Annotated in this window: 93 protein-coding genes, 2 tRNA genes, 1 other RNA gene, 3 pseudogenes and 1 other annotated feature (1 of these 100 cut by a window edge); of the genes and pseudogenes, 22 read left to right on the forward strand and 77 right to left on the reverse strand. The window is 39.9% G+C overall.

Annotated features, from left to right (window positions below; translation table 11 throughout):
• Window positions 1–9 precede the first annotated feature (9 nt).
• The 5 genes from HMPREF9423_RS07840 to HMPREF9423_RS07860 form a co-directional block, all read right to left on the reverse strand.
• A complete protein-coding gene (locus tag HMPREF9423_RS07840) occupies window positions 10–1173 on the reverse strand; it encodes an ATP-grasp domain-containing protein (RefSeq protein ID WP_006148791.1) in 1164 nt (387 codons plus the stop codon).
• A gap of 12 nt (window positions 1174–1185) precedes the next feature.
• Entirely contained in the window at window positions 1186–1926 is a 741-nt protein-coding gene (locus HMPREF9423_RS07845) for an esterase family protein (RefSeq protein ID WP_006148792.1), read from the reverse strand.
• 21 nt (window positions 1927–1947) lie between these two features.
• On the reverse strand, window positions 1948–2772 hold the full coding sequence (locus tag HMPREF9423_RS07850) for an alpha/beta hydrolase (RefSeq protein WP_006148793.1): 825 nt from the start codon (window positions 2770–2772) through the stop codon (window positions 1948–1950).
• A gap of 135 nt (window positions 2773–2907) precedes the next feature.
• Window positions 2908–4122: a tRNA uracil 4-sulfurtransferase ThiI gene (thiI, locus tag HMPREF9423_RS07855; RefSeq protein WP_006148795.1), complete on the reverse strand. Its 1215-nt coding sequence runs from the start codon at window positions 4120–4122 to the stop codon at window positions 2908–2910.
• A gap of 8 nt (window positions 4123–4130) precedes the next feature.
• Complete coding sequence (locus tag HMPREF9423_RS07860; RefSeq protein WP_006148796.1) at window positions 4131–5273, reverse strand: cysteine desulfurase family protein; 1143 nt, start codon at window positions 5271–5273, stop codon at window positions 4131–4133.
• A 136-nt stretch (window positions 5274–5409) separates the two neighbouring features.
• Here HMPREF9423_RS07860 and HMPREF9423_RS07865 point away from each other — a divergent pair, with 136 nt between their 5' ends.
• Window positions 5410–5811 (forward strand): DUF6556 family protein, encoded by a 402-nt coding sequence (locus HMPREF9423_RS07865; RefSeq protein ID WP_006148797.1) that lies wholly within the window; start codon window positions 5410–5412, stop codon window positions 5809–5811.
• Window positions 5812–5955: 144 nt separating this feature from the next.
• On the opposite strand, the gene HMPREF9423_RS07870 is transcribed toward HMPREF9423_RS07865, so the two are convergent.
• From HMPREF9423_RS07870 to HMPREF9423_RS07890, 6 genes are all read right to left on the reverse strand, one after another.
• Window positions 5956–14541: an SIALI-17 repeat-containing surface protein gene (locus HMPREF9423_RS07870; protein ID WP_025170195.1), complete on the reverse strand. Its 8586-nt coding sequence runs from the start codon at window positions 14539–14541 to the stop codon at window positions 5956–5958.
• Window positions 14542–14694: 153 nt separating this feature from the next.
• On the reverse strand, window positions 14695–21450 hold the full coding sequence (locus HMPREF9423_RS0102190; protein WP_006148799.1) for a SpGH101 family endo-alpha-N-acetylgalactosaminidase: 6756 nt from the start codon (window positions 21448–21450) through the stop codon (window positions 14695–14697).
• Window positions 21451–21776: 326 nt separating this feature from the next.
• Window positions 21777–24059 (reverse strand): DNA translocase FtsK, encoded by a 2283-nt coding sequence (locus HMPREF9423_RS07875; RefSeq protein WP_420902916.1) that lies wholly within the window; start codon window positions 24057–24059, stop codon window positions 21777–21779.
• A gap of 141 nt (window positions 24060–24200) precedes the next feature.
• Window positions 24201–26156: a PTS fructose transporter subunit IIABC gene (locus HMPREF9423_RS07880; RefSeq protein ID WP_006148802.1), complete on the reverse strand. Its 1956-nt coding sequence runs from the start codon at window positions 26154–26156 to the stop codon at window positions 24201–24203.
• The gene (pfkB, locus tag HMPREF9423_RS07885; protein ID WP_006148803.1) at window positions 26153–27064 is read right to left on the reverse strand and encodes a 1-phosphofructokinase; all 912 of its coding nucleotides are present in this window, start codon (window positions 27062–27064) and stop codon (window positions 26153–26155) included. The genes HMPREF9423_RS07880 and pfkB overlap by 4 nt, the downstream gene beginning before the upstream one ends.
• Window positions 27061–27801, reverse strand: coding sequence for a DeoR/GlpR family DNA-binding transcription regulator (locus HMPREF9423_RS07890; RefSeq protein ID WP_006148804.1), 741 nt, complete (start codon window positions 27799–27801; stop codon window positions 27061–27063). Before HMPREF9423_RS07890 ends, pfkB begins: the two co-directional genes overlap by 4 nt.
• A 161-nt stretch (window positions 27802–27962) precedes the next feature.
• On the opposite strand from HMPREF9423_RS07890, the gene HMPREF9423_RS07895 reads away from it, so the two are divergent.
• A tRNA-Ser gene (locus HMPREF9423_RS07895) sits at window positions 27963–28050 on the forward strand.
• Between the two features lie 79 nt (window positions 28051–28129).
• Here HMPREF9423_RS07895 and HMPREF9423_RS07900 read toward each other — a convergent pair.
• From HMPREF9423_RS07900 to HMPREF9423_RS07915, 5 genes are all read right to left on the reverse strand, one after another.
• A complete protein-coding gene (locus HMPREF9423_RS07900) occupies window positions 28130–29464 on the reverse strand; it encodes an Nramp family divalent metal transporter (protein WP_006148805.1) in 1335 nt (444 codons plus the stop codon).
• Between the two features lie 305 nt (window positions 29465–29769).
• Window positions 29770–30117, reverse strand: a transfer-messenger RNA (tmRNA) gene (ssrA, locus tag HMPREF9423_RS12020).
• 60 nt (window positions 30118–30177) lie between these two features.
• The gene (locus HMPREF9423_RS07905; RefSeq protein WP_006148806.1) at window positions 30178–30813 is read right to left on the reverse strand and encodes an SGNH/GDSL hydrolase family protein; all 636 of its coding nucleotides are present in this window, start codon (window positions 30811–30813) and stop codon (window positions 30178–30180) included.
• A gap of 1 nt (window position 30814) precedes the next feature.
• Complete coding sequence (locus HMPREF9423_RS07910) at window positions 30815–31642, reverse strand: HAD family hydrolase (RefSeq protein WP_025170197.1); 828 nt, start codon at window positions 31640–31642, stop codon at window positions 30815–30817.
• A 23-nt stretch (window positions 31643–31665) separates the two neighbouring features.
• Entirely contained in the window at window positions 31666–32982 is a 1317-nt protein-coding gene (locus HMPREF9423_RS07915; protein WP_006148809.1) for a CapA family protein, read from the reverse strand.
• Between the two features lie 147 nt (window positions 32983–33129).
• Between HMPREF9423_RS07915 and def the strand changes: the two genes are divergently transcribed.
• Window positions 33130–33741 (forward strand): peptide deformylase, encoded by a 612-nt coding sequence (gene def, locus HMPREF9423_RS07920; RefSeq protein WP_006148810.1) that lies wholly within the window; start codon window positions 33130–33132, stop codon window positions 33739–33741.
• A 44-nt stretch (window positions 33742–33785) separates the two neighbouring features.
• Window positions 33786–34514: a 23S rRNA (guanosine(2251)-2'-O)-methyltransferase RlmB gene (gene rlmB / locus HMPREF9423_RS07925; RefSeq protein WP_006148811.1), complete on the forward strand. Its 729-nt coding sequence runs from the start codon at window positions 33786–33788 to the stop codon at window positions 34512–34514.
• Between the two features lie 179 nt (window positions 34515–34693).
• On the opposite strand, the gene trxB is transcribed toward rlmB, so the two are convergent.
• The 7 genes from trxB to HMPREF9423_RS07960 all read right to left on the reverse strand — a co-directional run bounded on the left by trxB (window position 34694) and on the right by HMPREF9423_RS07960 (window position 39049).
• Entirely contained in the window at window positions 34694–35605 is a 912-nt protein-coding gene (gene trxB, locus HMPREF9423_RS07930; RefSeq protein ID WP_006148812.1) for a thioredoxin-disulfide reductase, read from the reverse strand.
• Window positions 35606–35670: 65 nt separating this feature from the next.
• On the reverse strand, window positions 35671–35895 hold the full coding sequence (locus tag HMPREF9423_RS07935) for a DUF4059 family protein (protein WP_006152536.1): 225 nt from the start codon (window positions 35893–35895) through the stop codon (window positions 35671–35673).
• Window positions 35896–35974: 79 nt separating this feature from the next.
• The gene (locus tag HMPREF9423_RS07940) at window positions 35975–36718 is read right to left on the reverse strand and encodes an amino acid ABC transporter ATP-binding protein (protein ID WP_006148814.1); all 744 of its coding nucleotides are present in this window, start codon (window positions 36716–36718) and stop codon (window positions 35975–35977) included.
• Window positions 36718–37518, reverse strand: a complete 801-nt coding sequence (locus HMPREF9423_RS07945) for an amino acid ABC transporter permease (RefSeq protein ID WP_006148815.1) — start codon at window positions 37516–37518, stop codon at window positions 36718–36720. Before HMPREF9423_RS07945 ends, HMPREF9423_RS07940 begins: the two co-directional genes overlap by 1 nt.
• Window positions 37519–37674: 156 nt before the next feature.
• Complete coding sequence (locus HMPREF9423_RS07950) at window positions 37675–38031, reverse strand: Spx/MgsR family RNA polymerase-binding regulatory protein (RefSeq protein WP_006148818.1); 357 nt, start codon at window positions 38029–38031, stop codon at window positions 37675–37677.
• A 12-nt stretch (window positions 38032–38043) separates the two neighbouring features.
• Window positions 38044–38535 (reverse strand): methylated-DNA--[protein]-cysteine S-methyltransferase, encoded by a 492-nt coding sequence (locus tag HMPREF9423_RS07955; RefSeq protein WP_006155612.1) that lies wholly within the window; start codon window positions 38533–38535, stop codon window positions 38044–38046.
• Window positions 38536–38548: 13 nt separating this feature from the next.
• The gene (locus tag HMPREF9423_RS07960) at window positions 38549–39049 is read right to left on the reverse strand and encodes a GNAT family N-acetyltransferase (RefSeq protein WP_025170198.1); all 501 of its coding nucleotides are present in this window, start codon (window positions 39047–39049) and stop codon (window positions 38549–38551) included.
• Window positions 39050–39183: 134 nt separating this feature from the next.
• Between HMPREF9423_RS07960 and HMPREF9423_RS07965 the strand changes: the two genes are divergently transcribed.
• Window positions 39184–39639, forward strand: coding sequence for a DUF1836 domain-containing protein (locus tag HMPREF9423_RS07965; protein WP_006148822.1), 456 nt, complete (start codon window positions 39184–39186; stop codon window positions 39637–39639).
• Window positions 39629–40276 carry a PAQR family membrane homeostasis protein TrhA gene (gene trhA / locus HMPREF9423_RS07970; protein ID WP_006148823.1) on the forward strand — a complete coding sequence of 216 codons (648 nt, stop codon included), beginning with the start codon at window positions 39629–39631 and terminating at the stop codon, window positions 40274–40276. Before HMPREF9423_RS07965 ends, trhA begins: the two co-directional genes overlap by 11 nt.
• A gap of 34 nt (window positions 40277–40310) precedes the next feature.
• On the opposite strand, the gene pdxT is transcribed toward trhA, so the two are convergent.
• From pdxT to HMPREF9423_RS08000, 6 genes are all read right to left on the reverse strand, one after another.
• A complete protein-coding gene (pdxT, locus tag HMPREF9423_RS07975; RefSeq protein WP_006148824.1) occupies window positions 40311–40883 on the reverse strand; it encodes a pyridoxal 5'-phosphate synthase glutaminase subunit PdxT in 573 nt (190 codons plus the stop codon).
• Complete coding sequence (gene pdxS / locus HMPREF9423_RS07980; RefSeq protein ID WP_004253907.1) at window positions 40884–41759, reverse strand: pyridoxal 5'-phosphate synthase lyase subunit PdxS; 876 nt, start codon at window positions 41757–41759, stop codon at window positions 40884–40886. It lies immediately after the preceding gene.
• A 137-nt stretch (window positions 41760–41896) separates the two neighbouring features.
• Window positions 41897–42529, reverse strand: a complete 633-nt coding sequence (locus HMPREF9423_RS07985; RefSeq protein WP_006148830.1) for a Pr6Pr family membrane protein — start codon at window positions 42527–42529, stop codon at window positions 41897–41899.
• 2 nt (window positions 42530–42531) lie between these two features.
• Window positions 42532–42870 (reverse strand): zinc ribbon domain-containing protein YjdM, encoded by a 339-nt coding sequence (locus HMPREF9423_RS07990; protein ID WP_004253903.1) that lies wholly within the window; start codon window positions 42868–42870, stop codon window positions 42532–42534.
• Window positions 42871–43008: 138 nt separating this feature from the next.
• Window positions 43009–43680, reverse strand: a complete 672-nt coding sequence (gene cmk / locus HMPREF9423_RS07995) for a (d)CMP kinase (RefSeq protein WP_006148832.1) — start codon at window positions 43678–43680, stop codon at window positions 43009–43011.
• Window positions 43681–43688: 8 nt separating this feature from the next.
• Window positions 43689–44180, reverse strand: coding sequence for an SAG1386/EF1546 family surface-associated protein (locus tag HMPREF9423_RS08000; protein ID WP_006148833.1), 492 nt, complete (start codon window positions 44178–44180; stop codon window positions 43689–43691).
• A gap of 45 nt (window positions 44181–44225) precedes the next feature.
• On the opposite strand from HMPREF9423_RS08000, the gene HMPREF9423_RS12025 reads away from it, so the two are divergent.
• Entirely contained in the window at window positions 44226–44429 is a 204-nt protein-coding gene (locus HMPREF9423_RS12025; RefSeq protein WP_006148835.1) for a ferredoxin, read from the forward strand.
• A gap of 249 nt (window positions 44430–44678) precedes the next feature.
• On the opposite strand, the gene galE is transcribed toward HMPREF9423_RS12025, so the two are convergent.
• The 5 genes from galE to HMPREF9423_RS08025 all read right to left on the reverse strand — a co-directional run bounded on the left by galE (window position 44679) and on the right by HMPREF9423_RS08025 (window position 50815).
• Window positions 44679–45698 carry a UDP-glucose 4-epimerase GalE gene (galE, locus tag HMPREF9423_RS08005; RefSeq protein ID WP_006148836.1) on the reverse strand — a complete coding sequence of 340 codons (1020 nt, stop codon included), beginning with the start codon at window positions 45696–45698 and terminating at the stop codon, window positions 44679–44681.
• A gap of 106 nt (window positions 45699–45804) precedes the next feature.
• Complete coding sequence (locus HMPREF9423_RS08010; protein ID WP_006148837.1) at window positions 45805–46899, reverse strand: NAD(P)/FAD-dependent oxidoreductase; 1095 nt, start codon at window positions 46897–46899, stop codon at window positions 45805–45807.
• A 16-nt stretch (window positions 46900–46915) separates the two neighbouring features.
• A complete protein-coding gene (locus HMPREF9423_RS08015; RefSeq protein WP_006148839.1) occupies window positions 46916–47713 on the reverse strand; it encodes a Nif3-like dinuclear metal center hexameric protein in 798 nt (265 codons plus the stop codon).
• Window positions 47700–48377 (reverse strand): tRNA (adenine(22)-N(1))-methyltransferase, encoded by a 678-nt coding sequence (locus HMPREF9423_RS08020; RefSeq protein ID WP_006148840.1) that lies wholly within the window; start codon window positions 48375–48377, stop codon window positions 47700–47702. Before HMPREF9423_RS08020 ends, HMPREF9423_RS08015 begins: the two co-directional genes overlap by 14 nt.
• A gap of 101 nt (window positions 48378–48478) precedes the next feature.
• Window positions 48479–50815 (reverse strand): cation-translocating P-type ATPase, encoded by a 2337-nt coding sequence (locus HMPREF9423_RS08025; RefSeq protein WP_006155609.1) that lies wholly within the window; start codon window positions 50813–50815, stop codon window positions 48479–48481.
• Between the two features lie 131 nt (window positions 50816–50946).
• On the opposite strand from HMPREF9423_RS08025, the gene HMPREF9423_RS08030 reads away from it, so the two are divergent.
• Window positions 50947–51696 carry a lysophospholipid acyltransferase family protein gene (locus HMPREF9423_RS08030; RefSeq protein WP_006155618.1) on the forward strand — a complete coding sequence of 250 codons (750 nt, stop codon included), beginning with the start codon at window positions 50947–50949 and terminating at the stop codon, window positions 51694–51696.
• 106 nt (window positions 51697–51802) lie between these two features.
• Window positions 51803–51875 (forward strand) — tRNA-Thr (locus HMPREF9423_RS08035).
• A gap of 311 nt (window positions 51876–52186) precedes the next feature.
• Here the strand turns inward: HMPREF9423_RS08035 and pyk are convergent.
• From pyk to HMPREF9423_RS08110, 15 genes are all read right to left on the reverse strand, one after another.
• A complete protein-coding gene (pyk, locus tag HMPREF9423_RS08040) occupies window positions 52187–53692 on the reverse strand; it encodes a pyruvate kinase (RefSeq protein WP_006148845.1) in 1506 nt (501 codons plus the stop codon).
• 65 nt (window positions 53693–53757) lie between these two features.
• Window positions 53758–54765, reverse strand: coding sequence for a 6-phosphofructokinase (gene pfkA / locus HMPREF9423_RS08045; protein ID WP_006155619.1), 1008 nt, complete (start codon window positions 54763–54765; stop codon window positions 53758–53760).
• 80 nt (window positions 54766–54845) lie between these two features.
• On the reverse strand, window positions 54846–57947 hold the full coding sequence (locus HMPREF9423_RS08050; protein ID WP_006148848.1) for a DNA polymerase III subunit alpha: 3102 nt from the start codon (window positions 57945–57947) through the stop codon (window positions 54846–54848).
• A 157-nt stretch (window positions 57948–58104) separates the two neighbouring features.
• Window positions 58105–58539: a hypothetical protein gene (locus HMPREF9423_RS08055; RefSeq protein WP_006148849.1), complete on the reverse strand. Its 435-nt coding sequence runs from the start codon at window positions 58537–58539 to the stop codon at window positions 58105–58107.
• A 209-nt stretch (window positions 58540–58748) separates the two neighbouring features.
• Window positions 58749–59129, reverse strand: a complete 381-nt coding sequence (gloA, locus tag HMPREF9423_RS08060; protein WP_004253875.1) for a lactoylglutathione lyase — start codon at window positions 59127–59129, stop codon at window positions 58749–58751.
• Between the two features lie 56 nt (window positions 59130–59185).
• Window positions 59186–59545, reverse strand: coding sequence for a 50S ribosomal protein L20 (gene rplT / locus HMPREF9423_RS08065; protein ID WP_000124834.1), 360 nt, complete (start codon window positions 59543–59545; stop codon window positions 59186–59188).
• 49 nt (window positions 59546–59594) lie between these two features.
• Entirely contained in the window at window positions 59595–59795 is a 201-nt protein-coding gene (gene rpmI / locus HMPREF9423_RS08070; RefSeq protein WP_001125942.1) for a 50S ribosomal protein L35, read from the reverse strand.
• A gap of 33 nt (window positions 59796–59828) precedes the next feature.
• Window positions 59829–60359 (reverse strand): translation initiation factor IF-3, encoded by a 531-nt coding sequence (gene infC, locus HMPREF9423_RS08075; RefSeq protein WP_004253871.1) that lies wholly within the window; start codon window positions 60357–60359, stop codon window positions 59829–59831.
• A 15-nt stretch (window positions 60360–60374) separates the two neighbouring features.
• Window positions 60375–60505 (reverse strand) — a sequence feature (ribosomal protein L20 leader region).
• Window positions 60506–60593: 88 nt separating this feature from the next.
• Entirely contained in the window at window positions 60594–61988 is a 1395-nt protein-coding gene (pgdA, locus tag HMPREF9423_RS08080) for a peptidoglycan-N-acetylglucosamine deacetylase PgdA (RefSeq protein ID WP_006148852.1), read from the reverse strand.
• 115 nt (window positions 61989–62103) lie between these two features.
• The gene (ezrA, locus tag HMPREF9423_RS08085; RefSeq protein WP_006148853.1) at window positions 62104–63831 is read right to left on the reverse strand and encodes a septation ring formation regulator EzrA; all 1728 of its coding nucleotides are present in this window, start codon (window positions 63829–63831) and stop codon (window positions 62104–62106) included.
• 80 nt (window positions 63832–63911) lie between these two features.
• Complete coding sequence (gyrB, locus tag HMPREF9423_RS08090) at window positions 63912–65858, reverse strand: DNA topoisomerase (ATP-hydrolyzing) subunit B (protein ID WP_006148854.1); 1947 nt, start codon at window positions 65856–65858, stop codon at window positions 63912–63914.
• 14 nt (window positions 65859–65872) lie between these two features.
• The gene (locus tag HMPREF9423_RS08095) at window positions 65873–66436 is read right to left on the reverse strand and encodes an HAD family hydrolase (protein WP_006155616.1); all 564 of its coding nucleotides are present in this window, start codon (window positions 66434–66436) and stop codon (window positions 65873–65875) included.
• Window positions 66437–66546: 110 nt separating this feature from the next.
• Window positions 66547–67095 carry a DJ-1 family glyoxalase III gene (locus tag HMPREF9423_RS08100; RefSeq protein ID WP_006148856.1) on the reverse strand — a complete coding sequence of 183 codons (549 nt, stop codon included), beginning with the start codon at window positions 67093–67095 and terminating at the stop codon, window positions 66547–66549.
• A 10-nt stretch (window positions 67096–67105) separates the two neighbouring features.
• Complete coding sequence (locus tag HMPREF9423_RS08105; RefSeq protein ID WP_006148857.1) at window positions 67106–68329, reverse strand: FtsW/RodA/SpoVE family cell cycle protein; 1224 nt, start codon at window positions 68327–68329, stop codon at window positions 67106–67108.
• A 33-nt stretch (window positions 68330–68362) separates the two neighbouring features.
• Entirely contained in the window at window positions 68363–70813 is a 2451-nt protein-coding gene (locus tag HMPREF9423_RS08110; RefSeq protein WP_006148858.1) for a bifunctional DnaQ family exonuclease/ATP-dependent helicase, read from the reverse strand.
• A gap of 121 nt (window positions 70814–70934) precedes the next feature.
• On the opposite strand from HMPREF9423_RS08110, the gene HMPREF9423_RS08115 reads away from it, so the two are divergent.
• Window positions 70935–71120 (forward strand): hypothetical protein, encoded by a 186-nt coding sequence (locus tag HMPREF9423_RS08115; protein ID WP_006148859.1) that lies wholly within the window; start codon window positions 70935–70937, stop codon window positions 71118–71120.
• A 22-nt stretch (window positions 71121–71142) separates the two neighbouring features.
• On the opposite strand, the gene HMPREF9423_RS08120 is transcribed toward HMPREF9423_RS08115, so the two are convergent.
• The 5 genes from HMPREF9423_RS08120 to HMPREF9423_RS08140 form a co-directional block, all read right to left on the reverse strand.
• Entirely contained in the window at window positions 71143–71991 is an 849-nt protein-coding gene (locus tag HMPREF9423_RS08120; RefSeq protein ID WP_006148860.1) for an NAD(P)H-hydrate dehydratase, read from the reverse strand.
• Window positions 71992–72120: 129 nt separating this feature from the next.
• Window positions 72121–79380, reverse strand: coding sequence for an SIALI-17 repeat-containing surface protein (locus HMPREF9423_RS08125; RefSeq protein ID WP_006148861.1), 7260 nt, complete (start codon window positions 79378–79380; stop codon window positions 72121–72123).
• Between the two features lie 236 nt (window positions 79381–79616).
• Window positions 79617–80474 (reverse strand): bifunctional methylenetetrahydrofolate dehydrogenase/methenyltetrahydrofolate cyclohydrolase, encoded by an 858-nt coding sequence (locus tag HMPREF9423_RS08130; RefSeq protein ID WP_006148862.1) that lies wholly within the window; start codon window positions 80472–80474, stop codon window positions 79617–79619.
• 132 nt (window positions 80475–80606) lie between these two features.
• Window positions 80607–81341 (reverse strand): amino acid ABC transporter ATP-binding protein, encoded by a 735-nt coding sequence (locus tag HMPREF9423_RS08135; RefSeq protein WP_006148863.1) that lies wholly within the window; start codon window positions 81339–81341, stop codon window positions 80607–80609.
• Window positions 81341–82024, reverse strand: coding sequence for an amino acid ABC transporter permease (locus tag HMPREF9423_RS08140; RefSeq protein ID WP_004253828.1), 684 nt, complete (start codon window positions 82022–82024; stop codon window positions 81341–81343). Before HMPREF9423_RS08140 ends, HMPREF9423_RS08135 begins: the two co-directional genes overlap by 1 nt.
• A 205-nt stretch (window positions 82025–82229) precedes the next feature.
• Here HMPREF9423_RS08140 and HMPREF9423_RS08145 point away from each other — a divergent pair, with 205 nt between their 5' ends.
• The 5 genes from HMPREF9423_RS08145 (at window position 82230) to HMPREF9423_RS08165 (ending at window position 86657) form a co-directional block, all read left to right on the forward strand.
• Window positions 82230–82460, forward strand: coding sequence for a DUF1797 family protein (locus HMPREF9423_RS08145; RefSeq protein ID WP_004253825.1), 231 nt, complete (start codon window positions 82230–82232; stop codon window positions 82458–82460).
• Window positions 82461–82700: 240 nt separating this feature from the next.
• On the forward strand, window positions 82701–84950 hold the full coding sequence (locus tag HMPREF9423_RS08150; RefSeq protein WP_006148864.1) for an ATP-dependent Clp protease ATP-binding subunit: 2250 nt from the start codon (window positions 82701–82703) through the stop codon (window positions 84948–84950).
• 89 nt (window positions 84951–85039) lie between these two features.
• Complete coding sequence (locus HMPREF9423_RS08155) at window positions 85040–85489, forward strand: NUDIX hydrolase (protein WP_006148865.1); 450 nt, start codon at window positions 85040–85042, stop codon at window positions 85487–85489.
• A gap of 63 nt (window positions 85490–85552) precedes the next feature.
• Entirely contained in the window at window positions 85553–85852 is a 300-nt protein-coding gene (locus HMPREF9423_RS08160; protein WP_006148866.1) for a DUF1827 family protein, read from the forward strand.
• Between the two features lie 172 nt (window positions 85853–86024).
• On the forward strand, window positions 86025–86657 hold the full coding sequence (locus HMPREF9423_RS08165) for a GNAT family N-acetyltransferase (protein WP_006155614.1): 633 nt from the start codon (window positions 86025–86027) through the stop codon (window positions 86655–86657).
• Between the two features lie 183 nt (window positions 86658–86840).
• Here the strand turns inward: HMPREF9423_RS08165 and HMPREF9423_RS08170 are convergent, their stop codons facing one another.
• From HMPREF9423_RS08170 to HMPREF9423_RS08185, 4 genes are all read right to left on the reverse strand, one after another.
• Window positions 86841–88058, reverse strand: a complete 1218-nt coding sequence (locus HMPREF9423_RS08170) for a tyrosine-type recombinase/integrase (protein WP_001291561.1) — start codon at window positions 88056–88058, stop codon at window positions 86841–86843.
• 81 nt (window positions 88059–88139) lie between these two features.
• A complete protein-coding gene (locus HMPREF9423_RS08175; RefSeq protein WP_000814511.1) occupies window positions 88140–88343 on the reverse strand; it encodes an excisionase in 204 nt (67 codons plus the stop codon).
• Between the two features lie 460 nt (window positions 88344–88803).
• Entirely contained in the window at window positions 88804–89034 is a 231-nt protein-coding gene (locus HMPREF9423_RS08180; RefSeq protein ID WP_000857133.1) for a helix-turn-helix domain-containing protein, read from the reverse strand.
• Entirely contained in the window at window positions 89031–89453 is a 423-nt protein-coding gene (locus tag HMPREF9423_RS08185) for a sigma-70 family RNA polymerase sigma factor (RefSeq protein ID WP_000804885.1), read from the reverse strand. Before HMPREF9423_RS08185 ends, HMPREF9423_RS08180 begins: the two co-directional genes overlap by 4 nt.
• Window positions 89454–89957: 504 nt before the next feature.
• Between HMPREF9423_RS08185 and HMPREF9423_RS08190 the strand changes: the two genes are divergently transcribed.
• The gene (locus tag HMPREF9423_RS08190; RefSeq protein WP_001227347.1) at window positions 89958–90311 is read left to right on the forward strand and encodes a helix-turn-helix transcriptional regulator; all 354 of its coding nucleotides are present in this window, start codon (window positions 89958–89960) and stop codon (window positions 90309–90311) included.
• 59 nt (window positions 90312–90370) lie between these two features.
• Here the strand turns inward: HMPREF9423_RS08190 and HMPREF9423_RS12035 are convergent, their stop codons facing one another.
• The 10 genes and pseudogenes from HMPREF9423_RS12035 to HMPREF9423_RS08235 form a co-directional block, all read right to left on the reverse strand.
• Complete coding sequence (locus HMPREF9423_RS12035) at window positions 90371–90538, reverse strand: cysteine-rich KTR domain-containing protein (protein WP_000336323.1); 168 nt, start codon at window positions 90536–90538, stop codon at window positions 90371–90373.
• Window positions 90539–90656: 118 nt separating this feature from the next.
• The gene (gene tet(M), locus HMPREF9423_RS08200; protein WP_006155610.1) at window positions 90657–92576 is read right to left on the reverse strand and encodes a tetracycline resistance ribosomal protection protein Tet(M); all 1920 of its coding nucleotides are present in this window, start codon (window positions 92574–92576) and stop codon (window positions 90657–90659) included.
• Window positions 92577–92591: 15 nt separating this feature from the next.
• Window positions 92592–92639 (reverse strand): annotated as a pseudogene (locus HMPREF9423_RS12855) (hypothetical protein); the annotation flags it as partial.
• Between the two features lie 313 nt (window positions 92640–92952).
• Entirely contained in the window at window positions 92953–93885 is a 933-nt protein-coding gene (locus HMPREF9423_RS08205; protein ID WP_001224318.1) for a conjugal transfer protein, read from the reverse strand.
• Window positions 93882–94883, reverse strand: a complete 1002-nt coding sequence (locus HMPREF9423_RS08210; RefSeq protein WP_000769868.1) for a bifunctional lytic transglycosylase/C40 family peptidase — start codon at window positions 94881–94883, stop codon at window positions 93882–93884. Before HMPREF9423_RS08210 ends, HMPREF9423_RS08205 begins: the two co-directional genes overlap by 4 nt.
• Window positions 94880–97057 carry a CD3337/EF1877 family mobilome membrane protein gene (locus HMPREF9423_RS08215; RefSeq protein WP_000804748.1) on the reverse strand — a complete coding sequence of 726 codons (2178 nt, stop codon included), beginning with the start codon at window positions 97055–97057 and terminating at the stop codon, window positions 94880–94882. Before HMPREF9423_RS08215 ends, HMPREF9423_RS08210 begins: the two co-directional genes overlap by 4 nt.
• A gap of 2 nt (window positions 97058–97059) precedes the next feature.
• Window positions 97060–99507: a conjugal transfer ATPase TcpF gene (gene tcpF, locus HMPREF9423_RS08220; RefSeq protein WP_000331160.1), complete on the reverse strand. Its 2448-nt coding sequence runs from the start codon at window positions 99505–99507 to the stop codon at window positions 97060–97062.
• On the reverse strand, window positions 99491–99883 hold the full coding sequence (locus HMPREF9423_RS08225) for a conjugal transfer protein (RefSeq protein WP_000723888.1): 393 nt from the start codon (window positions 99881–99883) through the stop codon (window positions 99491–99493). The genes tcpF and HMPREF9423_RS08225 overlap by 17 nt, the downstream gene beginning before the upstream one ends.
• An 88-nt stretch (window positions 99884–99971) precedes the next feature.
• The gene (locus tag HMPREF9423_RS08230; RefSeq protein WP_000342539.1) at window positions 99972–100469 is read right to left on the reverse strand and encodes an antirestriction protein ArdA; all 498 of its coding nucleotides are present in this window, start codon (window positions 100467–100469) and stop codon (window positions 99972–99974) included.
• Window positions 100470–100585: 116 nt separating this feature from the next.
• Window positions 100586–100807: a hypothetical protein gene (locus HMPREF9423_RS08235; RefSeq protein WP_001009056.1), complete on the reverse strand. Its 222-nt coding sequence runs from the start codon at window positions 100805–100807 to the stop codon at window positions 100586–100588.
• Window positions 100808–100986: 179 nt separating this feature from the next.
• Between HMPREF9423_RS08235 and HMPREF9423_RS08240 the strand changes: the two genes are divergently transcribed.
• Window positions 100987–102234, forward strand: coding sequence for an ISL3 family transposase (locus HMPREF9423_RS08240; RefSeq protein ID WP_000019067.1), 1248 nt, complete (start codon window positions 100987–100989; stop codon window positions 102232–102234).
• A gap of 256 nt (window positions 102235–102490) precedes the next feature.
• Here the strand turns inward: HMPREF9423_RS08240 and erm(B) are convergent, their stop codons facing one another.
• The 9 genes and pseudogenes from erm(B) to HMPREF9423_RS08280 form a co-directional block, all read right to left on the reverse strand.
• Window positions 102491–103228, reverse strand: coding sequence for a 23S rRNA (adenine(2058)-N(6))-methyltransferase Erm(B) (gene erm(B), locus HMPREF9423_RS08245; RefSeq protein ID WP_001038795.1), 738 nt, complete (start codon window positions 103226–103228; stop codon window positions 102491–102493).
• Window positions 103229–103352: 124 nt separating this feature from the next.
• Window positions 103353–103436 (reverse strand): 23S rRNA methyltransferase attenuation leader peptide, encoded by an 84-nt coding sequence (locus HMPREF9423_RS08250; protein WP_001814874.1) that lies wholly within the window; start codon window positions 103434–103436, stop codon window positions 103353–103355.
• A 48-nt stretch (window positions 103437–103484) separates the two neighbouring features.
• The gene (locus tag HMPREF9423_RS12675) at window positions 103485–103718 is read right to left on the reverse strand and encodes a peptide-binding protein (RefSeq protein WP_148842514.1); all 234 of its coding nucleotides are present in this window, start codon (window positions 103716–103718) and stop codon (window positions 103485–103487) included.
• Window positions 103701–104903: pseudogene (gene mobT / locus HMPREF9423_RS08255) on the reverse strand (MobT family relaxase); the annotation flags it as partial. The pseudogene mobT and the gene HMPREF9423_RS12675, both read right to left, overlap by 18 nt.
• Window positions 104904–105080: 177 nt before the next feature.
• Window positions 105081–106466, reverse strand: a complete 1386-nt coding sequence (locus tag HMPREF9423_RS08260) for an FtsK/SpoIIIE domain-containing protein (protein ID WP_000813488.1) — start codon at window positions 106464–106466, stop codon at window positions 105081–105083.
• 28 nt (window positions 106467–106494) lie between these two features.
• Complete coding sequence (locus HMPREF9423_RS08265; protein WP_000985015.1) at window positions 106495–106881, reverse strand: YdcP family protein; 387 nt, start codon at window positions 106879–106881, stop codon at window positions 106495–106497.
• 15 nt (window positions 106882–106896) lie between these two features.
• The gene (locus HMPREF9423_RS08270; RefSeq protein WP_006148869.1) at window positions 106897–107211 is read right to left on the reverse strand and encodes a YdcP family protein; all 315 of its coding nucleotides are present in this window, start codon (window positions 107209–107211) and stop codon (window positions 106897–106899) included.
• A gap of 328 nt (window positions 107212–107539) precedes the next feature.
• A complete protein-coding gene (metK, locus tag HMPREF9423_RS08275; RefSeq protein ID WP_006148870.1) occupies window positions 107540–108730 on the reverse strand; it encodes a methionine adenosyltransferase in 1191 nt (396 codons plus the stop codon).
• 236 nt (window positions 108731–108966) lie between these two features.
• Entirely contained in the window at window positions 108967–109665 is a 699-nt protein-coding gene (locus HMPREF9423_RS08280; protein ID WP_006148871.1) for a GntR family transcriptional regulator, read from the reverse strand.
• A gap of 140 nt (window positions 109666–109805) precedes the next feature.
• On the opposite strand from HMPREF9423_RS08280, the pseudogene guaA reads away from it, so the two are divergent.
• From guaA to HMPREF9423_RS08305, 5 genes and pseudogenes are all read left to right on the forward strand, one after another.
• Window positions 109806–111368: pseudogene (gene guaA, locus HMPREF9423_RS11775) on the forward strand (glutamine-hydrolyzing GMP synthase).
• A 246-nt stretch (window positions 111369–111614) separates the two neighbouring features.
• Window positions 111615–112388, forward strand: coding sequence for an ABC transporter ATP-binding protein (locus HMPREF9423_RS08290; protein ID WP_006155748.1), 774 nt, complete (start codon window positions 111615–111617; stop codon window positions 112386–112388).
• A complete protein-coding gene (locus tag HMPREF9423_RS08295) occupies window positions 112378–114432 on the forward strand; it encodes an FtsX-like permease family protein (RefSeq protein WP_006155747.1) in 2055 nt (684 codons plus the stop codon). Before HMPREF9423_RS08290 ends, HMPREF9423_RS08295 begins: the two co-directional genes overlap by 11 nt.
• Window positions 114433–114464: 32 nt before the next feature.
• Complete coding sequence (locus tag HMPREF9423_RS08300; protein WP_006148876.1) at window positions 114465–115148, forward strand: response regulator transcription factor; 684 nt, start codon at window positions 114465–114467, stop codon at window positions 115146–115148.
• Window positions 115138–115343: the 5' portion of a sensor histidine kinase gene (locus HMPREF9423_RS08305; protein WP_006148877.1), read on the forward strand. It continues 778 nt past the right edge of the window; 206 of the gene's 984 nt are visible here — the first part of the coding sequence; its start codon is at window positions 115138–115140; its stop codon lies beyond the right edge, outside the window. Before HMPREF9423_RS08300 ends, HMPREF9423_RS08305 begins: the two co-directional genes overlap by 11 nt.

Below are 115343 nucleotides of genomic sequence, written 5' to 3' on the forward strand. Positions count from 1 at the left end.
CATAGCCTATTACTGACGCTGACCAAAATCCTTAATCATCTGCTCCATTTCCTCACGACTTGGTGTCGTAAGCATATAGAGATAGTCTCCTTGCAATTCAGCAAAGGCTGCCGGCATGATTTTCTTTACTTTGAACTGTTGACCATATTTAGCGAGCAAGTCTTCTTCTGAATAAACATAGTTAGCATTGGCGCGACGAGATGTTGCCAAGCAATACTGGGTTTCAAATGGAGACTCTGGGAATGCTTCACCTGCAACGATAGCTGCATAGCCCTTGTACAAATCCAAGGAATGCGCATAGTTATAGACATCAATAGTGAAGCCACCCGCTGGACGGTTATTGTACTCAATGGCAATATAATCATCACCCTCACGGAAGAACTCGATATGGAAGAAACGTTCTTTCATACCAAATTCCTTGACAATTGCCTCACCATACTTGCGAAGTTTCGGATCCATATCTTTAAGAACATAATAAGAATTGTCCATCTTGTAAATCATGAGATCAAGGGGTGTATGGGCATAGTCAAAGGTAGTTGAAAAGACAATATTTCCATCTCTATCTACCAAACCATCGAAGGTACAGATTTCACTAGAGGTAACAAACTTTTCAAAGAAATAAACGGTTGAATGGTCCCATTCAGCCTTAAAGTGGTTTACATCATCTTCTGTTTCAAGTTTGAAGGTTGCTGCTGCACCTACTCCATTATCAGGTTTTGCAATCATGGGAAGACCGATTTCTTTCACAGCTTTGTCAACATCTGCTTCTGTTTCAATGACAGCACCTGGCACAACTGGAACTCCAGCTTTTTTGAAGAGTTTTTTCATCTCAGATTTGAACTTGGTCTTCTTGAGGTCTTCTGGTTTGGCACCAAAGACATGAAACTGTTCACGAAGAGCAGCATCCAACTCTAGCCAGTATTCATTATGAGATTCGATGCGGTCAATTGAACCATGCTTATAGAAAAGAAAGGCAACTGCACGTTTAACCTCATCGATATTTTCAAGATTATCAACTCGGAAGTACTCCGTCAAGCTATTGCGCAATGGTTCATCTAGCTGTTCGTAGGGTTCTTGCCCAATCCCTAGAACTGTGATTCCTTTATTGGCTAACTCAATACTAAATTGCTGAAAATTTTGTGGGTAATAGGGTGAAATTACAAGATAATTCATAAGCAACTCCTTTTATAGACTCATATGACCGAGGAAATAAGGCATTTGTTTGCGCCACCATTCCCAGTCATGGGCAACATCGTGCCCCCATTCTGCAAACCAGGCAGGAATTTGTTTTTGGTCAAAGGCTTCTTTTAACTTGTAGTAAGAAGGCAGACCATCATGCTCCCAAGCACCTAAGCCAGTACAAATCACAATCTCAGCCTGACGGTAACGGTCAATAAACCAACCATCATTTTGATTCCAGATATAGTCTACTGGTGAATTTTGATAGATAGCATCATCATTGTAGTAGTCACCTACAAAGAAACGCGCATCATAGACACCACTGAGGGCGATTACCTTGGTAAAGACATCTGGATGCTGAAGGAAAAAGTTAAGTGCATGATAGGCTCCCATAGAGCAGCCTGTCGTCATCATGCCGTCGAACCAGCCTGTCTTGTGCTTGATAAAAGGAATGGCTTCTTCAATAACGTATCGCTCATAAGCACGGTGCATTTCAGCTTGGTCATGACTATTTTTCCAAGTCGCAAGCCAGCTCTCGCTATCGACACTTGAAAGGGTGAAGAACTGAACACGGCCTTCCTCGATAAAGGACGCACAAGCATCAATCATGCCGAAGTCATAATATTCATTGTGGCTACCACCTGAAGAAGCAAAGACAACAACTGGGATGCCTCCATGTCCGTATCGATTGACATACATTTCACGGTTAAGATGACCACTCCAGTGGCTAAGATGTTCAATATGCATATCCTGTCTCCTTTATACTAATTACCAATTTTCTGCAAAAAAACGTAGGCAAGCTGGAAGATTTTCTGCCCATGGAATTTCATGGTGGATAGCCCCGGCTTGAACCTTGAGTGAGAGATTTTCCAACTGCACTCCTCCTGCTATCAAATCATGATAATAGCGAAGAGAAGAGTCAATATAGGCCTGCTTAATATTACCAGCCATAAGAGTCTTATCCGTGTCATCTGCTTCTTCCGTCCCAACATAGATAAAGACTCGCTGGTCTGGCAATAGTTTTTTACGCTCTATATAGCGATCAAAAGCCTCTTGGTGAAGCCAATTAGCAGATGAAAAGACACCCAAGCAGCCAATCTGGTCTTGATACTCCAAGCCAATAAACTGGGTAATATTGCCGCCTAGAGAAGACCCAACCATAGCAGTGTGCTTGCGGTCTGATTTTGTACGATAGTTTTCATCGATAAAGGGTTTGATCACTTCCATGACAAACTCAGCATACTCGACTCCCTTACCACCAAACTGTTGACCGGGAATATTAGACTCTTGGAATTTCCATGCCGCGTACTCATTCATCCGTCCTAGGCCATCATTATCAATGGCCACTACAATCATACGGCTGATATCCGGATTCCGTTTAATGGTAGGAATGATCTTCCATGAATGACCGACATAGGATTCTTTACTGTAAAAGACATTTTGACCATCATGGAAATAGACAACCGGATAAGTTCGATCCGTGTCTTTCTCGTAGTTTTTCGGGAGAAGAACACGTACACGGCGGTCCTTGCCTGTGTATGGAACCTTGAGTTTATGCTCTCGCATTTTCAGGTAAAAGTAGGATTGATTCATTGTCAGAAAACTCTCTATATTCAAAATTTTACCTAATTATATCATAAAAATAGAAAAAAAGTCAGTTCCCGTCCAAATTTAGGACAATAAACTAACTTTTTTTACTTATTTTATTTTTTCCTCTGGTTTTTCTGATTAAAGGAGCTCATCAATTAACTCATCAACCGCATCTTTCTCAGCTTGAGGGGTAATTTCAGTAATCATAATTCCTGCTACTGCTCGCTCAACCAATCCTTCAACATCCATACGTGTTTCATACTGTTCAGCATTCTTAATTTTAGGATTTGTTTTGGGACGATCAGGCGCAAAAATCGTACAGCAGTCTTCAAAAGGTTGGATAGAAATTTCAAAGGTATCAATTTCCTGCGCAATGTCAATGATTTCTAATTTATCCATAGTCACAACTGGTCGGATAATCGGTGTATTGGTTACGGCATTGATAGCCTGCATACTTTCTAGGGTTTGGCTTGCCACCTGACCAAGACTTTCACCATTGATGATGACCAAACCTTTTCTAACTTCACGGATACAGTCGGTAATCCGCATCATAAAGCGGCGAGTCAGAGTCATGAGGTAAGCTTCTGGAGCCTTAGCCTTAATCTCTTCTTGGATTTCCGTGAAAGGCACTTCGATAAACTGAATATTCCCACCGAACTTGGTCAATTTACGGGTCAAATCCTGCGCTTTCTTGAGGGCACCTGGACTAGTATATGGTGGACTAGCGAAGTGAACAGCCTCGATATCTACGCCACGTTTTAGTGCAAGATAACCTGCTACAGGAGAGTCAATCCCCCCTGACAACATGAGCATACCTTTCCCAGAAGTGCCAACTGGCAAACCACCAGCCCCACGAATGGTCTCATAGGAAAGATAAGCCGCCTCTTCACGAATCTCCACTTGCAGATTGATATCGGGATTTTTCATCTGGGCTTGTACATTTGGAATGGCATCAAAAACAGCACTACCAAGAACTTGGTTGAGTTCTCGACTATCCAGTTCAAAGTTGTGATCACTACGTTTGCTAGAAATCTTAAAGGTCATGCCTTCCTTATAGATGTCCCGCATAATCTCTTGGACAGCAGATTTAAGAACTTCTACAGATTTTTCAACCTTATATACTGGAGAAAAGTTTTGAATCCCGAAAACCTGTTTGAGAGACTCAGCTACTGCTGCATAGTCGGCTCCATTAAGATAAGCATGGGCACGGTCGCGATCAGCAGTTACCTTGACTTGAGGATAGATAGATAAAACATCTGAGATATTATTACGTAGTTTATTGATGAAACGCATACGGTTTTTACCTTTGGTTGAAAGTTCCCCGTAGCGAATCATAATTTCTGAATATTGCATGAATGCTCCTATCTTACTTTTCTAGTTTGATTGTAAATTAATTTTAGTTTGGTCAAAAATTGCTCAACTTGACTCATGTCATTTTCTAGGTCTAGGCTGACACGTACTGCTGACTGAGCCTTATCTTTTTCAACCCCCATGGCAATCAGGGTCCCGGCAGGTTTCCCTGCCTTGGACGAGCAAGCAGAGGTTGTGGAAATGAAAATATCATAGTCTTCAAATGCATGAACGATGACTTCACCACGGACACCCTTAATCCCAAAAGTCAGAATATGAGGCGCAAAGTCTTCCTCACCTGAGAAAACAAAAATATCTGGATATTCGAGTAGTGCTTGACGGATGACTGCCTTCATCTGACCCGTTTTGTTAGAAAACAATTCCAATCTTTCCATAGCTAGACGCAGTGCCTTGGCTGTTGCTGCAATTCCTGCTACATTCTCAGTTGTTGAACGATAGTCACGCTCTTGGCCACCACCAGTTAATAGGGGGGTGATTTTCTTGCCAGACTTGATATAAATAAATCCAACACCACGAACTCCGTGGAATTTATGACTAGAGAAGGTCGCAAAATCCACTCGGTCAGTCAAATACTTTTCTATTGGAATCTTAGCTAAAGCTTGAACAGCATCAACATGGAAGGAAATCGTTGGCTTATCTACTAATAGTTCTGAGATCGCTTCAATAGGTTGAATTGAGCCAATTTCATTGTTAACAGCCATGATAGAGACTAGCGTTGTATCAGGACGAAGTAGATTTTCTAAAGCAGCTACATCTACAAATCCTTTTTCATCTACTGGTGCAAAATCCACCTCAAATCCTTGAGTCTGAAGCCAAAGAGCAGACTCCTTAACCGCTGGATGCTCAATTTCTGACACGATGATGTGTTTACCAAACTGAGCTTTTTCAAAAGCGACACCTTTGATAACCCAGTTATCTCCTTCGGTACCACCAGAGGTAAAGAAGACTTCTTCGCTTTTCTTACCAATTAAATCTGCAATCTGCTGACGAGAAGCTTCTAAAATTCTGGTAGACTGATCACCCAAACGATGAAGGCTAGATGGGTTACCAATAATTTTTGCAGACACCTGCATGTAAGTTTCAAGTACTTCAGGATAAGGCTTGGTCGTAGCCGAATTATCAAAGTAAATCATTGTTTCTCACACTTTCTAAAATCACTCCTTCTATTGTAACACGAAACAGTTCAGGCGACAAGAAATGCCGTTCAGGTTCATTTAAGTTTTTTTTAAAGATTTTGGGTATAATGAATCATGGTAAAGGAGAGAAATTATGTCTAACTATCGCAGAAAATCAAAACCTAAAACTGAACATATCAAAAAAGGCTTTACCGTCTTTCAAAAAACAATTGCAACTTTAGCCAGTATCCTTGGTTTGATTACAGCTAGTATCACTATCATGAATGCTTTGGATAAAAACAAGGATCATAAAGATACGACTCCACAAACAACCATTATCAAGGAAGTTCAAAAGGAAGCTCCCGCTGAATCCAATGCACCTGCACAGAATCAGTCTAATAATCAAGAAACAACTCAAAAAGAAGAAGTTCAAACACCTAGCAAGAAGGAAGATACAAAATCAGATGACAATTCTCAGAAAAATGAGCAATCTGATTCTTCATCAAATACTCCAACTACTGAAGCAGGAGCTAGCGCTAATAACGGAGCATCCTAAACATTGCTCAACGCCAACGGTTACTTCGTTGGTGTTTTTATTTGTTAGTTTTTCATTTCATTTTTATCACAAAAAACCAGGAACTAATGTCCCTGGTTTTTCTTTTTTAAAACAAGATATTCTGCATCGAATGAAGATTCGTACTTAGTCTTCTTTCCCTTTTTTGATAAAGGTTGCAGAGAGAACCAATCCAAGACTAGCTAGGAAGGCTAAGCCTACTGAATCTTGCTCACCAGTTGCTGGAAGTTGACCTTTTGCTTCAGTTACTGGTGCATTTGGTCCTTCTGGTTCTTGTTTTTGGTTTGTTGAACTTGAAGGTTGCTTGTGATTCGCAATTGGTGTAACTGGGTTTGCAACAGGCTCTTTATATTCTGGAACCTCATTCTTAGCTGCTTCAACCCAATTAACGCCACCCTTGAATTCTGGAAGCTCATTCTTGTCCGCTTCAACCCAATTAACGCCGCCATTGAACTCTGGAAGCTCATTCTTGTCCGCTTCAACCCAATTGACGCCGCCATTGAACTCTGGAATGTCATGAACAGCTGCTTCTGCAGCATTAACTCCACCTGTAAATTCAGGAATTTCAACTACTGGTGGTTGCTGATCTCCCTTACTTGAAAGGACTTCAGGTTCTGGGGTTGGTTCTGGATCCGGAGTTGGCTCTGGATCTGGGGTTGGTTCTGGATCTGGAGTTGGCTCTGGATCTGGAGTTGGCTCTGGATCCGGAGTTGGTTCTGGATCCGGAGTTGGCTCTGGATTTGGGGTTGGTTCTGGATCTGGAGTTGGCTCTGGATCTGGAGTTGGCTCTGGATCTGGAGTTGGTTTTGGATCTGGAGTTGGCTCTGGATCCGGAGTTGGTTTTGGATCTGGAGTTGGCTCTGGATCTGGAGTTGGTTTTGGATCTGGAGTTGGCTCTGGATCTGGAGTTGGCTCTGGATCTGGAGTTGGTTTTGGATCTGGAGTTGGCTCTGGATCTGGAGTTGGTTTCGGATCTGGAGTTGGTTCTGGATCTGGAGTTGGCTCTGGATCTGGAGTTGGTTGCTCAGGTTCTTCTGAAAGTTCTTGGTAGTAAGTCGTCATTTCATAGAACTCTGGTTTGCCACCTTCCCAAATGAGTTTAACATCAAGCAACGGAGCCTTATCTCTCACTGCAAATGTTTGGAAGCTTGAGGTAATTGCTCCCAAATCTGTCCAAGCACCGTCTCTGTCTGTTTTCAGAGTACGAGCGAGTAAACGAGCTGCTACTCCTTGAGGCAGACTAGAAACAAGTCGGATGTGGTTGGCGTCTGTTGGTTCTGACAAGTGGTAAACCAACTCACCCTGGTCTTTCTCAGCCTTATAGCTTGTCAAGACTTTGCCATCTACAAGATTTGTGTAAAGGTTGCCTCGACTTTCTCCACTATTTCCTTGAACAGTTGGGTCATTGATAGGTTTCACAAATTCGCCGTCATTGATAACCAACTCAGTAAATCCAACAAAACGAGCATCGTAATTAGCAGTGAAGAGAACACGGAGATAGTTAGCTTTAACTGGGCTTGCAAGTTCTCCTTCGATGTAGCGATTTCCAGGCATCTTAGAATCATGTGTCCATCCATCTGTCAATGAATCATCACGCATTTCATTAGCGACACCATCACCTACTGTTACAACATCTGTCCATGTCTTACCATCTTGACTAACCTGAATCTTACCATCACGAAGATAGTTCTTCGTACCATCTTGGATATAGGCTCTAATCTTCTTGATTTCACGTTCGCTACCAAGTTTCAAGGTAATATGACCATCTTTACGTGCATAGTCAGAGAACTCTACAAAGTTATTGTAAACACCATCAAACAACTGATCCAAATTCTTGATCTTGCGAACATCATTTGCACCATAGTAGGCATCAATTCCCATAGATGTAGAATCAAGCTCAGTTGGCTCCACTTCTTTTGTCTTAACGAGTAGAGATGTCGCTGTCACTGCTTGTTCTTGGTCAGTCTTATTAACCAAACGAGCATAACGCACCAAGGACTTATCAGTTACTTGGCTAGCTGGATACCATTCTTGTGCATTTGGAGAGAATTCCAAGTCAAGGGCTGGATTTCCAATACCAATAGCCTGAATGCTTTCAGCCTGGTGTAGACGGTCTAGCTTCATACCCAAGTAGCTATGAGCTGGAAGCTTAGTTCCACTTGGAATTTGCATGTCATAACGACCGAGACTGTCGTATACTGGTGTTGATTTCAAACTTTCAACATTGGTATCTGTCATCTCGCTATTGCCAGCACGTGTTTCAACTGAGAAGTCAGCGATACGCCACCATAGATTGATATTCTTAGTATTGCGAACACGAACATAGCGAGCTGAAATTGGAGTTTCGATTTCTTTAGTTTGTTCACCAGTCAAACGATCCAATTCTTGCCATGAAGTACCATCTGTAGAATACTCAAGAACACCTTCTGCCAATTTATCTCCTGATCCTTGAACGAGGCGGACCTTAGTTACAGGTTTGACTCCACCCAAGTCTAGTTGAACCCAACCACCGACTGGAGTTGTATCTGTTCGATCAGCATTTGCCAGCATGGCTTCAGTATTGTCACGACCATCTGTAATCTGAGCAACTGTCGTATTGTACTTGTACATAAGATTTGGACTGATGGTCACTGTAGCTGCCTGTTTAGGACGACTTACTTCTACAGGACGGTTCACAGCGATTTCTCGTACAGCAAACCAAGTGTTCTCACGATCAGAAGTTGCAATCATTCGAACAGCTTTAGCATTGATATTGAGATTTTCAAATTTAAGAAGAGGCTCATTACCAGTGTAGCTTGGTTCTGAAAGTGTTACCCACTCATCATTTTCATTGAGATACTCAACCTTAGCATTGTTAAAGGTATCGCGTGGATTTGCTTGAGTTCCCATTGCAAATGTCAAGTTTTGAATTGGAACAGCTTTATTAAATTTCAAACCAATATAGTCACCAGTTTGGATGCTGTTTGGTGATTTGATAAGAGCATGTGTTCCTAAATCTCCATCAGTGACTTCAGCAAGTCCACCTTCTACACCTGTACGGTTTGTGATAAAGGTGCTGATTACTTGGTCTGGGTGTAGGGCTTTTTGAACTTCAGTTGCCAATACTTCACGAAGGCCAAGCAAGAATGGACGGATATGTTGTACACCCAACTCAGCTCTTTCATCATGATCTACATAATGGAAAGTATAAGTTTGTGATTGTTCATAAAGTTTCAAGCCCTTGTAATAGCTATCCCAAAGTCTAGCAGAATCATTGTTTTCAATAGCTTCTGATCCATCTAGGAAAGCACTCAAAGCATCCATTTGGTCAATAGCATTATCCAACCAATAGTGGATTTGAGCACGCATCTTTTCGTCACCAGATGCTTTATAAAGTTGTGCTGCAGCTTTTATTTTAGCAAATTCTGCACGCAATTCTTGACGCTCTGCATTGACATCTTGACCAGCTTTCAACTTAGACATGAAGGCCGCCAATTTTGGTGCGAGTTCAACAGACTCTTCTAACTTCACAACACGACCATCCATGTTTTGGTTGATCATATGTTTACCAAGTTCACGGAAGGCAACAGATGTTTCACTGTCAGTAAACTTACCTGTTTCAACAAAGTTGAAGGCGATGTCATTTACTTTCTTAGCTTCTTCTTCAGACTTCCATTGTTTCCATGCATACTGAGCTGCCGAGAAGAGGGCAATCTTAGAAGGCTCAGATTGTTGCATTGGATTCAACATGATACCTGAAAGGAGACTTGGGTCCACATTTGGATGAAGGAATTTCTCACCGCCACCCAAAATCAAGTGTTGTTTAGAGTTATCTGTAACAGGCCAGTTAATCCATAGAGAAACTGGGCGGTAGGTCCTACCTCCTGCAGTCAGATTATTCTTAAGGTTTGAAAGGAAGCTTTCAGATACTTCACCCCAAATCTTACCACCAGTAAGGGTCATAGAAGTTGAAGTTGGAAGATTTTCGTTTAGAGATTTCAACTCATCTTCACGACCATTACCCCAATACTGACCTGGGACAAAAATCATTTCCTTACGAAGGCCAACATAAGTTGCTTGTTTTTCAGTCAACCAATCTGTCATGTCCTTCATCAAGCGGTTGTAGCTATTATAGCCACCAACTGGGCTTGGAGCATCATCGGCCAAAATACCGAACTCACGAACGCCGACATCCATCAATTGAGTGAACTTAGCCTTAATGGTTTCAAGGTCTTTTTGGTAATCAGCATCGTTGCCAAAACGGATACGGTTGTTCATGAATGGGTGGATGGTCCAAACATAACGAGTCTTGTTTTGGTTTCCGACACGCGCCAATTCACGGATTTCAGCTAATTTTTCTTCTGGATAAAGTTCACGCCATTTCTTGTTGTGGTATGGATCGTCTTTTGGTGCAAAGAAGTATTGGGTCAACTTCAAGTCACCACCATAGCGCATCAATTCAGCACGATCAGCATTGCTCCATGGATTTCCATAGTAACCTTCGATAAAACCACGATTCTTAATTTCAGCGTAGTCTTCAACAGTTACATTACGTAAAACTGGAGCTTCACTTTCATTAAGCATGTGTTTAAGAGTCGTCAATCCATAGAAGACTGCATCTGTATCTTTACCGACAATAGAGATTGTATTGTTCTTGATTGACAAAGCATAAGCATCAATCTTATCAAAGAGTCCTTGAGAAATACCAGATATTTCTTTTTCAGCCTGTGAATGTTGACCATGAACACCAAGATAAATATTTGTAGCACCTGCTACTGCTGCTTGACTACTTGTATAAGAGATTTGATGATCTTGTAGTACACTCTTCAAGCGGTTGCGAGTATAAATATCTAGATGTTCTCCCATAACAAGATTCACTTGTTTTTGAAGTTTAGTGACACCTTCGCCGTAAGTGACTTTTTGTGGTGTTGGGAATACCTTGTATTCTTTCTTGAGATAGTCTTGACTTTGTGCTGCAGCAGCAATCGCATCATCACTGGCTGGTTTTGTAGCTACAAAGCTATCAGCAAGTTCAGTTGTACCATCGCCCACTTCTTCAACTTTTGGTTGTTCTGGAGTCACCGGTTTCTCAGGAGTTACCGGTTTCTCAGGAGTTACCGGTTTTTCTGGAACAACTGGTTCTTCTGTTTCACTATCAGAAAGTGGCTTGAGTAGTTGAATTTCTGCGGCACTACCAAATCCTGCGACACCTGACAGAACTTTAAATTCTACCTTATTAGTTTCAACTGCTGCAAAATTAACAGTTTTTTCTTTAGTATTATTTTCCCAAGTTCCTGAAGCAACTTTAACCATTTGACCATCTTTTTGAGCATAGATCTCATAAGAGGTCACGACTCCGTTACCACCACCTGGACGTGGAAGATAAGTCAAACCATTGACTTTTTCAGGAGCGTTCAAATTCATAGCAACGGTATAAGGAGCACGGTCTCCAGTCCATTTAGAATGCCAGAAGGTATTTGGATCATTATCGAAAGCTTTTTCAACTGGTCCTTCATTCTCTGTTCCTGGTGTTTCCTGACTAGTTGCAGAAACTGTGAAGTGATCTGTTGGGATTAAACGTGGGTTTACAAATGCTTCATTCGATAACTCTGCACTATGCAAGATTCCTTGGAAGCCACCGATTGTTTCAAGTGGAAGTACCAAGCTATTGTGAGCAAAGCGAGGATGAGCTGGATTTGCAATACGCTCAACCTTTTCACCGTCTACATAAACTTCTGTTTTTTGTGGTTTCGTAACAACAGAGATTTGATAACGTTTATTCTTCTCTAGCTTCTTGTCAAATTGAATATGGAATTGTTCAAATTTATAAGCTAAGTAGCCATCCTTGTCCGCAAGATAAAGTTGGTTGTCCCCACTTGTAGAGAAGACTTGCTCTCCATCACCTGTAACAGTTACATCCAATTTCAAAACATGACTAGGACCAACATCACCAACTAAACCTTCGATACTAGAATCTTTTTCGAAGTTCAAACCTGCTTCAGTCTTCTGTACTTTCTTAGCAAGATAATCTTTGACAGTCTCAGGATTAATCTTGAACAAATCTTCTTCAGCAACGGTCTTATCTGGATTAGATTGTGGTGCATAAACACTTGCTGGTTGAATACGTTCTGCATAGGTCTTTGCTGCACGGTCTGAACCCCAAGTGCGTTCTGCAGTTGATTGCATACTCTTGAAGAAGCGTTTAAAGATATCGTAAGAAGTAAGTCCAGTTTCATGGAGGTCAATGTTGTCATTCCAGACTGCATGACCACCACCAAGGATATTTGGATTAGAGGCTTCTAAGCGTGGTCCTCCACCTGTTGAGAAGTCATTTGGTGTCCAGCGGTTGTATTGAGTTTCATAGTTTGCATAATCCCCATAACCACCTTGACTATTGCTTCCACTTGGAACACTATAGGTTGGAATATCTGTGATATTGATAATCTTAGCACCCTGAGCAATTGCTGCCTGTGGACGTTGCCAGTGGATACTCCAGATATCCACTTCTACACCATTCCAATCAACAGGTGTAGATCCTTGTTTGGCAGAGAGTGAACCCCAAATACGCGGTGTTAGGCCTTTGCCTTTGATGTACTGGATCATATCATTGACATAGCGACGATAGCTTTCTGGACTTCCATAGTACTCATCTGTACCGATATGAACAGTAGAAACGCCATGAAGTGGTGCGTCTTCACCATCGAGCAATTTATCATAGACTGATTTGACAAAAGCGAGCGTCTCTTCGTACTTGTTATCCAAATCTAGCATTGCAACTCTCTCGACATTATGCTTGTTGGCACTTAGTCGTCCTTTATACATCAAGTCTGGACGTACCTTGACAAAGGATAATGCGTGTCCTGGAGTGTCAATTTCAGGAACAAGGTTGATATGCAAGTCTTTCGCAAGGCTAATGATCTGTTGCATTTCTTCCTTGGTGTAATGTTCTTTTGATGTTAATTTTTCACCATTTTCACCGACAACATCAGTTTCTACACGGAAGCCTGTCTTAGCATTTTTAAGAACATAATCCAGTTCCTCTTGAGGAGTAAGATTTTTCCCTGCTAAATGATCTTTTAAGAAGATATAGTTGTCATTCAAGTGCAATTGAAGATCGTTCATCTTGTAGTAGGCCATATTGAGCATAATATCTACAAGCGTATCATAAGGGATAAACTTACGACCTGTATCTAGCATAAAGCCACGGTGACTAAAGCTTGGGAAGTCACGGATTTCTCCGTTTTGCAAGTCATTTTCTCCCAACTGAAGGAGGGTACGAGTTGCATAAAAGGCACCAGTATTAGTCGCTGCTTCTACAGTAATAACTCCATCTTTAATGGTGATACCATAGCCTTCTTTACCATAACCCTTGTCTTCAACCTTTTTAAACTCAATACGGTTCTGTGCTTCCTGACCACCGGTTGCGACTTCCAAACCACGATTTTCAAGGTCAGTTTGGTAGAACTTAGCTTCCTTGTCAAATCCAGAATTCCCAACGGAAATGACAGTTTCAGAAGTAATAGAAGTTTTACCTTCAGTGCCGTACCATTGTTGAACTGCTGGAGCAACTGCAGGTTTGGTTCCAACACCTTCATCAGCATGCAAACCTTTAATGACAACTTCAAATTCTTTTGTGAAGGTATGGTTATCATTGGTTTGTTGGACCATCACTTTGACATGTTGTTCTGTCAGCGGTGTGTAGATTTTATTATTTAGGTCGATAACACCTTGCTTATTGCTTCCAATCAAGCTAACTTGACCAGGTAATTTAGGCAATACAAGTGATTTTCCGTCTTCAGCAACCGCTATTTCTGTAACTTGACGAATATCTGTTGGTTTGCTGGTGTCTGGAATATTTGAGTAGGCACGAATTTCTTGAATACCCACATTTTTCCATTGCATAGTACCGGCTTGATAATCTGTAATTTCAAGTTTAAGATACTTAGCTTGAACGGCTTCTTTTAAGTCAACTTTTTCATCTAGAACCGGAGTTCCTGTCCGTTGATGAGCCAACTTCCATTCTCCAGGACCCGATCCATTGACTTCGTCTTGACCTGCATAATAGAGATTCCAAGATTTGATGTTTGGATCATTTTGCTCGCCACGAACACGACGGTCCCAATCGATTTCCACATGCTTGATTAAGGTTGTCTTTTCAAGCTTAAATTCGATTGTTGGTTTCACAACATCACGGTCAGTTGCCCAACGAGTATCTGGATTTCCATCAATCGCCTTCTCAGCTGTAAATGGTGTGTTCGCTTCATGGTTTGATGCTGTCGTAGTAGCCTTTTCCAAATGATTGACATCTGGAGTTTCAACCAAATCTTTAGTAACTGGCTTTTCTGCTGGTTTAGCTACTGGTGCTGCTTCTTCTTTTGGAGTTTCAGCTGGTTTTGGTGTTGCTTCTTCCTTAGGAACTGGAGTTTCAGCTGGTTTTGGAGATACTTCTCCAGTATTTTCAGGCTGAGCTTCCGCATCAGTCGGATTCGTTTCAGTAGGATCAGTTGGTTTAGCTGATTCAGCTTTTTCAATAGCCGCTGCTATATCCGCTGGTAACTTATCCATGGGCTGAACCTGTGTCACCGTGCCTTCTGTCTCTGCAGGCCCTTCTGTTTCTGCTGCTTGAACCATACCAGCACCAAAAATGCTTGCACCAATCATGACAGAAGCCGCGCCTATTGCAAACTTACGTATACTGTAATGACACCGTCTCTCAAAAAAATGTTTTCCCATTTTCTTTATTTCCTTTCCCACGCTTAAATTGGGTAAGCGTTATCATTTCCCTTTTAAAAAGGGAGGACCAAGAGGTCCTCTCTAGGTGTTTGGTTTTCTCCATTACAATAAGTTAGGAGTTTGAGTTTTCATAGTATAAAACTCTATTATATTTTAATCTTCTTTTCTTTTTTGAAGAAATAGAGCAGACATTGCTAATGTAAGACCAGCTAGGAAGAGGTGTTCAGTTGTGCCTTCACCAGTTTCAGGAAGTTTAGACTGATCTGCTTCTTTTTGTGCTGCTTGCATAGCAGGTGTTGGTGTAAGAGCAGGTTTCTGATCAAGTTTTTCTGCAACTGGACTTGTCTGATTGTCTCCTGCACCTAATGTTTCTTTATACTCAGGAACATCATTCTTAGCAGCTTCAACCCAATTAACTCCTCCCTTGAACTCTGGGAGCTCATTCTTAGCAGCTTCAACCCAATTAGCTCCACCCTTGAATTCTGGGACCTCATTCTTAGCAGCTTCAACCCAATTAACGCCACCCTTGAACTCTGGAATGTCATAAACAGCCACTTCTGCAACATTAACTCCACCTGTAAATTCAGGAATTTCAACTACTGGTGGTTGCTGTTCTCCCTTACTTGAAAGAACTTCAGGTTCTGGAGTTGGTTTCGGATCTGGAGTTGGCTCTGGATCTGGAGTTGGTTTCGGATCTGGAGTTGGCTCTGGATCTGGGGTTGGTTTTGGATCTGGAGTTGGCTCTGGATCTGGAGTTGGCTCTGGATCTGGAGTTGGTTCTGGATCTGGAGTTGGCTCTGGATCTGGAGTTGGTTTCGGATCTGGGGTTGGCTCTGGATCCGGAGTTGGTTTTGGATCTGGAGTTGGCTCTGGATCTGGAGTTGGTTTCGGATCTGGAGTTGGTTTCGGATCTGGAATTGGTTCTGGATCTGGAGTTGGCTCTGGATCTGGAGTTGGTTTCGGATCTGGAGTTGAATCTTTCAATTGATCCAGATACTCTGCAAAGAATGTCACCATTCGATCTGTTAAGAGGTGGTTATCTGTTGCATATTTCATGCTAGCAATAACGCTTGCCACTTCTTCTTGATTGCTCTTATCAGTCAATTTTTGAGCTTTAGCCAAGGCTGCTTCATATGCACTTGTGTCAAGACCTGCTTCAGCAACTTGAGGACGAGCAAAGATCAATTCTGCAGCTGATTGATATTGATTACCACCATCTCCATAAGTTCTTGTTCCAGTTAGGACAATCTTCTTAGCTTTGATAGTCTTACCAAAGTCGATATCTTTTGGTTTGTTATTATCAGCCCAATTAGTTGCATTGAAGGTATGCTCCTTACCTGTTTCATCAGTAACAACAAGAGTCACATCTCTCAAATTACCATTTGAACCTGAACCGCGTGGAACATAACGGAAGCCTGTAATTTCAGTTGGTTCTTTCAAGACCATTGTTGCTGGTTTACCAACATCGCCTCCGCCCCATGATGTATGCCATAGACTAGACAAGTTACCATCAAAGGCATTTTCAAGACCTTCACCAGCCTGAGCAGGAGCTGAAAGACTTGCAAAGTCATCTGCTACAAGAGCTGTTTTCTTCATTACTAAAGCATCTTTAAGAGCATTGACCTTATCGATTTCTGCTTTAGCTTCTTCCAGACTAATGTCATCATCTGCTTGACTGAGGTTGAAGACTGCTTCTTTTAAAGCATCCATACTTTCTTTGGTGTAGTTAGTCATGGCTACAGTTGGAAGATAATTCTTGACAGCATTTTCTGTCATCATCTTACCTGTCAAGACAATCTCTTCAATTTGAAGTCTATCCATGATGAAGTCATTGTAACCACGGAAGTTAGCATTACCACCAGAGTCACCACGAGTGTTGCTAGCATTACCTGTAGAGTAGATACCTACCCAAGTATCGCCAGTTTCAGCACCTGTCACAAGGAAGGTCGCACGTTTCGCTTTTTGAGAATCTGTCCATGAGTTTGGTAATTCATGCATTTCGAGATCGCTTGCTTGGCTACCACGACGGCCAGATTGGAATTCTCCCTTACCTACAACAAATGCGTAAGTATTATCTGATCCAGCTTCGTAGTCAAAAGTGATACGGTAGGTCTTACCTGCTTCAAAGCGGAAGTTTTGTGGAATTGTTTGGTAAACCAAGTTACGACGGCTAACAAGACCATTTGTCTTGAGTGACCATTTTCCTTCGATAACGTCATCAACTTTCTTGCCATTCCAATCACGTTGTGTGTATGGACCATGTTTTTCAGACAAGTGAGTACGGTTATCTTCAACACCTTCGATTCCACCGATGACAAATGGGAAGATACCTTGTCCGACATTTTCAAAGTCTTGTTTGAAAACGCCTGTTGCGGTATCATGACCATCACCATACATAGCAGAGTCATTTTCGAAGGTACGGATTTCATCGAAGTAAGTTGCTTCATCTCCTGCTTCACGACTCAAGGTCAAAGTTACATTTGATACATCTGAACCTGTTGTGAAGAAGGCATACATGTTTTGGAAGTAACTTCTATCATTAACTGTTGCATTATCAGTACGAGTATTATGAGCATAAGCTTTAACGTAGTTAAGGGCCAGTGACTTGTTCGTGTAGTTGGTCACTTCTTTCTCACCAGTGTTAACAGTAATGCTTGCTTTGGCATCACTACGGTTATCCACACCGACATAGACAGCATATTTAGTATTTGGTTTCAAGCCAGTCAATTTTTGAGTGAGACTAACTTTTTCTTTATTGCCTTGGATGCGGAGCATTTGGTTTGCACCTTGAGATTTGACAACTGTTGCTTTAGAAGCGTCACCTTCAATCTTCCAATGATCCAAAGATTCACTGTTAAATCCTTGGTCATAGATGTGCATTCCTTCACTCCATGACATTTCAGGATTAGTTTGTTTAGAACGATAAAGAACATAAGGTTGATTTGCTAGAAGGTCAAGTGTAATCTTACCATCTTTGACAGCCACTTCTTTTTCTTCAGTCTTACCTTGGTCTGTTAGTTTGTAAAGGTAAACTTTACCGTTTGCCCAGTCACTAGGAAGTGTCCAAGTTGTTGCACCTTTTTCAGTATTGAAGTAGTACATTTTTTCCTTGTCCCCAGTAAGCTTGTTACCATTGGCATCCCAGTTCCAAGGAGTCAAGTAGGCTGAACCATCTTGAATGACACGATCATTGAGTGTAACAATTCGTTCACGGTATTGTGGGCTATTAACATCATTAGATTTACGAGTAACAACTACCTTGTTGTTTTCCTCATCAACCAATTCAACCTTCATCTCAGGTGTCCATTTGTAAGTACCACCATTGTCAGTCATGGTTACTGGTTTACCATTTTCCCATTTGCTAACAGTGAAGTGTTGGAAGTATTTAGTCATAACATCGTGGGCAAACAAGTTGGTTACATAACCATTATAGTCGCTACGACCTTGCCAACCTTCGAAGTCTTTCATGCTGTATCCGCCTAGAAGTGGGTAGTTTGCCGCACCTCCGTAGCTTCTGTAATCACCAACCCAAGCATCTTTCTGGTGGTTACGGATAAAGCGAGTAATGGCACTGTTGATACCTTTATTGGTATAGCCACCATAAGTCAAGTCAGCTGCCCAGTGATGGAAGGTAGAGTCATACTCACCACCATGGCCCCACTCAATTGCAAAACGCCAACCTTGTTGGTTGATTTCTTTTGCAAGAACGTGAGTTGCCCAAGCACCATTGTCTCCTGATTGACCATTACCCCAAACGTCGACATAGATGAAGTCTAAGCCTTCACCCAATTCTTTCTTCAATTCTTCCCAACGCGCTAAACGTCCATGAGCCAAGTCATAGGCTGCATCGATATTGATACCTTGGTCAAGCCAGTTCCAACCATAGCTATAGCTACCGTCAGCATTTTTACGTAGGATATTTTCATTGAAGTATTTTGATTCAGGATAGGTTTCTGAAGCATTAACATGGATACCGAGGTGGGCACCATATTTTTTAGCTTTTTCAATAAGAGCTTTAAAGTCTTCCGTACCACCGATACGTTTACCGATATCCGCGTAGTTTAAGTGACCTGAGTCATGTCCTTCACTACCGTAACCTTTAAGGAGGACACCCTGTCCAAGACCATCTGTGTGGAGATTAATCTTCTTGATACCATCCAAGGTCATCAGGAATGGGTTTTGTGCCTGTGAACCAAAGTTCATGGCGATACGGTAGGCTGTAATATTTTTAACTTTTTCCCAACCTTGAGGGTTGTTCATGATGCTACGGTATGCAATCGCACCATCTTGCCAGTCTACTTTATTATCAGCATTGGCATCTTCTGTGATGACAACTTTAGCACTTGGAAGTTCCTTAGTATATGCTGGGAAGACAATACCTTTGTGTGCTTTTTCCCATTGCCATTCAGAACTATGGATTTCAACGTAGTTAGCATTACCAATAGTGTTCTTGTAGGCTGTCAAACGTGTCCAGTCATAAGAACCACCACCGTAACTGTTTTGTGAGTTGCTCCATACACCAGCAGCAAGTTTATCTGTTGAAACAAATCCATACATGTAACCTTTGGCCAATTCTTTCATTGGATTGGTTACTTCGATATGGTCGTCACCACTTACGTGAGTATTGTTTGACATGGTTGCCCCATCAAACTTAGCTCCAGGTTGGTCACTTGAAACAGATACCAAGGCATTGCCTAGGAAGCTGATAGAAGAAAGTAATTTACGTTCATCATCAATTTTCTGTCCTGGCGTTACTTGGTTATGGTTGACAATCTTAGTCACATCAAAGTGAAGTTGATTACCCACTACTTGCAAACGAACAGTCATATCTGCATTGATGAGATTTTCCTCATCACGGAGTTTCATTTCATACTCAGCAGTTGTTGCATTTACTTTTTTATAGGTAACTTCCGGAGTTACGGCATGCTTATTGATAACAACTTGATTAATTGGTTGAAGTTGACCTGGAAGCTTGTTGCCATTAAGGACATATTCTTTAATACGAGGGAAGGCTTGGTCAATGACTGCTTTCAAAACAGTAGACTCAATTGTATCGTATTTCACGTTACGATCATCGACTTCATCGCCTTTTTCTTTTTCAGCGACTTCTTGGTCTGCTTTAACGCCTTCTTGGTCATCTGTTTTAATGTTTACAATTGTTCTTTCGCTACTATTGTATGTTCCAGCTTTAAGAACAATCTTCTTCTCATCTTTTAATTTGTCATTAACTGCAGAAGGTAAGGTAAGAGTATCGAATAACTTGACATCATTGTTTGTTGCGTTAAGTTGTCCGTCCGATTTGAGACTGATCGTCAAATGGTTAACAGATCCATTCACTGGTGCAGCGACACGTTCGCCTTGATACCATAATCCGCTACCGTTTGTCTTGTATTCCCAGAACCATCCGCCTTGGTCATACCCTACAAAAACATTGTTATCAGTATCTTTAAATTTCATGAAGACACCAAAGCGAGACTTGCCTGTTTCAGACTCTTCTTTGAAGGTTAAATCAACTGTAGCATTCCCATTAGCATCAACTGTCAAACCTTCTTTTTCGAACAAGGCTGGATTTTTACCGTTATCATTTTGAGCCGTTGAAGCTAGTTGATTGTATCGAACACCTTTTTCTTCACGAATTGCTACTGTTCCTTGTTGTTCCTTCTTATCAACAGTTTTCCATTCTGGTTTGACTTCTTTTCTTTCAGCTGGTTTATTTTCAGCCGGTTTATTCTCAGCTGGTTTATTTTCAACTGGTTTTTCTTCCTGAGGTTTGTCCTCTTTTGGTTTTTCTTCTTTATCTTCTACTTGTTTATCAAGTGCATCTAGACCCGCTGGTTTAGTTGTTTCAATACCTTTGATATAGTTTTGAATCCACTCTAATTGAGCAGGTGAGAAAAGAATACCACCACTACGTTTACCAGATACACCGTTTTGATGAATCCCAATTAATTTTCCATTTTCATCAAAGATTCCGCCACCACTGGCACCAGGTTCACTTCCTTGATAGCTAATTCCACGAACGCCCTCTCCATGGTCATTAATATCTTCGACAGTGGTATTAAGGATTGGATCAAGCTTTCCTTTTGGATAGCCAAACACATGTACCTTATCTCCTGTCTTGACAGTTGATGGTTTATCCGCAACTTCAACTGGAGCATTTGCAAGTGGACTGCGAAGTTTGACAATAGCTAAGTCATTTTTATAACCTTTTAGGAAGCCTTCACGGTCCCAGTGTTTTACATCATTTTTACTAAACTTAACGTCTGGTGCACCTTCATAAGAAACTGTATACACATCTTTATCACTTTCGATGTTGTCTGCTACCTTGCGATTATTGCCATCCGGAACATCCTTGATAAAGTTATGAGATACTGATAAGACAAGATTTTCTCCAATAACAATACCACTACCAGTACCAGCTTCGCTCTTAATTTCAACAGTCGCACCGTAGTTCAATTCACCGTTTTTTGTTTTAGCGACATCTTCTGGAACTAAACTTTTATCTTCTTTTGCTAAATCATCTTTTGAAGCAGAATGTCCACTATCTTCAGCCTTATCGAGTTTTTCACGCAAATCTTTTGGAAGTTCATTTTCAGTTGCTGAACTTGCTGTAACTTCTTTTTCTTTCTCCAGTAATTCTTCTTCAGTTTTTGGTCCTTCGGTAACTTCAGGAGAACCATGATCTTCTCCAGGTTTTGGTGCTTCAAAATCATGTCCATTATCATCTTTTGCATTTGCCAGAGCAGCTGCTAAATCGGCTGGCATATTTGCAGTAGAACCAGTTTGGGCTGTATCTGCCAAAACAGTACTTGTTCCAAAGAATGTAGCACCAATGACAACAGAAGCAACACCTAATGAAAATTTCCGAATACTATATTTACAACGTTTTTCAAATAACCTTTTATCCATTATTTTTTTCCTTTCTGCTTAAAAAGTAAGCGTTTGCATTTCGTCTTAAAAAAATAACCCCCTTCATTATTTTCGCTTATTTTTTAAACATATAAATATTTCTTATACCATTTTAATATATCAAAAATCAGTTTAAAAATCAATACTATATTAGTTAAAATTAGTAAAAGTAAAATCAAAATTCCGAACCAGATTGAAAGTCCTTTTACTACAAGAAAACCTATAATCATAGGCATAAAAAAAGAAATCACCTTCGAAAAATTAGAGTAGATTATCCCTATTTTCGAAAGGTGATTTCTTGAATTTTTATTCTATTTTCAAACAATTTATTGTTGTAAGACTTTTCGAGGTTTTGTCCCTTCAGCAGGACCAATAACTCCAGCCATCTCTAATTCTTCCATCAATCGAGTTGCTCGGTTAAAACCAACAGATAGACGGCGCTGAATCATGGATGCACTTGCTTTTTGAGTTTCAATAACCAAAGCCTTGGCTTCTTCGAAAAGTGGATCTCCAGCATCATCGCTAGAACCAAAATCACCTTCTGTCTCAGATACTTCTCCTGGGTCAAAGCTTTCATCATAATCCGCATCTGCTTGAGCCTTAATGAAGCTAACAATACGTTCCACATCATCATCAGAGATAAAGGAACCTTGCAAGCGAACAGGGTGATTTTCATCGATTGGTTTAAAGAGCATATCCCCTCGACCAAGCAATTTCTCCGCACCATTTTCATCTAAAATCGTACGTGAATCCGTTCCTGAAGAAACAGCAAATGCTACACGTGACGGCACATTGGCCTTAATCAAACCAGAGATAACATCCACTGAAGGACGCTGGGTTGCAAGAATCATGTGAATACCAGCTGCACGCGCCTTTTGTCCGAGTCGGATAATGGCATCTTCTACTTCCTTGCTAGCAACCATCATGAGGTCAGCCAACTCATCCACAATCACGACGATTAAAGGTAGAGGCACTTGTTTGTACTCTGATTGAGCGTTGAATTCCTCAACTTTAGCATTGAAACCGGCAATATTTCGAACGCCAACCTTAGCAAATAGTTCGTAGCGGTTTTCCATCTCATCAACGACTTTTTGAAGGGCCTTGCTGGCCTTACGAGGGTTGGTCACAACTGGAATCAAGAGATGAGGGATATCGTTGTATACTGAAAGCTCAACCATCTTAGGGTCCACCATCATAAACTTAACCTGGTCAGGGCGGGCCTTCATCAAAATACTTGCGATAATGCCATTAACTGCAACGGATTTACCAGAACCTGTAGAACCGGCCACTAGCAAGTGAGGCATTTTAGCCAAATCAAAACTACGAGCCGTACCATTGACTGCTTTCCCAAGAGGAATTTCTAAAAGATTTTCAGGTTTTGTTTGAGATTGTTCCCAAAGCTCACGGAAGGATACAGTTGCAATTTCTGAGTTAGGAACTTCGATACCTACCAAGGATTTCCCAGGAATCGGTGCTTCGATACGGACATCTTTAGCTGCCAAAGCCAAAGCTAAATCGTCTGCTAGGTTTGAAATACGGTTGACACGGACACCAACTGCAGGTTTAACCTCATACTTGGTCACCGACGGACCGATTTCCGCTCTTTCTACAGTCACTTTAATACCAAAACTTGCGAAGGTCTCTTCCAAAATTTTAATATTTTCTCGAACGATTTTCTTTTCTTTTGACTGATCTTTTGGTTTGTCTGGCGCAAAGAGTTGCAAGCTTGGAAGCTTATACTCCAAGGCCTTTTTAGCAGAAAAATCTACTTCAACCTCTTCGTCATCATCTTCTTCAGAGAAAACTTCTTCCTCTGGATAGTCTCCTTCTTCAGGGTAATCAAAATCAGCTTGCGGGAGAATAATCTCAGGTTCTACCCATTCCTCCTCTGGAAGTGGAGGAAATTCTTGCAGTGGTTGGTCTGATAAGATTTCTCCAGTTTCCATATCTACAGGCTGCATGTCAAGCAAAGCCTGCTCTTCTCTTTCTTTTTCAAGTCTTGCTTGCTCTTCTGCTTCTCTTCGTGCCTTTTCTTCTTCACGCTTGATAAAGCGCTCTTGTTTTTTCTGTTCACGGCGTTCCATCCAAATAGCAAATCGAGCTGAAAGAAAATCAGCAATATCATAGATAGACCATGGACTCATTAAAAGAGCTCCGATTAAGATTAAGATTGCCCCGATGAAATAGGTACCGATGTTTGAGAACAAAAAGGCTACCGGAATGTAGAGACCTACCCCTAACAAGCCTCCCCCTGCAAAACCGGTTACTTGAAAACTGGTTAAATCTTTAAAGATTTGTCCAATCGTTCCTTGAAAAATAGCATTTGCCATGCTAAGCTTCCAGACAAGATAAGCTTGAAAGATGAGGAGTAAGCCTGCAAAAATAAAGAAGAAACCTGCTAGCAAGCCTTCTTGTTTATGAATCCATTTAAAGAAGAATAGATAAATCAAGAGAGAGAAAATAGCTAAGTATGCTAAACTCCCTACGAGTAAGCGAATCAGGTTATAAACAGTGATTCCGACAGCTCCCCATTTAAGAGCAGCAAAAATTAAACAGATAGCCAAAGCTAAGGAAATCAACATTCGTTGAATCGCTTGTTTTCTTTCCAATTCTGCTTTAGACGGTCTTCGTCTTGTTTTAGTTGTATTCTTGTTTGCCATGCTTCTATTATATCATATTTCATGAACTTTTCGAGAGGTTAAAAAAATGACTGCCCACTTTCGTGTTCAGTCATTTGAATGTGTTTGTGATTATTTTTCTAATGGTTTACGAAGGTAACCGTAAACTACACCACTGACAATTGCTCCTACCAAGACAAAGACAAGGTAAAGAAGAGCATTTGAAGTAAGGGCGATAACGAAGATTCCTCCGTGAGGAGCCATGAGTTTGATATTTGCAAGACCAACGAGTCCACCTGCTACCGCTGAACCAAGGATGAAGCTCGGGATAGCACGAGCTGGGTCTGCTGCACCAAATGGAATCGCACCTTCAGTGATAAATGACAAGCCCATAACGATGTTCGTCAAACCAGAGTTACGTTCTTCTTTGGTAAATTTATTCTTAAAGAGAAGCGTTGCCACAAAGATTGCAAGTGGTGGAACCATTCCTCCAGCCATAACTGCTGCCATGGCTACTGAACCACCTGTTGCCACTGTTGCTGCAAGAGTACCAGTACCAAAGACGTAGGCTGCTTTATTGACAGGGCCACCCATATCGACAGCCATCATTCCTCCAAGAACGACTCCAAGAAGGACAGCTGATCCACCTTCAAGACCACCAAGGAAGTTGTTCATACCAGTGTTGATTGCAGCCATTGGGATATTAACAGCTAGCATGACAAAGCCTGTCAAGATTGTTCCAAAAAGTGGCAAGAGAAGGATTGATTTAGCACCTTCAAGTGAGCGAGGAACCTTCACGTATTTCTTAACCAAGAGCACCAAGGCACCTGCGATAAATCCACCTACGAGGGCTCCAAGGAAACCTGATGATACTCCTGCAAGAGCTGAAGTTGCTTCACCACCCTGAGCGTAAGGAATTTTACCAAAGGCATAACCTTCTTTAGCGATGGCACCAGCTACGAAACCGGCTACCAAACCTGGTTTTTCAGCGATTGAGTAAGCAACATATCCTGCAAATACTGGAAGCATTAAACCAAAGGCAGAACCACCAATTTTCATGAACATTGAAGCGAGTTCATGGTAAGAACCAAGATTTCCAAGGCTCTCATTTGGAACCCCCAAAGCACCATCAATCAAGAAGGCGAGGGCAATCATGATACCACCACCAATAACGAATGGCAACATTTGTGATACACCACTCATCAAGTGTTTGTAGAAGGCACCACCTAGACTTTGTTTTTCATTAGATGCTGTTGAAGCTTGCGCTCCATTAGCAGCACGATATACTTCAGCATTACCAGAAAGAGCCAAGTTGATCAACTCTTCTGTCTTCCGAATACCATCTGCAACTGGACGATTCACCAATGGTTTACCATCGAAACGATCCATCTCAACTGCTTTATCTGCAGCGATGATAACAGCTTTGGCATTGCGGATATCTTCTGCTGTCAATTTGTTGCCAACACCACTTGCACCGTTGGTTTCAACCTTGATACCAACACCCATTTCTGCAGCCACTTTTTGAAGAGCTTCTTGGGCCATGTATGTGTGGGCAATGCCTGTTGTACAAGCTGTAACTGCTACGATAAAGTCACCAGATTCATTTGCAGGAGCTTGAACTGGTTCTTGAGCTTTTTCTGAAGCTTGGTCAAAGAGTTCAATGACTTGATCAGCTGATGTTACTTGACGAAGTTTATCAGCAAATCCGTCTTTCATCAAATACTGTGACAATTTTGCCAAGGCAGCCAAGTGAGTATCATTGGCACCTTCTGGAGCAGCAATCATAAAGAAGAGGTCAGTTGCTTGTCCGTCTAAACTTTCATAGTCAACACCCTTGTTCGACTTAGCAAAGAGAACTGTAGCTTCCTTTACAGCAGAATTTTTGCTGTGTGGCATAGCGATACCGTCGCCCAAGCCTGTAGAAGTCAAAGCTTCACGCGCTAAAATTCCTTCTTTGAAGGTTTCAAAATCTGTCACATATCCGTGTTCAACCAAGCTATGAATCATTTCTTCGATAGCTGCTGTTTTTTCAGTTGCTTGCAAATCAAGCAACATGACATCTTTTCTCAATAAATCTTGAATTTTCATCTTTTTTCTACCTCAACTTTTTCATAAGTTTCTTTAATAAATGCTGCAGTTGCCAAATCATCTGAGAAGGTGGTCGCTGTTCCACATGCCACTCCCCACTTGAAGGCTTCTACTGCGTCTTTTGATTTGACAAACTCACCCGTAAATCCAGCAACCATCGAGTCACCAGCACCAACTGAGTTTTTCACGGTTCCTTTAATCGGTTTAGCAAAGTATGCTCCATCTGATGTTACCAGAAGGGCTCCATCACCAGCCATAGAGATAATAACGTTTTGAGCACCTTTAGCCAGCAATTCTCGAGCGTATTTCTCTATTTCATCAAGGCTTTCAAGCTTGACTCCAAAGATAGCTCCCAGTTCATGATTGTTTGGTTTGACTAAAAGTGGTTGATAATCCAAACTATCAATCAAGGTTTGACCTTCAAAGTCACAGACTACTTGAGCGCCTGTCTGACGCGTCAAAGCAATTAATTCTTTGTAAACAACATTACCCAAGTTTTTAGCACTTGATCCAGCAAATACTACTGTATCTTCTGCTGTCAGACTTGAAAGAATGGCTTTTAACTCTTCAAGTTGTTCGGGCTCAACATTAGGGCCTGTCCCATTGATTTCTGTTTCTTGGTCGGCTTTAATCTTAACATTGATACGCGTATCTTCTGCCACTTGGACAAATTGCGTTTCAATTTGTTCTTCAGCTAAAGTATCTGTGATAAATTTTCCAGTAAAACCTCCGATGAAACCTGTCGCTGTATTTGGAATATCCAAACGCTTCAAGACACGGCTAACATTGATACCTTTACCACCAGCAAACTTATCATCACTATCCATACGATTGACACTACCAACTTCCACTTTGTCCAAACGGACAATGTAGTCTATAGATGGATTGAGTGTGACTGTATAAATCATACTTCTATTACCTCCGTTTTCTCTTTGATAGCTGACAAGAGCTCATGATCCTTGCTTGTAATGACAATAGCACGTTTTATAGGAGCCACCTTAGCAAAACAAGACTGACCAAGCTTGGATGAATCTGCTAGAACATATGTCTGTTTAGCATTTTCTAAGATAGCACGCTTGACAGCGCCCTCCTCCATATCTGGAGTTGTAAAGTAACCTTCATCTACACCATTCATTCCAATAAAGGCACGATCAAAGTGCAGTTGGTTAATCTGGTTGAGAGCTACTCCTCCGATACTGGCATCAGTTGTCATCTTGACTCCACCACCGATAATGACTGTTGGGATTTGCTTATCAACTAATTGAACCGCATGGTGAATGGAATTGGTTACCACTGTAATGTCTTTTCGCTCCAATTCTTTAATGAGAAAGGCTGTCGTACTTCCTGCATCTACAAAGATAACATCTTTTTCTTTGATGAGGGAAGATGCTCTTTGAGCAATCAACTTTTTCTCTTGAAGGTTTTTGACAGATTTTTCTTGAATGGTTTCTTCTTCTTGCAAGGAGTGAGGCAACTCTGCTCCTCCATGCACTCGACGAAGTTTATTTTCAGACTCCAATTCATCTAAATCACGTCTGACCGTTGATTCTGAAGTATCTAACAAACCTACTAATTTCTCAAGTGAGACGATTTTATGCTGTTTCAATTCTTCTAAAATCACCTGTTTTCGTTCACTTTTTAGCACTAGTTTACCTCCTGTTAACGATTACATTATTCATTCTATCATAAAAAATATCAAAGTCAAGCATTTTTTGTCACTTTCTTTCATTTTCTGTCACTAGCTCCTCATCTTCAAATAAATTTGCAAGAAAGAAGGCTTTATGGTAGACTAGGTTAGTAAACAATGGAAGATTACTCAAGAGGCTTAAGAGGCCGTGTTGGAAACGCGGTAGGCGTGTTAAAGCGTGCGTGGGTTCGAATCCCATGTCTTCCGTTTATTTTCAAAAAAGATACCCAAGAAATCTTGGGTATCTTTTTTCTTATATGTTTGTTTTCTAACTTGGGTGAATTTCTTAGAAAATATCAAATAACAATTTCACATTGAGAATTGTTAAGATAATTGAAACAATATAACCAAGGATGGTATTCCATTTGGCATTGGTAAATTCGCCCATCAGTGATTTCTTAGAAGTTAGATAAATCAAAGGGAAGATTGAAAACGGAAGAGCGATTGAAAGAAAGACCTGCGAATATACCAATAACTGATCCAAGGTTTTTTCCTGATGACCAAACAGAACCGCTACAATCATGACAGGCAACAAGGCAAAGAGACGAGTTGCCAAACGAATGAACCACTGAGGCAATCTCATATGCAAGAAACCCTCCATAACGATTTGTCCAGTCAAGGTACCCGTAATTGTCGAATTCTGACCACTGGCTAATAGGGCCAAGGCAAACAAGGTTGATAAGGTTGAGCTAGCTATAGCTCCCGCAATGGTAGAATCCTGCAAGGCATTATACATTTGAGAGAAGGCAGAAATCTCGGATGCATGGCCGAAAAAGAGAGCCGCCCCGAGGATTAATAGAAGGGAGTTAACGATAAAGGCCAAGGACAGTTGAAGATTTGAATCCCAGGTCATAAAGCGCACCGCTTTTCGAACATCATCCTTGGCCTTGTGATTGATTTTCCGAGTTTGAGATAAGGAAGAATGCAAATAGAGGTTATGGGGCATAACCGTCGCACCTACAATCCCAAGGGCTAATGTTAATTGACTTTCATGTCCTGGCAAAGGACTCTCAAATAAGGTCGAATTGGGTAAATAACCCTCAGCGATTCCTTGGAAGCTTGGATTTGATAAAGCTACTAGATAAGTAAAGATTGCTAGAATCGTTAAAATAAGTGTTGTCACGATAGCTTCTATCTTCTTAAAGGCAAACTTCATCAGGAGCAATAAGAGAAAGACATCTAGAACCGTCAAGAGGATGGCTATCATAATCGGAATCTTAAAGAGAAGATTGAGAGCAATGGCTGAACCTAGAACTTCTGCCAAATCCGTCGCCATCAAGGCCAACTCCAAAATCACCCATAAACTATAACGCAACCACTTTGGTGAGTGATGAGCCGTTGCTTGAGCCAGGTCCATCTGGGTTACAATCCCAAGTTTTCCTGCCATCTGCTGAAGCTGCATGGCAATAAGAGATGAAATAAAGATGACAAACAAGAGACTATACTTATAGGAAGCACCACCGACTACACTGGTAATCCAGTTTCCTGGATCCATATAACCAACTGCGACAAGAGCACCCGGACCTAAAAAGGCCTTTAAATTTTGCCAGAAATGATTGTTATTTGGAGTATCGATAGATTGATTAATCTCAGAGAGTGACACTTTTTTATGAGAATACATAGATACTTGCCTCTTTCTAAACCTACTTTTTCATTATTTTCTATTAGAGAAAAATAAGATTGACTTTAAACTATTAAAACAATGAAAACTATATGAAAAACATTTAGTTTTTTCATTATTTTTCTTAAGGCACCTTAATTATAACAGAAAATATGATAAAAACTTAAGAAAATTCAGGACTTGATTTAATATTTAGGATACAACAAAATGTTGTATTCTTTTTTTGCAAAAGAATACCAAAGAATAAAATAAAAAACGTTGTAAAAACAACGTTTTAGAAAGATTTACAAAACAATGTAAATTATCAATGGAGCCGGTGGGAGTCGAACCCACGTCCAAACATCTGCTAACATATTTGTCTACAACCATAGGTTATGTATTGTTTTAACAGCTCCTCGACACATAACTCAAGCCTAGGAACTGCGAGTCTATCAATCTCTTATCAAACTGCTAGACAAAGTTTGATCGTATCTCGCTAAAATTAAGACCTGTCATCAGACACGAGCAATCTGAATCGGGTCACGCCTGCTGGTTTTTAGGCAGCTAGAGCGTAAGAAGTGTTGTTTTTTGCAGTTATATTTAACTGAGCGTTTACGTCGCCACACGAGTCGCAAAATATGCCTCATAATGCCTGTCGAATCCGTAACGACCCCAAAGACTATAAAGATATTATACCTTATCTAGGTTAAAAAAGCAAAAATGCAAGTAGATGTCTAGGAAAGACTAGTTTTCAAAGCTTCCGTTAGAGCCTGATAGCCAGAAACGCTAAGGTGAAGCCCATCTGTTGTATAGTCTGATTTGAGTTGCCCTTCCTGATCGAGTAGCTCTTCAAAGACAGATACATATTCTACCTGCATGTAAGCAGAAGCTAGCTCTTGATAGGCTTGGTTCCAGGCCTTGATTTTCTCATTTGTACGAATATAAACTGTCTGTTTGTATTCTTCCCCTTGATGAACTGGCAGAATAGAAACTAGCTTAATCTGTGACAGCGGATAGTCACGAGAAATACTTTGAATTACACTTTCAAGATTTGTTAATGCTTGACTCATTGGAACATCTTTCCCAATATCATTGGTCCCAATCAAAAGCACAATTTGATCCACTGCATCACCATATAGGTGGGCATCAAGGTTATCAAGTAAAAGGCCAGTTTGATAGCCTCGAATACCTCGGTTCACAATAGTCTTTGTTGTCCCTAGTAATTCTTGCAAGGGATAATACTCAACAATAGAATCTCCAATAAAAATGATATCTGGTTCAATTACCGAAATCTGATTGAGTTCACGATACTTGGTTTGGATTTTCTCTTGCTCTTTTAAGAGCCAGTTTTCTAATAGCTGTACTGCCAAGTTATTCTCCTCTTTCTAGCCAGTTCTCTAAAACTTTGTAAACACCTGCCTGACTGTTGGCTGGAGCTAATTTTGTCGCAATTTCTTTAACAGCCTCTTCTGCATTTTCCATAGCGTATGAAATTCCTGCCAACTCTAACATTTCAATGTCATTTTCACTATCACCGAAGGCCATGATTTGTTCAGGTTTTAAGTTCCAACGTTTGAGCAATTCTACTAGCCCCCACGCTTTATGAATCCCGTCCTGTAAGATATCAATACAGCCATAACCGCTGGAAACAGCTCGCACATGCCCATTAAATAGGTCATTAACTTCTTGTAAAACTGAATCCAATCGCTCTTCACCAACTACCATGCTCATCTTGAGAACGCCACCGAAGAGACTGGAGTCAAATTCATCGACAAAGTTCATTCGTTGATAGAGCTTTTCAATCATCTCTGGAGTCATAAATTTATCTAGTTCTGTAAAAACAGTGCCTTTCTTTACAAAACCACCATTCATAGCAGTTACGACAAACTGATCCTGACATTCCCTACCTTTAAAGTGGCCCAAAGCTTTATCAACAATGGCATCATCCCAAGTTTGTGCTTGAATCAATTCATTGTTCTCGAATATCCGAGCACCGTTAGCAACTACGAGAACCACTCTCTCTGCTAAATGTCCCAGTAATTGTCGCATACGATGAACTTCATTTCCCGTTGCAATGACAAAACGAATATCACATTGGTCCAGCTTGTCCAAAATTTTTTCTAGACGAGGTAGATCCAGTTGTCCCTTGGGGTCCAACAAGGTTCCATCCATGTCCGTCGCAATTACTCTAATATCCATCTTTTTCTTATCGCTCTCCATTGCTACCATTTCAAACCTACATGCTCATTCATTTCTGTATAAGCTGTGTCTATCCGTTCTTTGGTTTCATCATCTAACTGGCTACGATATTTCCCACCCTCAATGAAATCATCTAAGATATAGGTCTGGTATAGATAGAGTGGATAACCTTCTGGAGAATAAGTTCCTTTTGGTGTTCTATTAACCCAGCTAGGATGAGCTTTAGCAGTCTCAATCGTAGTCTTTCCTGCTTTTTTCTTAATGGTCACATCCATGAGAACGCCACGTTCTGTCCATTTGGCATTTCCCTCATCCTGCATGGTTTCAATACGCTGATTCGATAGGAAATTCCCCATAGAATAGATGATGAGTTTCTTATCTCCAGCTTTTTCAACTGTCTCAGCTGGTTCAACAACGTGAGGGTGACCACCGAAGATAATATCAGCCCCCCAGTCAATCATTTTATGGTATAGTTCCTTTTGCTCTTCTGTTGGTTCCAATTGATACTCAATTCCCATCTGAGGCATAACAACCGTTATATCTGCTTCTTTTTCAGCTCGTTCAATTTCTGCCTTCATTTTTTCTTCATTGAGGTCAGAAAGATGATTGTCGTAGTCTTCTTTAGAAATATGTTCTTCAATACCGTTAAAGCCATAAGAATAAGCTAGAAGAGCAACTTTTATTCCCTTGACTTCCTTGATGACGATAGGCGCCTTATCTCTTGGTTCGTGGGTGTAAACTCCGATTGGTGTCATTCCAGCTTTTTCGATAGCATCAGCAGTTGAAAAAACTCCCTCGATCTGAGAATCTAAGATATGATTGTGAGCCAAGTCTAACACTTGGTAACCAGCATCCTTTATAGCATCCATGACTTCTCCTGGTGCATTAAACAAAGGATAACCTGCAAGATAGTGGTCTTTATTTACGGTTCCTTCAAAATCACCAATAACTAGGTCTGCTTGTTTGAGCCAAGGTTTTACATACTCAAAGTTTTCATGAAAATCATAAGTCCCATCTTCCTTTAGGGCAGTTCGATAAATCGGAATATGGTAGAGGAGGTCACCATTTGCCATGATGCGCACACTCGTTTCTTCTTCCGTTACGGAATTCTTACCATTAGAGTCTGAATTCTGACTCACTGCAGGTGCATTCCTATTCCACAATGGAACTCCCTTAATTCCTTGAGCTAATAAAGTCAAAGCCATCGAAATCGCAACAACAATCAACAACACAACAACAAAGTTTTTATTACTCCACTGTCGATATTTTTTGAAAAATTGGATAGACTCTCTGACAACTGGTAATCCTGATTGCTTTTTTCTTCTACTACGTTTTTCCATATCTTTTCTCCTTGCTTTTTGATGCAAGTCTCCTTACTTTATTATACCACAGACAAATAGCTATTTCCCTTTATTAGCAACTTCTGTGACTTTCTTTCTCAACTATTTTGTGTTATCATGGAATTGTAATGGAAGGAAGGAGAGAAGATGTCTGCTATAGAACGTATTACAAAAGCTTCACATTTAATCGACATGAAAGATATTATCCGCGAGGGCAATCCAACCCTACGTGCAGTTGCCGAGGAAGTCAGTTTCCCATTGAGCGATCAAGATATCATCCTTGGTGAGAAAATGATGCAATTTTTGAAACATTCACAAGACCCAGTTATGGCTGAAAAGTTAGGTCTACGTGGAGGAGTCGGACTTGCTGCACCACAATTAGATATCTCAAAACGCATCATTGCTGTTTTAGTTCCTAATATCACCGAGGAAGGTGAAACACCTCAAGAAGCCTATGACTTACAAGCTGTTATGTACAATCCTAAGATTGTCTCACACTCAGTCCAAGACGCTGCTCTAGGAGAGGGAGAAGGTTGCCTATCAGTCGATCGTACTGTCCCAGGTTATGTTATCCGCCATGCTCGAGTAACTGTCGACTACTTTGACAAAGATGGCGAAAAGCATCGCATCAAGCTAAAAGGCTACAACTCCATCGTTGTACAACATGAAATCGACCACTTAAATGGTGTTATGTTTTATGATCGTATCAATGAAAAGGATCCTTTCGCAGTCAAAGAAGGTTTACTCATTCTGGAATAAAGAAAATCCCGTTGAAAGACGGGGTTTTATGTTATAATAGAGCCATGAAAACAAATGATATTGTCTATGGCGTTCACGCCGTTACCGAAGCACTGTTAGCAAATACTGGAAACAAACTCTATCTCCAGGATGATTTACGAGGTAAGAATGTAGAAAAAGTTAAGGAACTGGCGACTGAAAAGAAAGTATCCATCTCTTGGACTTCAAAAAAATCACTTTCCGAGATGACTGAAGGAGCTGTCCACCAAGGCTTCGTTTTACGTGTTTCTGAATTTGCCTATACTGAACTTGAGCAGATTCTTGCTCAGACTCGTCAAGAAGAAAACCCACTACTATTAATTCTAGATGGACTAACTGACCCTCATAACTTAGGTTCTATCCTAAGAACAGCCGATGCAACCAACGTTTCAGGTGTTATTATTCCAAAACATCGAGCTGTTGGTGTGACACCCGTAGTTGCAAAAACAGCAACGGGCGCCATCGAGCATGTGCCTATCGCTCGCGTTACCAATCTCAGCCAAACCTTGGACAAGCTAAAAGAAGAAGGCTTTTGGACCTTTGGAACTGATATGAATGGAACTCCTTGCCATAAATGGAACACCAGCGGAAAGGTCGCCCTCATTATCGGAAATGAAGGAAAAGGTATCTCAAGTAACATCAAAAAGCAAGTGGACGAGATGATCACTATTCCAATGAATGGACATGTACAGAGTCTCAATGCAAGCGTTGCTGCTGCTATTCTTATGTACGAAGTCTTCCGCAATCGATTATAAAAAAGTGAGGTTGGGACAAAAGATCCCGACCTCACTTTTTATTAGCAATCAAACTTTGACGCGGTAGCTGATTGAACTTTTTGTTCGTCTTTTAGACTCCAAAAAGCTCCTAATCATCCTCGCGGGGCTGGGACTACGAAATCGAGACTTTGTCTATCGATTTCTGTCCCACCGCCTTTTTAACTATGTTCAGTAATATATTTATAGGCTTCTTGACCTGCAATAGCACCATCACCAACTGCTGTTGTAACTTGGCGAAGGTCTTTCTGACGAACATCTCCAACTGCAAAGACACCTGCAACACTTGTCTTCATGTGGTCGTCTGTCACAATCCAACCTGACTCATCTTGGATTTGTAAATCTTTTGTAAAATCGCTAACTGGATCTAAACCAACATAGATGAAGACACCTCCAAAGGCATGTTCAGTCACTTGATTTGTTTTAACATTTTCAATGACAATTGACTCCACACGGTTTTCACCCTTGATTTCTTTGACAACAGAATCCCAAATGAAGTTGATTTTACCATTGGCAAAGGCGCGGTCTTGCAAGACTTTTTGGGCACGAAGTTCATCACGACGGTGAACGATGGTTACAGATTTGGCGAACTGTGTTAAGAAGATTGCTTCCTCAACCGCTGAGTCACCACCACCTACAACCAACAAATCTTGGTCACGGAAAAAGGCTCCATCACAAACCGCACAGTAGGAAACTCCACGACTATTCAGTTCTTCTTCTCCTGGAACTCCTAAGAGGCGATGTTTTGAACCAGTCGCTACGATAACTGTGCGAGTTTCAAATTCTTCATCGTCTGTGATTACTTTCTTAACATCACCATGGTCCTCAATATTTTTTACAAAGCCATAGAGATGTTCAACACCTAGATTTTCAAGAGGTTCAAACATCTTTTCTGCTAACTCAGGTCCACTAATGTTAGCATAACCTGGATAGTTTTCAATGTCAGAAGTGTTGTTCATCTGACCGCCAGGAAGGCCACCTTCAATCAAAGCTACTTTGAGATTGCTGCGAGCTGCATACAAGGCTGCAGTCATCCCAGCAGGACCTGCACCGATAATAATCGTATCGTACATTCTATTTCCTTCTTTCTTGTTGTAACTATTCTTATTCTAACGGATAAAATCCTATTTGACAACTATTAAGCCTTGAGAACCAACAAGATGCTCATGGTTGCAAAAGACAATACTGGAATTGTTAGAACTCCAATCATAATCATATCATAGAGGTGAGCTTGACGCTCCTTAGCAGTTTTATCCACACCTGATAGAGCTCTTAAACCAATCCAAATCCCTAAGACAACCAAGACTAGTAAAATCGTCAAAACCAAACTCTCTAAATACAAAGCAAATAGCTGAACTAGCATGCTCTCTCTCATTTCTATTATTTTTAAAGAGCAAACCCAGTTAGCTTAGCCAACTGAGTTTTTCTTATCTTCTATTATATCAGATATAGGTCCGTTTGTAACTAGCAAAGAACTCTTTTGTTCGTTCTTCTTTAGGATGGTTGATAATCTCATCCGGTGTTCCAGATTCAATAATCTTCCCTTTATCCAAGAATAAAACCTTATCCGCAACTTGAGCAACAAATGACATATCATGACTAACCAAAACCATGGTTTGACCTGATTTTGCAGCATTGGCAATCGATCTTTCTACCTCACCAACCAATTCTGGATCCAGTGCTGAAGTCGGTTCATCCAAGAGTAAGACGTCTGGTTTCATAGCTAGGGCACGCGCTATAGCTACCCGTTGTTTTTGTCCCCCAGACAAGTGACGCGGATAATGCTGTTCACGATCAGAAAGCCCAACCTTAGCCAGCTCTTCCTTAGCAATTTCAGTCGCTTCTTCGTCCGATAGTTTTTTAACGACAACCAAGCCTTCTTTAACATTTTCTAGCGCTGTTCTACGCTCAAATAAATTAAACTGTTGGAAAACCATCGATAGTTTGCGACGAAGAGTTAGAATTTCTTCTTGCGTAATTTGAGAAAAATCAACTTTGAAATCATCAATCTGAATAGAACCACTATCAGGAGTTTCTAGATAGTTTAGGCTACGAAGAAAAGTTGATTTCCCAGCTCCTGAAGAACCAATTAAGGCAACAACTTCTCCTTTTTGAATATCTAAGTTCAGATGGTCCAAAACGGTTTGACCTGAAAAGGATTTGCTTAAATTTGAAATTTTAATCATTAGCGAAGCTCTCCTTTCACATCTGTCTCAACATTATCTGGTGCTGTAATAGCCATTTTTCTTTCAATGAAACGGCCAAGATTTTCAATAACGATATTTACCACCCAGTAGACAAGGGCAACTGAGATAAAACGTTCAAAGTAACGATAGTCTGCACCACCCAAAATCTGAGCTTGGGCAAAGACTTCTACAACACCTGCACTGAAGGCTAGGGAAGTCCCCTTGGTCAAGCCAATCAAGGAGTTGATCAAGGTTGGTGTTGCAACTACTGCTGCATTGGGAATAATCACACGACGATAAACTTGTCCACGTGTCATACCAAGACTTCGAGCTGCCTCAATCTCCCCAGGATCGACTGAAAGGATGGCTGCACGAATGGTTTCACTAGCATAGGCTGCCTCGTTAAAAGCAAATGCCACAATCGCGAACGTCGCTGCTGGAATAGCATTAATGTTCAGAGAAGTTCCCCATTGTTGATTCAAGGCTTTCAAAGCTAGTGGAATCCCGTAATAAGTCAACATCAGTTGAACTAAAATTGGGGTTCCTTTTAGGAAACTAACAAAAAAGGCTTGTAATGGGTAAATAAATCTAACTCGGTTGATTTTCACGATAGCAAAGACTAGGGCTAGCATGATACCAAAAAAGGCACCAAATACCGTTAACATCAATGTTGTAGGTAATTGCTGTACAATTCTTGGGATCCCATCAAAGACAGAACGCCAACTAAAAAGTTTGCCATCTGGAATATATTGCATCAAATTTTGATACCAATCAGATGCTAAAATCGTTGTAACATTCATAGAAACATCCTCTCAAGATAATGATTCATTCTATCATACTTATGCTCTAATTAAAAATATTTGCTACGAGCATATCAGATTTCATCTACCTTCTAGTTTATCATACTTTAAAAGTGGGAGGTTATATATTTTATCTATCAAGGAGATAGAAAAAAACTAATTCAAATCCAAATTATTGTATGATTTACGATAGCCAATTTGTTTTACAAGACCATTTTCAACTAGTATTGGACGTTTCAATAGCATACCATCACTGGCCAAGAGTTTGGCTGCTTCTTTGTTTGACAATGTTCCAACCTTATCTTTCAATCCGAGTTCACGATATTTGATTCCACTAGTATTGAAAAATTGCTTCAATTCAAATCCCGAAGTTTCGAGCCAGTTTAAAATGACCTTTTCACTCGGAGTCTCTTCAACGATATGAACGTCTTTATATTCTAGTCCGAGTTGATCTAATTCTTTCTTTGCTTTTTTACAAGTTGTACATTTTGGATATTCGATAAATTCTAACATTTTCTTCTCTTTCTATTTTTTATTTTCTTGATAACTTGCACCTTCACGCCTCAAGAGCCAAGCCTTCTTTTCAAGTCCCCAAGCATATCCTGTCAGACGTCCTCCAGCACCTAACACACGGTGACAAGGTACAAGGACAGACCAGGGATTGCGACCTACTGCTCCTCCGATTGCTTGAGCAGAAGGCACCTGCAAGTCCTTAGCTATTTGCCCATAAGTAACAGTCTGACCAAAAGGAATTCCTCGCAAGTAGTTCCAGACTCTTTTTTCAAAGTCACTACCGACAGGAGCTAAAGGTAATCCAGATAAGTCTTGATCTTGCCCCTTAAAATAAGTCTCTAAATAGGAAGTAATTTGATTTAAAATGGGATGACTCTCAACAACAGTTACATCATTTTCAGATAATCCCTTCTCAAAATCGCTCTCTTCTTCAATCCATATCCCAAACAAATAGTGGTCATCTGCTAGCAGAGATAGGGGGCCAATCGGTGACTTGTATAGCATCTTTGCATACTTCTTAGGCATTTGATTTTAATTTTTGATAGGCCAAGCGTTCCCCGTCTACTGGAACTTTACCAACCTGTTTGAAGCCAAGTTTTTCAAAGATATGCTGCATTGCTATGTTTTTAGCGTGCGTATCTGAACGAAAATCTAGGTAATCGAAGCCTTCAATCAAGCCTTCTAAAAAGGTCTGAGCAACACCTTGACCTTGCGCATCTCTAGCAACGGCAATACGGTGAAATACTAAGTATTCTGCTTCATTTCCCTCCCAGTTGCCATCATAGATTGCTTCATAAGCTTTTTCTGGGCTCTTAGTCACTGCTGCATAGGCTAAGAGGTCACCTTCATCTAGGGCTACATAAGCTTGACCAGAGATGATATCTTCAATAATGGTATCTGCATCTGGGTAGCCGTTTTGCCACTGAGTGCTACCAGCTTCTGCCAAATATTTCTTGGCTCCCTCAATCACTTGCATAATTGCATCAACTTCGTTTGGAAAGGCTAAGCTAATCTCCATCATTTATCCTCTTTTCATACTATTTTCTCTCATCATAGCATAAATTATTTCTTTCTACAAGCACTTGAAACTTGACTTATTATTTCTAATATTTTATAATCTAGTTATTAAAACTAGATAAAAAGGAGTTGAAAATGAATCCCACTTTTTCCTATCCAAAATGGAAAGAAATTCCAAATATTGATCTCTATCTAGACCAAGTCTTACTTTATGTAAATCAAGTATGCGAACCTATCTCACCAGAATCTGACAAAGGCTTAACTGCTTCTATGGTCAATAACTATGTCAAACACGGCTATCTGACAAAACCTGAAAAGAAAAAATACCAACGCAAACAAATCGCACGATTAATTGCTATTACCACTCTAAAATCTGTTTTTTCTATCCAAGAAATTGCTCAAACCCTTAATACCCTACACACAGACACTAATTCAGAAGAACTTTACAATGCTTTTGTGGACTATATGAATGAAGATATTGATCCAGCTAATCCCATTATCCAGGCAAGCTGCCAAACGGTCAAACTCTATCATCAAACACTTGCATTAGTCTATACAGAAACCGAAGAGGAGGAAACAAATGAATACTAGTTTCAAACTTAGTAAACGACTTAGTTTTGGAGAAGAAATTGCCAACAGTGTCACCCATGCTGTAGGAGCATTTATCATGCTCATCCTACTTCCCATTTCATCTACTTACAGTTATGAGGCCCATGGTTTCTTATCGTCTGTCGGTGTGTCCATCTTCGTCATCAGCCTCTTTCTCATGTTCCTTTCATCGACTATTTATCATTCTATGGCTTATGGTTCCACTCATAAGTACGTGCTTCGTATCATCGACCATTCCATGATTTATGTTGCGATTGCGGGTTCTTATACCCCGGTGGTTTTAACCCTGATGAATAATTGGTTTGGTTATCTCATTATCGCCATTCAGTGGGGAACAACTATTTTCGGTATTCTTTATAAAATCTTTGCCAAGAAGGTCAATGAAAAATTCAGTCTCATCCTTTACCTCATCATGGGATGGCTAGTCTTGGCTATCTTACCAGTAATCATCAGTCAAACAACTCCAATTTTCTGGAGCCTCATGGTATCGGGCGGACTCTGTTACACTGTTGGAGCTGGTTTTTACGCCAAGAAAAAACCATACTTTCACATGATTTGGCATTTGTTTATCTTAGCAGCTTCTGCTCTCCAATACATTGCTATTGTTTATTACATGTAAAAAAAGAAGTTGGGAAAAATCCCAACCTCTTTTTTTATTTACACATATTCATAAAGTACTGATGCAGGCGAAGATCATTTGTCAATTCAGGATGAAAGGAGGTTACCAGCATATTCTTTTCTTGTGCCGCAACGATTTGATCGTTCACAATTGCTAAAACATCAACATCCTCACCAACACTACTGATAATTGGACCACGGATAAAGGTCATGGGTATTTTACCAATGCCCTTGCAGTCTGCTTCGCTATAAAAGCTTCCTAGCTGACGTCCATAGGCATTGCGCTCTACTACTATGTCCATAGTCGCTAGATGGCTTTCCTCTTTAGAAGTGATTTGTTTTGCTAGCAAAATTAAACCCGCACAAGTTCCAAAGACTGGTAAACCATTGAGAATAGCCTCTCTTAGAGGAATTAGCATCTGCTGATCTCGCAACAGTTTCCCCATCGTTGTAGACTCTCCCCCTGGCAAGATTAACCCCGACAGGTCACTCTGGTGTTGCTGAAAATCTTCTAGGTTTCGCAGTTCAATACTTTCAACTCCTAGTTGATCAAGCATTTTCTCGTGTTCTACAAAGGCACCTTGCAAGGCCAAGATTCCGATTTTCATCTATTTTCCTCGCTCTGCCATGAGAATTTGGATTTCATTCTCATTGATACCAACCATGGCTTCTCCTAAATCTTCAGAGATTTGAGCCAGAATTTGAGGATTCTGATAATTGGTAACAGCCTTGACAATTGCTGCTGCACGTTTAACAGGATCACCTGACTTGAAAATCCCTGAGCCAACAAACACACCTTCTGCACCTAGCTGCATCATAAGAGCAGCGTCCGCTGGTGTTGCGACTCCTCCAGCCGCAAAGTTAACAACTGGTAATTTTCCATTTTCGTGGACATATTGAACTAATTCTACAGGTACTTGGAGTTCTTTTGCAGCAACATATAACTCGTCCTCACGGAGGTTTTGAATGCGGCGAATTTCTTGATTCATCATACGCATATGACGAACCGCCTGAACGATGTCTCCTGTTCCTGGTTCCCCTTTTGTACGGATCATAGAAGCTCCTTCAGCGATACGGCGCAAGGCTTCTCCTAGGTCTTTAGCGCCACAGACAAAAGGAACTTGAAATTCTTTCTTGTCCACATGGAAACGGTCATCAGCTGGAGATAGAACTTCGCTCTCATCGATATAGTCAATCTCGATGGCCTCTAAAATCTGTGCTTCAACAAAATGCCCAATTCGAACCTTAGCCATTACTGGAATGCTGACTGCTTCTTGGATTTCCTTGATCATCTTTGGATCGCTCATGCGAGAGACACCACCCGCCGCACGAATATCAGCTGGGATTCGTTCCAAAGCCATAACTGCTGCCGCACCTGCAGCCTCAGCAATTCTTGCTTGTTCAGGATTTTGAACATCCATGATGACGCCACCCTTAAGCATCTGTGCTAAATTCTTATTTAATTCATAACGATTTTCAGTCATTTTTTCTTCCTCAATAGTTGTATTGGTAGCTACAGTTTTATTGTAAGGTATAAAAGACTGCATAACAAGATAAAATAAATCAATTTGTCCGGGTACAATTATCTCTATCACAAAAAAAGCACCCACATTGGGTACTTTTATTTCTTAGATTTTTTAATACTTTTCACAAGATAAAAGAGATATCCTGAAACCATGTAGGCAACAAAGATAGTTGCTGCCCATTTAAAGACAAAGCCCCAACCATGTTTGGTAGCATTCAAAAAGAAATAAGGGAAGGGACTATCCTTAGCATTAGGGACATCCATCTTTAAAACAAAACCGTTTAAAAGGGCAAAAATCATATAAAGCAAAGGAAGGCTAGTCCAAAGCATGGGATCAGCTAACTTATATTGACGACTCTTATCAAAAATAATTGTATCTGCTAAAAACCAGAGAGGGACAATATAATGACAAAGAAAATTTTCCAAACGGTAAAAATCTGTCGTCAAGGGAGCTAGCATGAAATGATAGATCACACAAGTAATCATAATACTCATAGTGACGCCACCTTTGAGACGTAGAATACCAGGACTCTGCCAACTATCACCTCCACCACGCATCTTTAACAAAAGATAACCTGTAAAAAGTACAACCAAAAGGTTAGAAAGTACTGTGTAGTAAAGCAACATCCCTAAACCACCGCGTTTGGTGATCTCCAAGAATACACCGATAAAGGCTGCTATAAATAAAAAGATACGACTATAAAAAATTACTTTTTCATTTTTAATCATGATTAAATCTTCTTCACAAATTCTGATTTAAGCTTCATAGCACCAAAACCATCAATCTTACAGTCAATGTTGTGGTCACCTTCAACAATACGGATGTTTTTCACACGGGTTCCTTGCTTGAGGTCTTTAGGAGCACCTTTAACCTTCAAATCTTTAATCAAGGTTACTGTATCTCCATCAGCTAGTTTGTTCCCATTTGCATCGATAGCAACAATGCCTTCTTCAACTTCTGCTTGCTCAGCAGGATTCCACTCGTAAGCACATTCTGGACAAACTAGAAGTGCGCCATCTTCATACACATATTCTGAATTACATTTTGGGCAATTTGGTAATTGACTCATGTTATCTCCTTAAAAAAATTTATGATTATTTGAATGTCAAATTTTCTTCAACAGCAACTATTATACCTTAAAACAGACTATTTGACAAATTATGATAAAAAACGACAAACCGAAATTCAGTTCATCGTTTTATAGTTCTTATAAATGTTTTTGAGCTTCTGATTTAATTTTTTCAACAACTTCTAAAATAGAGAGACCAGTCGTATCCAAATAGATTGCATCCTCAGCTTGCTTGAGAGGTGAAGTTTCACGATGACTATCTTTATAATCACGCGCAGCAATCTCTTCTTTCAAAGTTTCCAAATCTGTTTCGATTCCCTTTGAAAGATTTTCCTTGTAACGACGTTCCGCACGCTCATCTACAGATGCTACTAGAAAAATCTTCAATTCAGCCTGAGGCAAGACTACTGTTCCAATATCGCGGCCATCCATGACAATACCACCTTGTCGGGCAATTTCTTGCTGAAGGGCTACTAACTTTTCACGAACAGCTGGAATCGCTGCAAAAGCAGAAACAGCGTTGGTTACTTCATTTTCTCGGATTGGATTTGTTACATCTACATCTCCAACAAAAACAAGCTGCTCTCCTGTTTCAGCGCGGCCAAAGCTAATTGGATATTGTTCCAATAATTCAAGAAGTTGAGATGGCTCATCTGGGCTAATTTGGTTTTTCAATGCGATGTAAGTCGCCGCACGATACATAGCGCCTGTATCCAGATAAGTATAGCCAAAGTCCTTAGCAATAATCTTAGCTACTGTACTCTTACCACTGGAAGCTGGCCCATCAATAGCAATCTGAATTGTTTTCATTGTCACTCCTATCTTGTCTTAAGGACATCACCAGGATTTGCAAACCAAGTTCCTGAAGACATATGACCAGGATTCAAGGCTTCAAGTTGAGCAATAGAGATTCCAGCGCGAGCCGCAATTGCTGCTTCCCCTTCTCCTGCCATGACTGTAATAGTTCCTTCAGAATCAGTACGTGCCTCTGTATGTTCTTGTTGAGTTGTCTCTGCTTCTGTTGACTCTGTTGACTGGGCAGTAGTAGCCACTGTTGTAACTTCTTCTACTTTTGGAGCCGAAGAATCATAAAAATCTTTCAAAGCTGAAGTGCGATCACTTCCGCCTGATGACAAGTAGACCAATACAACTACCATCCCAACAACAATCACAAAGAAGAAAATAGCTAGAACTGTTAAAATACGATTGGCCACGACACCTGAACCTTTTTTGTTTCGTTGACGGCGTTCAGTTCTTGATTCCTCTTCTTGGTTTTCATAAATATCTTCTTGCCACGGTTCCTTTTCCATACCTTACTCCTTGAGTTTTTTTTAGTTTCTTATTACAATATAAATATGAAGATTAGACTTATACCTGAACGTTGCATCGCTTGTGGGCTCTGCCAAACTTATTCAGAATTATTTGATTACCATGATAATGGTATTGTCCGTTTTTACGATGAATCTGAGCAATTAGAGCGAGAAATTGCTTGCAACGACGACATTTTAGAAGCCGTTAAAAATTGCCCTACTCGTGCTCTGATTATAGATGAATCTTAAAATTTGGTGGAACATCAATCTCTAATTTCCACTCCCTCTAGTTTAGCATATTTTTCTAGAAAATTATAGTCTTTTGCTAGCTATTTTTATACAATTTTACTTTTATTTGTTCCAGGATTTCAATAATAAATAAACTGTTCTTTTAAGACATTTTTCTATCACTTAAGCACTAATCAAATTTTTATTTCAACCACATATAAAGTTATAAAAAAAGAGGAATTACTTCCTCTTTTTTGTTTAATCAAACGATTAGTCTTCAAATCCATTTGGATGTTTGCTTTGCCAACGCCATGCATCTTCACACATTTCTGTAATACCAAGTCCTGCTTCCCATCCGAGCTCTTCCTTAGCTTTTGCTGGGTCTGAATAGCAGGCTGCAATATCACCTGGGCGACGTTCAACGATACGGTATGGAATTGGGCGCCCAACAGCTTTTTCCATATTTTGGATAATTTCAAGAACTGAGTAGCCTTTTCCAGTACCAAGGTTATACACATTGAGTCCAGAGCCTTTTTGAATTTTCTTAAGGGCAGCAACGTGCCCTTTTGCTAAGTCAACGACGTGGATATAGTCACGAACACCTGTTCCATCTTCAGTATCGTAGTCATCTCCGAAGACTTGAACTTGTTCTAACTTACCAACTGCGACTTGTGTTACATACGGTAGAAGGTTATTTGGAATGCCGTTTGGATTTTCTCCTAGGTCACCACTCTCATGCGCCCCAATTGGGTTGAAGTAACGAAGTAAGACAACGTTCCACTCTGAATCTGCTTTATGGATATCTGTCAAGATTTCTTCCAGCATAAGCTTGGTACGGCCATAAGGGTTGGTAGCTGAAAGTGGGAAATCTTCTAGGATTGGAACAGTATGTGGATCTCCATAAACTGTTGCTGAAGAACTGAAGATAATGTTCTTACAGTTGTTTTCTTCCATTGCCTTCAAAAGGCTAACTGTACCGGCAATATTGTTATCATAGTAGGCAAGAGGGATACGAGTTGACTCACCAACTGCCTTCAAACCTGCAAAATGGATGACTCCTGTAGGTTCTTCCTGTTTGAAAATATCGCGAAGTGTATCCGTATCTCGAATATCAGCTTCATAAAAAGGAATCTCAACTCCTGTAATTCTTTCCACTACTTCTAAACTTTTACGGCTACTGTTGACTAAATTATCCACTACGACAACTTGATGTCCAGCTTGGACCAATTCAATGACAGTGTGAGTTCCGATAAAACCTGCACCACCTGTTACCAAAATCTTTTCTTGCATCTTTTTTCCTCTATTCTTAAATTATTTTTTTCATTTTACCATTTTTGATAGGGAAAGTCATTTGCTATCCTAATCCTATCGTAAAAACTAGGTAAAAAGTTTACGATTATTTCTCTTTAATATATCTTTCAGTCGGATAATCCGCTGGATCCAAGACTCCACTTTCCCCTTGAAGCATTTGGGCTAGGTGATAGCCTATAATGGGTCCAGTTGTCAATCCTGACGATCCTAATCCACTCGCAACAAATACTCCTGACAAGTTTGGCACCTGTCCGAAAAACGGCGAAAAATCACTCGTATAAGCACGAATCCCCACACGTTCACCACTTATCATTGCATCTTTTAAGCTAGGATAAAACGAACTTGCTGCTTCAGCCATTCGTTGGAGCAAATTCTCATCAACTGCTAGGTCAAATCCCATGTCATTTTCATGGGTAGCTCCTAGAGATAATTTACCGCCCGGAAATGGTATCAAATCCCACTCACCTTCCGGCATAACTACAGGGTAAGTTCCCATATCTTGTGGCACTTGGTAATCTCGGAGTTGCCCCTTTTGAGGACGAACGTCTACCTCATATCCTAATGGCTCTAAGATGTGGCCAAGCCAAGCTCCTGTAGATAAGATGACTTGGTCAAACATTTGATTGTCTATCTGATAGCCCGATGATAGAGGGGTTAGACTGACCTCTTTATTTATGACCTTCACTTGACTAGCTCCCAGTAAGCGACTCACTAGGAGTTGCCCATCTACTCGAGCTCCACCAGAAGCATAGAGTAAACGTTCAAATCCCTCTAGACCGGGAAATAAGTTACTAGCAGTCGCTTGGTCCAAAATGGCTAATTCTCCAATCAAGGGAGATTCTTCTCTACGTTGCAAGGCTAGTTGATAGAGTTCCTCTAGCTTAGAGTCATCATTTTTAAGAAGAAAGACACCAGAACCTTGGTAAAAATCAACTTTTTGACCCGATTTTTCTAGGTCAGCTAATAAATCTACATAGAAATCAGCTCCTAGGCGCGCCATCTTATACCAAGCCTTATTGCGTCGTTTAGAAAACCAGGGACTAATAATTCCTGCCGCGGCCTTGGTTGCTTGCCCATGTCCAAAATCAAAAACAGTTACTTCGATATCGGCTTCCTTAGAAAGATAGTAGGCAGCTGTGGCCCCTACAATTCCTGCACCTATAATGGCAACTTTTTTCATTGTCTTTACCTTCTAACTAGATATGATGGAATGGTTTGGTGGACGCTTGACTTGCGATAACCTCTAGAGACCAAGCATTCTCTTCCTTCCATTCATTCAGGAACGATGCAATTTTTTCAACAAAGAGAACTTCAATATAGTGGCCTGGATCCAGAGCCAACAAGCCGTCTGACAACATATCTTGGGCAGTGTGGTAATAGATGTCACCAGTAATGTAAACATGAGCTCCTTTTGCTAAAGCATCAGAGTAGAAAGACTGCCCACTACCACCACAAATAGCTACTCTTGAGATTGTTTTTTGCAAATCAGTCTCTTTATAATACACCATACGAAGGCTATCCAGACCAAATACTTCCTTAACATGACTAGCAAATTCGTCAAACGTTTGAGGTTTAATATTGCCAATACGCCCGATGCCACGTTCAGGACCTGTTTCCTGTAGAAAAGTTGTATCCTTAATATCCAATAGTTGGCAGAACCAGTCATTAAGGCCGTTTGCAACAATATCAATATTGGTATGGCTAACGTAGACTGCAATATCATGCTTGATAAGATCAATATAAATCTGATTTTGAGGGCGACTAGCTACCAAGTCCTTTATCGGACGGAAGATAGGCGCGTGCTTAACGATAATCAAATCTACACCCTTTTCAATAGCTTCTGCCACTGTATCTTCACGTATATCAAGGGCAACCATGACTTTCTGGATGTCCTTGTCTAAAGTTCCAATCTGCAGTCCACGATTATCGCCTTCCATAGAAAATTCTTGAGGACAATAGGTTTCATAACGCTTAATCACTTCACTTGCTTTCATGGAGCACCTCCTTGATGGCTTGAATTTTATCTACTAAAACTTGACGTTCTTCATGATTTTTTTCTGGGATTTGACTAAGGGCAAATTCGAGCTTACTTGCTTCTCTTTGCCACTTTTGGACAAATACGGGGCTAAGTTCTTTAGATAGAAAAGAACCAAAACGGGTGTCACTTGCTGACAATTTCATTTCTCCAGCTTCCACAACTAGAATCTCGTAAAATTTTCCAGCTTCCTCTAAAATACTTTCAGCTACAATCTGAAATCCATGCTCTTGTAACCAGCTACGTAACTCATCTTCACGATTATTGGGTTGAAGAATCAATCGCTCAACATTGGCTAGTTTGTCAAAACCCTCTTCTAATATCGTAGCAATCAAACGACCACCCATTCCTGCAATAGTGATAACAGAGATCTGGTCACTTTCTTCGAAAGCAGCCAAACCATTTGCCAAACGAACCTGAATTTTATTAGCTAATCCATGACTTTCAACATTTCTAACTGCAGACTGATAGGGGCCGACTACAACTTCACCAGCGATGGCAGCTTCAATATGACCTTTTTCAACTAATTCAATAGGTAGATAAGCATGGTCGCTACCGACGTCCAGCAAAACAGCTCCTTGGGGAACAAAAGAAGCAACTGTTTCTAATCTCTTTGAAATCATCTTCTCTCACTTTCAAAAACTCTATTTCCCTTTATTATACCATATTTTATCTGGCAATCCTGCACCTAAAAAAGACCGCAATCATGGATTGCAGTCTTTCTTTATCTTTTAACTTGGTAACGACTTGTCAGTATGAACATCACAATAAAGACCAGCATCATGGCCCCATAAACAGGCAACGTTTGTCCAGTCAAGGTTGAAATTTCAAGCAATTTTTGGATTCTTGGGAATAGAGCTGTTCCAAGGAAACCTACAACTGACCAAATAAGCAATAGCACACGCCACAAGCTAAATGGCAAGCAAGCTCTAACTACAGACATGAAACCAATCGATGCCAATAGATAATACAAAAGTGTCGAAATTTCAATGTCGGTCCAGCCTTGACTGGTTCCAAAAATTTTAACAAAGAGAACACTAAAGACTACCATCAAGGCACTTGGTAAAGCTCGAAGCATGGATTTTCTGAGGAAGTTTTGTTCCACAGGTTTGATATTTCGTTCAAAAGTTAATACAAACGGTGGGAATCCTTCCACGAACTGGTCAATCATAGTTATCTGAATCGGAATGAATGGGAAAATCAAAATCCATTCAGTACGTCCCAACAAAGCACTGGCAATACAGATAACTGCTAGCAAGAAGGAATAGATTGTCTTAATCAAGAAAATCGGAGCAATGTGGGCAATATTATTGACCACACGACGACCTTCGAAGAGAATCTCAGGAACATCATTAAAGTCTGAGTTCAAGAGGACCAGATTTGCAATCTGACGAGTTGCTGGGTCTCCTTCAGCCATAACAATGGAACAGTCTGCCTCACGAAGAGCAAGGATATCATTGACACCATCCCCTGTCATTGCTGTAGTATGTCCTGCTTTTTTCAGAGTTTGGATGATCAGTTTCTTTTGATGAGGCGAGACACGTCCGAAAATGGCTGTTTCCTCAGCCATGGCTATCAATTCTTCATCATTAATTTTCGAACAATCTACATAGCTCTGATAGTCTGCAAAACCTGCTTTTTGGGCAATACTTGAAACAGTGACTGGATTATCACCAGAGATAATTTTCAATCCCACTTCCTGAGAACGAAGATAGTCTAGCGTATCAGCAGCACCTTCTCGAATCGGATCTAGAATCTCAAGTAAAGCCAAAGCCTGAATATCAGATGGCTTTTGTGGCTTGTGATGGTTAAGTTTTTCTTGACTGAGCGCTAACACCAAGACACGAGATCCTCGTTCAAGAGCTTCTCTAGCTTCAGGAACTTCAGCATCCAACAACATCTCCGGTGCGCCTAGGAAAACAGTTCCTAGACCTTCCAACTCCATTGCTCCCCATTTTCGATCACTTGAAAATGGAAGGCTAGAAATCATCGGATAAGCTACCTCTCCCGCAAAACGCTTTCGAATAGCTTGAGCTGTTGGATTTTTATCCTCACTGTGTGCCATATAACTAGTTAGTATTTTGGCAATGGCATCTTTGTCGTAAGCTTGCGTAAGAGGAAGGACCGTCTCAACCTGCATCTTCCCTTGGGTGATGGTCCCTGTCTTATCCAAGCAGAGCATATCCACACGCGCCAAGGTCTCAACAGAATACATCTCCTGCACCAAAACCTTTTTAAGTCCTAATTTTATCACTGCGGTCAAAAGCGAAGTTATAGTAAGTAACGCGATACCTTTAGGCAACATTCCTAAAAGAGCTGTAGATGAATTGACTACAGAAGACTTGAGTGGCAGACCTTTTAAGACCAAGGCTTCAAGCAAGAGAGCAATACCAAAAGGAATGATAATTTTCCCAGTAAAGCCGGCTAACTGGTCTAGCGATTTCATGATACGAGAGTTAATTGGCTTCACTGTCTTAGCTTCAAGCATGAGTTTAGCAGCATAGTTATCCGCCCCAACATGATGTACCTGAGCGAGGACAGAACCACTTGCAAGAAAGCTACCCGACAACATTAAGTCTTCTACTTCTTTTTGCACCAAGTCGCTCTCGCCCGTTAACATAGCTTCATTGACTTCTGCAAAACCTTCTAATACAATGGCATCACTTGGAATCTGATCTCCTGCTGACAAGCGAATCACATCGTCTAAAACAAGTTCTTCGGGGTCCAAAGCTATCTCTTGTCCATCACGAATAGTGAAAATCTTTTCTTTATTCAAGAGATTGAGCTTATCAACCATATGTTTGGCACGTAGCTCGGTTACAATCCCAGAAAATGCATTAAAACAGATAACCGCAAAGAAAACTAGGTTGCTCCAAGCTTGAACAAAGGCGAGCGCTAAGGCAATGGCAAAGTTTAAAGCATTGAATAAAGTAAAGACATTTCTCTTCACAATCTGCCATGTACTAGTACTAGCTGAAGCTTGGAAATCATTGACCTGTCCCTGTTTCTGACGATCTTTGACTTCTGATTGGCTTAATCCCATAATTTTATTTTTATCCATAAATTCTATCATATCATTTTTTTTTAAATATTTCTAATTTCATATAAAAAGCTATTCCGCCTAAACAAAAAACATTTGCCTGTCCTAGTATGATAAGGTATAATAAAAGAAAGAGAACTGAAGGAGACATCATGTTTTATACTTATCTGCGTGGGCTGGTTATGTTGATTCTATGGTCAATCAATGGAAATGCTCACTTTCACAATACTGAAAAAATTCCAAGTTTAGATGAAAACTATATCCTTGTTGCGCCACACCGTACCTGGTGGGATCCAGTCTATATGGCTTTTGCAACAAAACCAAAGCAATTTGTCTTTATGGCAAAAAAAGAACTCTTTTCAAATCGCATCTTTGGTTGGTGGATTCGCATGTGTGGTGCTTTCCCTATCGACCGTGATAACCCAGGTTCTTCTGCTATCAAATATCCAATTAATGTTCTTAAAAAGAGCAAGCGCTCACTGATTATGTTCCCGAGTGGTAGTCGTCATTCCAATGATGTTAAGGGTGGTGTAGCCCTCATCGCTAAGATGGCTAAGGTTCGAATTATGCCAGTTACCTATACTGGTCCTATGACTCTAAAAGGACTTGTCAGCCGTGAACGTATTGATATGAACTTCGGAAATCCGATTGATATCTCAGATATTAAAAAGATGAATGATGAGGGAATTGAGATGGTTGCAGACCGCATCCAATCTGAATTTCAACGCCTGGATGAGGAAACAAAACAGTGGCACAACAATAAAAAACCAAATCCACTGTGGTGGCTGATCCGTATCCCTGCCTTGATTCTAGCAATTATAATCGGAATTTTGACAATCCTCTTTACCTTTGTTGCAAGTTTTGTTTGGAACCCAGATAAAAAGAGAGAGCAATTACAATAGTCTAATTTTCACAGGCCCAAGTTTATTACTTGGGCTTTTCCAATGAGTTAGCATACTAATTAGCATATTGACAAAAGCTTAAATCTATAGTATACTTTCAAAGTAAGCTGATTTAGCTCAGTAGGCAGAGCGCATCCATGGTAAGGATGAGGTCGCCGGTTCGATCCCGGCAATTAGCATCAATTCAGCAGTTCCTATCTGGGGAGCTGTTTTTTTCTTGACAAAGCATTGGCTCTATAGTAAAATAAAGTCTGCGATGAGTCGATATGTAGCGAGAGCTACAATTGCGCAAAGGAGGTCATAACGCAGGAGCGGACCTTGAGAAATTGTGTGAACCAGTTTCTCACATGGAGATGCCTCTCACACTCTCTGGTTTTTCCAGAGAGTTTTTTTTCTTTTCTTAAACGAATAGGGTTCTGGACCTTATGAAACAAAAAAAGACCTATCATACAAGCTGTAAAGCCTGATATGATAGGTTTTTAATGTTAGATTAACGTACTGTACGGATACGCATTGTGTTTGTACGAACAGCTTCTCCAAGTGGCACACCTGCAACGATAACGATATCGTCACCAGATTCTACAAGACCTGCTTCAACTGCTTTACGTTCAGCGATTTCGAACATATCATCAGTTGATGATGGAGCTTCAGTCAACATTGGGATAACACCCCAGTTCAACATCAATCCACGTTCAGTCAATTCGTCAAATGTCAATGCCAAGATATCAGCATTTGGACGGTATTTAGAAATCAAACGTGCTGTGTGACCAGTCTTAGTAAGAGTTACAACCAATTTGATGTCCATTGAGTTAGTAGCATCTTTAACCGCTGAAGCCATAACTTCTGTCTTAGAGTTACGTTCAAATGTATCTGAGTTCAAACGTCCGTATTCGTTAAGAAGAGTTTGAGCGTTCTTGTCAATTGTAGCCATTGTTGTTACTGACTCAAGTGGGTATTTACCGTTTGCAGACTCACCTGAAAGCATAGTAGCGTCAGTTCCGTCGATAACAGCGTTAAATACGTCTGATACTTCTGAACGAGTCGCACGTGGTTTTTCAGTCATTGTTTCAAGCATGTTTGTTGCAGTGATAACAACTTTACCAGCAGCGTTCACTTTAGTGATGATCATTTTTTGGTAAACTGGAACCATTTCGAATGGTACTTCGATACCCATGTCACCACGAGCGATCATGATACCGTCAGCAGCTTCAATGATTTCGTCCAAGTTATCGATACCTTGTTGGTTTTCGATCTTAGCGAACAATTGAACGTGACCGTTACCAGTTTCTTCACAGATTGCACGAACTTCGTTGACGTCTTTAGCAGTACGTACGAATGAGATCGCGATGAAGTTGATACCTTGTTCCAAACCGAAGCGGATATCAGCGTTATCACGTTCAGCAAGAGCAGGGAAAGGAATTTTCGTGTTAGGGATGTTCACACCTTTTTGTTTAGCGATCACACCGTCATTTTCAACTTCACAAACGAATTCACGAGTTGCGTCATCTTTTTCTACAACACGAAGACCCAATTTACCATCGTCAACCAATACTTGGCGACCAACTTCAACGTCATCATAGATGTCAAGCGCACCTGCAACGTTCAAAGCAATCACTTCACGAGTTGATTTGATTCCTTGTTTAGTAGCAACACGGATCTTTTCACCAGTCTTGTATGAATACTCTTTAGCATCACCTTCGAACAATTCAGTACGGATTTCTGGACCTTTAGTGTCAAGAAGGAAACCAACTTTTTTACCTGCAAGTTTTTCTGCAAGTTTAACAGTTGCCATACGGTCACCTTGTTCTTGGTGGTCACCGTGTGAGAAGTTGAAACGGAAAGTGTTAGCTCCAGCTTCGATCAATTGAGCAATGTTTTTAGCTGATGCTTCAACGTCAAGTTTTTCACCCCAGTATCCGTCATCACCGAATTTTTTACCACCACGGATTTCTACCGCGGGACCTAAGGTTGCAACGATTTTTACACGTTTGTTCATGATTTTGTGACTCCTTTATATAATTCGACCTTTTATGGTCATTTTACCAGATTAGTTAAAGTTGATTATGACAAGCTCTTGTTCAAGTCAGAGAGTTCAAGGTCAGCTTTATGAGGGTTATTGACAACGATCTTACCATCAGCTGTCAAACTAAACAAAGCTCCCTCTTCTGCAGTTCCAAGAATTGGATTTTCAACCATTTTCTCGTTACGAATACCGACAGCGACACCACCGATTCCTTGTTTAAGGAGTTTAACAGCGTGTGCACCCATACGTGACGCCAATACACGGTCACGAGCTGTTGGTGAACCACCACGTTGGATGTGACCAAGTTCAGTTACACGAAGGTCGCTTGTATCTCCAGCTTCTTTTAGTTTTTCACCAAATTCAGCTGCTGACATGACACCTTCTGCTAAAACGATAATATTGTGCTTTTTACCGTGTTCATATCCAGCTTTGATGCTTGCTACGATATCTTCAAATTTGAAGCCTTCTTCAGGGATGATGATTTCGTCAGCACCTGTTGCAATACCTGCCCAAAGAGCGATATCACCTGCGTTACGTCCCATTACTTCAACAACGAAAGTACGACGGTGACTTGATGATGTATCACGAATCTTATCGATTGCATCCATTGCAGTTGTTACTGCAGTGTCAAATCCGATTGTGAAGTCAGTACCTACGATATCGTTATCGATTGTTCCAGGAAGTCCAATAGCAGGGAATCCATGTTCAGTCAGGCGCATAGCTCCATGATAAGAACCGTCACCACCGATAACCACGACACCTTCGATACCGTGTTTTTTCAATTGCTCAATCCCTTTAAGTTGACCTTCGAGTTTTGCAAACTCAGGGTAACGAGCTGAGTGAAGGAAAGTACCACCACGTGAAATGATGTCTCCTACTGAAGCAGCATCAAGTGGATAAATTTCACCAGCAACCATACCAGCGTATCCATCATAGATACCAAAAACTTCCATTCCTTCTGAGATTGCTTGACGAACAACTGCACGAATGGCAGCATTCATACCAGGGGCGTCTCCACCACTAGTCAAAACAGCAATACGTTTCATTTGGTTTTGCTCCTTTTTCTTTAACATTCTAACTGATTATACCATATTTAAAGTTAAAATTCTTTTATTTTCATTGATTTTTAACGATAAATCGTTTTCATGACAATCTGTTTTAAAGATTCTTGTAAGCCAGCGTCTTTTGCAACTAAATAACCAGGCAAAAGAATATTCTTTTGTTCATTTTCATAACGAATGACAACAGGAATTTGTCCCTTGTACTGATCTAAAATATGATAAATTTCAGAATCGTGGTCATGATTGGGAACTTGAATCCAAAAACGCTCACTCACTGCCTCTTTTAAATTATTTAAAACTAATTGAAGACGTCCGTCCCTAGCCTGAACTTTTCCATTTAGGTAATAAAAACTTCCTTCGTGCAAAAGGTTTTTAAATTGGCGGTACTGTTCAGAAAAAACAGTGACTTCAAGACTTGTTTTACTATCAGTAACTTTCAAAAAGGCCATGTTTTCACCTTTTTTAGTTCGAATCACTCGGATAGACTGAATTTCAACGAGCACTGTAGCTGTCTGTCCCTCGGAAAGCTCAGATAAACTCACAATTGGATACAAAGGATTCTTCGCTAAAACCAGCAATGGGTGTTGACTAATTCCAACACCTAACCAATCCTGCTCTTTTTGGAATTTTTCAATATTTGAAAAGTCCTCTGTATCTGTCCAACTATAGCTAGAATCCGCAAAGAGGCTACCTAATTCTTCTACAAAGATAAATAGAGTTGGTAGATTGGTTAATATTTTTTGACGATTTTTATCGAATCCATCAAAAAGACCTACTTCCACTAAAGGGGTTAAGAGGCTAATCTTTTTATAATTTTTGGGTAATCGTGTGATAAAATCTTCAACACTGCTAAATGGACGATGCTCGATAATCCAGTAGGCAAAATCACGAGGCATTCCCTTGATACTCTTAAGTCCTAGATGAATTGTCTTATCAGCTAACTTATCTTGATATGGAACCGTATTGATAGAAAGCGGAGCTAGTTCAAAGCCCATTTCAAGCGCATCTAGAATATAATCCCCGCTGGCATAATTAAGCATGACCTGATAGAAGATTGCTGGAAAATGTGTTTTAAAGTAGGCAAGCTGAAAAGCTAAGGCAGCATATGCATAAGCGTGCGAACGGTTAAAACCATAACCGGCAAATTTTTCCATTACAGCAAAAACTTCTTGAGCCTGTTTTTGTCCATGCCCTTTTTCGAGGGCGCCTTGGATAAAACTCTCCTCCATCCGATGCATCTCGGCCGCATTTTTTTTCCCCATAGCACGACGTAACATATCGGCTTTTCCAAGACTGAAACCTGCATAGCGTTGAGCTACTTGCATCACTTGCTCTTGATAAAGCATGATGCCATAGGTTGGAGCTAAAATATCTTCTAGCACAGGGTCCAGAACCGTCACCTTTTCTTTACCATGTTTTCGAGCCACAAAGTTGTCGATATAGTCACTCGCACCTGGTCTGTTAAGGGAAGTCGTTGCTACTACTTCTTCAAAATTTTGTGGTTTCACGCGCTTCAATAAGCGAATAGCCCCAGGTTGTTCAAACTGAAAGATTCCCTTTGTCTTACCAGCTGCAAAGAGGGCTAAGGTTGCCTTATCTTCAAGATCAATATCCTCAATTCTTAGTGAAATACCTTGAGTTTCATATAAGAGCTCCTGCATTTTTTGAGCGAAGGTTAAGTTTCGTAGACCCAAGAAATCCATCTTGAGCAGGCCATTTCCTTCAACTCCATGGGCATCATACTGGGTAATGAGCATATCCTCTCCATACTTGAGAGGGATATAATCTGTTAGATTTTTGTCACTGATAACGACACCAGCTGCATGGATAGAAGTCTGTCGTGGATAACCTTCAATCTTTTTGGCAATTTCAAAGGCCTTTTGGTACTCCATCTTACTCTGAATGAGTTGTCTAAAACCAAGATTTCCTTCATAGGCTGTCGTTAGAGTATCTTTAGATCCAATTTTTTTTGTAATAGCTGTCAACTCATACTCAGGGACACCATAACGCTTGAAGATATCTCGGATGGCTTGCTTAGCTCCAAAGGTCGAGTAAGTGACAATCTGCGCAGCATGGATACTACCATAGCGGTCACGAACATAACGAATAAACTCAGGGCGATAGATATCTGGAATATCAATATCAATATCTGGCATGGTGTAACGTTCACGATTCAAGAAACGCTCAAAGATAAGATTTTTAGCTACAGGATCAATCCCTGTAATATCTAAGGCATAGGCCACTAGACTTCCAACCGCAGAACCACGTCCCATCCCCATATAATAGCCTTGAGACCGACCAAAACGTAAAAGGTCCCAGACAACCAAGAAATAGTCATCGAATCCCATATCATGAATCACAGACAGTTCTTCTTCTAAACGTACCTGATAAACCTGATTCCATAATCCTTTCTGTTCCAAGCCCTTGATAGCTCTTTCCCGAAGTTCTTCAACAGCAGGTCTCTCTGGATTGAAACGTGGAAGCTTGAGACTACTATCAATCTCGTAGGAAGTATCCTTGACCAATCTTGCAAGATTATCCAGTGCGATTGGAAACTTCTCTAGAAAAAACTGTTCAAGACGTTCAGCAGGCAAAAACAAGCCCTGTTGAGATTGAACATCAACCTCTCTCAAGGTCACGTTCTCTTTAATCGCTTTAAGCATCTGTAGAGCTTCTAAATCCTCAGACTCGAAAGAGTTAACACGATAAAGAGGGAGAATGGGGTGAGAAAAATTCGATTGAGGTGTATCTGGATACACTCCGATATAGTAGTCATGCCCTAAGTCCACGGAATCAATTTCAGGATAGTAAGGAACAATGACACAAATATCTTCAAGGTAGGAAGAGAAATCAGTCCATTCTTTTTTACCTGTCATCTTTAAAGACGACAGCTTCATCAGGTTTTGATAACCTCGGTTTGACAGGGCTAAAAAGCGTAGATTGATCCATTTATCTTTATGATGAACAGTCATCTCAAGACCTAATAAAGGCTGTATCCCCTGTTTTTGGCATTCTTTGATGAAATAATAGGCTCCATAGAGATTGTCTTCATCCATGATGCCAAGTGATGAATAGCCATATTTTTTCCCAAGGCTAACATATCTCTTGATTGAAACCATACTCTCCATGAAACTATAGACAGTTTTCGTATCCAGTTGGGCAATCATTCTTTCTCACCTCCCTTTTTCTTTTTCTATTATACCATTTTAAAAAATAGAAGCACAATTTCTTTCTAATCATGAAACTAAAAAACCACAGCCTTAAAGGCTATGGTTTTATGAGATGAAATAAATTCGAAGAAGAGTTGCGCCTAGCTTTTTTAACTTAGTTACTTGTATCTTTCGTTAAAAATATCCCGATTAGAACTAGGACTAGTGAGAGATAAGGAAAAACCCTAAACATCCGCCAATCCGGGTCGAATGCTAAAAGTCCGGAAAGCAGATAAAATCCTGCACTCGCATACAAGAACTTTCTATTTACTTTCTTGATTCCTATCCTAGTTAAAAAAGTTGCTATAGCGTATGCAATTAAATTAGGACCTAGAAAAATCAAGAATACAATTCCCCATGGAGCAGTAAATAAAGCAAGAGTTATAAATAGAAGAATATAGGCAAGTGCCAAATAAAATGAGAAAGACAGAAGAGCCGAAGGTTTCTTGACTGCTTTTGGACCATTCTCCGTATTTTTAACTAAATTATCCTCTACAATTAGTTTATCTTCTTCTTTGTTTAGCTCTACATTTGGATTTTGGTCTGACATTTTTTTCTCCAACTAATTTGTTAAGTTATTTTTATTATATCCCAATTTGTCACATTAAGCTAGATAGAAAAAGCCATCTATGTTAGTCTCAGATAAACGCACACATTTGTCTGAAAGAAACTAACATAAATGACCTACACTCCTCCCTATCAAGTTTTTCTGAGTCAGGTGAAATGGTCTAACTCAATTTGAAAAATGAGGAGTTTTTATTATTTTTCACGAATCACTTCTACCTTGTATCCATCTGGATCTTTGACAAAGTAATAGTTTGGTTGTGTTCCTGGAAGTCCATTTGGATTTGTCACTTCGTAACCCTTGTCGCTATGTTCTTTATGAAGAGCCTCAAGGTCAGGTGTGCTTAGAGCGATGTGCGCAAAACCGTCACCTACAACATAAGGTCCATGATCGTAGTTGTAAGTCAACTCCAATTCATAATCATCGCCATCAAGACCTAGATAAACAATCGTAAAAGCGTGTTCTGGGAAGTCCAGACGACGCAATTCCTTAAATCCAAAAGCATCTTGATAAAAAGCAATTGATTTTTCAAGATTTTCTACTCGCAAGCAAGTGTGTAACATTTTTGAAGCCATTTTTTCTCCTTTGTTTAAAAAAGACTGGGACAAATTTGCACCAGTCTTGTGAATAATTATTTACCAAGTTTTGCTTTAGCTGCATCTGCAAGAGCTGTGAAAGCTGCTGCATCGTTAACAGCCAAGTCAGCAAGCATTTTACGGTTAACTTCGATCTCAGCCAATTTCAAACCATGCATCAATTGTGAGTATGAAAGTCCGTTCATACGAGCTGCCGCATTGATACGTGTGATCCACAATTTGCGGAAGTCACGTTTCTTTTGACGACGGTCACGGTATGCATAGTAGTAAGAGTTCATTACTTGTTCTTTTGCAGTACGGAACAAGATGTGTTTAGCTCCATAGTAACCTTTTGCTAATTTTAAAATACGTTTACGACGTTTGCGTGATACAACGCCACCTTTAACACGTGCCATTTATATTTCCTCCAATATTTCCTAGAATTGTTAACTTACAAATACGCGATTATTTCAAGCGAGTAAGCATTGCTTTGATACGTTTGAAATCTCCTGAATGCACCATAGATGCTTTACGAAGATGACGACGTTGTTTCTTAGTTTTTCCGTGGAAACGGTGAGAAGTGTAAGCACGGAAACGTTTAAGTCCACCAGAACCTGTACGTTTGAAACGTTTAGCTGATGCGCGGTGTGTTTTTTGTTTTGGCATGATATTTTCTCCTTTTTTTAACTTTCTGACAGATTATTTCTTGTCAGTTGCTGGGGCCAACTGCATGAACATTTGACGACCATCCATTTTAGCACGTTGTTCGATGATAGCAATATCTTGAGTTGCTTCAGCGAAATCGGCTAAAACTTTTGCTCCAATCTCTTTATGGGTAATCATACGACCCTTAAAGCGAATGGAAACCTTCACTTTGTTCCCTTTTTCAAGGAACTTGCGAGCACTGCGAAGTTTCGTATCGAAATCACCCTTATCAATAACTGGACTCAATCGAACTTCTTTCACGGTCACAACGCTTTGTTTTTTGCGTTGTTCTTTTTGTTTCTTCTGGTACTCAAATTTGAACTTACCGTAGTCCATAATTTTCGCAACAGGAGGTTTAGCTTGAGGTTGAATGAGAACCAAGTCCACATTAGCGTCGTCCGCAAGTGCTTGCGCTTCACCAAGTGGTTTGATACCCAATTGTTCGCCCTCAAGACCGATTAAGCGAACTTCACGTACACGAATTTCATCATTGATGAATAAGTCTTGCTTTGCTATGGTTTTCACCTCTTTTTTTATTTTAGAGAAAAACAAGAGCGGACTTGCTAACGCAAATCCGCTCTACATGATTATAGTTCATTTCTGAAACTTGATCTGTAGGGGCCAGACAACGTTAGTCGCAAGGCGAGAAGTTCTCACTTCTGCTTTTCTCATCTTGTATATGATATCAAGTTTTTCCCTACTTGTCAAGATAAAAATAATCTTTTTTAATTCTTTTCTAATATTTGAATTTAATTTCAACTATTGGTTACGAGAATAGTATATCTCATGTGGTTTTACATGATTCCCTAGTAACTCAGAGACTGTAACAAAGCTATACCCTTGTCCCTGCAAATATTCAATAACTTTTGGTAGTGAATTTACTGACGTCTGGTGAATATCATGCATCAATATAATAGAACCATCAGTCGTCTGACGTTGAATTTCTGTTAAAATAGCAGCTTCGTTTTTACTCTTCCAGTCTAAGCTATCGACATCCCACATAATAAAGCTCAAATCGAGACTATTACGGATATCATCTGAGATGGCACCGTATGGTGGGCGCATCAATTTTGAACTCTTTCCGAGAACACTAGTGATTGCTGATTCTGTATCCGTAATTTGTTTCTTAGCATCTTCTAATGAGAGTTGTGTTAAAACTGGATGGTTCCAACTATGATTTCCGACTTCATGCCCCTCAGCCTGCATACGTTTGAGGATAGCTTCATTACCTGCAATATTTTTCCCTTGGACAAAGAAGGTAGCTTTGATTTTGTACTTAGCTAAGATATCCAAGGCTTGTGGTGTTGTATTGCCATCGGGACCATCATCAAAGGTAAGAGCTACCACTTTTTTATGTTTTTCTGCTTGAACTTTTTTATAAAGTTCAGCATCTTTTTCTGTTAGATAGGATGTTTGAATATAGTCAAAGAAATCTGAAATAGGCATTGCTATTTCTTCTACATTAGTCATTGCTTTGACTGGATATAGAACCAATTGACTATCTTTGTAAGCAAACTTCCAGCTTGACAATTCTGCAGCTGAGAAATCAGCTAAAACTTGGTCAACTACTGATTGATCTACTTTTTTATCTTGGAGAGCTGACTTAACACCCTCAAGGATTTTTTCTTTAGCTGTGGATGGGTCTGTAAAGAGTTGATCCAAGGTAAAGATAGAGCCATCCTCTTTCAGATACAGCTGGTCTAAAGTAGTATTTTCTAATTCAACGACATTAGAATTTGCTAAGTCATAGGCCTGTTTTTTAATCAAACGATTTTCAACCCCAGTTAAAGAGGAATCCCCTTTTTCTGAGTAATAAAAAATTAACTGTTCTTTACCTTCTACTTTGTCAGTGATGTCTTTTACGATGATATCTTTGACAGGGGAAATAAGGCTGTCTCCAACTAGTGGATAATAGGTGATAATTTCCGATTTCTCTTTGCGGAAATGCTCTTTTTGACTTCCTTGGGAGTAGGCGTCATCTTTTTCCTTCTTGAGACTCTCAATCTTCTGTTCAAAGGCTTGTTTATTCAGCACTTTATAGGCAATCACACCACCGAGTGCTAGCATTGTGAAAAACAAAAGCAAGACAAGAATGCCAAGTTTTTTATTGTTTTTCTTCTTTACTTTATTCTGGGGTAATCTCTTTTTTGTCATAGTCTTATCATATCAAATATGAGCTATAATTTCAATGAAAACATGGCAGGGAAAGATTTAAAATAGGTAAAGAAAAGTAAAAGAACCCTAGAAAAATCTAGGATTCCTTTATAAATTAGAAACGAATACTTTCTCTTGTTTTTTCATAAGAAGTAACGAAGCGATTGGTAACACCAGGCTCAGCAACTTCTAATGCTTGAGAGATTTTTTCGAAAGATGCTTGATAATCAAATGTTGTTTCAAAGATATTCAAAGCTTCCTGGAAAGCTTGTTGAATACGATCATCAAATGATCTATAACGGTTCGAATATTGAAGCAATTGTTCTGTCAAAGTTGCATTTTGAACGATACTGTATGTTTCTTCTTCCAACATATTCATATCATTTGTCGCAATCTCAAGGATGCGATTAACAGATTCGATATTCACTTGCGCTTGTTCCAACTCAGCCATCAAGTCTTCTGTACTGTGACTTGCATCAAAGAAGAGCTTCAAGAATTTTTGTGGAATTCCTGGAAGATTTCTCTTCTCCATGTAGCGTTTAATCGTATGCAGACGGTTGACATATACATTTGCTTTTTGACGAGCATTGATGTCATCTTTTTCAATTTGAACGAGACGTTCACTAACACCGATTTGGTTATCTTCAATATCTTTTAATGTAGATTGGAGATTTTCCAGACGTTCTTGTAATACAGAATATGCTTCTGAAACTTCTGACTCTGCATGAGTCATTTCTTCAATAGTAGCATTCAAGGCTGAGATATCAGCTTGAAGACGACGAACTCGATTCACATCGCTTTCTGAAATCAAATAGGTTTTTCCAAGACGTTCGATATCTTTAACTAGTACCTGATTGTTTTCTTTCAAGTGTTTAAGATAGGTAGGAAGGGTAGTTACCAATTTCTCAAAAGCTTTATGGGCTGCAATTTCACGAGTGAAAATATCATAAAGTGCATTGATTTCTTCTTGGATTTGAGTGTTTTCATACTCTGCATTATCCAACTCCAATGTACGGATATTTTCGTGATTATTCTTCAAGGCTTCATAGAGAAGTTGAAGACGAGATTCGATATCAGTTTCTACAAAATGGTAGTTTTCATCTAAAAGCTTGCGGTAACCAGCTTCTAAATCTTCAAGTTGTTCTGGCAATTCAGTAGTAAGCTTAGTGACAATCGCTGGAATTCTTTCAACGATATGTGTCAAAGCCAAAATATGATTTTCAGCGTTATCTAAAATCCCTGCTGCTTCAACCGGATCCCCTGATGAATTCAAAGTTACAAATTGAGAAAACTCAGATTGGATGTTCTCCAATTGTTTTTCAATTTCTGGAAGAGCTTGACCATATTTTTCAGGATCTTCAGCTACAGTGTTTTGTAGTTTCTCAAATAAATCTAGGGCATGCAGAACACGTCCACTATTTTTTGACTCTTGTTTTTCCAACTCAGACAAGGCATTGCGAATTGCTGCAATATCTTCTTCAACAAGTTGGATTTGACTTTCAATTTGATCTATCTGGTGCTTAGCTTTCAAGAAACGGAATGAGTTATTGTATCCTTCAGCTTCAAAGAGATTATTCTCAATATCTGCAAAAGAGTTAAGAGACAAATCTACCCATTTTTGGTTCCATTCTCTAAAAGCAACCTGACTTTGACCAATCAGATGCATGTTTTTTACAACCTCTACCTCATCATTAACAGGAAGGTTATATAGTTCTTCTTTTTTTTCTTCTAAAGCTACAAGTCTACTCTCATTTCGTTTACGTAGCAAAATTGCTACTGCAAAAGCAATAAGAAGCAGGACTGCAATTCCAATCAAAGTAATAATCAACTGATTATTTGACATATCAAACTCCTTTTATACATGACACAATTGTAATGATTATATCATATTTTTCAAACCTTGGGAACTATTTCCCAATATTTTTATACGTCAAGAGTACTGTAAACAGCGTTTTCTTCGATAAATTCTCGACGTGGTTCTACTCGATCACCCATGAGCATATCAAAAATCTTATCTGCTTCTGCTGCGTCATCTACTGATACACGAGCCATGAGACGATGTTCAGGATTCATAGTAGTTTCCCAAAGTTGGTGGTCATCCATCTCTCCAAGACCTTTATAACGTTGAATGGTTGGTTTAGAACGACCTTCGCTATAGCGAGCTAGGGCTTCTTGTAGGCGGATTTCTTGGTCTGCTCCAGGTTGAATATACTCTTTAATCTCACTACCAACTTTGACACCGTAAATTGGTGGTTGAGCGATATAAACATAACCAGCCTCTAGAACAGGTTTCATATAACGATAAATCAGAGTTAACAAGAGAGTACGAATATGGGCGCCATCGACATCGGCATCTGTCATGATAACAAGTTTTTGATAGCGAGCTTTGCTAACATCGAACTCAGCGCCAAATCCTGTTCCCATAGCTGTGAAAAGACTGCGAATCTCCTCATTAGCAAGGATTTTATCCATAGTTGCCTTTTCAACGTTAAGGATTTTACCACGAATTGGTAAGATGGCTTGGAACTCACGATTACGTCCTGATTTTGCAGAACCTCCTGCAGAGTCTCCTTCGACGATGAAAAGTTCAGTTTCAGCTGGATTGTTTGATGAGCAGTCCGCTAATTTTCCTGGAAGATTTGAAATTTCTAAACCAGATTTCTTACGTGTAACTTCACGCGCACGCTTGGCAGCAACACGCGCTTTGGCAGCCAAAATCCCTTTTTCAACGATGCGCTTCGCAATCTGTGGATTTTCCAAAAGGAAGTCAGAAAATGCATCGCTGAAGAGGCGATTGGTAATCTTCACAACTTCACTATTTCCAAGTTTAGTCTTAGTTTGTCCTTCAAACTGAGGGTTTGGATGCTTCACAGAGATAACGGCTGTCAATCCTTCACGGACATCCTCACCTGTTAGGTTATCTTCGTTATCTTTTAGAAGTTTGTTTTTACGAGCATAGTCATTGATAACACGAGTTAAGGCTGTACGGAAACCTTGCTCATGTGTTCCACCTTCATGGGTATGAATATTGTTAGCGAAACTCATGACATTCTCGTGGTAGCCCGTTGTGTACTGCATCGCAACTTCGACTGTGATATCTTCCATTTCACCATCCGTGTAGATTGGTGTATCAAAGATAACATCCTTGTTTTCGTTAATGTACTCAACGTAGCTCGCAATCCCACCTTCGTAGTGATAATGCTTGGTTTGTTCAAGTCCTTCACGTTTGTCAGTAATAGAAATTTGAAGCCCGCGGTTCAAAAAGGCTAACTCTTGAATCCGTTTATTTAATTTATCAAAATCAAATGTCGTTGTCTCAGTAAAAATTTCTGGGTCTGGAGTAAAGTGAACGATTGTTCCTGTTTTATCCGTATCCCCTATCACCTCAAGGTCTGCAACAACATGTCCACGACGGTATTCTTGGTAGTGAATCTTTCCATTTTTATGAACGCGAACATCCAACTGAGTAGAAAGAGCATTTACAACCGATGACCCTACACCATGGAGTCCACCAGATACCTTGTATCCGCCACCGCCGAATTTACCTCCGGCGTGAAGAACAGTAAAGACTGTTTCAACGGCAGGACGTCCTGTTTTCTCTTGGATATCAACTGGAATTCCACGACCATCATCGATAACTGTAATGGAATCATCAGGTTCAATAAAGACCTCGATATGACTAGCAAATCCTGCCAAGGCCTCATCAATAGAATTATCTACGATTTCCCAGACTAGGTGGTGAAGACCTTCTTTGGCAGTTGAACCAATATACATCCCTGGACGCATACGAACAGCTTCCAGACCTTCCAAAACTTGAATTTGACTGGCATCATAATCTTGTGCCTGTTGGTTTTTAATATCTTCTGTCATTTTTCCCCTTTTTCTTACATGTCTATTGCTTGTTTTAAGGACACAACATCCTCAAAGAGATAGGCATCTAAGCCTGCAGCATGTCCTGCTTCTACATCAATGGCACGGTCACCAATGACTAGACCTGACGTTATATGATACTTATCACGTAAATAAATCATCGATTCAGGATCAGGCTTGCGTTTAAAACCTGAACTAGCCGTCACTACTTCTGTAAAGTAAGGAGCTATCTCAGTTTTCGCTAGAATCTCCAATACCTGATCGTTTCGATGAGAAACCAAGAAGTTACGGCCACCTTGGTCCGAAATATTTTCTAAAAGAGTAGGAATCCCATCAAACAAAACTGGGTGCTCCAGCTCACGGGCTTCATTTTCCTTATATTTTTTAAGAAAGTTTTCAATAGCTGGAGCATACTTTTCGATGGCAAAGGCAGTCGAAACCTTCAAAGCCTCGTAAACACTATCGTGTTCCTGCTCAATCCCGAACTCTGCTAATGTTTCTACAAAAGCTGCTGTAGAAGTTTCATAATTATCAAGCAGGGTTCCACCTAAATCCCAGATGTAATCGTGATATTTCATACCCTTCATTATACCATTTTTTATAAAAAAAAGCGATGTTTACCTTGGTTTTTGCCATTAAAAAAGAGAAGAATCTTCTCCATCAAGAAAGATTCTCCTCCGTTTGTTCATTATTTTTCAAATAGGTCTGTGTAGAGCATGCTATTTCTTAGAGACTCAGCATCTCCTCCTAGTATTTCAACCAAGTGGTAAGCAAAGGCTAAAGCTGTTGCTGGTCCACGACTCGTAATGATATTTCCATCCACTACGACTGTTTCTTTGTGGTAGTGACCGTCAGCAATTTGTTCTTGGACTCCATCATAGCAGGTGAAGTTTCTTCCTTCTAGGAGACCCGCTCGATTCAAAGCGATTGGAGCAGCACAGATAGCTGCCACCTTTTTACCAATTTTCTCAAATTTTTGAAGTTCAGAGATTAATTGTTCATTGTCCCGCAAGTGGGCAGCACCAGGCATACCTCCTGGAAGGACAATCATGTCATACTCTGATAAATCACCGTCAAACACTCGATCAGCTTGAACTTGAATAGCATGTGAACCTGTCACTTTATCTTCAAATCCTACCATATGGCAGGTGATATTTGCGCGGCGCATGACGTCTACGACCGTCAAGGCTTCAATTTCTTCAAAACCATTTGCTAGGATAACTGCAACTTTAGGCATAGCGACCTCCTTATTTCACTTTTTTCAACACGACTTTTTTACGTTTGAATCTTGTTCGACCACTCTTTTCATCAGCTAAATGAGTTTGGTAGCTCATCGATAACAGCAAACCGACACCAATTAGATTACTGATAATAGCGGATCCCCCTTGGGAAATAAAGGGCAAAGGAATCCCTGTCAGAGGGAGAAGACCAGTAACCGCACCTATATTTTCAAAGATATGGAACAAGAGCATCATGATAAATCCAGTTGAGATGTAGGTATAAAATTGATTATTGGATTTTAGGGTAATCTTTAACATGCGATAGATGAGCAGTAGGTATAGTGCAACCACTACAACTGAACCAATAAATCCAAAATCTTCCGCAATTACTGTGAAAATCATATCACTCTCGCGGACTGGAATAAGGAGATTAGACACATTAAAGCCTTGACCAAAGATACCACCGCTACCAATCGCGATTTGACCCTGAGCCTGTTGATAAGTAGTCGTTTGGGCATAATCAAAGGGATTGAGCCAAGCAAGGATACGATTAATCTGATATGTCGGCATCCCAATTTGGTGCATAAAGGCACGCCCGTCTTTTGTGATAAAGATTGCTAGGAAGCCTGCAATCGCCGATACAACTGCTACAAAAATTGGAATAATAATCTTCCAAGAAACACCAGACAATAAGACAAGTCCTGCAAAGATTGCAACAAAAACCATAGCTGTTCCAAGGTCACTTTGCAAGGCTAGTAAAACCATAACTGGCATCGTGAAAACGATCATCCACAAAATCAATAGAAAATCTAGGCCAATCGTTCGTTCTTTGTCTTTATGTTTCTTGGTAAAGGTTACGATAACGTATGCCAGCATTAAAATATAGGAGATCTTCATGAATTCGGAGGGTTGAAAGAGTGTATAACCACCGATTGATACCCAGTTTTTCGCACCAGTTGCAGCTACTAAACTCGGGTTGTAGAAGACTAAAGGCAAGACCATCAAGACTAGACCGAGTCCATATAAATAAGGTGTGGACTGCCAGAGAAATTTTGTGTTAAAAAACATGACTATGAAGCTAAAAACAATCCCTAGCGATATCCAAGCCAGTTGTTGTCCAAGTATGGGCCAAACATTGTTTGGGTAGTCATGACTAACTGCTATATAAATAGCTACAACTCCAATCACCAACAAACAAAATACTGGTAATATTAAACTATAATCGACCCTAGAGTCGAGAGAACGTTTCATAAAAGGCCTCCTTCATTCTTTCAGGTATTCATTTCATTGTTTATTTAAAAATTCTTGAACTTTTGAGAATACTTGCTCTCGGCTAATGACTCTAACACGATTGCTTCGAGCCAAAGACTTGCTGATTTGCTTACCATAGCGTTTACTTGCCATGCGGCTATCTAGAATCAGAACTGCAGAGCATTGCCCCACTCGACGCATGGTTCGTCCAATCGCTTGCTTGAGGCGAATAATTGCCATAGGAAGCTGGTAATCGTAAAAAGGATTCTTCCCTTCCAAACGCAGTTCTTGATTCATCTTTTTAGTAAAGGGATCTTCTGGATTTTGGAAAGGCAAACGTGTCACCACTTCAATCACTCGAGGATGTCTTGAAAAATCGACACCTTCCCAAAAACTTCCCGCCCCAAGCAAGAGCTCACGCTCGCCTCTTTCAAAGCGTTTTTTCAATTGGGCTGGTTCTCCGTGCTTGTACTGGGCCAGATGGGGAACCCTCAAAGCATCTGAAACTTGCAACAATAAATCTTTTGCAGTAAATAAAACTAGAATGGGTTCTTCAAGCTGGAATAATTCTTCTAGAACTTCTCCAATTGCTTGTGCATATTCCTCAGATGAAGTTTCTGTCACCAACGGAAAATCATTCACCACCAAGATTTCCTGATTTTCCTGAAACTGTTCGTCCATGCAGTAAAAGGCCGCTTGAGGAAAACCTAACAATTCTGGTAAAGAAACCCTACTACTAATTTCAAGGGTTGCAGAGATTCCTAAAAGTTGACAGGATTCTGGGAAAATCTGAGAAAAGAGCAAACGATGATTGCGACTAGAAGTGATTTCAACCTTCTTACTAGACACATCTGAAGTCGATAACCAAAATTCTCCCTCAGATGTAAAAAATCTCTGATAGTCTTTAAATTCTGGTAAGTTCAACTCAGAAAAATCTTGGCGGAGCTTGTCAATGCTACTAGCTGGGCACATCTTCCGTTTACCAGATAGAAACTGATCGAGTAGGTAAGAAACTTCAAAACGAATACTTTCTAGCAAGCGTCTTTGAAGCATACCTTCTTCCCTCAATAGAGCTTGATCTAGTTGCTCCACCAAATCTGTTAGCAAATAAGATTTTCGAGAAAGATTTTCCAATGTCAACAAGATTTTCTGGGCTTCATCTAAAATCAAGAGACGCCCTTCTAAGAGACTAGGATCATCTTCAAGTCGAGTAACGAGGTAAGCATGATTGGTCACAAGCAACTTGCAAGAACGAGCCTTGTCCTGACCTCGTTTCCAAAAATCCTCTAGCCAAAAGAGAGAGTCTTTGTGAAGGTTGCCATCATGAACCAAGTTCGGTAAAAACTGCTGGTAGCGATATAGCTGACCAATTTCGTCTAAATCTCCTGTATCTGTCTCTGTCAACCAAACTAGAAGTTGCATCTTGAAACGAGTATACAAACGATTGGACTCTTCTTCCTCTAGCGCTGCATGAAAGGCATCTAGCTTCAAGTAATTCTGAGGACCTTTAAGACTATGAATAGAGATATGGAAAATCTCTTCTAGTTTTTTAGCCTCCTCTTGCATCACCTGATTTTGAAGGATTTTAGTCGGAACACTGAGTAGGATTCCCTCTTCATTCTCAAGTGACAAGGCCGGCAGCAGGTAACCATAGGTTTTCCCAATTCCTGTTTGAGCCTGAATAAAGGAAATGGCTTCCCCTTGTAAAAACTCTTGAACCTTTTGGGCAAATTCTTCTTGTTGACTTCTCTCTTCCAAACCTAGCAAGGCAATATTAGTTTGGAAATCTTTTGAGAGTTTGCGTGGAGAAAGGACTGGCTTTTCTTTTCTTAAGAATAAGCCCTGCACTTCTACCAAATCATGCTCAACGAGAAGAGACTGCTTCTGATAAACCTCCTCGATGACTATGTAAGATTCATAGAGTAAACTGTCTGATAAACTCAATAATCGCTCCAACAACCCTTTTGGCAGTCCAAACATCTTTTGTCTCATACAAAGAAAGAGTTCTGCTGTTGCTTGGGCATCAGATAGAGCTGAATGGGCTTGCTCTAGAGGAATCCCCAACTCTTGGCAAAGAATGCCGAGATTATACTTCTCAAGCTGAGGGTAAAATATTTGAGCCAATTCCACTGTATCGATACGAGGCGTGCGCAATTCATAACCCTCAAAAAAGAGGAATTCTGCCAATAAATTAGCATCAAATTGAACATTGTGCGCAACAAAAATACCGTCTTTGACCAGTTCAAAAATCTTTTCAGCCACCTGAGAAAACTCTGGAGCCTTTGCCAAACGTTTATCAGTCAAACCCGTTAATTCTTTGATATGAGAATCCAAGCGTTCATGAGGGTTGACATCAGTAGCATACTGTTCAACAATCTCACCATCTTCAATGACTACAATTCCCACTTGGATGATTTTTGCCTTGCTTCCGGTACTTGTTGCTTCTAAATCTACAACCACATACCGATTATTTCTAAAATTCATCACTAAAAATTATATCAAAATTTGCACCATTTGACATCCCTGAACTTTATTTGAAGAGTCAAGTTTCTTGCAAGTTTTTATAAAAAATGATTGAATAGAATTGTAGAAAAGGAGGGAACTCATGAACCCATTAGATTTGTTTAACCAAGTAAAAGAACTCATTGAGAACAAAGATTTTTCTGCAGCAAAAACTTTTGTTGAAGAAAACAAGGATCAACTCGGTGAGTACCTAAGCCAAGCACAAGCTTTGGTCTCAGGATCAGAAGGACTTGACGGTCTTGTAGATAAGGTCAAAGGCCTCTTCTAATCATCAAAAGACACCTGAAAAATCAGGTGTCTTTTTGTATTTTTTTCATAAATGCAGGGATATGTTGACTAATCGTGGTTGGCAGAACTACAAAGTTGTCCTCAGATAATTTTTGAGCAATTGCTGAGTGCAGATAGGTCGCTACTGTCACTCTTTCATAGAGATTTGCTTGGAGAAATTGCCCTGCGAAGCCAGCAATCATCCCAGCCAGAGTATCACCCATTCCCCCAGTCGCCTGATAGGGACCACCAACACTCAACTGATAACAATCAGTTTGACCATCTTGCCAAATTCGGGTAGCAGGACCTTTTTGAACTAGAATCGTTCCTGAAGGAAATCTCTTCAAGGCCTCCCCTGTTTCATCGGTTCCTTGGGAATCCAAATCTAAGCCTGACAAGACTTGCCATTCCCTTTGGTGTGGAGTTAAAACAAGCTGAGCCTTAGGAAATTTCATTCCCGTCTTAGCAAAAATGGATAGAGCACCACCATCCAGTATGAGGGTCTGGTCTTGATTTGAATGATGAAAAACTGTTTGGAGAAGCTCTTCTCCACGCTCATCATGCACTAGTCCAGGTCCGACCAAGACAATATTAGCTTTCTGCAACTGTTGCTTAAGTAACTGCTTATCATCAAGGTCAAAAGCCATAGCCTCTGGCAGATGGCTATGTAGAGCTGAAATATTCTCTTTATCCGTTGCTACTGTCACCAATCCTGCGCCACTTCTAACCGCCCCTAAAGCAGCCATAATAATCGCTCCACCATAAGGATACTTTCCCCCAATCAAGAGAAGACGGCCGTAGTCTCCCTTATGACTAGAACGAGGACGCTCGATGATTACTTTTTTCAGTAGAGCTTGATTAATGACTTTCATAAGCTACTCCTTCATGCTTGTTCTTACTTTCATTATACACCTCACTACCCAATTAATAAAGGAGAAGACTATGTAGTCTTCTCCTTTTTTATAATAATCAGCCTTTTAAGAATAGTGAGTTATGAATCATTATTCTTCCTTGCGTTTCCCATTTAGGAATGCTACTGATAAGGCTAGACTGAGACCTGCTAGGAAAATTGCTGTATCTGATAGACTTTCCCCAGTTTCTGGAAGTCTTGCTGAGTCTGCTTTTTCCGAAGCATTTCCAAGAACTTGTGAAACCTGAGTCTGCTCAGCAGAAGCCTGAGTTTCTGAAGGTTTATCAGATAAACCTCGAATATCTGCAACAGGTTTATCGATTGTTGGAGCCGCTTGGTCTCCTGCGGTTCCTAGAGTTCCTGTATATTCTGGGAGTTCGTTCTTGTCTGCTTGCACAGCATTGACTCCACCCTTGAATTCAGGTACTTCATTTGTAGCAGTTTCAACCCAATTAGCTCCACCCTTGAATTCTGGCACTTCATTTGTAGCAGCTTCAACCCAATTAGCTCCGCCTTTAAACTCTGGTACTTCATTTGTAGCAGCTTCGACCCAATTAGCTCCGCCTTTAAACTCTGGTACTTCAAGAACTGGGGCTGCTTGGTCTCCTGCAGTACCGATAGAGTTGCTATATTCTGGGACTTCTACTATTGGGGCTGGCTCATCACCTACAGTTCCAATAGGGTCCGTGTACTCTGGAACTTCAAGAACTGGGGCTGGCTCATCACCCTTGCTACTTGTAGCAACTGCTTTCACTCCTACTTCAACAATTTGATCTTTTGCATCTCTTGTTTCAGTGTGAACAACCTTACGACTTGTTCCTAATACTTCGACGTAGTCTACCTTTTCTCCATTTTGACCTTCTGAGACGATACGACGTTCATCTTTGGCTAAATCACTATTCTCACGAATAATTTCCTTGAATGGAATGACAGCTTTCTCAACTTCTAGACTTGGACGGTCTAGAACAAGAGCTTGGTCATCCACTGCATGACTAGCTTCTGAACCAGCTTCAAAGTGAAGGCGATATTCTTTCACAAGACTACCATCTTTAGCAAGGAGTCGAACAAGTGTTGGAAGGTTGCCTTGATTTGACTCAACGACAGTCGCTACACCGTGACCGCTTGTTTGGACAGTCACCTCTGGTTTCGCTCCATTAGAGGTTAATCGATATTCTGAAACCGCAGGATCAAAGTTTTCCAATGCTTTTCCATTAATTGAAATTGTCACTGAAGGTGTTTCTGAATCACTGGCTTTGGCTGGAGAATATGCACTAAACTCGACCATTGCGAGACCATTAGTGGTTGATTTGCGAGTCATACGTGCGCGAATAGCGGTTGTCTGAATCGGATCAAAGGTAAATTCGATTGGCTTACCAGCCTCGATTGCTCCAGATGCCTTATAAGGAATTTCTTGCCAATTTTCTGCCTTGTTAAACGGATGATCCGCATTTTCTTCATAACGTGAAATGGTGCTTGGTTCAGAATAAGTTGGTCCAACATATCTTTCGAGTACCATTGTCGCTGGTGCATCTGTTCCACTGTCTTTGAAGAACTGAATTGCTACTTTTCCTACAGAGCGAGGTGTAATCTGACCGTTCTTCTTAAAGAGAACTCCTACCGACACTTCCTGATTTTTTGGCGTACGAGACCAGTTAGTCCAACGTCCATCCTCATTAAATCGCCCATCGTTGATATAGAAGATTCTATCATTAGAAGCGGCATCGGTATCGTTTGTAGTAGAGGCAAAGGCTTTAGAATCAGTCGCATTATTGCTTGCATTCTCAGAGATAACCTGATTTCCTCTTGCCAAAACGGTTACTTGCATCTTAGTTGTCAAGTCTGTTCCTAGGATATGACCAAGCACTTCAAAGGTACCTTCTTGGTCTGTCGCATGTTCAGGGACTGCATCCCATTCTACGGCTAGTTTATCTGTAGTCCAATCTGTTTCTGATGGATAGTAGACTGTCACTTCTGTAGGTAATTGAAGCTTATCGCCAACACTCAATGTCATGGCAGCATTTTCGGCAGCTACTGGTTGCGTAGATTCTTTTTGATCATCACGGAAAATGCGATACTCTTTCAAGATGGTTCCGTCTTCTGCCTTCAAAATGAGACGTGTTGCTCCTTCTGGGCTTGTAGCAGGGACAATTGTTACCAAACCATTGTCGCTTGCTGTTGCAGTAATCACTTTACTAGTTTGCGGAATATGGTAGTCTGTCTTAGACGGATTGAAATGTTCTAGCTTCTGACCGTCTACTCTAATAGAAATTTCTGAACTTGAAGCAGCTGGAACTTTATTTCCCAAGATAGTGATTTCGGTCAAACCGACACCATCCGTTCCATTTGCTTTCTTCATGCGAATACGAACGGCATAGGTCTCAACTTTGTCAAACGTAAAGTGGTTAGTTTGACTTGCGGATAATTGTCCTGGGGCTTTAAGATGTTCAACTTCTTTCCAGTTAGCAGCATTGTTAAATGGATGTTTTGCATCTCCTTGAGCATGATTGACATCAGTTGGCAAATCTGGAATTTCTTGACCAACGTAGTATTCAATAACATATTCTTTTGGAAGTCCAATCGCACCATCAGTATAGAAATCAACTGAAAGATTGTCGACAAAGCGCTTGGTCAAATCGCCTGAGTTACCAAACAAGATAGATGCCCAATCGTTATCTGTATTTGTTTGCCATGTTGTCCATCGATTTTTGACATCTGTATTGGCTCTTGAAACGGTCAAGTCGTTCAGAGCATTGGCCGAATCATCTCCACCAGTATTGGATACAATAGCTGCTGGCAATTGTGAACCTGTCCATTGTTTCGAGATATTATTTCCCGCAACAACCTGACTGGAAACACGAACATGAGCCTTGGTAGGCAGAGAGCTACCAACCAATTGACCTTTGATTTCAAAGATTCCTTCAGTTTGACTAAAGTTAGCTGGCACCTTATCCCAAACGACATCATTATAGACAGTTGTTCCATTAGAATGGTAGGCACGAACGTTAGCTGGTAATTGAACCGTTTCACCCTTAGGAAGAGTCAGGCTGATTTCTTCTGCAACCTGCAATCCTTCAACAGTCACATTTGCCACAGCTTCAATATCTGTTCCTTCTACATGACCTTTTAGGGTAAAGCTATGATAACTAGCGAGTTCTTTTTCATCCACCTTGTCCCAAGTTACAGATAGCTTACGAGGCAAACCTTTGTCAAATTCTGCTCCGATTTTATCAGGCAAGATTGGTTGCTGATTGATATCTGTAGAGATTGAAACAGGATGAAGCTTAACAATTTTCTTAGCTACTTTGTTTTCTTTGATGACCACTACGGTGGCTACAGATTGAGTCTTATCAGTTTGATTGTCAATACGAGGTGTGAGCGTCACACTACCTTTAGTGTAAAGTAGCAAGTTCTGTCCGTTTACTTCAAGATGCCCACCATCAGTAGAGCTAGCATCCAAGTGAATATCTGATGCTGAAAATTCAGTCTGTGTACCATCTTCGTAATGCCCAATGACATGATAAGGAAGGACTTGGTCTTCTGTTGCATTTTCTTTACCTTCTACACTTACTTCCAAGCGTGTCAAGGCAGGGGCTTCTTTCACAAACTGAATCAAATAAGTTTGAACTAAATCGCCCTTCTGGTCACTCAAGAATACAGAAGCCTGATAATCATTAGCTGCTGAAGCTTGTTGAACTGTTACCTGATAGCCTCTTGTTTGTGCTCCGACACTTGGAATCTCAGCACTGTAAGGAAGGGATACTCGGTAGTAGGTCTTTCCAGGCTCAAAGTTTTCAAGAGTCTTATCTCCAACCGTGAGACCTGTAACAGTACTTTCGGTTTCCTGATTACTTGCGATAAAGGTTGCTGTCACCTCGTAGTCATTTCCTACTAATTTACCAGTTGCTTCAGTTCGTCCACCTTCTTTTGTCAAGGCAGAAGGATCTTTCAAGGTCCAAGAAACGACATCCGCATCAACCAAGTTACCATCTGACAAAACAGCCGTTACCGTTTTATCCAAATCCTCTGTAGCTGTACCAACTGGTACAGTTGCAACTTTAGGCAACCACTTATCAAGAGCAATGACCTTAACAAGGGCTTCAGCCTTAGCTTCGAGACCTTCCACACTACCAAGAACTTTTTTCTCACCAGCACTTGTAAGGAGATCATCTGGGATTGCCCAAACCACAGATTTTTCTTCGACACTACCATCACTATAAATAGCTGTTACTGTCTCTGGTAGTTTTGGATTTTCGCTGACATCAGTAGTTGCTTTAACAGGGGCAAAAGCGACAAAATGACGATTTTCTTTTTTTCCTGAAACGGTTGTAACCGTCGCCTGATCAGAAGCTAAACCTGCAGAATCAGCATAAAGAGTAAATTTTCCTTCTTTTTCAGTAGATTTTACAATGACGACACCTTTACCATTGAAGGCTTTTCTTTGCCATGTACCATCTTTCTGAGCTTTATAACGCTCACGGCTAGCTTGTTCCCCATTGTCCACACCAACGATTTGCCCTTGCCCGTGAAGATTGAAATGAACAAGATTGTTAGCTGTTGGAACGACATTGCCGTCTTCATCAACAATTTCATAATGGATATAAGACAAATCTTTACCGTCTGCAGTGATAACATGTTCTTCCTTGGTGAGACGAACTCTAGCAGGTTCTCCTGCTGTTGTTACACTGTCACGCGCAATCTCTTTACCATTTTCATCACGAGCAATAGCAGTCAAGGTACCTGGTTTATATTCCACCAACCACTCAAGATACAATTCACCAGGGTTTGCACCTTCATGATAAGGTCGACCATCCGCAGTAGTTTTCTTGGTAAATTCCTTCTTGCCAAGGGACTCGTTGTTCAAGAACAATTCTACGCTAGCAGCATTTGAGAATGTCCGAACTGGAACCTTGCTATTGATAAGCATATTACGTTCCTTAAGCGTTTCATCAGTCCAATTCCAGTGAGGCATGATACGAACAGTTGGTTTTTCTTTGGCACTATACCATTCACTACGGTAAAGGTAGAAATCATTCTTAGGCAAGCCTGCCGTATCAATGATACCAAAGTAAGAGCTTTTTACTGGTGTATGATCTTGGTTATGCCAAGGTGTAGGCTCACCGATATAGTCAAAACCAGTCCAGATGAACTGACCTGCATAGCCAGCACGATCACGGTCAAAGGTCCAAGATTCAGTAGCTGTTCTACCCCAGGCTACACGGTCATTACCATAGTCGGATTGTTCATAATGACGATTTGGACGATTATCGTGATAGAGATTTTTAGCAGGATAAAAATAGGAATCACGTGTTCGAGTTGCTGAAGACGTTTCAGAACCGTAGATTAACCAATCTGGATGGGCTTTACGAACAGCATCGTAAAAACGCTCCCCATAGTTCATACCGACAGCATCCATGATTGCTGCTAATTTTAAGAACAAGCCCGTAGAAGCACGACTGAATTTATTTTCACCCATAGTCACATAGCGCTCTGTATCAATTGCTTTGATAACAGCTTTCAAACGCTTGGCTGTTTCTAGTGAACGTTCTCCACCATCTGCTTCATCCACTTCATTACCGAGTGACCACATAATGATTGAAGGATTATTTTTATCTCGTTCAACCATGGTTCTCAGATCAAAATCAGACCACTTTTCACCCTTTTTGGCTTCTGGGTGAGTCGCATCTTGGTCAAAGAAGCGTCCATAGTCATAAGTTTTCTTACCACGATACCAAGTATCAAAGGCTTCTTCTTGAACCAAAAGTCCTAGACTAGCAGCAGCATCTAGCAACTGTGGACTTGCTGGATTGTGGGTTGTACGAATAGAGTTAACTCCCATATCTTTCAGGAGTTTTAATTTACGGTAGGTTGCCTTATAGTTTTCTTCTGCCCCCAAGGCACCATTATCATGGTGGATACTAACCCCGTGGAATTTCATTCTCTCACCGTTCAGTGAGAAGCCTTCTTTAGCTGTCCAGTTAAAATAACGATAACCGAAAGTATCTTCTGTTACATCAACTAGCTGACCTTCATTATAAACCTTGGTTTTCAAAACATAGAGCTGAGGATGGTAGCTTTTGGTTGTCCAGAGAGTTGGCTTATTCACTAAGATTGTTTGCTTAAAGTCAGCTGTCTCATTTCCTGCTAGGTTCTTGGTTACAGAACGAACCAAATCTGAAACAGCCTTACCTTCCTTAGTAAAAATCTGTTGCTCCACAAATACCTTGGCTAGAGTCTTGGCAGTATTTTTGATCTTGCTTTGGATTTGAGTTTCAACATTGCCATCTTTTTGTTGAGCTAATTTCGGAGTTGTAATATGATTTCCATTTTCAGCCACCTGCACCTTGTCACGATAGCTAAGCGTCACATCACGATAGATACCACTTCCTGAGTACCAACGACTACTTGGTTGCTTATTGGTAACTTGAACAGCAATAGTATTCTCACTGCCATCTTTATTTAAAAATTCAGTGATATCATATGAAAAATGATTGTAACCACTTGGATAATGACCTACAAATTTACCATTGACATAGACCTTAGAGTCCATGTAGACACCGTCAAAGTTGATCCGAACATCCTTGTCCTTGGCAGCTTCGTCTACAGTAAAGGTCTTACGATACCAGGCAGTACCACCATTTAATTGACCACCCTCATTTCGAGCAGGAGACTTGTGGTCAAAATCAAAATAGATACTCCAGTCATGAGGAAGGTTCAACTTAGACCAGTCATGAACGTCCACGTCTTTCTTAGAAAAATCACCCTGAGCATTTAATTTAAAATACCAGTCTTTATTGAAATTTTGTTTTCTTTCCTGTAAAAGTTGGTCTTCTTTTTCTTTCTCTTTGGTAACTTGAGGTAAGTCTGTTGAAGATGTTTTTTCTTCCTTAGCCTTATCGTCAGATACCGGTTTATTCTGATTAGCTTCAGCAGTATGTTCTTCCAAAACTGCTGGCTTTTCAGTACTCACTTCAGCAGCAGGTTTTTCAGTTTTTTCTTCCTTAGGACTAACTACTTCTGCTTCCTTTTTTTCCTTAGGACTTGTTTCCTCAGTTACTTTATCTTCAGTTACTGGTTTTGCTGCTTCATCCGTATTTTTTTCTTCTTTTTCGGTAGCGGAATCTTGTGGGACATTTTGCTCAGCTTTTGCAATGGCTGCAGCTAGATCATCTGGAAGTTTATCCAAAGGTTGAACTTGATGAATTGTTTCTTCAGTAGTACTTGACGTTTCAGTTTCGGCTGCTTGTGCTACCTGAAGACCAAAGATACTAGCTCCAATCATAACCGAAGCCGCACCAATAGCAAATTTACGAATACTAAAATGACACCGTTTTTCAAAAAATCTCTTATCCATTATGGTTCCTTTCTAAGTTTTAGTAAGCGATTACATTTTTCCTCAAAAAATAAACCTCCTTCTAGACGCTTACTTATTTTTGCATATACATATTGATACTTTTAATATATCAAAATAGTAGAAGTTTTTCAATAATTTGTAGAAGTTTTACTGGAATTTTAGTACAAATAGAGCAAGAAAAAAGCAAGTCCTTTAGAACTTGCTTTTTAAAAATTCATTAATGATTGTAGTAGAGATTAGTCTCTATCCAGCGTTCTTAAAGCAGCCTGATAAGTCTGCTCCATCAGCATGGTAATGGTCATTGGACCAACTCCACCAGGTACAGGGGTGATATGACTAGCAATTGGTGCAACAGCATCGTAATCAACATCTCCACAGAGCTTGCCATTTTCATCTCGGTTCATCCCCACATCAATGACAACAGCTCCTGGTTTGACAAAGTCAGCAGTCACAAACTTGGCACGACCGATAGCTACGACCAAAATATCGGCTTTAGAAGCTACTTGGGCTAGATTGTGGGTGCGAGAGTGGGTCAAGGTTACAGTTGCATTTTTAGCCAACAGTAACTGGGCCATGGGTTTCCCAACAATATTTGAACGACCAATTACGACCGCATTTTTACCTTCTAAGTCAATTCCATATTCATGAAACATTTCCATAATTCCTGCAGGTGTTGAAGGAATCATAACTGGGTGACCAGACCAGAGGCGTCCCATGTTGAGAGGATGGAAACCATCCACATCCTTTTCTGGATCAATAGCTAGTAAAACAGCTTCTTCATCGATGTGTTTTGGCAATGGAAGCTGAACCAAAATCCCATGCCAAGCTGGATCTTGATTGTATTTAGCGATTAATTCTAACAATTCCTCTTGAGTAATGGTTTCCGGAACTCGCACGACTTCACTTTGGAAGCCTGCAGCGATAGCAGAACGCTCCTTGTTGCGTACGTAAACTTGGCTTGCTGGATTTTCTCCGACTAAAATAACGACCAATCCTGGAACCAAACCTGTCTCTTCCTTTAGTTTGACTGTTTTTTCAGCCAACTGTCCTTGTAGCTTGGCTGCTAAAGCCTTGCCATCAATCATCTGTGTCATGTATTTTCTCTTTTCTAACAAATATTTTCTATTATAACAAAAAATCGTTCGGCATTCTAACACTTCTTACCTAAGATACCCTATAGTCTGAAACTATAAGAAAAAGCTCACTTGGAGCTTTTCATGATATTCTTACAAAACCTTACTCAAGAAATCCTTGGTTCTTTGTTCTTGGGTTTGTTCAAAGACTTGCTCTGGAGTTCCGTCTTCAACAACAACACCATCAGCCATAAAGATGACACGATCTGCTACTTCACGCGCAAAGCCCATTTCATGCGTTACGATAACCATGGTCATTCCTGACTGAGCAAGTTCTTGCATAACTGCTAGTACTTCTCCTACCATTTCAGGGTCTAGGGCAGAAGTCGGTTCATCAAATAGTAGGACATCTGGTTCCATAGCAAGACCACGCGCAATAGCGATACGCTGTTGCTGACCGCCCGACAAGCTTTGAGGATAAGCATCTGCCTTATCTGGCAAACCAACCTTTTCCAAGAGCTCATGGGCTCTCTTCTCAGCAACTGCCTTACTTTCGCCTTTTGTCTTAATTGGAGACAGCGTGATATTTTCCTTCACTGTCATATTCGGGAAGAGATTGAACTGTTGGAAAACCATTCCCATCTTTTCACGCATGGCAAAGAGGTCATTTTTCTTATCGGTAATGTCAACACCTTCAAAGATAACTTTTCCTTTAGTAGCTTCTTCGAGGAGATTCATCGAACGAAGGAGGGTTGACTTACCGCTACCAGAAGGTCCGATAATCACCACTACTTGTCCTTTTTTAATTTCAAGATCAATTCCTTTTAAAACTTCATTTTTTCCAAAGTTTTTATGAAGGTTTTCAATTTTTATAAGTGTTTCAGTCATTATTTCTTATCTCCTTGTCCCATACGATTTTCAAAAGCTTTCAAGGCCAGTGTCAAGATAGAGGTCATAATCAAGTAGTAAAAGGCTGCAAATAAGAGCGGTGTTAAAGGTAGGTATGTGGTTGTTGATACTGTAGTAGCTCCATTCCACAACTCCATAACCCCGATAGCTGACAAGAGCGAGCTATCCTTGATAATAGTGATAAACTCATTTCCTAGAGAAGGTAAGATATTTTTGATAGCCTGGGGTAAAATGACATAGCGCATGGCATTCTTAGGGCGAATACCTAGTGAATAAGCTGCTTCTAATTGTCCCTTTGGCACTGCATTAATCCCAGCACGAACTGTTTCTGATACATAGGCACCACTATTCATAGAGATAATCAAAATCCCTGGAATCAAGCGAGTCAGATCAACATCTAAGATCCCAATTTGAATAGTCGGAGCACTAATATGCATCAAGGCAAATGCAATCATAATCTGCACCATCATCGGAGTCCCACGGAAGACCCAGATATATAGATTAGCAAACCAGGCAAGTGGTTTAATTTTTGAACGTTGTGCAAAGGCCAACAGCACTCCTAGAATGGTCCCCAAGAAGACCACCAAGATAGATATGATAATTGTTACAACGGCTCCATAGTTAAAATATGGTAGATATTTCGGTAAAAAAGAAAAATTCATGGATATTCTACTTTCTGTTTTTAATATTTAAACTTAAAACTTGTATAAGGATAACATATATTGCATAAAAATTCAACATTTTCTCCTAATATTTTCAATAAATTTTCAAAGACGATAGAAATAGCGAGAAATCTTAGTTTTTTTCTAGTCAAGTCGAGTCTGTTTATGGTAAAATAGTAAAGATAAGAAATGGAGGAGAATCAAAATGGAATCACATTTGGTTAGAATCATCAATCGCTTAGAAGCAATGACTAAAGATGGTGGTAACTTGAAACGTAACTTTGAGCGCGAAGGAGTTGTTGTCGCAGAGGTTGCTTTTAACCACGACGAAGAAAACGGACCACTCTTTACACTTCGTGACGTTGAAGCTCGTGAAACATATACATTTGATAGCATCGACCTCATTGCGATGGAAATCTACGAACTTTTATACTAATTGTTGAATAAATGCCGGAGAAGTCTCCTGCTTTGACCAATGAAAATCCTTTTTGCATGACAAATAGGATTTTTCTTTTTATCCCTATATTTCATCTACAAAACTCTTTTATCATGACTTCTAAGACTCAATCTTTTTACTTGCTTTCCCCTTCAATCATGATATAATGAGACTAAAGAACTTTGACTATTTTTGACCTTTCTGTTTTAGTCAAAGCCAAGAAAGAAACGAGGTAGTGGTATGCTCTGTCAAAATTGTAAAATCAACGACTCAACGATCCATCTTTACACCAATCTTAATGGGCAACAAAAGCAAATTGACCTTTGCCAAAATTGCTACAAAATTATCAAAACAGATCCAAACAATAGCTTATTCAAAGGCATTACAGATTTAAACAATCGTGATTTTGATCCATTTGGAGACTTCTTTAATGATCTGAATAACTTTAGACCTTCTTCAAATAATAATGTTCCTCCAACCCAGTCAGGTGGTGGATATGGTGGCAATGGTGGTTTTGGTTCCCAAAATCGCGGGCCAGCTCAAACACCTCCTCCTAGTCAAGAAAGAGGACTCTTGGATGAGTACGGTATCAACATAACCGAGATTGCCCGCCGTGGAAATGTCGATCCTGTTATCGGTCGCGACGAAGAAATCATCCGTGTCATTGAAATTCTCAACCGTAGAACCAAAAACAATCCTGTCCTTATTGGAGAGCCTGGTGTTGGTAAGACCGCCGTTGTCGAAGGCTTAGCACAGAAAATTGTTGATGGTGATGTTCCCCACAAACTTCAAGGGAAAGAAGTCATCCGCTTAGACGTAGTTAGCCTTGTCCAAGGCACAGGAATTCGTGGACAGTTCGAAGAGCGCATGCAGAAACTCATGGAAGAAATTCGTGAGCGCAAAGATGTCATCCTTTTTATCGACGAAATTCACGAGATTGTCGGCGCAGGTTCTGCTGGAGACGGCAATATGGATGCAGGAAATATTCTGAAACCTGCCCTTTCTCGTGGCGAACTTCAACTAGTGGGTGCTACTACCCTCAATGAATACCGCATCATCGAAAAAGACGCCGCCCTTGAGCGCCGTATGCAACCTGTTAAGGTGGATGAACCAACTGTGGAAGAGACTATTATTATCCTCAAAGGTATCCAAAAGAAATACGAAGATTACCACCACGTTCATTATACAGATGCTGCTATCGAAGCGGCTGCTACTCTTTCTAACCGCTACATCCAAGATCGTTTCTTGCCGGACAAGGCTATTGACCTCCTAGATGAGGCTGGTTCAAAAATGAACTTAACCTTGAATTTTGTGGATCCAAAGGTTATCGACCAACGCTTAATCGAGGCAGAAAATCTCAAGGCTCAAGCAACTCGAGATGAAGATTTTGAGAAAGCTGCCTACTTCCGTGACCAGATTGCTAAATATAAAGAAATGCAAAAAACAAAAGTAACGGATCAGGATACACCAATCATCAGCGAAAAGACGATTGAACACATTATTGAGCAAAAGACTAATATTCCAGTTGGTGATTTGAAAGAAAAAGAGCAGTCTCAACTCATCAACCTAGCAGATGACCTCAAGGCTCATGTTATTGGCCAAGATGATGCAGTTGATAAGATTGCTAAGGCTATCCGCCGTAACCGTGTTGGACTAGGCACTCCAAACCGTCCAATTGGTAGCTTCCTCTTTGTTGGTCCTACAGGTGTCGGTAAGACAGAACTTTCTAAACAACTAGCTATCGAGCTTTTTGGTTCTGCTGATAGCATGATTCGCTTTGATATGAGCGAATACATGGAAAAACATAGCGTTGCCAAACTCGTCGGTGCCCCTCCAGGATACGTAGGTTATGATGAAGCAGGTCAGTTGACTGAGAAAGTGCGCCGCAACCCCTACTCACTTATCCTCCTTGACGAGGTTGAAAAAGCCCATCCAGATGTTATGCATATGTTCCTTCAAGTATTGGATGATGGTCGCTTAACTGACGGTCAAGGTCGAACTGTTAGCTTTAAGGATGCCATCATTATCATGACCTCAAATGCAGGTACAGGAAAAGCTGAAGCAAGTGTTGGATTTGGTGCAGCTAGAGAAGGCCGTACAAATTCTGTCCTTGGAGAATTAGGCAACTTCTTTAGTCCAGAATTCATGAACCGCTTTGATGGTATTATCGAATTCAAAGCTCTCAGCAAGGAAAATCTCCTACAAATCGTTGACCTTATGTTGGATGATGTGAATAAACGTCTCTCAAGTAATAACATCCATTTAGATGTAACAGATAAGGTTAAAGAAAAACTTGTAGACCTTGGTTACGATCCAAAAATGGGAGCTCGTCCACTCCGTCGTACCATCCAAGACTATATCGAAGATGCCATTACAGACTACTACCTTGAAAATCCAAGCGAAAAAGAACTCAAGGCAGTCATGACAAGTAAAGGTAAAATCGTGATTAAGTCCAAAAATAAAACGGAAACAATCGAGTCAAACGACTAGTTCCTCACATACAAAAGAATGTTCTTGCTTGACAGTGAGAACATTCTTTACTATTATAGAAAGAAAGCGCACTCACGAAGGAGAATTTTATGGCAAATCCAACATTTGGAGAAAAAAAAGAGGGAGTAACCTACAAAAATAGATATGGCGTTTATGCAGTCATACCTGATGCAAATCATGAAAAGATTATCCTCGTACAAGCTCCAAATGGTGCATGGTTCTTACCAGGAGGTGAAATTGAAGAAGGTGAAAATCACCTTGAAGCTCTCAAACGAGAGTTGATTGAAGAATTAGGATTTACAGCTGAAATCGGCACCTACTACGGGCAAGCTGATGAATACTTCTACTCTAGACATCGTGACACCTATTACTACAATCCAGCTTATCTCTATGAAGCTACTTCTTACCAAGAAATCCAAAAACCTCTGGAGGACTTCAATCACTTAGCTTGGTTCCCAATCGATGAAGCTATTTCTAACTTAAAACGTGGAAGTCACAAATGGGCGATTGAAGCTTGGAAAAAACAACATCAAATTTAAACTATCTTTACCAAATTTCCCAAAAAGTGCTATAATAGACATAGAAATACAGGAGGAAACCCTATGAAGCTTATCAATACTACAAATTCACACTCGCAACTTGTTAAAAGTCAGCTAGAAAACACAGACGCAACGCTTGTAGAGGTTTATTCTGCGGGAAATACAGATGTTATTTTTACTCAGGCTCCACTTCATTACGAAATCCTCATTTCCAATAAACATCGTGCAATCCGTGAAAAAGAAATGGAAAAAATTAAAGAATTTTTCCTCAGTCGTAAAATTAATCAACAGGCTATTGATAAGGCAAATATTAAAACCCTCTATTCTGATAAATTGATTGAGATTTCAATCCCTACAAAATAGAATTAATCTACCCTACAGTTAAAACTGCGGGGTTTTTTAATACCTTTTCTTGTTTATATCTTTAAATAAATTATTGTGAATAAAGCTTTTATGTGAAAATTTCACATTTCAATCGAAAAATGTGAAAAATTTCGTTATAATAGATAGAGAGATTTTAATGAAGGAGTTTGATATGAAAGAAATAGTATACAGAGAAGCCAGGCTAGATGAATATCAAAAAATTGGAAAAGTGTTGGCTGGTGCCTTTATGGACTACCCTTTCATGACTCTTATCAAAGATGATTTAAAAAAAACAGAATATTACCCAGCATTCTTAGAATTATTGGATAGCCTTCTGACCAAACTCTATATCAAAGGAGAGACCTGTCTGATAGCTGAACAAGACGGGGAAATCATGGCCGTTGCCCTCCTGCAACAAAAGGATTTTTCCATTCTATCTTATTTGCTGAATGGTATGGTCAAGCTTTTCCGTTTTATTACTCCTCGCAATCTCTTGAAATATCTTGATTTGGTGGAACGTTCCGAACAGCATTTGAAAAGATCAGGAAATTTTGACTGGTATTTGATGATGTTAGGTGTCAACGCTTCTAGTCAAAACCAAGGAATCGGGAGTGCTTTTCTACAAGAAGGTGTTGAACCTTATCTTAAATCCAAAGGCTGCAAACGCTTGGGCTTGATTACTAGTACTGAAAAAAATGTTTGCTTCTATGAAAAAAACAAGTATGAATTACTAGATTCGATGATGTTAGAATACGGAACAAAATCTATTGGAAACTGGGCTTTTGTAAAAATCCTGGATAACTAATTTTCTTTGAAACAAAGTATAAATTTCTAATTATCTTTTTATATTTTCTTAAATGCTCGTAAAGCCTTATTCTATGTGCTTTCGAGTATTTTTACTGTAGGAAGATACTTCACGTTTCTTTGCATATTTCCTCATGTCTTAGCTGTCAGAAGTGGTAAATAAGTAGTAAATTCATTTGTACTACTAAGCAACAAGACGCTCCTGTTGCTTCTCTTTATTCAAGCGTTTCATTTCTGCCATTGCAGAATCGAATGTTGCATGTGCGTAATAGTTCAGCGTCATGGCTATATTAGCATGTCCCATAATGTACTGTAATGCCTTTGGATTCATTCCTGCATTTGCATAGTTGGTACAGAATGTATGTCGCAAACTATGTGGAGTGATGTGTGGCAATTTATCCTCGTTATACTTATTGTATTTCTTAACAAGACCTTTCATCATGCCGTTGTAATCACTTGCCACTTTTGGATAGTTCTTTCTATTAAGAAAGAGGAAATCACTATATCCATCAATCTCAACACGCTTATCATTCTTTCGATTCGCTAACACTCGCTTAAATGCTTGATAGGCTTCTTCAACCATAGGAACTTGACGTTCGCCACTTTTGGTCTTTGGTGTTTCAATGTAGTACCCAATTTCAGTATCTCTCAATAGCTGATGGTCTATATTGACAAGACGATTCTCAAAATCTAAATCTGGAAGTGTCAAACCACCAAACTCTGAAATACGAAGACCTGTTTTTAAGAGTATCAGAATTTCATCATAATTTTTGCTGTAGGTTTTATCAGCTTTTGCAAAGGCTAACAGTTTTTCTTCCTGTTCTTCTGTTAGTACGGTCTTAGGGACAGTATCATCATCAAGAACTGCTTTCAGTTGAAAGTCAAATGGATTCTTCCGAACACAATCATCTTGTATAGCAATATAGAATGAAGCCTTTAAAGAACGTTTGTAGTTATTGATGGTTTGATAAGCATAACCATTTTCACTCATTCTAATAGCCCATTCTTTAGCGTCTGATGGCTTAATACTGTCAATACTTCTTACACCTAACTTGTCTTTCTTCAAAATATCCATAAGATATTTGCGTCCAGTTTCAGTGTTTTTTCTAACCTTTGGTCTTTGAGCGTTCTGTTTTGCGTAAAGCTGGCAGAGTGTCATTTTCTTTCCTACAACATCAATACCATCATGAATGTCTTTCTGTAACTCTGCGATTTTCTCTCTAAGTGAGATACAATCACGCTTTCCTGCTGGTACTCGGTCTGTAGCCACAAGTTTCCACGAGTAAACAAATTGCGGTTCTCCAAATGAATCTATATATTTGTATAAGTATCTTCCGTCTTTTCGTTGGCTCTCTCCAGTCTTTAAGATTCGACCTTTATTGTCACGTCTTTTTTCTGACATGGCATTTGCTCCTTTCCTTTATGGAAAGAGCCTTGATACGACTTAATACTATTTTATCATATACAAGACCCTTTGGCGACGCTAGATTGCGTCCAATGTATCTATAATTTTTTCAAATTGTTTTCGTTTAATCTGAATACGATTGCCATTCATAATCAGCCAATTTGCATTTTTATTTTCCTCTGCCAAGCGTCGTAGCTTGTTTTCGCCAATACGAAAATATTTTGACGCTTCTTCAATGGTTAGGGTATAACGTTCCCAAATAGGAATGTCAGTCTGCTTCATAAAATCCTCCTTTCCAAATCACTTATTTGGATTTCATAAAAGTTGTTTTACCAGCAATCGAACAGCTTTAGCAAAGCTCACGGGAGTTCCACCCCTGCATGGTTCTCATGTAGCCATACTCATTGCCTGCGACGGTTTTATCACGCTCGGACTATTGACTGTATGGGAGTATCATTATCACGATAAGAATGTCGTTGCAGGCAATCCTGCTAAAGATTGCTTCTCGGATCACTAACATGAATCGCTCGCTATCTTTATAAGATAGGTCATGGCGGTTAGTTCCGTTGGCTCTTTTCTTATCGAAACGTATTCGATTACTTTTATTCAGTTTTCAAAGAACAATGGCTCGTTAGCCTATCAAAACACATTGAAAGCTCAATATGCTTTGGTGGAATAACAAACCTCCCTGTTCGGGAAGCGTGGAATGGTTTAGCACGCTTCCACGAAAGGAGAGAGGATATTACTTAATTTCAAATGACAAAATCTTTGTAATCAGTCTGGTTTCCATTCTTCCACGTAAGACTTCATCAACGACCATACTTTGATTGCCATATTCATCTTTCATAAGTCGTAGGGAACGCTTCGTTATGTACCCTCTGTAATGATGTAGAATCTGGTTAATCGCTTCGGTATCGCCATCTGTTGCCTTTACAATGAGAGGAAAGGGAATCATAGGATATTGTGTTTTCATTCTTCAAATTCCTCCATAAACTTTTTAATTAAGGCTAGTCCACTGGTTCTATGCCGATAGACAGTAGAACGGTTCAATTTCAACAGGTCTGCAATTTCTGAATCGCTCATGTCCATAAAGTAAAACAGCAGTAGAATTTCACGTTTCTTGTCTGGCAACTCACGTAATGCTTCACTCAACAAATCATTTTCAACGCCTACTGATAACCCATTGAGTGTAAAAATCTGAAAGTCAGTTGAATAGTTATCTGTTGTCGCAAACTGGCTAACAAGATAATCGCCAACATCCGAAAAGGACACCTCACGCTTTGCAATCCTTGAAAGATAAAGCATATAATTCTTTCGCTCGTCTTCCATAGCACGTTTACAGATATAGTCAAACTGATTTTCTATTGTGGTCTGAAAAGAAGATGGTTTCATGTTTCTCACCCCCTTTCTGTCTAGGAAAGGAAGTGAGCCTTGCTCGTTTATCTCCTTTCACTCTTAGTCCCAATGTGAAAGGGGGATTTGTTGCATTACTGATAAATAAACTTTGTAAAAAAGTTCTGAATAGCCAAAAAAGCATATAAACAGATTTATTTCTCTGTTTACATGCTTCTGTTATTCTATCTATATGATTTATAAAACCACATTGGTGGACGTACTTATCTATTGCAGATAGACGACTTTTTTTGACAAGAACCCAATGTAAGGAAATTTATTGTATATGATGTACTTCATGGCGACGTTGACCTCCAACAAACCGCCATTTGGAAGTAATATACAATATTTTAACAGCGTAAATAGCACTACCATATAACGGTTTTTTTTATTGGCGTTTAGTAGTGCTTTTTATTAAATATAAACCTATAAACCATATAACACGTTTTTCTATACCTGTTTTTAATTCAGTAGGAACAATAAAATGTATAGAGGTGGTCTACTATGCGTAAAAAAGAAGATAAATATGATTTTAGAGCCTTTGGTTTAGCCATTAAAGAAGCTCGATTGAAACGAGGTTTAACTCGTGAACAAGTGGGAGCATTGATTGAAATTGACCCACGGTACTTAACTAATATTGAAAATAAAGGGCAACACCCCAGCATACAAGTTCTTTATGACCTTGTATCGTTACTTCATGTTTCCGTTGATGAATTTTTCTTACCTGCTAATAACTTGGTAAAAAGCACCCGACGATTACAGATAGAGAAATACATGGATAGCTTTACAGACAAAGAACTATCCTTAATGGAATCTTTAGCCAGCGGTATCAACGAAGCAAGAAACATCGAAGACTAATTAAAAGAATCCATACATAACGGAAAGAGCCGATAAAATGAGATTGTATTAATCTCATTTTATCGGCTCTGCGTCTTTGCGTCTGGCTCTGTAATCACAGTTACTTTGAACTGCTTTATTTCAATTAAATTTTCTTGTCTGCATTTCGGACAATAGAGGGGGAATTTTTTTAATTCAGTATCTTCCCTTATCTTTAATCGTGTTTTATTTCCACATACAGGACACAATATCCACTTGTAGTTTATAATAACTATCTCCTCCTTTACACTTTAATTCAAATCTTTATTAAAAAATATTTCATCTTATTTAACAAGAAACCATATTTATATAACAACATAAAATACACTAAGTTATTTTATTGAACATATATCGTACTTTATCTATCCGACTATTTGGACGACGGGGCTGGCAAACAGGTTCACCGGTAGTAACATGGTACCCTTTTAACTCTGTTAAACAAACACTACGTCCATTTGTAAAGAAAGTTAAATCACTACGATATTCTTGAATACACCGAGCAGGGATTTCTCCACTAAGAATGACCTCATTATTTTTCAATTGAGTGTCTACGATGTTCGCACAATATTTAGGAGCATCGGTGTATGCTCGTGAAAGATATTCCTGTGGCGCATAAATTTTAAAACTAAGATATGGCTCTAACAATTCTGTTCCAGCTTTTTTTAAGACTTGTTCCAATACAATAGGAGCAAGCATCCGAAAATCTGCTGGGGTACTAACAGGGCTATAGTATAAGCCATACTTAAAACAGATTTTACAGTCCGTCACATTCCAACCATACAATCCTTGTTCACAGCCATAGCGTATCCCTTCCATAACTGCATTTTGAAATGATTGATTTAAGTATCCAAGAGAAACCGAGCTCTCATACTGCATTCCACTTCCCAACGGAAGCGGTGATACAGATAAACCAATGGAAGCCCAGAAAGGATTCGGTGGAACTTCGATGTGAATGGTATACTCTGCTTTTTTTAACGGTCTTTCCATATAAATGACTGTAGGCTCTTTTAGTTCTATCTCCACATGATACTTTTCTTGCAGCAGAGCACAAGTCACTTCCATTTGTACTTTCCCTAAGAAAGAAAGTATGATTTCATGTGTCGCAGAATCCACATAATATCGCAGAAGCGGGTCACTGTCGGAGATTTCTAAAAGTGCATCAAGTAACATTTCCCTTTGTTGAGGTTTGCTCGGTTCAACAGTCGTTTGCAGCAGAGGGAGGGGATTTTCAATTCTCTCTCTCTGTGGCAATAGCTTTGTATCTCCAAGAACACTATTTAACTTCAAAAACTCATTCTGCAAAATAACAATTTCCCCGGAATAAGCCTTATCGATTTTACATAATTCACCATTTATTGAAGTATACATTTCTGTAATTTTTATTTTTTCCTTTTCCGATATTCTAACCGAATCTCGCAAATGCAGTACGCCACTATAAAGACGTATATATGCAAGACGCTGTCTTTTTTCCGAATACTCAATTTTGAAAACTTTTCCGCAAAGTTCAGACTGACCTCGATGTGTTGATGAATAAAATTTATTCGTAATCACTTCTATAAGGTTATCAATCCCTATATTGTTTTTTGCACTTCCGTGATAAACAGGGAACAGGGAACAATTATGAAATCTTATGCTTTCCTCTTGTTCGAGTTCCAATGCTTCTAATGATTTACCGGACATATATTTCTCTAAAAGGTCATCGTTTCCCTCTATTACCGTATCCCATTGTTCAGATTCGGTAAAGTTCGTCACACACATATTAGGATACAGTTCTACCTTCTGTTTGATTACAATTTCGGCAGAAAGTTTCTCTTTAATATCCTGATAAACCGTTGATAAATCAATTCCATTTTGGTCAATCTTATTGATAAAAAAGATTGTGGGAATCCCCATTTTCCTAAGTGCATGAAATAATATACGAGTTTGTGCTTGTACGCCATCTTTTGCAGAAATCAGTAGAATTGCCCCATCTAAAACTGATAATGAACGATATACTTCTGCTAAGAAATCCATATGTCCTGGCGTGTCTATGATGTTCACCTTCGTATTTTCCCACTGAAAAGAGGTTATTCCTGTCTGAATTGTAATTCCTCTCTGACGTTCTAAAAGCGTATTATCCGTCCTCGTTGTACCTTTGTCCACGCTTCCTAATTCTGTAATCGCTCCACTGTTATATAATAAGCTTTCTGTTAAGGTAGTTTTTCCCGCATCAACATGAGCTAAAACTCCAATATTAATAATTTTCATGTGATTTTCCTCCATTCAAAAGCCCAAAAGGGCATAAAAATCCCAGTGATAAATACTCTTATCACTGGGATTTTTATGCATAACCATAGGCATACAAAGCATACAGATATTCTCCGGATACTTTAGAATCACATGATAAAGGTATTCTTAAACTGGGTACAAAAAACTAAGCCCTCCTAAAAAAGGACATCCAATTATTTGTTCGCACTATCAAATTGACAGTTTATTTAAGAATACCTTGCCGCATATTTATTAACTCCTTTTAAATAGATACTTAAATAATAGCACGTAAGAGCATATTTGTAAAGGAATCTCCAATTTTTTATCAAAGAGAGTACGTGATTACAAAATAGCTGTAATAATGTACCAATATTTGTTATTCTATAATCTTCCAATTACTCCCGTTCTTTTCAAGTACCAAATCAAATTGAGATACCTGCGTTGCTTTGGTCTGCTGGTCGATATACTCCACTGTCAGCGATACCGTGACTTGATTATCCTTACGATTGTGAATAGGATTTACCAGTTCTTGAAAGATGTACTCTTTTCCGATTGGTTTTAATATCCCGTCATTCACATAGTAGGAAAGTTCACTGGCTGTCGCTGTAGGATAGAGCTTGAAGAACGTCGTTAAAAACTCATTGATTTCATTGGTTGTAATGGAATCAACCGTCCCCTCACTTTCAATGGCTTTTGGTTTATAACTTGATTTCTTAGGTATGTTGGTAATGGTCGGATTCTTAACCAGTACCATATTTCCAGAACCATCTACATAAACACTCACTATATAAGCAGAGTGGACGGTCTTTGTATTTTCTCCCTCTGTAATGAGCTGGTCTACACTGTAGGTTACATTAAACTCATTGTCGCCAGTTGGCTCTACCGTCCATATCTGAAATCCTCTTACAGAAGACGATACAGGAATATCTTTGCGTACTGTATCAACATTGAGAGCTTGAAGTTCATCTGTCAGATAGCCTTTTAGACTTTCCATTCGATTATCAATGGACTTATCGGATTGCTCCCATGAATAGTAGACTTTCGCAAAGTTCTCTACAAAATTTTCTACATGATGAGTATCAACGTATTCCTTTTCTATGATAGTTGTTTCGTGAATAGTATGAGTATCTATAGCTGTAAAGTGCTTGAATATCGCAAAGCTGAAACTAAGCCCTAAAAGTACCCACAAGGCAATCACAACCTTTTTATGAGGATTGACCTTATAGACACGAGGTTTCTTTTCCTTTGGTATCTGTTTTTCTTTATTCTGATTTTTTCTAAATTTCATCATTAAATCTTCCTTTCTCATTGTTTGATTCGTCCTGCTCCCACTAAATGCTGTTGCCAGTAGGGGCTTGTTAAGTCGGCATAACCGATTGGGTCGCCTGCATGAAACATACGGTTATTGCCAAGGTATATCCCAACATGAGTAATATAAGAGCCAGCGTTATAGGTAGAATGAAAGAAAACCAAATCGCCAGCTTGTGCTTCCGATAGTGGGATATGCTGGGTCACATCATATTGCTGTTGTGCGGTTCGTGGTAAGTTAATTCCAGCTTTTCCATACGTCCATTGTGTCAGTCCGCTACAATCAAAAGAAGTAGTCGGGGAAGCTCCACCGTAAACGTATCGCCAGCCCTCATATTTCAGTGCTTCGTCCATGATGGCTTGTACCGTATCATCATCAAACTCTGTTGTGACAAGATACTGCGTTACCAGTTGCACATAAAACATATTGCCATAGTTGTATCGCCAGCCCCCATTGATAGGTATGGCTATGGGATTGGGGTAAGACACTTTTTCGCCACCTGAATACTCTTTTGAGAAACTTTGAGCCAGTTCAAAGGTATATTTATTTCCACGATTAGCCACATACCCTAAGAAACCACCACCATAATTGTAGGACTGGATAACCGATTCTAAATCTACACTGAGCCTTTCGCTACTGGCTAATAATTCACTGAAATACTTCACACCTTGCTTAATGGATTCTTCTGTACTCAATGAATTAGGTGGAAGACCGAGGGATTCCGAGGACTGCATAACATCTTCCGCAGTACCGCCCGATTCCACCTGTATAATCGCAAGAAGTATGTTGACATATTCTTCAACGCCATATTCTTTGGCATATTTTTCTACCATAGGCTTATGAGCCAGCACTTCTGCGGAAACATTCACACCTCCATAATGAATATTGGAAATTCCGCTGTCCTGTTCATCTGAAAATAAAATGGCAACAAACAGAAGCAGTGAGAAGACCATCAAGAATAATCCAGAACCACCAATCACTAAAGTTTTCAACTTCATGGTTTCTTACCGACTTTCTTAATGGTGGCGGTTTTGATTGGTGGTCTACTTCTTGTATTTTGTAGTGGTACTCTTTGAACAGTAGACGGACGTTCTTTTGTGATTGGACGTTGTGAAGTTCTATCTGCTGTAGTGGTTGAAGTTGCTGGCTTTTGAACGGTTTTTTCTTGAACGGTATTGCCTTGGCGTTCCACTTTTGGACTTGAAAAATCGGACTTAACTGCTGGACGCTCTTGTTTGGCTTGTTGAGATTCCTTATATGAAGTCTGAATATTAGACTGTTTTGAGGTCTGTTCATCATGATATTGTTCTTGTCTTGTAGTCGGTCTTTCATGAACAGAAGAAGCAGGCTGTTTTTTCTGTTTGACCTGTTCCATTTCAGAGCGACGCTTCGCAATGGTTTTTCGCCTTTGTTCCTGCTGTTCCTTGCGTCCACTGGCTCTGTCCGCTTTGGTTTGAGAAATACTACTGGTTAAATCACGGACATTCTCTTTTACTTTGGATTTTCCTTGATATACTGCATATCTTGCATTGGTCGGCAAATCTTTAACCTGTTCTTTCAAACCACTAGCAGTGTCTACCATTCTGTCTTTGGTATCAGCTACTGTACCGATGGTTTGACCGATACGTTTTCCAAGTGTTGATTTTTCCTTTCCGTCTGGTCGGGAGTGATCTGCTTGTGTCCTTGCAGAACTCCCCGAACCCGACTGTCCTTTTTTACCTGTAACAATGGCAGACCCAGCCCCTAGAGTAGTCATGGAACGTCCAAGTTTCCGCTGTAGACGGTGCATGTGAGCGTGCATAAGCATACGAGGTTTTCTCATCACACGACTTCCCACACTTTGAGAATCGTTACTCTGTAGAGAAAACATACTCATTAAATCGCCCAGCTTGAAGTAGATTCCTGCAAAGGTCACAATCTGTAGAAAAGCAATCAAAAAGAACGGATAACCAGCCGATAAGGTATAGAGCATGGTTGAAATACTAAATGCTGTCGTAATAATCAATGTGATTCCAGCTCGTGTCAAAATGGTATTAAAGAGCTTTGTTATGGCTCGTTTTGACATACCATCAAATGATGGAATCATGCTTAAAATAAAGCTCACAGGCAGAAACATAGCATAGATGATAAAAAGTACCTGCGAGAAAATCATGATTCCTGTTAATAGGAATACAAATATGGAAATCCCAATATTGAAGACAAATAGGAAGAAGACTGTACCTAAACGGTTAATGGTCTTTGTAATGGTTAGATTGGTATTGCTTCTGTCTTCAATTTCTTCCGCAACAATTTTTTCTCTGTCTTCGCCATTGTTGGAATCTGGGCTGGTGGAGAGCAGGCTTTCCACACGGTCAATACCGATACTTTCAATGTCTGAACTGTTGTATTGAAGCAGTAGCCACGGTTGCTGAACCTGTATGGAAAACAGGCTATCTCTGATTAAGTCCACGCTGTCCTTGCCTTGACTATCGGAATGGGGCATGACAATCTTCGTGCCAAGTGATAAACTGGCATTACTGATGTCTGATGAAAAGTCATTGATTTTTTTAATGTAGTCGGGAGCGTAGGCAATAAAGGAAGCCGATAGGATAAACACCAGCACAAAATTCATAATGGCATGAATTGCCTTTGTGGTTTCTCTCTTTATCAGTCCCGTATAGGCAACATAAACCCCAAGAACCAAAATCAAGAGTAAGAGGAATCCAACATAGAAACCCTCTGTTGAAAATCCGTTTGCACTCACACCAGCTAAGGTCTGCATATTCTTACCAATGGAATCTGCTGTAGCGGAAATGAAGTCTAAGGAATAGGCTTCCTGTACTAAGTAACCTGTCGCATTGGAAACATACAAACTGATTGTCCAAATAAAATTGGTAATGGCATATAGTCCATACATGACCTGTTTTCCAATCCCGTCCGACCAGTTCCACGGAAGCCAGCCCCAGCTATTATCCACATAAAAATCCAGTTGATAGTTTTCAAGTGGGTATCGGCTGTATTCATTTGCCACATTGACCGTATCATCTACCAAGCCCGCAGCTTGAACCACCGTTCCCAGCATGGCTAAAAGAAAAATGGCAATCACAAGTGTGAAAGCCACTGTCATTGCCACTTTACCTAGACGTTTCAGCGTCCAGTTTGATTTTATTCTGTTTACTATTGATGGTTTCACATTTACACCTCTTTTCGCACAGGTGGTCTGGTATCAAAGGCATGGAGCAGTTCTTCAAATACAGGGTGGAACTGTATCACACCGACACGACCATATAAATCACTGATAAGGCATTGCCCGTTTTCCAAATCACGCAATCGCTTCTGATTGTTTTCGTCCTCTGGGTCTACACCAAAAAAGGCTAAGGTCTTTTTAATCTCGTTAAGGTCAGTGGAACGAAATGCAAATTTTAAGCCGAGGTTATTTTTCAGTTTTTCATCTAAGAGGTCGTCTGTATTTTGGGTCACGAAATATACCCCAGCGTTCATAGCACGACCAGCCCGAACCAGCTTCATAGATAGTGTTTTTCCTTGTGCTACCTGTAAAAAGCTCCATGCTTCGTCTAAATCTACAATCTTGAAAATGCTTCGGTCTGTATGGATAAAGTCTAAAGCAAAGGTACTAATGACAATCAGCATAGCAACGGATAAAAGCTCCATAGTGGTATATTCCTCAAAGGAAGTTTCCTTGTCGGGAAGTACCAAGTCCGCAACCTGTATAATGTTCAGTTGTTTTTCTAAGCTGATAGACTGCTCCACATAACCATTACTGAATAATAAATGTGCAAAGTCATAGTCTGTAAAACTTTCGATATGGTCGGCTATACTGGTACTTAGTGGCGTATTCTCAACCCGTAATTCCTCAATCACTTTCATCAACCCTCGTACTTCACTATTGGTTACTGCACGAATGGCTTTTCTAAGGATTGGGAAGCGTTCCCCATCACGAGAGGAAATCCCCGTAAGGAATGTCAGAATATCAATAGCCAGTGATTCAGAATCTTTGGGATTTTTCATAATCACATAAGGGTCAAGTAAGCCTTTGTTTTTCTCATCAGAAGTCAGAGTGACGATATTGATTTCATGGGAAATCTCTGGCAAGGTTTCTTTCCATCTGCCACGTTCTGCTTTTGGGTCTACAATCACTGCTTGTGCCCCATAAAGCACCGCATAATAGACGATAAGGTTATTCGCAAAGGATTTACCACCACCCAGCGAACCAACAAAAGCCGACGCTAACGCATTGGTTACTGAACCCTTAACCCCTTGACTGGCAAGAGCAGGTTTCAGATAGACATTGCGTCCAGTATCTAAGCTGTAGCCAACATAAATCCCCTCATTTTCCCCCAGCATTTGAGTAGCACCAAAACCTAAACCAGCGAGGAAATCAGAGGTCACGTATTGAATATAATCATTCATATAACGCTTGCTGGCAGGTAAAAATTCTTCATGTAAGCCGAGCATATCCCCAAATGGTCGTACCAGTTTTACGCTTAAATCGTCATAAAAATCTTTCACTTCATTACAACGACGTTTGAGTTCGTCAAGATCATTTGCTGATACCCTTACCACATAAGACAGCTTGTACATAGATTCCTTGCTTTGGTCTAAATTGGTTTCCAGCTCATTCACACTTTCCAGAGCTTCCGCCACATTGGAGCTGGTTTCATTATCACTTTGCCAAGCGTGGTTATCCAAGTCTTTCAGTTCTTTCTTTTTATTGCGGACAGTAGATAGGGCTTTACGATTCGCTACAATTTCCACATTCATTGACGTATCAATCGGGAATGTAAATTGCTGTTGCTGGTAGTAGAAGATTTCAGAGGACGGGAAGTCCAGTTCTCCGACAATGCTGTTAATGGTAAAGTAAGCTACATAGACGGTTTCATCTTCCTGCTGGATTTTCAAATATCGCTGTTTTTCTTCCACCAAACAGCGAGTAGGCTTAATCAAGTCATAGTATTTAATCAGCGTTTCATTATCCAGCTTTTTCTTTGATAGATGGTACTCATACTCTTCATAGGCAGTGCCTGTCTGTCCGTAAAGGTGTTCAATCAGATAGCCGAAGTCGTCCTTATCTAACCTGCGGATTTTGAAACGACGAGAGATTTTATTTTCTAAGAGCTTTTCCATCTTCTGAAAACGCAGGATTTCATCATTACTCATACTAACAAAATCGCCCATCAGCTTATGGTTCACATCATAGACAAAATCAGACAAAGCATTTTTTGCTTCAACGGTAAGACTTTTCATAGAAAACTCCTGATCGTTGAGAAGCAACTTAAAGCCGATAAAGAAACGGTAGTTCACTTGATTTTCGCCAATCATGGATATTAAAGCGTCTGTCTGTTGGTCGATTTTGTCATAGGCAACCGCTTTGAGCTTGCCAGTGACTTCATTTTTGGAACGCTCTTGTGCAGAACGTATGCTGGATTCTGTACTGATTTGTAAAGCATGAATTTTGCCATCACGATTTTGTGCGATAAGCTGTCTGAAAGAATCATGCACTTGTATTTTCTGTTCTGGACTTAGAAATGAGTAATTGTAAGGAACAAGCTCATAGTAAGCATAACATTCCCCGTCTTTATTCCAGACGAGATTGTTTTCAATGTATTTAATTGGATATGCCATAAAATTCACTCCTAACTGCTGTAATGGCTTCTTGTGGCTGGTTTCTGCCAAGCGTTACTTTTTTTCCTGCATAGGTCAGCTTTGGTCGCAGTGCATAAGCAATGACAGACTTCAAAAATCCATAAGGCTTTTTACCATCAAAAGTTTTTGTAGACATAAACCATGTGAAAGCCACAGGAATCCCAAAGTATTTGAGAAATGCTCCCTCTATCATGGAAAGAGGGGGCAAGTTGCCAAGTATCATCACTGCAAAGAGTGACACGACAAACCATGTCATTTGCGTAAAGGTTATGGGAAACGGAAGTCTAAAATCATTGATAGAATACAGTACCTTTTCCACAGACCAGATACTGGTATAGCTTCGTATTTTCTTCATGTAATCAATCCTTTCATAAAAAATAGGGGTAGCTGATTGAGCCACCCCGTAAAATAGAAAATCTGCCAGTAGTAATGTACCGACAGATTTAATAGACGATTTCAAAAATCCCATGATTGGTTGAGATAAACGTTCCTGAAAGGTCTAAATCCCGACCATAGGCTTGATAATCAATATAGTTTTGAAGACTAGCTGGTACTTCGCCTAAAGCACCCGTTTCTTCAATGTAGTAGCGTGCCACGTCATACATATCATCACAATCGGAATGAATGATAATATCCTCTTGATGTTCGCTTAGTTCTTCAATGCTTGAAAAATGAGTGAGCAGAGCAGATAGCTCCGATTGTAATTCTTCGGGTAATTCCGATACCATTTCCCATAGTCGATTGAGTTCGCCAATGGAAGTGTATTCGTCAACCGTAAAGGGTAACTCGTAGTCATGAATGGCGTATTCCTCATATTCATCATTCAAGCCGATTTTCTCTTTGACTTCCTCAAAGTCAATGGGAAAGGTAAACCACGCACCGACCAATTCGCCCTCATTGTATTTGCCTAAATTCGCAATATAGACTTGCATATCGTCCATATATTCACGTCCTTTCTTTGTAGAGATTCAAAAATCCCTACCGCACTTCGTTTGGTGTACCATTCCTTTGCGGAACATAAGAAAACCACTTATATTCCACAAAAGAACGGTTTTATTTAAGCACCAATAATGCGATTGAATAGCTCTAGTAAAATGTCTTTTACTCCAGCAGCGTTGAAGACTAAGCCAACCGCAATAATCGCAATAATTAAAAAGCCAATCAGTTTGCTAAACTCACGCTTGAAGCCAAGATACAAGCCAATCACAACGATTGCTAAAAGCACCAGTGATTGAGCGTTTGATAGAAACCAGTTATAAAGGTTTTGTCCAAAATTCATAAAAATGTTCTCCTCTCTATATTCAATGAATTTGTATTTGAGTTATTTTTTTGGGGTATACACTTTCTGGTATGGATAGAGATTCCATGCCAGATTTTTTTATACAAAAAAGAGGACATTTGCTGTCCCCTCGTTATACAATCAATTCACCACAAAAATCATGAAAGAAGGTTAAACAAATGTCCCATAATGATTCTATCCTAAATATTCTTGGAATTAAAGATAAAAATATTAAAATTATTTCTGTTGAAGAAGCTGAACACAACAACGATTCTGTTAAAGAGTATATAACGCTAATAACAGCTACTCTTTCTTATCCGATTAATCGTTGTCGTAACTGTGGCTTTCCCACAGTTAATAAGGATGGCTTTCGCAAAACTCATGTACGACTGGCAAGTTTAAATGGGAGAAGATATGAACTAGAGCTTCGTAAACAACGCTATAAATGTAAATCATGCCATACTACTTTTGGTGCTATTACTAATTTAACCAAAGAAAATCAAACCTTATCCAGTGATCTCAAAAATCAAATCATGCTTTTAGCTCGTAAAGGCTTATCTGGTCAGCTTATTGCTGAAATGTGTCACTGCTCTCCTAGCAGTGTTCGTCGAACAATCTTAGAGCGCATGGAACCACACTATCGTGTGGCTAAGTTGCCTAAGCATCTATGTTTTGACGAGTTTCGTTCAATTAAGTCTGTGATGTCCTTTATCTGTTGTGACGCTGAAACCCACCAAATTGTCACAAAGTTACAGGATCGTCTATCACCTACCATTGTTGATTATTTTGAAAGTCGTTATTCAAAAGCCGAACGCGAATGCGTTCAATCAGTTGTAATTGATTTAAATGCTCAATATCAAAGTTTTATCTATCGCCTTTTCCCTAATGCCAATATCATTATTGATCGCTTCCACCTTGTACAATTAGCTGGTCGCGCTTTGGACAATTGTCGTATCTCTATCCTAAAGCAACTTGATAAACAGAGCCAAGAATATAAAATTATGAAGTCACATTGGAAGCTATTCCATAAAAAAGCTGAAGATCTTCACCCTGAAGAAGTAGTTTTTCTTCGCGGCGTTAAACAATATATGACTCGCCAAAATGCTGTTGATCTCATTACTAGTAAATTTTCCAAGTTCGCTGAAGTATACCAAACTTACCAAGATATCACGAAAGCCCTAAACGAGCGCAATAGTGAATTACTAGAGTCAACCATCTTAGACTACCAAAAAACCAATACAGAAATGGATACTGCTATTCAAACCCTTCGTCAAAACAGAAAATATGTCTTAAATAGCGCTAAATTTGAATACTCTAATGGTCCTTTAGAAGGCATCAATCGCAAAATCAAAACCCTAAAACGAACTTGTTATGGTTTTGCCAATCAAAAATTTTTCTTTTTAAGAATCGATTGTATTTTTTCGTAAAAAAATACCCCCTACATTTTCGTAGGAAGTATTTTTAGTCAACCATACCAGTTGACAGATATCCCACTTAGGACATTTTCCTACAAGGGGTCCCGAGCGCTTAGTGGGAATTTGTACCCCTTATCGATACAAATTCCCCGTAGGCGCTAGGGACCTCTTTAGCTTCTTGGAAGCTGTCAGTAGTATATCTAATAATTTATCTCCATTCCCTTTAGTAACGTGTAACTTTCCAAATTTAAAAAAGCGACTCATAGAATTATTTCCTCCCGTTAAATAATAGATAACTATTAAAAATAGACAATACTTGCTCATAAGTAATGGTACTTAAATTGTTTACTTTGGCGTGTTTCATTGCTTGATGAAACTGATTTTTAGTAAACAGTTGACGATATTCTCGATTGACCCATTTTGAAACAAAGTACGTATATAGCTTCCAATATTTATCTGGAACATCTGTGGTATGGCGGGTAAGTTTTATTAAGACACTGTTTACTTTTGGTTTAGGATGAAAGCATTCCGCTGGCAGCTTAAGCAATTGCTGAATCGAGACTTGAGTGTGCAAGAGCAACCCTAGTGTTCGGTGAATATCCAAGGTACGCTTGTAGAATCCTTCTTCAACAATCAGATAGATGTCAGACGCACGGCTTTCAAAAACCACTTTTTTAATAATTTGTGTGCTTAAATGGTAAGGAATATTCCCAACAATTTTATACCTCTGTTTGTTAGGGAATTGAAACTGTAGAATATCTTGGTGAATTAAAGTGACACGAGTATTCAGTTTTAATTTTTCTGACGATAAGTTGAATAGATGACTGTCTAATTCAATAGACGTTACCTGTTTACTTATTTTAGCCAGTTTCGTCGTTAAATGCCCTTTACCTGTTCCAATTTCGTAAACGGTATCGGTTTCTTTTAAATTCAATTGTTTTATTATTTGGTTGAGTACTTTTTCACTCGTTAAAAAGTTTTGAGAATATTTTATATTTTTGTTCATGTAATCTCTCCTGAAGTGATTACATCTATAAACAAATACAGAAGTTAAACGATTTGTTTGTAATTTTAGTTATCTGTTTAAAAAGTCATAAGATTAGTCACTGGTAGGAATTAATCTAACGTATTTATTTATCTGCGTAATCACTGTTTTTAGTCTGTTTCAAAACAGTAGATGTTTTATCTACATTACGCATTTGGAATACCAACATGACGAATCCCTCCTTCTTAATTACAAATTTTTAGCATCTAATTTAACTTCAATTCCTATTATACAAAATTTTAAGATAATGCACTATCAACACACTCTTAAGTTTGCTTCTAAGTCTTATTTCCATAACTTCTTTTACGTTTCCGCCATTCTTTGCTGTTTCGATTTTTATGATATGGTGCAAGTCAGCACGAACACGAACCGTCTTATCTCCCATTATATCTTTTTTTGGATATCTGTCAACTGGTATGGTTGACAGATATCCTTTTTTTGTTGTTATCACGTCCTGTTCTTTTACTGACTGTTGCTTCAAAATCTGCTTGTGTCGGTCTGTCAGTTTCGCATGGTCGAGAATGTCTTTTACAACCTGCGTCTGGTTGATTTCATCAAGTTTAATCGCAACCTTTAAGGTCGGGGCAACTTGATGAGATAGCCAGTTCAGCGTCCTTTGGAAGGAGTAAGGCTCTGGTTTTGTGGTTAGTTTTAATCGTTCACGATTGTTCCCAATAAACCAAGCCCATTCTTCATTCAGTTTCCAATCAGAACGAGGTTTGGAATCGTCTTTATCTACAAAACGGATATACCGATTGATAATTTTAAAGGCGGTATGCTCTGGATTGTCATAGACGAGTAAATCACGGACTGCATAATAGGCACGCTCATTTTTCAATCGAATCTCAAAACGGTTTTTTACTTCTGCGTCTTCAATGGGAATATCATTTTTCTTGTACTGCTCGTAGTCCTTTTCATAGATACAGAAATAAACTTCACTTTGTAATGAACCGATATAGAGGGTGTTTCCCATACATTCCTTTTCCTCTTTGCGTACCAGTTCGCCACTGCGATAGCTTTTAAAACTGCGGAAGACGGAGATACATTCTTCCTGTTGGCACTTTTCAGTGAGTACAGGGATATTTAAAATCCCTGTCTTATCGTTAATGGCAAGGTCAAGGCGTTTCATCACACCGCCAGCCACCAAAACGTCCATAAAGAACTCATACCAGCTTCTTTGTTGTGCCAGAAGATAGCTTTCAAATTGTCTGCACCCACGACCTTTCAATTCCACCAGAACTCCTTTGTCCAGTTCATGGGAGCAAAGGACGAATATGTCGCCTAAAGCATAATGCTCTGAATAAGAATAGAAACCATAGTCCTCATGAAGAAAATAGGACAGTTTCAGTTGTAAGATGTTTTCGACCACCTGCTGTACGTCTGTTGTCGGAAAGCGAATTCTTACATAATCAAACAGCATTTCAAGGGGAGCGTCGGGATTGAAGCGTTCCAGAGCTTCCCAAAGGGACTGCTGTAAATCCTCTGATGGCTTGACTTTTCCTGTTTCAATATCGCTTAGATACTGCCTTGTAATACCAGTCGCAACAGCTAAACGGTTTTGAGATAGTCCATAAGCCAAGCGTTTTTCTTTTAAATGCTGTAACCAAGTTTGTTCATTCAGTAAAAATCCCTCCAATCAAAAAGGCGTATGTCAACTTTTAAAGCCCATTTGACATACGCTGAAATTTTGTAAATCCCTTGTAACCAAAGGATTTTCTAATGTTTTTTTGACTGTTTCCTGTCGATTTGTACCCCCCTGTTAGATACGGGGGGTTAAGTGCTGGCGTGGCTATTGCCACACCAGCCAGCAAGATCAGTCCACACCTGCGACTTCCGCTTCGCACGTCGCCTGCGTGGACTGTCTGCTGTTGGATAACTTTTTAATTTCCTCCAAGAAATCATATCCTTTTGGTACAAGGGGAGTATAAAACTCTGATATGACACTTGTTCCTACATCAACATAGCCACGACCTTTGATTCGCTTTAAGAAGAAATCCTTTTGTACGTCACTGCCAAACATCATGCCATAGCCCATTTCAGACATACGACCTAAAGCCACTCTGAAATTAAACTGATCACGGATTCCGTCGCCTAAATATTTTGCGTCTGGACGTTGACAAGCCAGTATTAGAAAGAAGCCAGCTTGACGACCTAACATGACAATCTGTTTCAGCTTATTCATAACTGCGGTGTTTTCTTTTGTTCCCAGCATTTCCATGAAAGCGACGTATTCATCAAAGATTAAGAAGTGTGCCGGGAGACCTAAGTAAGCATAATTTTTGCCAGTCTTATAGTTCTTCATCTGCTTCATTTCCTCACTACGTTTCATCATTTCTTCATAGAATGTTTCAATGCAAGAAAGCAAGTCTTCTTTTCTATAGTAGACATTTGCCATCACAGAACCTAAGTCCGCAAGGTCAGCATTTTTCGGGTCAAGAATATACAGTTTTGAATCTGTATGAAGCAAGGCTTCAATCAGTGTCAGTATAAAGTAAGTTTTACCGCCACCTGTACCACCAGCAATCAACATATGAGGGAGCTTATCATATTCCCACCATACGTTTTTCATTAAGCGAAGTTTACCATCTTTAGCTTCTACTTCATCAATAGAAATACGACTGGCTATGGTGTCATAGAGCAAAGTATATTCCACATAGGAATCCTTTAACTCTTTATCCGTCAGCTCACAGTACAAGCCACTCTCTAATTTCTTTTCCAAGTGTAAGAGTTGGTCTTGATATTTTCCCAGCGTGATTTCCACCCGTATCTGTATCAAGCCATTTTTAAGTCGATAATACATTTTAGGGAAGTAGGTTATCTTTTCCTTTGTACGACCAGCACTATCTTTAAAGAAACCCTCTGTTTTGACCTGTTCAGATTCATACCACTTGTTTTCAAGTATCATCTTTGCCAGTTTTTGACGGTGGTAAAGTTGTTTAACCGTATCATAGCGAACCCGTTTGAATACAAACGCTACCAGCAAGCAGATAAGAATTGCGACACTGAAACTGATAATTAAATAGGGAATGTCAATCTTATCTGCTTGTGATAGGTTAAAATCCTGCCAGTTGATCTGCTGGATTGTCTTCACATGAAACAGTCCGACAACCAGCAGGAAAACAGGCAGGAGTGACGCTATCGTAAAATGAAAGACTAAATCTTTACCAGATGGGCGAATCCTTTTACCACGCTGTTTCATGCGAAAAAGTCTCCTTTCTACCTAGCGACTATTTGTCTTGTGTCGGTTCTTTCTTTGCTTGTGGTTGAGCTTTGAATGAACTAGAATCCTTTGTCAGCACAATATCGTCTGCCTTGATATACCAGTCAACATCTGCTCCTTGATAGGTGGCAGTAGCAACGGTGTCCGCAATGGGATTGATAAGTTCCACCCGTGCGTTATAATCAAACTCTTTCAAAGGCACGCTGGCAGGAATACTTACTTGAATCATGCGTCCTTGTCCTTTGGATTTTAAGTCATAGGTACGTTCCTTGATTTCATCTGAAACCGACCCGTCTTCATTTTGGATTCTCACTTCACGACGTAGAGCAGAGAATTTCAATTCTCCAAAAGTCGTGTCTTTATCTAATACAATGCCATTTGCTAATCTCATCATTTTTCCTCTCTTTCTTTATTCTTTTATCATGTCGTCAGCATGTAAAAGGTAATTTGTAAAACCACGAGTGCCGATTTTGTAGCCCTCTGCGGTAATACGTGGATTGACTAACTTCACACGTTCCTCAAAGCCGAAATGTTTTTCGCCAGCTTCAGCAGGAAGCACCACCACAATATCATCTGCTCTTTGAACATCAGAATAGAGATTATAGCTTCTTGATAAGACAGTTAGCCGTCCGTTGATTCTTCGCTGAACGACTTTATCCTCGCTAGCAAATTCTAAATTGCCGAATGTTTTTTCCATGTTGGGAATCACAAATTTAAGTTCCATATTTTTACCTATCCTTTCTTTTTTATTGGCTGAATGAATGTTTGATGGTCTTAAAGAGTGGGGAACGACCTTTTGATTCTTGATTTTTTGTTTTCATAAGTTCACTTCCTTTCAAAATCGGGTAAAAAAATAGACACCTCATTTTTTGAAGTGTCTACCTATTAAATATTCAAATTTTATTGGAAGTATCTTTATATCTTCACTTTTCAAGGATAAATCGTCGTATCAAAGCTCATTCATAAGTAGTAAATTAGTAGTAAATTGAGTGGTTTTGACCTTGATAAAGTGTGATAAGTCCAGTTTTTATGCGGATAACTAGATTTTTATGTTACTTAACTGCTTCTTTCAAGGCTTCTACTTTATCCAAGCGTTCCCATGGAAGATCAATATCTGTACGTCCCATATGTCCATAAGCCGCTGTTTGACGGTAGATTGGACGTTTGAGGTCAAGCATTTGGATGATTCCTGCAGGACGAAGGTCAAAGATTTGACGCGCTGCTTTTTCAAGTTTACTTTCAGCTACTGTTCCAGTACCGAAAGTATCGATACGGACAGATACAGGTTGAGCTACCCCAATCGCGTAAGCCAATTGCACTTCTGCTTTCTTAGCAAGACCTGCAGCAACAATGTTTTTTGCAATGTAGCGAGCTGCATAAGAAGCTGAACGGTCAACCTTAGTGGCATCCTTACCAGAGAAGGCACCACCACCGTGACGTGAATAACCACCATAGGTATCTACGATGATCTTACGACCAGTCAAACCTGAGTCTCCTTGAGGTCCTCCGATAACGAAACGACCTGTTGGATTGATGAAGAATTTAGTTTCATCGTCAAGATATGAAGCTGGAATCACTTCTTTGATGACCTTGTTGATTACATCCTCATGGATTTGTTCATTGCTAACTTCTGGATCGTGTTGAGTTGAAATAACGACAGTGTCCACGCGCACTGGTTGATCATTTTCATCATATTCAACAGTAACTTGAGATTTAGCGTCTGGACGAAGGTAGCTAATTTCACCAGACTTACGTAGCTCTGCCAAGCGACGAACCAACTTGTGGCTGAGTGAGATTGGCAATGGCATGAGTTCTTCAGTCTCATCAACTGCAAAACCAAACATGAGACCTTGGTCACCAGCACCAATCAAATCAAGTGGATCTTGATCTTCATTCCCACGAACTTCTAAGGCTTCATTAACCCCTTGAGCGATATCTGGTGATTGTTCTACCAAGGATGGGTGAACTCCTACCGTCTCCGCAGAAAAACCGTACTCTGTATTGGTATAACCGATTTCTGCAATCGTATCACGAACCACTCGGTTAATATCGACATAGGCATTTGTTGAAATTTCACCAAAAACATGTACTGAACCAGTATAAACAGCTGTTTCAGCAGCAACGTGCGCCTCTGGATCTTGCTCTAAAATAGCATCCAAGATAGCATCTGAAATTTGGTCTGCAATCTTATCTGGATGCCCCTCAGATACAGATTCAGACGTGAATAATTTACGTTCTGACATAAAAATGTCCCCCCTTAAAAAATATTCGTTATAGAGTTACAAAGAACTGGTAGGAAGAGTATTTACAATCAATCCCACCACCTTATCGGGACCATATAACCTAACTATTATAACACGAATCTTTAAAAAATACTCGTATGATTGCTATTTTTCTTGCTAGGAAAATGTTTTCTAATCATAACCAAATAAAAACTCTAAAAATAGATGAGTTTCTACTTTAAGAGTGATGTTATAAACTAATTATTTTCTAGATAAAATTCAAACCGTTCTCCGACGTATTGGCTCTTTACATACTCAAAAGCCGTTCCGTCATCAAAGTAAGAAACCTGAGTCAAACCTAAAATAGCATGCCCTTTTTCAACTTCTAAATAATGAGCTATCTTTTCTTTGGCTAAACGTGCGTATATGGTCTGGTGAGATTTACCAATTCGATAACCATGCTCTTGCAAGGTTTGAAAGAAGTGCTTGGTTACTTCTTCTTTTTTGAAATTTTTGATAAATTTCTCAGGGATCGACGCCACTTCATAGACTACAGGGACTTTGTCGGCATAGCGAACACGCTCCATACGAATGATATTGTCAGTTGGCAGTAAACCTAGTTTAGCCACTTCTTGCTCATTTGGAATGGTTCGACGATAAGAAATCAAGTGACTAGACGGAGTTTTCCCTTGAGCTTTAACAATCTCTGTAAAACTAGTTGTTCCACGCATTCTTTCCTGAACACGTGTACTTGAAACAAAGGTCCCACTACCTATACGTCGTTCCAAAACCCCTTCTTCAACCAAAAGAGAGATTGCTTGACGTAAGGTCATGCGGCTAACGGCAAATTCTTCTGCTAAATCTCGCTCACTTGGAAGTCTTTCCCCAATTTTCCAACTTCCCTCATCAATGTCTTTCTTGATTTGGTCGTGGATTTTCATATAAGCTGGTAACATGCTTGATCACTTCTTTTCTTTATTTTTTCCATTGTACCGTAACTCATAGGGAAAAGTCAAACCGCACTTGTTTGGTTGGTAATTCTAACCCTTTTATGATAGAATATTCAAGAAGATATTTCTTTCAAGAAAGGGAAAAGATGAGCAACATTTCAACTGATTTGCAAGATGTCGAAAAGATCATCGTACTAGACTATGGTAGCCAGTACAACCAACTCATCTCACGTCGTATCCGTGAGATTGGTGTCTTTTCAGAACTAAAAAGTCACAAGATTTCGGCTGACGAAGTCCGTGCTATCAATCCTATTGGGATTGTACTTTCAGGTGGTCCAAACTCTGTTTACGAAGAAGGATCGTTTGATATTGATCCAGAGATTTTTGAACTTGGAATTCCGATTTTGGGAATCTGCTATGGTATGCAACTATTGACTCACAAGCTTGGTGGTAAGGTTGTTCCTGCAGGCGATGCTGGTAATCGTGAATACGGTCAATCAACATTGACTCACACAGATTCAGCTCTTTTTGCGGGTACTCCAGATGAGCAACTTGTCTTGATGAGCCACGGGGATGCTGTTACTGAAATTCCTGCTGACTTTGTTCGTACTGGAACTTCTGCAGACTGTCCTTATGCATCTATTGAAAACCCTGATAAGAAAATTTACGGTATCCAATTCCACCCAGAAGTTCGCCACTCAGTTCACGGTTATGATATTTTGCGTAACTTTGCTTTAAATATCTGTGGTGCCAAAGGTGACTGGACTATGGATAACTTCATCGAGATGCAAATCAAACAAATCCGTGAGAAAGTTGGAGACAAACGTGTCCTCCTTGGACTTTCTGGTGGTGTTGACTCTTCTGTAGTTGGAGTTCTTCTCCAAAAAGCTATCGGCGATCAGTTAATCTGTATCTTTGTAGACCACGGTCTTCTCCGTAAAGGGGAAGCTGATCAAGTTATGGAGATGCTTGGTGGTAAGTTTGGTCTCAATATCGTAAAAGCAGATGCTGCCAAACGTTTCCTTGATAAATTAGCTGGTGTATCTGACCCTGAACAAAAACGGAAGATTATCGGTAACGAGTTTGTCTATGTTTTTGATGACGAAGCAAGCAAGCTCAAAGATGTGAAATTCCTTGCTCAAGGAACTCTTTATACTGACGTGATTGAGTCTGGTACCGATACTGCTCAAACCATCAAGTCTCACCACAACGTTGGTGGACTTCCAGAAGACATGCAGTTTGAACTGATCGAGCCACTTAACACTCTTTACAAAGATGAAGTTCGTGCACTAGGTACTGAACTTGGCATGCCAGACCACATTGTATGGCGCCAACCATTCCCATGACCAGGACTTGCTATCCGTGTCATGGGGGAAATCACTGAAGAAAAACTTGAAACTGTTCGTGAATCAGACGCTATCCTGCGTGAAGAAATCGCTAAAGCTGGCCTTGACCGCGACATCTGGCAATATTTCACTGTTAACACTGGCGTTCGTTCAGTAGGTGTTATGGGAGATGGACGTACTTACGACTACACCATCGCTATCCGTGCTATCACTTCTATCGATGGTATGACAGCTGACTTCGCTAAGATCCCTTGGGAAGTTCTCCAGAAAATCTCTGTCCGTATCGTAAACGAAGTTGATCACGTTAACCGCATCGTCTATGATATTACAAGTAAACCACCTGCAACTGTTGAGTGGGAATAAAGTTTCCTATAAAATAATAAATAATACTGCTGGAGCATGGACTACAGTGGTATTATTTTTTATAATTTCAATATTAGGATAATTTCTCGACTCTCAACTCCTCTTTTTAAATCCTTGAAACCATGCTATAATATAGTAAGTATAGCTCCAATAACCTAATGATAAAGATTTCTTACATCATCCGTAAGTGTTATTCTACTCTGATTCATATTATAATGAAAGTAACAAAAGATGGAGGTGTTTCACATGGAAACAATTTTACGAGTAGAATCATTAAAAAAGTATTATGGAAAAGAGCCGAATATCACCAAAGCCTTGAACGGTATATCTTTTCAAGTTGTCAAAGGTGAGTTCTTAGGGATTATGGGGAGCAGTGGTTCTGGGAAAACAACCCTTCTTAGCTGTCTCGCTACTATCATCAAACCAACTGACGGCTCCATTCAAATGCAAGAAAAAGATTTAGGTCAGTTAAAAGGTAGTCAATTAGCAGATTATAGAGGCAAGGAAATTGGCTATCTCTTCCAGAATTTTGAGCTTTTGGACAATCTGACAGCCAAAGAAAATATTTTACTCCCCTTGTCTTTGCACAAGGTCGATGCCAACGAAAGCAAGGTTCGGTTAAAATTGCTTTCCCAATATCTAGATATTTCTGAACTTCTGGATAAGTTCCCATCTCAATTATCAGGTGGTCAACGACAAAGGGTAGCTGCTGCGCGTGCCTTGATTTTAGACCCTAAGATTGTATTTGCAGATGAGCCCACAGGAGCTTTGGATTCAAAAAATGCGACCATTTTGATGCAAAAATTATCCGAAATGAATCAAGTGGAAGAAACCACCATTCTCATGGTGACCCACGATTCAGTCGCTGCCAGCTTTTGCAACCGCATCTTGTTTATCCAAGACGGAAAACTATTCCATGAAATTCGACGCGATTATCCAAGAGAAAGTCAAGAAGATTTTTACCACAGAATACTAAAGGTCATGGCAGCCCTAGCTGGAGGTGATGGCAATGTTTTCTAAATTAGTCTCAAGAAATAGCAAGAGGGATCGAAAGAATAATGGCTTGTATTTCAGTTCCATGGTTCTTTCTATTATCTCCTTTTACATCATCCTTTCTTTGTCCCATCAAGATGTGATGATCTTTCTCAAACAAATAGAGAGTGACGCTGTAAATAAACTCTTTAGCATGATTCCCATTCTTTATGTAGCAACCCTCTTTATTCTCTTTTTTCTAGTCTACTTCGCAAGCAGTATGCAGATGGAAAGGAGAAAACATGAATTTGGTGTCTATCTAACGCTAGGGATGCGAAGAAGCAAACTGTTCTTGTTGCTCCTACTCGAGGATTTGAGAAACAGTGTCCTTGCCCTTGGAATAGGCCTTCCAATTTCTATCTTGATTTCAGAACTAATCAGCCTAATAACCGCTAAAATTGTGGGACTAGGGATTATTGAACATCAATTTTCTCTATCTACCACAGCTCTACTCTATACAGTCATCGGCTTCCTAGCCGTAAAATTAGCTGTTTTTGTCCTTTTAAGTGCAAAGACGGCCAATATGGAAATCGGAAACCTGCTTGCCTATTCACCCTCTGGAATGAAGAAACTACTCCCCAAGGGGGTGTACCTTCTTGCTTCTGTCCTCGGAATTTTGCTTCTAGGAACAGCCTATTACTTGGGGATGAGTGGACGAGCTTGGGAGAGTGTCATAACCATGGGCATCACTGTTTTCTTGGGGACTCTAGGAACTATCCTCCTCTTCTTTGGTATGCGTTTATTTATAGACTTTTTGGTCAAGCTTGGAAACAATCGAAAACTTCATGCCTATAATTTTAGACAGATTCAGGAATTAGTTATCCAGCGCTCAACTATACTGGCCATCTGCTCCCTCTTAATCTTCTCTGCCTTGTGCCTCTTTGGAGCAGGTGTTGCCATTGCAAGTGGCAATTCAAGCAATCAAACCCACGTATTGGATTATACATTTAGAGATAGCAAGCAGGATACAGATGAAAATCTTGATGTAAGTACAGTAAAAAAAGAGCTTGAAGCTGCTGGACTAGAATCACAGTTTTCAAAGATTCTGCAAATTAAAGTAGGCAAACCTAAAGAACACGAGTCCGTGTCCTTCGAAGAGATTATCAAGGAGTTGAAAAAGCAAAAAGACAGCAAGAACAAGGAAATTTTGCTCCAAAGATTTAAACAGTCTACTACTTCCCACCTCATACCAGTTTCCGAATACAATGAACTTAGAAAGGTTGCCAATCTCCCTCCTCTAGAATTAACTAGTAAGGAAGCATATTTGTATATGGGGAAAGATTTTCTGCCAGATGAAAGTCTCGTCAACTCTGTCCTAAAGACAAAGCCTCAAATCAAAGTCATGGGAAATGATGTAAAATTGATTGGAGAGGTTCAGTCTTTACCGATTGTAACGGATCGTGAAATCACCATTTCTGTTGCCCTCATAGTCCCAGATGAAGTCTTTATGAACTATACAGACGGTCGCTACTCGAACTATGTCAGCGGTATCTTAGCTCCTGAGCTAGTCAAGGAAAAAGGCCTGATGAGGGCTATCTCAGATACCAATGAAAAGCTAAATCAAACCTCTCTTGGCTATGAAAGCTATATACAAAATATGGGAAGACAATTATTTTACATTATCTCTGCCAGCTATATCACCATCTATCTGGCTATCATCTTCCTTGTTGTGGCAAATACAATCATTGGCGTTCAGTTTTTGATGGGACAAAGACAATCCTACAGACGATACCAAACCTTGATCCATCTTGGAGCCAACTACGAAACTCTTTGTAAATCTTCAGAAAAGCAAATCAATTGGTATTTTGGTCTACCAATAGCCCTTGCACTTATCAGTAGTAGCTTCGGAGTGAGCTCCCTCCTCACAGGAATATTACCAGCCAGTGCAAGAATGGCCATGGGGCAGAAATTTATCACAGCCATGGTGATAATACTGCTGTTAGCTGGATTTGAAGTCATCTATATAAGAATTGTAAAGAAAAATAGCAACAAGTACTTGTTGTCATTAATAGAACCCAAAAGAGATGAATAAGGTAGAATAAAATAGGAAAAGGAGGAGCCGATATGAAGCATATTCTGGTTATTGAAGATGAAACCTTGATTCGAGATGAAATTGTCATTTTGTTAGAGAAAGCGGGTTATCAAGTTGATAAGTTGACTGACTTCAAAGATACAAGCCAGCAAGTATTGCAATACGATACGGATTTAATCATACTGGATTTGAATTTACCAGGAGAAACAGGTTTTCAAATTTGTAAAAATCTCAAGTCCAAACGCTCTGTGCCCATATTGGTTCTCACCTCCCGTGAACAACTAAAAGATGAGATTTACGCCCTAAAATTAGGGGCTGATGAGTACTTAACAAAACCTTTCAAGAAAGAAAGATTCTTGGCTCGTATAGAAAACATCTTGAAACGCTATGAAGGTAGACAAAATTTGCTTGAAAAAGATAATTTCCTGCTGGATAGAAATACCTATACTCTTTATATCAACGGACATTCGATTTTACTCCCTCAAAATCAAGGGAAATTATTAGAAACCTTATTAGTGACAACTGATTCTGTCGTCACAAAAGAAGAACTAAGCATGAAACTGTGGAATACAACTGAGTTCATCGATGAAAATGCCCTACAAGTGAACATTGCAAGGCTGAAAAAGGTGATGAAACAAGCTGGCATTGCCCTTAAAGTCAAATCCGTCAGAGGTATTGGTTACAAGCTAGAAGAGGTAAGTCCAGATGAAACATAATCTAAAATATCTAGCTAGTTATCTGCCTTGGTTACTTGTTCTCTTAGCATTTGATCTATTTACAGCTGTCCTGCTTTGGCTTTCAGATGTGAGAATGTTTCAAGCTCTCATCCTTCTCTATATTTTAGCCACCGTCCTGCTTTTTTTCATCCTATCTTTCTTACTTATAAGAAAAGAAAGAAAAAAAGCCGCTGC

This window comes from Streptococcus infantis ATCC 700779 (genome assembly GCF_000187465.1).
Lineage (GTDB): Bacteria > Bacillota > Bacilli > Lactobacillales > Streptococcaceae > Streptococcus > Streptococcus infantis.

Bases quoted from the DNA above. Each gene is read 5' to 3' on its own strand.
- HMPREF9423_RS08030 (WP_006155618.1), top strand. From the start codon at position 50,947: ATGTTTTATACTTATCTGCGTGGGCTGGTTATGTTGATTCTATGGTCA.
- HMPREF9423_RS07850 (WP_006148793.1), bottom strand. From the start codon at position 2,772: ATGAATCAATCCTACTTTTACCTGAAAATGCGAGAGCATAAACTCAAG.
- HMPREF9423_RS08010 (WP_006148837.1), bottom strand. From the start codon at position 46,899: ATGAAAAAAGTTGCCATTATAGGTGCAGGAATTGTAGGGGCCACAGCT.
- HMPREF9423_RS08165 (WP_006155614.1), top strand. From the start codon at position 86,025: ATGAAAGAAATAGTATACAGAGAAGCCAGGCTAGATGAATATCAAAAA.
- HMPREF9423_RS08000 (WP_006148833.1), bottom strand. From the start codon at position 44,180: ATGGAAAAGGAACCGTGGCAAGAAGATATTTATGAAAACCAAGAAGAG.
- HMPREF9423_RS07840 (WP_006148791.1), bottom strand. From the start codon at position 1,173: ATGAATTATCTTGTAATTTCACCCTATTACCCACAAAATTTTCAGCAA.
- HMPREF9423_RS08150 (WP_006148864.1), top strand. From the start codon at position 82,701: ATGCTCTGTCAAAATTGTAAAATCAACGACTCAACGATCCATCTTTAC.
- HMPREF9423_RS07945 (WP_006148815.1), bottom strand. From the start codon at position 37,518: ATGAATGTTACAACGATTTTAGCATCTGATTGGTATCAAAATTTGATG.
- HMPREF9423_RS08055 (WP_006148849.1), bottom strand. From the start codon at position 58,539: ATGTCAGACCAAAATCCAAATGTAGAGCTAAACAAAGAAGAAGATAAA.
- HMPREF9423_RS08025 (WP_006155609.1), bottom strand. From the start codon at position 50,815: ATGGATAAAAATAAAATTATGGGATTAAGCCAATCAGAAGTCAAAGAT.
- HMPREF9423_RS07960 (WP_025170198.1), bottom strand. From the start codon at position 39,049: ATGGAGATTAGCTTAGCCTTTCCAAACGAAGTTGATGCAATTATGCAA.
- pfkB (WP_006148803.1), bottom strand. From the start codon at position 27,064: ATGATTTATACAGTCACACTCAATCCATCTATAGACTACATTGTCCGT.
- HMPREF9423_RS08120 (WP_006148860.1), bottom strand. From the start codon at position 71,991: ATGAAAGTCATTAATCAAGCTCTACTGAAAAAAGTAATCATCGAGCGT.
- rpmI (WP_001125942.1), bottom strand. From the start codon at position 59,795: ATGCCAAAACAAAAAACACACCGCGCATCAGCTAAACGTTTCAAACGT.
- pyk (WP_006148845.1), bottom strand. From the start codon at position 53,692: ATGAACAAACGTGTAAAAATCGTTGCAACCTTAGGTCCCGCGGTAGAA.
- HMPREF9423_RS07950 (WP_006148818.1), bottom strand. From the start codon at position 38,031: ATGTTAGAATTTATCGAATATCCAAAATGTACAACTTGTAAAAAAGCA.
- rlmB (WP_006148811.1), top strand. From the start codon at position 33,786: ATGAAAACAAATGATATTGTCTATGGCGTTCACGCCGTTACCGAAGCA.
- HMPREF9423_RS08290 (WP_006155748.1), top strand. From the start codon at position 111,615: ATGGAAACAATTTTACGAGTAGAATCATTAAAAAAGTATTATGGAAAA.
- tcpF (WP_000331160.1), bottom strand. From the start codon at position 99,507: ATGGCATATCCAATTAAATACATTGAAAACAATCTCGTCTGGAATAAA.
- HMPREF9423_RS08155 (WP_006148865.1), top strand. From the start codon at position 85,040: ATGGCAAATCCAACATTTGGAGAAAAAAAAGAGGGAGTAACCTACAAA.
- HMPREF9423_RS08300 (WP_006148876.1), top strand. From the start codon at position 114,465: ATGAAGCATATTCTGGTTATTGAAGATGAAACCTTGATTCGAGATGAA.
- HMPREF9423_RS08115 (WP_006148859.1), top strand. From the start codon at position 70,935: ATGAACCCATTAGATTTGTTTAACCAAGTAAAAGAACTCATTGAGAAC.
- gloA (WP_004253875.1), bottom strand. From the start codon at position 59,129: ATGGCTTCAAAAATGTTACACACTTGCTTGCGAGTAGAAAATCTTGAA.
- HMPREF9423_RS07990 (WP_004253903.1), bottom strand. From the start codon at position 42,870: ATGAGTCAATTACCAAATTGCCCAAAATGTAATTCAGAATATGTGTAT.
- trhA (WP_006148823.1), top strand. From the start codon at position 39,629: ATGAATACTAGTTTCAAACTTAGTAAACGACTTAGTTTTGGAGAAGAA.
- HMPREF9423_RS08260 (WP_000813488.1), bottom strand. From the start codon at position 106,466: ATGAAACAGCGTGGTAAAAGGATTCGCCCATCTGGTAAAGATTTAGTC.
- HMPREF9423_RS07935 (WP_006152536.1), bottom strand. From the start codon at position 35,895: ATGCTAGTTCAGCTATTTGCTTTGTATTTAGAGAGTTTGGTTTTGACG.
- HMPREF9423_RS08175 (WP_000814511.1), bottom strand. From the start codon at position 88,343: ATGAAGCAGACTGACATTCCTATTTGGGAACGTTATACCCTAACCATT.
- HMPREF9423_RS08105 (WP_006148857.1), bottom strand. From the start codon at position 68,329: ATGAAACGTTCTCTCGACTCTAGGGTCGATTATAGTTTAATATTACCA.
- HMPREF9423_RS08295 (WP_006155747.1), top strand. From the start codon at position 112,378: ATGTTTTCTAAATTAGTCTCAAGAAATAGCAAGAGGGATCGAAAGAAT.
- HMPREF9423_RS08100 (WP_006148856.1), bottom strand. From the start codon at position 67,095: ATGCCTAAAGTTGCAGTTATCCTAGCAAATGGTTTTGAAGAAATTGAA.
- HMPREF9423_RS07870 (WP_025170195.1), bottom strand. From the start codon at position 14,541: ATGGGAAAACATTTTTTTGAGAGACGGTGTCATTACAGTATACGTAAG.
- HMPREF9423_RS08015 (WP_006148839.1), bottom strand. From the start codon at position 47,713: ATGAAAGCAAGTGAAGTGATTAAGCGTTATGAAACCTATTGTCCTCAA.
- thiI (WP_006148795.1), bottom strand. From the start codon at position 4,122: ATGCAATATTCAGAAATTATGATTCGCTACGGGGAACTTTCAACCAAA.
- HMPREF9423_RS08130 (WP_006148862.1), bottom strand. From the start codon at position 80,474: ATGACACAGATGATTGATGGCAAGGCTTTAGCAGCCAAGCTACAAGGA.
- pgdA (WP_006148852.1), bottom strand. From the start codon at position 61,988: ATGACAAAAAAGAGATTACCCCAGAATAAAGTAAAGAAGAAAAACAAT.
- HMPREF9423_RS07940 (WP_006148814.1), bottom strand. From the start codon at position 36,718: ATGATTAAAATTTCAAATTTAAGCAAATCCTTTTCAGGTCAAACCGTT.
- HMPREF9423_RS08265 (WP_000985015.1), bottom strand. From the start codon at position 106,881: ATGATGAGATTAGCAAATGGCATTGTATTAGATAAAGACACGACTTTT.
- HMPREF9423_RS08185 (WP_000804885.1), bottom strand. From the start codon at position 89,453: ATGAAACCATCTTCTTTTCAGACCACAATAGAAAATCAGTTTGACTAT.
- HMPREF9423_RS12025 (WP_006148835.1), top strand. From the start codon at position 44,226: ATGAAGATTAGACTTATACCTGAACGTTGCATCGCTTGTGGGCTCTGC.
- pfkA (WP_006155619.1), bottom strand. From the start codon at position 54,765: ATGAAACGTATTGCTGTTTTGACTAGTGGTGGAGACGCCCCTGGTATG.
- HMPREF9423_RS07910 (WP_025170197.1), bottom strand. From the start codon at position 31,642: ATGGATATTAGAGTAATTGCGACGGACATGGATGGAACCTTGTTGGAC.
- HMPREF9423_RS07955 (WP_006155612.1), bottom strand. From the start codon at position 38,535: ATGCTATACAAGTCACCGATTGGCCCCCTATCTCTGCTAGCAGATGAC.
- HMPREF9423_RS08180 (WP_000857133.1), bottom strand. From the start codon at position 89,034: ATGAAAACACAATATCCTATGATTCCCTTTCCTCTCATTGTAAAGGCA.
- HMPREF9423_RS08230 (WP_000342539.1), bottom strand. From the start codon at position 100,469: ATGGACGATATGCAAGTCTATATTGCGAATTTAGGCAAATACAATGAG.
- HMPREF9423_RS08240 (WP_000019067.1), top strand. From the start codon at position 100,987: ATGTCCCATAATGATTCTATCCTAAATATTCTTGGAATTAAAGATAAA.
- HMPREF9423_RS07860 (WP_006148796.1), bottom strand. From the start codon at position 5,273: ATGATTTACTTTGATAATTCGGCTACGACCAAGCCTTATCCTGAAGTA.
- HMPREF9423_RS08125 (WP_006148861.1), bottom strand. From the start codon at position 79,380: ATGGATAAGAGATTTTTTGAAAAACGGTGTCATTTTAGTATTCGTAAA.
- HMPREF9423_RS07900 (WP_006148805.1), bottom strand. From the start codon at position 29,464: ATGTATTCTCATAAAAAAGTGTCACTCTCTGAGATTAATCAATCTATC.
- HMPREF9423_RS0102190 (WP_006148799.1), bottom strand. From the start codon at position 21,450: ATGGATAAAAGGTTATTTGAAAAACGTTGTAAATATAGTATTCGGAAA.
- HMPREF9423_RS07985 (WP_006148830.1), bottom strand. From the start codon at position 42,529: ATGATTAAAAATGAAAAAGTAATTTTTTATAGTCGTATCTTTTTATTT.
- HMPREF9423_RS08095 (WP_006155616.1), bottom strand. From the start codon at position 66,436: ATGAAATATCACGATTACATCTGGGATTTAGGTGGAACCCTGCTTGAT.
- HMPREF9423_RS08250 (WP_001814874.1), bottom strand. From the start codon at position 103,436: ATGTTGGTATTCCAAATGCGTAATGTAGATAAAACATCTACTGTTTTG.
- HMPREF9423_RS08235 (WP_001009056.1), bottom strand. From the start codon at position 100,807: ATGAATTTTGGACAAAACCTTTATAACTGGTTTCTATCAAACGCTCAA.
- HMPREF9423_RS07965 (WP_006148822.1), top strand. From the start codon at position 39,184: ATGAATCCCACTTTTTCCTATCCAAAATGGAAAGAAATTCCAAATATT.
- pdxS (WP_004253907.1), bottom strand. From the start codon at position 41,759: ATGACTGAAAATCGTTATGAATTAAATAAGAATTTAGCACAGATGCTT.
- HMPREF9423_RS08270 (WP_006148869.1), bottom strand. From the start codon at position 107,211: ATGGAACTTAAATTTGTGATTCCCAACATGGAAAAAACATTCGGCAAT.
- HMPREF9423_RS08170 (WP_001291561.1), bottom strand. From the start codon at position 88,058: ATGTCAGAAAAAAGACGTGACAATAAAGGTCGAATCTTAAAGACTGGA.
- HMPREF9423_RS08140 (WP_004253828.1), bottom strand. From the start codon at position 82,024: ATGAATTTTTCTTTTTTACCGAAATATCTACCATATTTTAACTATGGA.
- HMPREF9423_RS08280 (WP_006148871.1), bottom strand. From the start codon at position 109,665: ATGTTACCAGCTTATATGAAAATCCACGACCAAATCAAGAAAGACATT.
- HMPREF9423_RS08205 (WP_001224318.1), bottom strand. From the start codon at position 93,885: ATGAGAAAGGAAGATTTAATGATGAAATTTAGAAAAAATCAGAATAAA.
- ezrA (WP_006148853.1), bottom strand. From the start codon at position 63,831: ATGTCAAATAATCAGTTGATTATTACTTTGATTGGAATTGCAGTCCTG.
- def (WP_006148810.1), top strand. From the start codon at position 33,130: ATGTCTGCTATAGAACGTATTACAAAAGCTTCACATTTAATCGACATG.
- HMPREF9423_RS08020 (WP_006148840.1), bottom strand. From the start codon at position 48,377: ATGATTTCAAAGAGATTAGAAACAGTTGCTTCTTTTGTTCCCCAAGGA.
- HMPREF9423_RS08225 (WP_000723888.1), bottom strand. From the start codon at position 99,883: ATGAAGAAAATACGAAGCTATACCAGTATCTGGTCTGTGGAAAAGGTA.
- HMPREF9423_RS07880 (WP_006148802.1), bottom strand. From the start codon at position 26,156: ATGAAAATTCAAGATTTATTGAGAAAAGATGTCATGTTGCTTGATTTG.
- cmk (WP_006148832.1), bottom strand. From the start codon at position 43,680: ATGAAAACAATTCAGATTGCTATTGATGGGCCAGCTTCCAGTGGTAAG.
- HMPREF9423_RS07865 (WP_006148797.1), top strand. From the start codon at position 5,410: ATGTCTAACTATCGCAGAAAATCAAAACCTAAAACTGAACATATCAAA.
- HMPREF9423_RS08145 (WP_004253825.1), top strand. From the start codon at position 82,230: ATGGAATCACATTTGGTTAGAATCATCAATCGCTTAGAAGCAATGACT.
- trxB (WP_006148812.1), bottom strand. From the start codon at position 35,605: ATGTACGATACGATTATTATCGGTGCAGGTCCTGCTGGGATGACTGCA.
- rplT (WP_000124834.1), bottom strand. From the start codon at position 59,545: ATGGCACGTGTTAAAGGTGGCGTTGTATCACGCAAACGTCGTAAACGT.
- HMPREF9423_RS08110 (WP_006148858.1), bottom strand. From the start codon at position 70,813: ATGAATTTTAGAAATAATCGGTATGTGGTTGTAGATTTAGAAGCAACA.
- HMPREF9423_RS08160 (WP_006148866.1), top strand. From the start codon at position 85,553: ATGAAGCTTATCAATACTACAAATTCACACTCGCAACTTGTTAAAAGT.
- HMPREF9423_RS07915 (WP_006148809.1), bottom strand. From the start codon at position 32,982: ATGGAAAAACGTAGTAGAAGAAAAAAGCAATCAGGATTACCAGTTGTC.
- HMPREF9423_RS08050 (WP_006148848.1), bottom strand. From the start codon at position 57,947: ATGATTGCCCAACTGGATACGAAAACTGTCTATAGTTTCATGGAGAGT.
- gyrB (WP_006148854.1), bottom strand. From the start codon at position 65,858: ATGACAGAAGATATTAAAAACCAACAGGCACAAGATTATGATGCCAGT.
- HMPREF9423_RS08190 (WP_001227347.1), top strand. From the start codon at position 89,958: ATGCGTAAAAAAGAAGATAAATATGATTTTAGAGCCTTTGGTTTAGCC.
- galE (WP_006148836.1), bottom strand. From the start codon at position 45,698: ATGCAAGAAAAGATTTTGGTAACAGGTGGTGCAGGTTTTATCGGAACT.
- HMPREF9423_RS07845 (WP_006148792.1), bottom strand. From the start codon at position 1,926: ATGCATATTGAACATCTTAGCCACTGGAGTGGTCATCTTAACCGTGAA.
- HMPREF9423_RS08210 (WP_000769868.1), bottom strand. From the start codon at position 94,883: ATGAAGTTGAAAACTTTAGTGATTGGTGGTTCTGGATTATTCTTGATG.
- pdxT (WP_006148824.1), bottom strand. From the start codon at position 40,883: ATGAAAATCGGAATCTTGGCCTTGCAAGGTGCCTTTGTAGAACACGAG.
- metK (WP_006148870.1), bottom strand. From the start codon at position 108,730: ATGTCAGAACGTAAATTATTCACGTCTGAATCTGTATCTGAGGGGCAT.
- HMPREF9423_RS08135 (WP_006148863.1), bottom strand. From the start codon at position 81,341: ATGACTGAAACACTTATAAAAATTGAAAACCTTCATAAAAACTTTGGA.